Origin of the sequence: Lentzea sp. (genome assembly GCF_036380075.1) — a bacterium.
Lineage (GTDB): Bacteria > Actinomycetota > Actinomycetes > Mycobacteriales > Pseudonocardiaceae > Lentzea.
Window position 1 is genome coordinate 1 of record NZ_DASVFL010000032.1, and the last position, 92,633, is coordinate 92,633.

Below are 92,633 nucleotides of genomic sequence, written 5' to 3' on the forward strand. Positions count from 1 at the left end.
CTGAGGTGGGCGGCTTGGCTTCGCCGTTGCCCTGAGTCGCGCGGGAGTGCGACTCGGCTCCTCCATCGTCCTTCGGTGAGCCCGAGTGGACGTGGGGAGGCTGGCCATCCTTGCTTTACTCCGCCTCGTCCACCCGCCTCCCAGGGGCCGACCGGCTCGCCACTCCGCCTCCCAGCCGCTCCACTTCCCGAACACAAGCCCCCATTCATGCCGCCCCTCCCTCTGCCGACCCTCGGTCTCCAGGACAGCAAACGGCCCCTGGTTCCGGTGGAACCAGGGGCCGTGGGGATAAGGAAGGACGTCTCGGCTTCGCCATCGACGCCGAGTGGTGGGGGTGGCGCGGCGTCGGTCCGCTACTTGGTTCGTCTCACAGTTCCCTTGCTCGACGCTGGCGTGCTCATGCCCATCGGGCCGCCGTACGCCTCACCCCGTGGACCTCTCGCCAGCAGGCACCGCGCGCGTCCGCCTTGCGCGCTCGTCACCCTGAGGCCAACCGCATTGCTCCACGGTCCGCCACCGCATACGCACACCCGACGCCTCACTCACCTTCGCCTCGCGGTCTCCTCCTGCACCGCTTCCCAGCGCCCGCCTTCTCGTGCCCCCGCAACTCCACCCCGCCCCGCGCGTCCCACAGCTCCACCTCCCGAACCCGCGCGTCCGCCCTGCGCCCATCTCCCGGACCTACGCCCTCACGCCCGCCGCTTCTCTGCGCGGCTGTCTCCGGCGTTCCTCACCAACCCTGAGACAGCAAACGGCCCCTGGTTCCGGTGGAACCAGGGGCCGTGGGGGAGTGCTGCCGTCAGGGCTTCGGGAAGATGATGACCCGGCGCTGCGGCTCCTCGCCCTCGCTCTCGCTGTGCACACCCGCGACGGCGGCGACCGCGTCGTGGACGACCTTGCGTTCGAACGGGGTCATCGGGTGCAGGCGGGCGCGCTCGCCGGAGGCGGCCACCTTCTCCGCGGTGGTGCGGCCCATCTCGGCCAGTTCGGCCCTGCGGCCCGCTCGCCACTGGGCGATGTCCAGCATCAGGCGGGAGCGGACGCCCGTCTCCTGCTGGACGGCCAGGCGGGTGAGCTCCTGGAGGGACTCGAGGACGTTGCCCCGCGGGCCCACGAGCTTGGACAGGTCCTCGCCGCCGTCGATGCTGACGACCGCTCGGCCGCCTTCCACGTCCAGGTCGATGTCGCCGTCGTAGTCGAGCAGGTCGAGCAGGCGCTCGAGGTAGTCGCCCGCGATGTCGCCTTCCTGGACGAGCAGGTCCTCGGTCTTGCTCTGCGACTGCGGCTCGGCCTCGGCGGTCCCGGCCTCTTCGGCCGGCGTCGACGCCTCCACGTCGTCGGTCGCCTGCAAGGTCTCCGACACGATGTCTCCTCTCCGGGCAACGCCCGAAATCAGCGGCGCTTCTTGCTGCCCGGCTTCTTGCTGGTGGATCGACCTGGGGTCAGGCCGGGGATCTCGGTGTTGGCGCTGCCGTTGGTGGCTTCCGGCGTGGTGGCCTTCGGGGCTCCGCTCGGGCCCGCGGTCGGCATGCGCTTCGCGCCGTTGGCGGGCTTGACGCCCGGCGCGGGCTTCTTCGGGTTGACCGGCTTCACGCCCGGCTTGGGGGCCAGGGCCTGGCGGGTCTCCACGACGGCGGCCTTCTTCTGCTCTTCCTCGGCGTCGATGCGCTTGTAGACGAAGTGCTGCTGGCCGAGGGTCCACGCGTTGTTGGACAGCCAGTACATCAGGATCGCGACGGGGAAGAAGAAGCCACCGACCAGGACGCCCAGCGGGAAGATGTAGAGCGTCAGCTTGTTCATGATCGCCGTCTGCGGGTTGTCCAGAGCGGACGCGTTCTGCCGGGCGACCGAGTGGCGGGCCGTGAAGTGGGTCGCGATGGACGCCACGATCATCAGCGGCACGGACACGAGGATGACGTTCAGGCGCTCGGTTCCGAAGTCCCGCAGGAGGTTGTCGGGCATCGTGATGAACGTCGAGAGGTTCGCACCGAAGAGCTTCGCGTTGACGAAGGACTCGACGCCCTTGGCGTCGAAGAAGTAGACCTCGCCCCAGCCGGGCTTGAACGAGCGCAGCACGTGGAACAGACCGATGAACACCGGGATCTGCACCAGCATCGGCAGGCAGCCGCCGAGCGGGTTCACGCCGTGCTCGGACTGGAGCTTCTGCATCTCCTGGGCCTGGCGCTGGCGGTCGTTCGGGAACTTCTTCTTGATCTTCTGCATCTCCGGCGCGAACTCCTGCATCCGCCGCATGGAGCGCACCTGGCCGACGAACGGCTTGAAGAGGATGGCGCGGAGCGTGAAGACCAGGAAGATCACGGACAGCGCCCAGGCGAACCCGCTCGCTTCACCGAAGACCTTGCCGAACACCCAGTGCCAACACCACAAGATGAAGGACACCGGGTAGTAGATGAAGTTGAGCACGGACTACTCCTCGGTGGATACGTCGGGGACCTGCCGCCTCGGCGGAACGGGGTCCAGGCCTCCAGGGTGCCAGGGTCCGCAGCGCAGCAACCGGCGGATCGTCAGCCAGGTTCCCCGCAGCACACCGTGGACGGTCAGCGCTTCGACCGCGTACGCGCTGCAGCTCGGGTAGAAGCGACAGGTCGGCGGCAGCAGCGGCGAGACGAACTTCCGGTAGAAGTGCACCGGAAGAAGCGCGACCTTCGCGGGCAACGTGGTCATCGCAGCACCTTGCGCAGGGCGGAAGAGAAATCAGCGGCGAGCTCGGAGCTCGACGCCTCGGCTGCTGGTGCCAACGCCCTGACCACGACGAGAGTTCCCGGCGGCAGGTCTGCCAGGCACGGGCGGACGACGTGGCGCAGGCGCCGGTACACGCGGTGGCGCACCACCGAGTTGCCGACTGCCTTGCTCACGACGAAGCCCACCTTGGACGAATCCAAGGTGGGCACGTCGGGCTTCAAGACGTGGACGACCAGCCGGGGTCGTCCGGCGCGGCGGCCTCTGCGGACCACCAGGCCGAAGTCCTGGCTGCGGGTGAGCCGGGCGGCCGGTGGTAGCACGACGACGCTGCGCTTGCCAGCGCTGTCAGGCGGACAGAGTGGCACGGCCCTTGCTGCGGCGCGCGGCCAGAATGGCGCGGCCGGCGCGGGTCCGCATGCGCAGCCGGAAGCCGTGCGTCTTGGCGCGGCGACGGTTGTTGGGCTGGAAGGTGCGCTTACCCTTGCTCACGGTCGGTTCTCCCGGTGCTTCACTGCTGACAAAGCCTCTGTGGTTGCCCCCGATGGCAGTGGACGTAGGCGCGCGAAAGGCGCCCGTCGCAAGCGGGAGACTCCTACGAGGGTACGCATGCCCGGGTGCGGCGGCCAAATCGGGGTGGTCGATGCCACGTCTTGTGACGCGTGCCGGGCCTTGTTACCGTTCGTCCTTCGCGCGTGCCGGAGCTGGCGTGGGAGCCGCCACCGAACCGGCAACACAACGCACCTTTTAGTGCACAGTTGTGGATAACTCTGTGGATACCTCTATTCTCCGTGTCCACATGTGGAGTCGTGGGCTCCGGCGGAGGGGAGGGGAGCGCGGAGGTGTCGAACCAGCAGGTCGACCTTGGTCTCGTGTGGGCCGAGGTGGTGCAGGAACTGGCGACGAGCCACCTGTCCCCTCAGCAGCGCGCGTGGATGAGGGTCACCCGTCCCATCGGTCTGCTGGACGGAACGGCCCTGCTCGCGGCCCCCAGCGACTTCGCCAAGGAGGCGATCGAACGCGCTTTGCGCGACCCGATCACCGCGGCGCTGTCCCGCAGGCTCGGCCGCTCGGTGTCCCTCGCGGTGAAGGTCGACTCGCCGGAACCGGTGAGTCCCGTCGTGAGCCCGCCGACCACCCCGATCTCCGTGCACGCGCTCCAGGCGGTGCAAGCCGCCCAAGCCGCGCAAGCCGCCCAGGTGGTCCAGCCCCTCGCACCGCCGGTCGTGCCGGTGGTCCCCAACGGCGACACGCCCGTCCTCGCGGACGAGACCGCCGGTGTCGACGGGGGAGAGGAAGAGGTGGACGAGGCCGGTGACGCGCTCGCCGCCGTCACCGAGATCTGGCCGACGTTCAACACGGCGAACACCGCCGCGGTCGCGACGCCGAACACGAACCTCCCGTACACGCGGCCGGCGAACCCGTCGCCGTCGCAGACGCGGCTGAACGAGAAGTACAACTTCGACACGTTCGTCATCGGCGCCTCGAACCGGTTCGCGCACGCCGCGGCCGTCGCGGTGGCCGAGGCTCCCGCACGCGCGTACAACCCGCTCTTCATCTGGGGTGAGAGCGGCCTCGGCAAGACGCACCTGCTGCACGCCGTCGGGCACTACGCCCAGCGCCTGTTCCCCGGCATGCGCGTGCGGTACGTGTCGACCGAGGAGTTCACCAACGACTTCATCAACTCGCTGCGCGACGACCGCAAGGTCGCCTTCCAGCGCCGCTACCGGGACATCGACGTGCTGCTCGTCGACGACATCCAGTTCCTGGAGGGCAAGGAAGGCACGCAGGAGGAGTTCTTCCACACCTTCAACACGCTCCACAACACGAACAAGCAGATCGTGGTGTCGAGCGACCGGCCGCCCAAGCGGCTGGAGACGCTGGAGGACCGGCTGCGCACGCGGTTCGAATGGGGTCTGATCACGGACATCCAGCCGCCGGAGCTGGAGACGCGGATCGCGATCCTGCGCAAGAAGGCGGCCCAGGACCGGCTCGCGGCCCCGGCCGACGTGCTGGAGTTCATCGCCTCCCGCATAGAGCGCAACATCCGCGAGCTCGAGGGCGCGCTCATCCGCGTCACGGCGTTCGCGTCGCTCAACCGCCAGCCGGTCGACATCCAGCTCGCCGAGATCGTGCTGCGCGACCTCATCCCCGACTCGCACGCGCCGGAGATCACCGCGCCGACGATCATGGCGGTCACCGCCGAGTTCTTCGGAGTCTCGATCGACGACCTCTGCGGCCCGGGTAAGACGAAGGCGCTGGCGCAGGCGCGGCAGATCTCCATGTACCTGTGCCGCGAGCTGACGGACCTGTCGCTGCCGAAGATCGGCCAGACGTTCGGCGGCCGCGACCACACGACGGTCATGCACGCGGACAAGAAGATCCGCAAGGAGATGGCGGAGCGCCGGCGGATCTACGACCAGGTGCAGGAACTGACGTCGCGGATCAAGCAGCGCGCCCGCCACGCTCCCTGATCCCGCCCGGGTGGTGACGAAGGGGTCCTCCGACACGGAGGGCCCCTTTTTCGTGCGCTCGCAACGAGTCCGCGTTCGGTGCTCTACGGCAGCCCATAGAAGACGTGACGACATACGGCCAGCACACGGCGCGTACGCGCGCGCTCGAACCCGGGTGAGAGCGAGGCTTCCGACCGCTCGCGGAAGGTTTCTGTTCGCCCCCGGCACTCGAAGGGGTGGGGACAACTGGAAAAGTTTGTGGCCCCGGCCACGATCCGGCCACAGAAGCCTGTTGAACACCCGGGTACAACTGCCCCGCACCCGGGGACGCACCCGGGGACAACTGTGGACGATCTGTGGATCGAGACCTGTGCACAACTGGCTGTCCCCGGGTGCGCCGATCTGTCCCCGGGTGCCATCCCCATGCAGCCCACATGGTGGGTGACATGTTGACCAGCAGGTTTAACGCCTGTCCCCACTATCCACAACCCCTACTGTTACTGCTGTTGGATCTCTTCTTGAGAGAACTCAAAAGCAAAACAGCGGTGGACCGTTCCCGGGGATCGGTGCCCGAACCCCGAAGTGACGGGAAGGGCCAGGACGCTCTAACGTGGTTGCTCCGCACCTCGGTCAGCCGAGGGTCGAGGCTCCCCACCCCCCACTGGCACGTTGTCGTGGTCGGGCTTGTCGACTGTCGAGGAAAGGACGCCTCATGAAGATCCGCGTCGAACGCGACGGCCTGGCCGACGCCGTCGCCTGGGTCGCTCGCAGCCTCCCGTCCCGTCCACCGGTCCCGGTGCTGGGCGGCGTGCTGCTCGACGCGGAGTCGGACGACTCGTTGACGGTCTCCGGGTTCGACTACGAGGTCTCCGCCCAGGTCGGTGTCCCGGCGACGATCGCCGACGGCGGCCGCGCCCTGGTCTCCGGGCGTCTGCTCGCCGACATCACCAAGGCGCTGCCGAACCACCCCGTCGAGATCGCGGTCGACGGCTCCCGCATGATGATCAGCTGTGGCAGCGCCAGGTTCAGCCTCCCGACGATGCCGGTCGAGGACTACCCCGCTCTGCCCTCGATGCCGCAGTTGATCGGCGAGCTCCCCGGGGACGTCTTCGGCGAGGCCGTCGGCCAGGTCGCCGTCGCGGCCGGCAAGGACGACACGCTCCCGATGCTCACCGGTGTGCGCGTCGAGATCGGCGAGGGCAAGCTGACGCTCGTCGCCACCGACCGCTTCCGCCTGGCGATGCGCGAGTTCCCGTGGGAGCCGGACGCGTCCCTCGGCGAGGTCGCCGTCCTCGTCCCTGCCCGCACCCTCGGCGACGCGGCCAAGACCCTCGGCTCCGGTGGCAGCAAGGTCGAGATGTCGCTCGCCGCCAACGACGGACTGCTCGGCCTGTCCGGTTCCGGCAAGCGCACGACCACCCGCCTGCTCGACGCGGACTTCCCGAAGTATCGCCAGCTCCTGCCGAGCGAGCACTCGGCCGCGGCGATCATCGAGGTCGACACGCTCGTCCAGGCGATCAAGCGCGTCTCGCTCGTCGCCGAGCGCGGCACCCAGGTGCGCCTCGAGTTCGTCGACGGCGGCCTGCGCCTGTCGGCCGGTGGCGACGACGAGGGCTCCGCCGAGGAAGAGCTCCCCGTGGAGTACACCGGCGACGCGGTCACGATCGCGTTCAACCCCGGATATCTCCTCGACGGTCTTGGTGCGGTCCGCACGCCCCGCGTCCACTTGTCCTTCACCACACCCAGCCGACCGGCGCTGCTCAAGCCGGTGGACGAGGATGGGAACGTGGCGCCGGGCTACCTGTACCTGCTGATGCCCGTGCGCCTGCCCGGCTAAACCTCTTACCGGGTACGAAGAAACGTCCAGGGGAGAACACCGTGCAGCTCGGACTCGTCGGCCTCGGCAAGATGGGTTTCAACATGCGCGAGCGGGTGCGCCGTGCCGGTCACGAGGTGATCGGCTACGACCGCAACCCGGAGGTCAGCGACTCGGAGTCGTTGGCGGACATGGTGTCCAAGCTCGAGGCTCCGCGCGTGGTGTGGGTCATGGTTCCCGCCGGCGACATCACCAGGAACACGGTCAAGGAGCTCTCCGAGCTGCTGTCGCCGGGTGACCTCGTGATCGACGGCGGCAACTCGAAGTTCACCGACGACCGGATCCACGCGGACCTGTTGGCGGAGAAGGAGATCGGCTACGTCGACGCCGGTGTGTCCGGTGGCGTGTGGGGCCTCGACAATGGCTACGCGCTGATGGTCGGCGGCACCGCGGAGCACGTCGAGCAGGCGATGCCGGTCTTCGACGCGCTGCGTCCGGAGGGCCCGCGCGAGGAAGGCTTCGCGCACGCGGGCAAGGTCGGCGCCGGCCACTACTCGAAGATGGTCCACAACGGCATCGAGTACGGCCTCATGCAGGCGTACGCCGAGGGCTTCGAGCTGCTCGACAAGACCGACGTCGTGGACAACGTGCCCGCGGTGATCTCGGCCTGGCAGCGCGGAACCGTCGTGCGGTCGTGGCTTCTCGACCTGCTGGTGCGCGCGCTCGAGTCGGACCCGGAGCTCGACGACCTCCGCGGCTACGTCGAGGACTCCGGCGAGGGCCGGTGGACCGTCGAGGAGGGCATCAACAACGCGGTGCCGCTGCCGGTGATCTCCGCCGCGCTGTTCGCCCGGTTCACCTCGCGCCAGGAGGACTCGCCCGCGATGCGCGCCGTCGCCGCGTTGCGCAACCAGTTCGGTGGCCACTCCGTGCACCTCGCCGGTCCGTCGTCCGGTTCCGGCAGCACCCAGGGCTAGCGCGAGTGCACGTCAGACACCTCCAGGTCAGCGACTTCCGCTCGTGGGAGCTCGCCGACCTGGCGTTCGAGCCTGGCGTGTCCGTGCTCGTCGGGCGCAACGGCCAGGGCAAGACGAACCTGGTCGAGGCGATCGGGTACGTGGCGACGCTGGGCTCGCACCGCGTCGCCACCGACGCGCCGCTGATCCGGCACGGCGCCCAGCGCGCCGTCGTGCGGGCGGCCGTGGTCAACGACGACCGCGAGCTGCTCGTCGAGCTGGAGATCACGGCGGGCAAGGCGAACCGGGCGCGGATCAACCGCGGTCCGGTGCCGCGTCCCCGTGACGTGCTCGGGATCCTGCGCACGGTGTTGTTCGCACCGGAGGACCTCTCCCTGGTGCGCGGCGACCCCGGTGACCGGCGGAGGTTCCTCGACGAGATGCTCGTGCTGCGCGCACCGCGCTATGCCGGTGTGCGCAGCGACTACGACCGCGTGCTCAAGCAGCGCAGCGCGTTGCTGAAGACGGTGAAGCACTCCCGTTCGGCGGACCTGTCGACGCTCGACGTGTGGGACGGGCACCTCGCCAAGCACGGAGCGGAGCTGCTGGCCGCCCGGCTCAAGCTGGTCCGCGACATGGCGGGTCACGTGACCACGGCGTACGCGGAGGTCGCACCGGAGTCGCGGCCGGCGCTCATCTCGTACCGGTCGAGCGTCGGCGAGCTGCCGGAGGACCGGGAGAGCATCGAGGACCTGCTGCTCGCCGAGCTCGACCGGGTGCGGCGGCAGGAGATCGAACGCGGCGTGTGCCTCGTCGGGCCTCACCGCGACGACCTGGAGCTCACGCTCGGCGAGCTGCCCGCCAAGGGCTACGCCAGTCACGGAGAGTCATGGTCGTTCGCGCTCGCCCTGCGGCTCGGGGGCTACGAGCTGATGCGTGTCGACGGCATCGAACCGGTGCTCGTGCTGGACGATGTGTTCGCGGAGCTCGACCGCGGCCGGCGGCAGCAGCTGGCGAAGGTGGCGGCCGGAGCCGAGCAGGTGTTCATCACCGCGGCGGTGGCGGAGGACGTTCCCGACGAGCTCAGCGGTGCCCGGTTCGAGGTGCACGGCGGGGAGGTGCGGCGTGTCTGACTCGACGCCTGACTCTGGGGGTTCCAAGCCCCCACATGTAGCTCGATCGGGTGTGTCCGCCCACACATCTGGGGACAAGTCTGTGGATGGTGTGGATAACTCCGTCACAAAACCGGACTTGTCCACAGGTTCATTCACACCTGAGGGTGAACAACTCAAGGGATCCGACCTCGCGCGGGCCGCGCTCGAGGCCGCGAAGGCCAGCGCGAAGGCCCGCGGCCGGGTGCCGGGGAGCAAGTCGAAGGGCCGTCCGGTCAACCGCCGCCGGCGCCGCTGGTCCGGTCCGGGACCCGACGACCGCGACCCGCAGACGCTCGGGCGCATCGCGTCCAGGATCGCGGCGGACCGCGGCTGGGTCGAGCAGCTGCAGGGTGGCCAGGTGTTCGGCCGATGGGCGAAACTGGTGGGAGAGGACGTCGCCGAGCACGCGAAACCGATCGCGCTCAGTGACGGGGAACTGACGGTCCAGGCGTCGTCGACGGCATGGGCCACCCAGCTGCGCCTCCTGCAGCGCGAGCTCATCAAGCGGATCGCCGCGGGTGTCGGCAACGGCGTCGTCAAGAAGCTCAAGATCAAGGGTCCGGACGCTCCCAGCTGGCGACACGGCCCCAGGCACGCGCCTGGGCGCGGTCCGCGTGACACCTACGGGTGAGGCCCTGTCAAGGCCTCAGCGGCCGTCCTGTGGCGCAATGAGCGTTCACCTGGGGATTTGAACCCCCTTTTCAGCCGTCCTGACCCGGTTCGCGCTCCTTGAGGCGCTCTGTGACCGATTCAAAGGTGTCCTTGACCCCTTTCTGTCGGGGTGTCCCGGTAGAATCACAGGGAGCGTCACCCATCACCGTGCGGCTCTGCCCGCATCAGCGAGGAGACTCCAGGCCCGTGTCAGCTAAGAAGAATGAGTACGGCGCGTCCTCGATCACCGTCCTCGAGGGTCTCGAGGCAGTGCGCAAGAGGCCGGGCATGTACATCGGCTCGACCGGCGAGCGCGGTCTGCACCACCTGGTCCAGGAGGTCGTGGACAACTCGGTCGACGAGGCGATGGCCGGGTTCGCGACGACGGTCGACGTCACCCTGCTGGCCAACGGCGGCGTCCGGGTGATCGACGACGGTCGTGGCATCCCCATCGACGTCCACCCGGTCGAGGGCAAGCCGACCGTCGAGGTCGTGCTCACGGTGCTGCACGCGGGTGGCAAGTTCGACAGCGACTCCTACGCGGTGTCCGGCGGTCTGCACGGCGTCGGCATCTCCGTGGTGAACGCGCTGTCCACCGCCGTCGAGGTCGAGATCAAGCGGCAGGGCCACGTCTGGACCCAGCGCTACGAGAACTCGAAGCCCGCGCACGAGCTGCGCCAGGGCGAGGCGACCGACGACACAGGCACCACCGTCACGTTCTGGGCGGACCCGGACATCTTCGAGACCACCGAGTACAACGTCGAGACGATCGCGCGCCGGCTGCAGGAGATGGCGTTCCTCAACAAGGGGATCACCATCGTCCTGCGCGACGAGCGGGTCTCCGAGGAGGACACCGAAGCCGACGCCGACGGCCACAAGGCCGCGGTGAAGGAACGGGTCTACCACTACCCGGGTGGCCTGGAGGACTTCGTCCGCCACATCAACCACACGCGCGAGGCCGTGCACCAGAAGGTCATCGGCTTCGAGGCGCAGGGCGAGGACCTCCAGGTCGAGGTCGCGATGCAGTGGAACACGGGCTACACGCCGTCGGTCTACACCTTCGCGAACACGATCAACACGCACGAGGGCGGCACCCACGAGGAGGGCTTCCGCGCCGCGTTGACGCGCGTCGTCAACGAGTACGCGCGCGAGAAGAAGCTCCTCAAGGAGAAGGACACCAACCTCACCGGCGACGACATCCGCGAGGGTCTCGCCGCGATCATCTCGGTGAAGCTCAAGGAGCCCCAGTTCGAGGGGCAGACGAAGACCAAGCTGGGCAACAGCGAGGCCAAGTCGTTCGTGCAGAAGTCGACGAACGAGCACCTGGCCGACTGGTTCGAGCGGCACCCCAACGAGGCCAAGACGATCGTCACCAAGTCGGTGTCGTCGGCGCAGGCCCGCATCGCCGCTCGCAAGGCCCGTGAGCTGGTGCGCCGCAAGGGCGCGCTCGACATCGGCGGCCTGCCCGGCAAGCTCAAGGACTGCCGTTCGACGGAACCGGAGCGCTGCGAGCTCTACATCGTCGAGGGTGACTCGGCAGGCGGCTCGGCCAAGGAGGGGCGCGACTCGATGTACCAGGCGATCCTGCCGATCCGCGGCAAGATCATCAACGTCGAGAAGGCCCGCATCGACCGCGTCCTCAAGAACACCGAGGTCCAGTCGCTGATCACGGCGCTGGGCACCGGCATCCACGACGAGTTCGACCTGTCGAAGCTGCGCTACCACAAGATCGTGCTGATGGCCGACGCCGACGTCGACGGCCAGCACATCCGCACGCTGCTGCTCACGCTGCTGTTCCGCTTCATGCAGCCGCTCATCGAGCACAACCACGTCTACCTCGCGCAGCCGCCGCTCTACAAGATCAAGTGGCAGCGCGCGGAGCCGGAGTACGTCTACTCCGACCGCGAGCGCGACGCCGTGATCAAGGCCGGCATCGAGGGCGGCAAGCGCCTCGGCAAGGACGACAACATCCAGCGGTACAAGGGTCTCGGCGAGATGAACGCCGAGGAGCTGTGGGAGACCACGATGGACCCGGCCAACCGGATCCTGCGCCAGGTCACCATGGACGACGCGGCCACCGCCGACGAGCTGTTCAGCGTGCTCATGGGCGAGGACGTCGAAGCACGCCGCTCGTTCATCACCCGCAACGCCAAGAGCATCAAGTTCCTGGACATCTAGTGGCGCGGCGCGCGACGCGCCGCACCACCGGTCCGGCCTTGGCTACTAGGCGTCCTGGCGTTTCTGGCGAGAAGGAAAGAGATCAGTGAGCGAGACGACTCTGCCCCCGGAGCACGACCGCATCGAGCCGGTCGAGATCCAGCAGGAGATGCAGAACTCGTACATCAACTACGCGATGTCCGTCATCGTGGGTCGTGCGCTGCCGGACGTGCGCGACGGGCTCAAGCCCGTGCACGTCCGGGTGCTGTACTCGATGTTCGACTCGGGCTTCCGCCCCGACCGCGGCTTCAACAAGTGCGCCCGCGTCGTCGGCGACGTCATGGGCAACTACCACCCCCACGGCGACTCGGCGATCTACGACGCGCTCGTGCGCCTCGCGCAGCCGTGGGCGATGCGGTACCCGTTGATCCAGGGCCAGGGCAACTTCGGCTCGCCGGGCAACGACCCCGCCGCCGCCATGCGGTACACGGAGTGCCGTCTCTCCCCGCTGGCCATGCAGATGCTGGCCGACATCGAGGAAGACACCGTCGACTTCCGCGACAACTACGACGGTCGCATCCAGGAACCGACGGTGCTGCCGTCGCGCATCCCGAACCTGCTGATCAACGGCAGCTCCGGCATCGCGGTCGGCATGGCGACCAACATCCCGCCGCACAACCTCCGCGAGGTCGCGGACGGCGTGGTCTGGGCGCTCGACAACCACGAGGCCTCCGACGAGGAGACCCTCGAAGCCATGATCGCCCGGATCAAGGGCCCGGACTTCCCGACCTACGGCCAGATCCTCGGCACGTCCGGCATCGAGGACGCGTACCGCACCGGCCGCGGCTCGGTCCGCATGCGCGCCGTCGTCGAGATGGACGAGGACGCCAAGGGCCGCACGATCCTGGTCGTCACCGAGCTGCCGTACCAGGTCAACCCGGACAACCTCGTCGAGAACATCGCCGCCCTCGTGCGCGATGCCAAGCTCACCGGCATCGCGAACATCGCCGACGAGTCCAACCGCCGCATCGGCATGCGCATCGTGATCACGCTCAAGCGCGACGCGGTGGCCAAGGTCGTGCTGAACAACCTCTACAAGCACACCCAGCTGCAGTACTCGTTCGGCGTCAACATGCTGGCGCTGGTCGACGGCGTGCCGCGCACGCTGCGGATCGACCAGATGATCCGCCACTACGTGAAGCACCAGATCGAGGTCATCCAGCGGCGGACCAGGTTCCGCCTGCGCAAGGCGGAAGAGCGCGCCCACATCCTGCGCGGTCTGGTGAAGGCGCTCGACCACCTCGACGAGGTGATCGCGCTGATCCGCCGGTCCGAGACGCCGGACCTCGCGCGCACCGGCCTGATGGAGCTCCTCGCCGTCGACGAGATCCAGGCCAACGCGATCCTGGAGATGCAGCTCCGCCGCTTGGCCGCCCTCGAACGCCAGAAGATCATCGACCAGCTGGCCGAGATCGAGCTGGAGATCGCGGACCTCAAGGACATCCTCGAGAAGCCCGAGCGGCAGCGCAAGATCGTCCGCGACGAGCTCACGGCGATCGTGGAGAAGTTCGGCGACGACCGCCGCACCAAGATCATCCCGTTCGACGGCGACGTGTCCATGGAGGACCTGATCGCGGTCGAGGACGTGGTCGTCACGATCACGCGCACCGGCTACGCGAAGCGCACCAAGACCGACCTCTACCGGGCGCAGAAGCGCGGCGGCAAGGGCGTCCAGGGCGCGCAGCTCAAGCAGGACGACATCGTCGCCCACTTCTTCGTGTGCTCCACGCACGACTGGATCCTGTTCTTCACGAACAAGGGCCGCGTCTACCGCACGAAGGCCTACGAGCTGCCGGAGGCCAACCGCAACGCCCGCGGCCAGCACGTCGCGAACCTCCTCGCGTTCCAGCCGGAGGAGGAGATCGCGCAGGTCATCCAGATCAAGAACTACGACGTGTCGCCGTACCTCGTGCTGGCCACCCGCAAGGGTTTGGTGAAGAAGTCCAAGTTGTCCGACTTCGACTCCAACCGATCGGGTGGACTGATCGGCATCAACCTGCGCGAGGACGACGAGCTGGTCGGAGCCGTGCTGTGCTCGGCGGATGACGACCTGCTCATGGTCTCCGCCGACGGCCAGTCGATCCGCTTCCACGCGACCGACGACGTGCTGCGCCCGATGGGCCGCGCCACCTCGGGCGTCCAGGGCATGCGCTTCAACGCCGACGACGAGCTGCTCTCGGTCGGCGTCGTCCAGGAGGGGCTCTTCGTTTTGGTCGCGACCGACGGGGGGTACTCGAAGCGAACGCCGATCGAGGACTACCCGGTCCAGGGTCGGGGCGGCAAGGGTGTGCTGACCATTCAGCACGACCGCCGACGTGGCAGGCTGGTCGGAGCGCTCATCGTCGACGTCGACGACGAGCTCTACGCCATCACCTCGAGCGGCGGGGTCATCAGGACCCGAGCCGAACAGGTGCGCAAGGCTGGCCGGCAGACGAAGGGCGTGCGGCTGATGAACCTCGGCGAGAGCACCACTTTGATCGCCGTCGCACGCAACGCGGACGAGCCCAGCGACGTCGTTAACGGTGAGACGTCTGCCGCGGAGGACTCTGTCGCCGACGCCGACCAGGCAGCAACCCCCACCGACACGGCCGAGTAGTCGGAACTTGCTAGCGAGAGGGTAAGGAACAGCTCGTGACTCCACCCGAGAACCGCGAAGGTCGGGACGCGGACAAGACCGCGGTGATCACCAAGCCGACTCCGCAGGGTGCTGCGAAGAACGCGGAGAAGGCGGGGAAGGCCGCACCGGCGGCCTCCGGTTCCTCGGGTGGGAACGCGCAGGACAAGACCAAGCCGGTGTCGGCGGAGAAGGCGGCCGAGGCCACCAAGTCCGCCGAGACCCCGGCTCCGGCCGCCACCCCTGCCAAGCCCGAGCCCGAGGCGAAGGCCGCGCCGGCCGAGCAGAAGACGGTCTCGCTCGCCACGCCGGAGAAGGCCGCCCCCGCGGCAGCCGCCCCGGCCACGCCCGCGCCGACCACCCCTGCGCCGACGACGTCCGCTTCGGCCACGCCTGCTCCAGCAGCGTCCGCTTCCACCTCGTCCGCTCCCGTGGCTGACGAACCCGTCGTCGTCTCCGCGCCGCCGCCCTGGCAGCGCGTGACGAACGACACCGAGTCGTCGCACCAGGACTCGACCGAGGCGTACGTGGCACCGGGCGCACCGCCCGTGCCGTCGTCGTCGCAGCCGGAGCCCGCCTTCCCGTCGACCGACCCGGACACCGTCAAGGTGCAGAAGCCCGTGGTCACGGGCTCGGCCGTGCCGGTCGGCCTCGGCAGCAGCCGCACGTCGGTGAACCTCGGCAACTCGGGCTCGCGCCCCGCCGCGGCCACCCCGTCGGCCCGCCGCCCCGGCCGTGGCCCGCGCCGCGCCTCGCTCCAGGTGAAGCGCGTCGACCCGTGGTCGGTGCTCAAGCTCGCCCTGGTGCTCGGCGTCGCGCTGTTCTTCGTGTGGCTCGTGGCCGTCGGCGTGCTCTACGGCGTCCTGCACGGCATGGGCGTCTGGGACAAGATCAACAGCACCGCGAACGACCTGCTCCAGGCCAACGAGCCGGGCGAACCGCTGATCAGCGCCGGCCGCGTGTTCGGCGTCTCGGCGATCATCGGCGCGGTCAACATCGTGTTGTTCACGGCCCTCGCGACTGTGGGCGCGTTCGTCTACAACGTGTCCGCGGATCTGGCCGGTGGCTTGGAGTTGACGCTCTCCGAGCGTGAGTGACCCCCCTGATTTGGGGCAGCGAAGGCGATCCTGTAAGGTTCTCCTCGTTGCCCCAAGGGGTGATGATCGAGGGCCTATAGCTCAGGCGGTTAGAGCGCTTCACTGATAATGAAGAGGTCGGAGGTTCAAGTCCTCCTAGGCCCACTCGATATTCTTTCGAATCATCATTCTTGTCCGGGACCGCGTCCCGGAGCCCCGGCCCAAGTCACCCGAAGCCTGTAGGCTGGTGCGGTAGGTCGGGGCATAACAGTCTTGGAGGGGTTTCCAGTGGCTAAGAAGATCATCGCACTCGTTGCGGTCGCCGGTGCGGTTCTGTTCTTCGTGAAGCGCAGCCGTTCGGCCAAGGCCGACGCTGACCTCTGGCGCGAGGCCACCGCCCCCACCGACTGATCTCCCGGGCGGCTTTGCCGCCCGAGATCTTCGGGGACGTAGCTCAATTGGCAGAGCACCGCCTTTGCAAGGCGGGGGTTAGGGGTTCGATTCCCCTCGTCTCCATTCGAATTCCACTGAAGCCCTGTTCGCGTCGTTGCGAACAGGGCTTCAGTGCATTTGCGCGACACGTCGGTCTCGCTTCACATCACGCTGTCGCCAGTGACTTCTTCTGCGACTTCGTGCGGAGCTGGTCGATGCTCCACGCGCCCGCACCGGTGAACGCCAGCAGCAGGAACGCCCAGGAGTAGATGGCGGCCAACTCGCCGCCGTTCTCGATCGGCAGCAGGCCCTTGGGCTGGTGCACCACGAAGTAGGCGTAGGCCATCGCGCCGGAGCAGAGCAACGCCGCCCAGCGCGTCCACAGGCCGATCAGGACGAGGCCTCCGCCGATCAGTTCGATCAGGCTCACGGGACCGGCCGGCCACGACAGCAGGTCGATTCCCTTCGAGAGCTTCTGCACCCCGTGAAACACGAAGAACAGTCCGATGACGATGCGGAAGAGCGCCAGGGCGTGCTCTCGTCGTTGCTCCAGGAACTCCATGGTCAAAGGTCCTTCCGGGGCTCGGGGCAAGGGTCAGGGCACAAAAGGTATGGACCAATTTAGAGTGTGCCGCTCAAGGCGCTTTTGGTATCTGGTTGACTGTTGCCCCTATGAAACGAGCACTGTTGCTGCCCCTGCTCGGCGTACTCGCCGCGTGCGGCACGGAGGTCTCCACGGGTACGCCGGTGCCGGACACCCAGACCCGGCAGGTCACCACCACGACCAGCGCCGCACCGACAGTGCCCCCTGCGCCCAAGCCCGTGAGCGACGGCACCTGCCCGTACCTGGCGACGTCGTTCGTCGCCCAGGCGAACGGTCAGCTTGTACCCAGAGTGAAACTGTCAACGGACGAACCTCACCCAGCGTGCTTTTTCTACGCCAACGCCACTGAGATCCAGTTGACCGTGCGCGTGTACGTGGGGGACGAGCGCGTCGCCAAGATGATCGTGAACGAGGCGGCGCCGGACGGGTCGCAGCCCGCCAGTCAGCCGACCGGGTGGACCGGAGGGTACGTCAGCGGCGACACGGGTGTCGTCTACGCGGTCTCGAAGGCCGGCTCCGCCGTGGTCGTGACGTCCAACCAGAAGCAGTCCATCAAAGCGAGGCGCATCACAGAAGAAGCGATCAAGGGCCTCAAGCTCTAGGACGCACGAGAACTTCCGGAACGCACGAAAACGGGGTGGCTCTCTAAGTCGAGAGCCACCCCGTTCGCGTTCGGTGCTACTTCGCCGGTTCCTTCTGGGACGGCACCTGCCCGTTGAGGACGGGCTCCGGCAGCGGAGCCTGCTCCTCTTCCTGCAGGTAGACCTCTTCCGGCTTGCGCGTCATCGCGACGTAGCCGGCAGCGGCGGCCGCGATCAGCAGGCCGAGCACCCAGGGCCAGCGGCGGCGCTTCGGCGCGTCGCCGCTCAGCTGGGCCGCGGCCTTGCGGATCTCCTTCGCGCGCACCTTGGCGTCCTTGCGCGCGGTCTTGGCCGCCTTCGCCACTTCCTTGCGCACCACTTCGGCCTTGCCCATGAGCTCGGCGCGCGTCTTGGCGCTCTTCTTCGCGAGGCGCTTGCGGGAGCGGCGCGTCTGCTTCTCCCAGCTCTCCGCCTTGCTCATGAGCGTGTCGGCCTGATCGACGAGGGTGCCGCGAACCTGGTCAGCCGTGATGCCGCGGTCGGCGAGCTTCGCCTCAGCGACGTGACCAGCACGAACGACCCCCTGGCGCGCGGCCTTCAGACCCGTGCCCACTGCCTTGCCAACGGACTCGCCGGCACGGGTCATGACGTCCACCTCGTCCATTCTGTGCTCCACACGTTGTCGTCAGCTTGTGAGGTTGAGGTACCCCATCGTGCCCCTTCCTGAACATCTCCGCCTGTGATGGCACGATGGTGTGGTGGCTGACAGCAACGAATCCTTCGTCGGGACCAAGGTGACGGCGACCCTGCACACCACGCAGGGCGACATCCGCATCAACCTGTTCCCCGACCACGCCCCCAAGACGGTGGCGAACTTCGTCGGGCTCGCCGAGGGCACCCGCGAGTACACAGAGGCCAACGCGAGCGGCGGGAAGACGGGTCCGTTCTACGACGGCACCCTGTTCCACCGCGTCATCGCCGGCTTCATGCTCCAGACCGGCGACCCGACCGGCACCGGTCGCGGCGGCCCCGGCTACCGCTTCGCCGACGAGTTCAACTCCGAGCTCCAGTTCAACCGCCCGTACATCCTCGCGATGGCGAACGCCGGGCCCAACACCAACGGCTCGCAGTTCTTCATCACCGTAGCGCCGACGACGTGGCTCAACTTCAAGCACACGATCTTCGGTGAGGTCGCGGACCAGCCGTCGCGCGACGTCGTCGACGCGATCGGCAACACCACGACCGGTGCGGGCGACCGTCCCGTGAACGACATCAAGATCGAGCGGATCACGATCGAACGCGCGTGAGCGACGCCTTTGTGCCACCGGACGGGCCGGTCGGAGCGCAACCGGAGACCCCGGTCTGCGCACGTCATTCCGATCGGCCCACCCGGCTGCGCTGCACCCGGTGCGACCGTCCGGCGTGCCCGGACTGCCTACGGGACGCCTCCGTCGGCATGCAGTGCGTCGACTGCGTGAACGAAGGCGCGCGCACGGTCCGCCAGGCCCGCACCTCCGCGGGCGCGGTGGCCTCGAACGGCCGGCCGATCATCACGCAGGTGATGATCGCGCTCAACGTGCTCGCGTACGTGGTCACGGTCGTGCAGTCCGGCAGTCCGATGAACAACTCCAGGTCGGAGCTGTTCCAGGCCACGTCGCTGATTCCGGAGCTCACCGCGAACGGTGAGTGGTGGCGGATCGTCACGTCCGGCTTCATGCACTTCGGCCTGATCCACCTCGCGTTCAACATGGCCGCGCTCTTCGTGGTGGGCCCCGTGGTCGAGCAGGAGCTCGGGAAGCTGCGGTACAGCGCCGTGTACTTCCTGTCGCTGCTCGGCGGCAGCGCGGCCGCGTTCTACTTCGGCACCGTCTGCCAGCAGCTCGCCGGCGCGTCCGGCGCGGTGTTCGGCCTGATGGGCGCGCTGCTGATCGTGTTCAAGCGGCAGAAGCGGGACATCTCGACGATCGTCGTGGTCGTCGGCATCAACCTGCTGTCGAACCTCTTCACGAACGCGTCGCTGCTCGGGCACCTCGGCGGGTTCGTGGTCGGCGGTCTACTGACGCTCGCGATGGTCAGGGCGCCGCAGAAGAACCGCAACGCCTACCAGATCGCCGCGGTGGCGGCCGTCGTCGTGTTGCTCGGAGGGATGTTCCTCCTCCGCGCCACCGAACTCGACACGACCGCGGAAGTCCTCCTCGAGATAGCGCGCACCTGCCGGCCCGGCTAGGGCCGCAACGCGTGGAGAACTCCGGCGACTTCTTCGGGATCGGCGCCGAGGTCCAGCTTCGTGAGCACCACGAGGCGGTCGTCGGCGTCGAGCTCCAACGTCTGCTGCTCCCTGCCCAGCCGGCGGGTGGTCTGCAGCTTGACCTTCACCTCGTGCCACGGCAGCAGCGTCGTGCTCGCGAACCCGCGCACGGCGAGCCCGTTCGCGTCCGCGGTGAGCCTGGGCCTCGCGATGGTCGCGAACGCCGCGAGGTAGGCGACCAGCAGCGTCGCCAGTCCGACGAGGAGACGGCCCGCGTTGTCGTCGGCGAGGACGGTCGCGACGGCGAGGGCGAGCGCGGCGACCCACGCGACGGCGACGATCCGGGCGGGTGTGGACCAGGTGCGAGTCACGCCGTCGAGTGTGCCGCATCGAATGTGGACGACCGAACGGGTCCTTATGAGGGAAAACCTTCGCTTGTGCATTTTGGTGCAAAGTTGTCCACAGGACTTGTCCCCAATGGGGATGACTTACAGCTGTGTGCTTCGGTGACGCTCGGGTGAACCGGTGGACGTGGTCAGAACAAAGGTCGGCCCGGACGTGTGACGTCCGGGCCGACCTGTGCGAACCGTGAGGTGGCGGCTGCCTACCGCCAGCGCATCGTCATCAGCAGACCGATGATCATCAGCGCGAAGCCGATGGCGAAGTTCCACGCGCCCAGCTCGAGCATGAACGGGATCTTCTCGGCCGCGATGTAGTTGACGACCAGCCACGAGAGGCCCAGCAGCATGAAGCCGAGCATGACGACGACGTAGACCGGGTGTGACGGCCCCGCTGCCTTGACCTTGACCGGCGTACGGCGGTCAGTGGGTGCGGTGTAAGCCGCCTTCTTCCGGACCTTGGACTTTGGCATGCTGTCCTCGCCTGACGTGGATATCCGTGAGTGACGCGAGTTTACGTGCACTACTCAGGAGACACGTTAACGTAGCGACCGTGGTCAGCGAACCACCTGGCAAGACGCAGTTGTTTTCAGTTCACAGTCCGCGCGGAGGTTCTCAGGTGAACTCGGGACCGCAGCAGCCGCCTCCCCGGCGACCTGCACCCCGTCGTGATGACCTTCACCACGTGCGGGCCACTCCTTCTCCCCGTCCGCTGCCGCCACCGGAGGCGACGCAGTACACCAGCGCTTTCTCCGGCAGCCTCCCCCCGGCGGGTGCTCCGCCGCGCGCGCCTCAGGGACCACCGCCCGGCACTCCCGCCCGCGGACTGCCGCAGGGCACCCCGCCCGGCGGAATGCCCAGGCAGGGAACGCCGCCAGGGGGAATGCCGCGCCAGGGAATGCCGCCGCGCGCGGCTCCTCACCGGGGAATGCCGCCGCGTCCGCCCCGTCCCCGCCCGGTCGACCCGCCCACCGAGGTGATCCCGCGCGTCGAGGACGACTACGACGACGAGTACTACGACGACGACTATTACGACGAGGGCGAGAAGAAGGCGGCCCCGCCTCCGGACAGCCTCGCGCGCAAGACCGTCCGCGGCGTCGGCGAAGCCCTCATCACGATGGGGCTCGTCGTGCTGCTGTTCGTCGTCTACGAGGTCTACGTCACCGACCTGCTCTCCGCCGAGAAGCAGCAGGACGCCACCGCGGCCCTCGACTCCGAGTGGAGCTCGAACACCGTCACGCCCCCTCCGGCCGACCCGAACCGCCAGTCGAAGCTGAACCTCATCGAGGGCAAGGCCTTCGCGAAGATGTACATCCCGGTCTTCGGCAACGACTGGAAGTTCTCCGTCGTCGAGGGCACGACCGACAAGCACCTGGAGATCGGCCCCGGCCACTACAAGGACACGGCCCAGCCGGGCGAGGCGGGCAACTTCGCCATCGCCGGACACCGCGTCGGCAAGGGCGCCCCGTTCAACGACCTGGACCTGCTGCGCTCCTGCGACGCCGTCGTGGTGCAGACGCAGACCCAGTGGTTCGTCTACCGGGTGCTCCCCATGAGCAGCGAGGTGGCGGGCTGGGCGTCGAACGCCCGCTCGAAGGAAGCCGCCTGCACCGGCGTCGCGCCGCTGTCGACGACCCTCGGCGACGCCTACGCCAAGACCGTCGGCCAGGAGATCGTGGTCCCGACCCAGGGCGAGGTCATCGCTCCGATCCCGCACCAGGTCGGCACGACCGTGCCCGCCGACAAGCAGGCCAGGCTGCTCACCCTGACGACGTGCCACCCGCGCTTCTCCGACAAGCAGCGCCTGATCGTGCACGCCATCGAGACCAAGAGCTACCCGGTGGCGGACAACTTCGTGCCGCCCGAGATGACGGAGGGCTGATGTACGGCTGGATCTGGGCGCACCTGCCGGGCCCGCTGTACCTGAAGGTCATCGAGGCAGTCGTGCTGGTGGCGGGCATCGTCACCCTGCTGATGTTCGTGGTGTTCCCGTGGGCGGAGCCGAAGCTGCCGTTCAACAACGTGACGACGGAGTGAGACTCCGGCTGATCGCGGTCATCTCCTCGCGCGGCACGACCTTGACGCGCTCGCGTCCCTGCTCCGCGCCCAGCGCCACCTCGTGCTGGTCGAGCCGGCGCCAGCCCTCGTTCGTCACGAACGGCACGCCGCGCTGCGCCAGGAACTCGACCACCGCCGAAGGTGCCGGCGCCGAGCAGCGGGGGAGTGCGTCGGCGTCCTCCAGCAGGCTGGTGATCGTCTCCAGCGCGTCGCCCTTGGTGTGGCCGATCAGGCCGATCGGGCCGCGCTTGACCCAGCCCGTGGTGTAGACGCCGGGCATCGGGACCTCGTCGAGGTCCAGCACCCGGCCGGCGGCGTGCGGGATGGTGCCCGACACGTGGTCGAACGGGATGCCGGGCAGGTGCGACGACAGGTAACCGACCGCGCGGTACACGGCCTGGACCTCCCAGTCGGTGAAGACGCCGGTGCCGCGGACGTTGCCGTCGCCGGTCAGCTCCTGGGTCTCGGTGCGCAGGCCCGTCACCTCCGAGGAACCCAGCACCTCCACCGGCGCTTCGAGGAAGTGCAGGTGCAGGCGGCGCGGGCGGGTGCCGACGTCGCGGATCGCCCACTCCTGGAGGGTCTTCACGATCATCTCGACCTGCTTGTTGGACCTGATCGCGTGCATCGAGGCCTCGTCGAACTCGATGCCCTCCGCGTGGACGATCACCTCGACGTTCGGCGAGTGGTTGAGCTCGCGCAGTTCCAGCGGGGTGAACTTGGCCTGGGCCGGGCCGCGGCGGCCGAAGACGTGGACGTCCGTCACCGGGGACGAGCTCAGGCCCTCGTGGACGTTCGGCGGGATCTCGGTGACCAGCAGCTCGTCGGCGGTCTTGGCCAGGACGCGGGCCACGTCGAGCGCCACGTTGCCCACACCCAGGACGGCGACCGACGTCGCGGTCAGCGGCCAGGTGCGCGGGACGTCCGGGTGGCCGTCGTACCAGGACACGAAGTCCGCGGCGCCGAAGCTGCCGGGCAGGTCGACGCCGGGGATGTCGAGGGCCCGGTCGGACGAGGCACCCGTCGAGAAGACGACGGCGTCGTAGAAGTGGCGCAGGTCGTCGAGCTTCACGTCGACGCCGTACTCGACGTTGCCGAAGAAGCGGACCGACGGCTTGTCGAGCACCCTCTGCAGGGCCGTGACGATGCCCTTGATGCGCGGGTGGTCGGGCGCGACGCCGTAGCGGACCAGGCCGTAGGGCGCGGGCAGCTTGTCGAAGAGGTCGATCTGCACGTCGACGTCGGACTTGGTCAGGATGTCGGCCGCGTAGACACCGGCCGGTCCGGCGCCGATCACCGCGACGCGCAAGGGACGACTCATGACACCTATTTTAGGTTAGCCTTACTTGGGTGATGACGAGAGCTAACTCACTCGACTCGACCGACTAGGCTCCACACATGCGCGTGCTCGTGGTCGACAACTACGACAGCTTCGTCTACAACCTCATCCAGTACCTGGCCCAGCTGGGTGCGGAATGCGTCGTGCGGCGCAACGACGAGGTGGACCTCGACGAGATCGGCCAGGTCGACGGGGTGCTCGTCAGCCCCGGTCCCGGCACACCGGAGCGCGCCGGCGCCAGCATCGACGTCATCAAGAAGTGCGCCGACACCGGCAAGCCCGTCTTCGGCGTCTGCCTCGGCCACCAGGCCATCGGCGTGGTGTGGGGCGCGACGGTCGACCGCGCGCCCGAGCTGCTGCACGGCAAGACGAGCATCGTCTTCCACGAGGGCCGCGGCGTGCTCGCGGGCGTGCCGCAGCCGTTCATCGCGACCCGCTACCACTCGCTGACGGTGCTGCCGGAGACGATCCCCGCGGAGTTCGAGGTCACCGGCAAGACCGAGAGCGGCATCGTGATGGGCATGCGCCACCGCGAACTGCCGGTCGAGGGCGTGCAGTTCCACCCCGAGTCGGTGCTGACCGACGGCGGCCACCGGATGCTCGCCAACTGGCTGCGGACCTGCGGGTTCGAGGTGCCCGAGGCCACCGTCGCGCAGCTCGAGAACGGCATGCGCACCCTCGCCGCCGCGGCCCGCCAGTAAGCGAAAGGGCGGCTTTCCCTCCAGGAAAGCCGCCCTTGGAGACCGCGTTCTACGTCGTGATGATGCCGAACTTGGCGACCGTGATCGTCACCGTCGAGCCCTTGGTGAACGGCTGACCCTTCGCGGGGTTCTGCGAGACGATCTTGTCCTTCTGCTGCGGGTTGCTGACCTGCTGCTCCTCGACGTTGAGGTTGCCGTTCCAGCCCAGCGACTTCAGCTTGTTCTCGGCCTCCCGCTGCGTGAGACCGGTCAGGTCGGGCATCTCCAGCTGGTTGCCCTTCGAGACCCGCAGCGTCACCGTGGTGTCCTTGGCCGCCTTGGTGTTGCCCGTCGGCGTCTGCGAGATGACCTCGCCCTCGGGCTTCGCGCTGTCGATCGTCTCGACGTTGACCTTGAGCCCGGAGCCGATGATCGTCTGGCGGGCGTCGTCCACGTCGGAGCCCACGACGTTCGGCACGTTCAGCTTGTCGGGCGCCCGGCCGAGCTGGATGCTGATCGAGCCGCCCTTCTTCAGCTTCAGGCCGCTCGCCGGGTTCTGACCGGCGACCTTGCCGACCTTGCTCGTGTCGTCGACCTCGACCTGGTCGGCGGCCTGCGTCAGCTTGAAGCCGTTCGGGTCCTTGTCCAGGATCGCCTGGGCCTCCTGCGGCGTCTTGCCCACGAGGTCCGGCACGGTGCCCTCACCGGGAGGCGCGCCGACGGCGATCGTGACCGTCGACCCCTTGTTGACCTGGCTGCCCTCAGGCGGGTTCGAGTCGATCACCTTGTTGATCTGGTCGGCGTTGCACCGCGCGGCGGCGCCGTTCGGACCCGGCTCGCAGGCGACGTCCTCCTGCGCGGCGACGAGCCCCGCCTTCCGGATGTTCTCCTTGGCCTCCAGCGGGCTGAGCCCCACGATCGACGGCACGCTGGCCTTCTCGGTGGCCTCGCTGCCGGAGTTCATGACGCTCGCGGTGATCCACGCGGCGAGGCCGAGCACCGCCACGCACAGGATCACCACCAGCGTGACCATGATGGCCTTCTTGCGCCGCGCGCGACGTTCCTCTTCCTCGTCGGCGAGCGGGTCGTAGTCGTCCTCCGGCTCGGACTTGAGCGCGGCGGGACGGTGCCTGCCACCACCGGACACGACCTGCGTGCGAGGAGCGCGCGCCTGCTCGTTCATCACGGCGGTGCGGTCCTCGGCGGTCATGACGGCCGGCGCGGACGGGCGCTGGCCCGACAGCACGCGCACCAGGTCGGCGCGCATCTCCGCGGCCGACTGGTAGCGGTTCGCCGGACCCTTCGACATCGCCTTGAGCACGATCGCGTCGAGCTGCGGCGACACCTTCGGGTTCAGCTGCGACGGGGCCTTCGGGTCCTCCCGCACGTGCTGGTACGCGACCGCGACGGGCGAGTCACCGGTGAACGGCGGCTCCCCGGTCAGCAGCTCGAACAGCACGCAGCCGGCGGCGTAGACGTCCGAGCGGGCGTCGACGGACTCGCCGCGCGCCTGCTCGGGGGACAGGTACTGGGCCGTGCCGATGACCGCGGCGGTCTGCGTGACCGCGGCCTGGCCGTCGTGCAGCGCCCGCGCGATGCCGAAGTCCATCACCTTCACGGCACCGGACTTCGTGATCATCACGTTGGCCGGCTTCACGTCGCGGTGGACGATGCCGTGGCGGTGGCTGAAGTCGAGCGCGGCCGACACGTCGGCCATGACCTCCATCGCGCGCTTGCCCGACAGCGGGCCCTGCGTCTTCACTATGTCGCGCAGTGTTCGTCCGTCGACGAACTCCATCACGATGTACGGCAGCGGGCCGTACTCGGTCTGCGTCTCACCGGTGTCGTAGACGGCGACGATCGCCGGGTGGTTCAGTGCGGCGGAGTTCTGCGCCTCGCGCCGGAAGCGCTCCTGGAACTGGGCGTCACGGGCGAGGTCGGCTCGCAGCACCTTGATCGCCACGTCTCTGCCGAGGCGGACGTCCCGCCCCTTGTGGACCTCGGACATGCCGCCGTACCCGAGGGTCTCACCCAGTTCGTAGCGGTTTGAGAGCAGTCGCGGAGTGCTCATCGGTGCTTCGTCCCGCTCCTCGTCGACGGTGTTCCCAAGTCGGTTCTGGTCTTGCTCATGGCGCGCACGTCACCTTCACCTGCGAGCCCGCCGCAACCTCGCCTGTCGGCTCGATGGCGGTGACCCGGCACTTCTTCAGGTCGCCCGGTGACGTGCCCTGGGGGCTCTGCACCTTGGGCACCAGGCCGTGGTCGATCAGGTCGGTCCTGGCCTGATCGCCGGACCGGCCGATGTAGTCGTCCTCGTCGATCAGCTTCGACGCGCTGCCCGGTATCCGGTCGGCGGAGTCGGGCTTCGCCTGGCTGTTCGCCGGCAGGTTCGCGTTCGCCGAGTTGGACGTCGTCGGCCGGCCACCTTGCCCGCTGCCGTCGTTCCTGACGGTGAACTTCCACAGGACGACCACGCCGAGCACCACCAGCACGGTCACCAGAAAAGCGACCATAACCCAGATGACGGTCCGGTTTCTCCCCGGTGGGGTCGGCATGGGGGTGAACGTGCCGGGCTGGTGCACCGGCGGCATTCCCGGCGGGGTGCCGAGGTGAACCGGTCCCGTCGGGTGGTGCGTCATCTGCTGCGGGATCGGCAGCGGCTGCGACACCTGCGGAGGCGGCGGGGCCTGCTGGGGCACGACCTGCTGCTGCACCACCTGGGGCATCGAGAACCCCGACGGCGTCGGCAGCGGCTGGCCCACCCGCACCGCGCTGACGGCGGCGGCGAACTCGCCACCGGTCCGGTAGCGCTGCCGCGGGTCCTTCACCAGCGTCGCCTCGATCAACGCCCGCGCACCCGGCGGGACGTCCGGCGGCAACGGCGGCGCGATGTCGCGGATGTGCATCATCGCGACCGTCACCGCGTTGTCCGACAGGAACGGCCGGTGGCCCGCCAGGCACTCGTACCCGCACACGGCCAGCGAGTAGACGTCGCTCGCCGGTTCGGCCTCGCCGCCGAGCGCCTGCTCGGGAGCGATGTAGTGCGCCGTGCCCATCACCATGCCGGACCGCGTCACGGGTGCCGCGTCCACGGCCTTCGCGATGCCGAAGTCGGTGATCTTCACCTTCCCCGACGGCGTCACCATGATGTTGCCGGGCTTCACGTCCCGGTGCACGAGCCCGCGTTCGTGGGCCGCCTGCAACGCGTTGCCGGTCTGCTCCAGCAGGTCGAGCGTCACCTCGGCGGTGAGCCTGCCCCTGGAGATGATCGTCGCGAGCGGCTCGCCCTCGACGAGCTCCATCACCAGGTACGCCGTGTCCTCCGGCCCCTCCGCGATGGACGCGGTCTCGCCGTAGTCGTGCACCGACGCGATGCCGGGGTGGTTGAGCGACGCGGTCATCCGCGCCTCGACGCGGAAGCGGTGCAGGAACTCGGGGTCGCCGGAGAGCTCCGCCTTGAGCACCTTCACGGCGACGCGGCGGTCGAGCCGGTCGTCGGCCGCCTCCCAGACCTCGCCCATGCCACCGACCGCGATCCGCCGGGTCAGGCGGTAGCGGTCGGCGAGGAGCTGGCCCGTGGTCAGCATCAGCGACCCGCCAGGTACGCGTTCATCACGGCGCGCCCGATCGGCGCGGCGACCTTGCCACCGGTGGCGCCCAGGCCGCGGTCGCCACCGTCCTCGACGATGACCGCGATGGCGATCTCCGGCTTCTGCGCGGGGGCGAACGCGATGTACCAGGCGTGCGGCTTGTTCTGCAGCGGGTTGGTGCCATGCTCGGCCGTACCGGTCTTCGACGCCACCTGCACGTTCTGCAGACGGCCCTCGCCACCGGTGTTGATCTCGGACTGGATCATCATGTCGCGCAGCACCGACGCGTTGGCGGAGCTCATCGCCGTCTCGACCTGGTCGGGCTTGGTGTCGCCGATCGACTTGAGGTCGGGGCCGAGCACCTTCGACACGAGGTACGGCTGCATGCGCTTGCCGCCGTTGGCGATCGTCGCCGAGATCACCGCGTTCTCGAGAGGGGTGATCTGCACGTCGCGCTGGCCGATGCCGGTCTGCCAGAGCGCCGCCTCGTCCGGGATCGCGCCCAGGGTGGAGGTCTCGACGGCCAGCGGCACCGTGAGGTCCGGGTCGTTGAAGCCGAACTTCTCCGCCTGCCGGCGCAGCTTGTTCGCACCGACCTGGCCCGCCATCTCGCCGAACGCCGTGTTGCACGACTTCGCGAGCGCGGTCTCCATCGACACCGTCTCGCCGGGACCGCACGGGGTGCCGTTGAAGTTCGGCAGGTCCGTCTGCGTGTTCGGCAGCTTGACGGTGCCCTTGGCGGTGTACTGCGAGTCCTTGTTCTTGCCGTCCGCGAGCGCGGCCGCGGCGACCACGACCTTCAACGTCGAACCGGCCGGGTACAGCGCCTGCGTCGCCCGGTTGACCAGCGGGTCGTTCGCGTCCTTGGCGGTGAGCTGCTTCCACGCGGACGCCTGCTCGTTCGCGTCGTGGCTCGCCAGTGCGTTCGGGTCGTAGGACGGCGTGCTCGCCATCGCGAGGATCTCGCCGGTCTCCGGCTTGATCGCGACGACCGAACCGGTGAAGCCCTTCGCGGTCAGCTGGTCGTACGCGGTCTGTTGCACCTTCGAGTCGAGGGTGAGCTGGACGTTGCCGCCCACCGGGTCGCGGCCCGTGATCAACGCGGAGATGCGGCGCGCCAGCAGCCGGTCGTCCGAGCCGTTCAGCAGGTCGTTCTCGGCGCGCTCCATGCCGGAGGTGCCGTAGGTGACCGACAGGTAGCCGGTGACGGGCGCGTAGACCGGGCCGTTGTTGTAGGTGCGCAGGAACCGGAGGCGGTCCGTCGTCTCCTTCACGTCCGCGATCACCGTGCCGTCGGCGACCGTGATCAGACCGCGCTTGCGGGCGTACTCGTCGAGCAGCACGCGGCGGTTGTACGCGTTCTTGCGCCACTCGTCGGCGTTGATCACCTGGACCCACGTGGCGTTGCCCAGGAGCAGCAGGATCATGACCATCATGGCCATGCCGACGCGGCGGAGCGGTGTGTTCATTTGGGACGCTCCACCATCACAGTGTGCTGGTCGGCGATGGCCGGTTGCTGCGGTTTCGGCTTGGGAGCCCGCTGCGGGGACCGCGCGGCGGCGGAGATCCGCAAGAGCAACGCGACCAGGATGTAGTTCGCGAGCAGCGACGAACCGCCGTAGGACAGGAACGGAGCGGTGATGCCCGTCATCGGGATCAGCTTCGTGACACCGCCGACGACGATGAACACCTGGAAGCAGACCGCGAACGCCAGACCGCCGCCGAGCAGCTTGCCGAAGCTGTCGCGCACGGCGATGGCGCTGCGCAGGCCGCGCAGGGCGAAGACCATGTAGATCAGCAGCAGCGCTGCGAACCCGACGAACCCGAGCTCCTCGCCGATCACGGCGGTGATGAAGTCGGTGTTGGCCTCGGGGATCATCTCCGGCCGGCCCGCGCCGAGACCGGCACCGCCGATGCCGCCGGTCGCGAGCCCGAACAGCGACTGCGAGATCTGGTAGCCGCCGCCGATCTTGTCGTAGCGGCCGATCGGGTCCTGCCAGTTCGCGACGCGCTGCTGCACGTGGTTGAAGAGCTTCCACGCGACGATCGCGCCGCCGGAGAACAGGCCGAGACCGAGAACCACCCAAGCCGCGCGTTCGGTGGCGACGTAGAGCAGCACGAGCACGATTCCGAAGAACAGCAGCGAGGAGCCGAGGTCCTTCTGCAGCACCATGACCGCGACCGTGACGCCCCACGCCGCGAACAGCGGGCCGAGGTCGCGGGCGCGCGGCAGGTCCATGCCGAGGAAACGGCGGCCCGCCACGGTGAAGAGGTCCCGCTTCGACACCAGGAACGCGGCGAAGAAGACCATCAGCAGGATCTTGGCGAACTCACCCGGCTGGATCGACAGCGGACCGATGCGCAGCCAGATCTTCGCGCCGTTGATCTCCGGCGCGATGAAGCCGGGCAGCAGACCGGGCAGCATCAGCGCGACGAGGCCCACGAGGCCGAACGTGTAGCCGAACCGCGCGAGCATGCGGTGGTCGGTGAGGAACTTCAGCGTCGCCGCGAACAGCAGCAACCCGATGCCGGTCCAGATGACCTGCTTGAACGCCACCGGGTCCCACGTCGAGCCGTCCGGGAAGACGGTGCCCTCCATGGCGAGGTCGATCCGGTGGATGACCACCAGGCCGAGCCCGTTGAGCAGCGCGACGCACGGCAGGATCGCCGGGTCGGCGTAGGGGGCCCACCTGCGCACGGCGAGGTGGGCGCACGCGAAGAGACCGAGGTACGCGAGACCGAGGTAGAGGATCCTCAGGCTCAGCGAGCGCTCCTGGTTCAGTTCGACCAGGATGAGTGCCAGCGTCACGAGACCGGCTGCGAACGACAGCATCACCAGTTCGGTTCCGCGCCGTGTAGGCGCCCGCAGTCCTGGCGACGTGCCGGTCGCCGACGACGCTCCTGGTGAGCCTTCCCCGGTGGGGGCGGGCGAGCCCATCAACTACGGACCCTCCCGGCAATCCACACCCAGCTTCTGCTGCGAGGGCGTGAGCGAAGGCTCGGTGGTGCCCGTCTCCGGGTTCGGCGAACCGCTCGACGACGGGGTGCTCGTGGTGGTGGCGCCGGAGCTCGACGGCGTGCTGGTCGTCGTCGGAGGCGTCGTCGTGGTGGTGGTCGACGTCGTCGACGTGTCCTTGCACAACGGCAGCATGTGCTCCGTGCGCAGCAACCTCACCGCGGCGCGCGCTCCGTCGAGGCCGTTGTCGCTGCGGATGCCGGCGGTGATGGTCTTGCGACCGGCCTCCTGCAGGTCCTTCAGCGTGATCGGCGTGCAGCCCGTCGATCCGGGCGGGCACGAGTCCTCGACCTTGGACGACAGCTTGAAGCCGAGCACGCTGCCGTTGAGCCCGCGGAAGATCGCGACCTGGCCGTCCTCGGTGGCACCCACGTAGAACTGGGTGTTGAGCCACAGCTTGCCGCCGACCGCGACCACGGCCGCGAGCAGGAGCAGCACGAAGACGATCGCGATCGCCTTGATGGTGTTGCGCTTCTTGCGCTTCGGGTCCGGCGGCGGTGGCGGCGGTGCCTCCATCCGCTGCGGCATCGGCGGGCGCTGCTGCGTGAGCGTCGCCGCGCGGGAGGCCGCGGAGTCCGGCGGGGTGTTGTGCTCCTCGCTGCCGTCACCGGCCGCGCCGCCGACGATCGGGTAGTCGTCGCCGAAGTCGACGTCCTGGACGTCCGCCACGATCACCGTGACGTTGTCCGGGCCGCCGCCCTTGAGCGCGAGCTCGATCATCCGGTCCGCGCACGCCTGCGGGTCGGGGATGCGGATCGCCTCGTCGAGCGTCTCCAGGCTCACGACACCGGACAGGCCGTCCGAGCAGAGCAGGAACCTGTCACCGGAGCGCGCCTCGCGCACGGTGAGGCTCGGCTCGAAGTCGTGGCCGGTCAACGCGCGCAGCAGCAGCGAGCGCTGCGGGTGCGTGGCGGCCTCGTCCGGCGTGATCCGGCCCTCGTCGATCAACGACTGGACGAACGTGTCGTCGTGCGTGATCTGCGCGAAGGTGCCCTCCCTCAGGAGGTACGCGCGCGAGTCGCCGATGTGCACGAGCCCGAGGCGGTTGCCCGCGAACAGGATGGCCGTGAGCGTGGTGCCCATGCCCTCCAGGTCCGGGTCGCTCGTCACGAGCTCGGAGATGGCGCCGTTGCCACTCGCGACCGCGTCGCGGAGCTTGCCGAGGAGGTCGTCGCCGGGCTCGTCGTCGTCGACGTGGGCCAGCGAGGCGATGACCACCTTGCTCGCGACCTCACCGGCGGCGTGGCCACCCATGCCGTCGGCGACTGCGAGCAGGCGGGGGCCCGCGTACACGGAGTCCTGGTTGTTGGCGCGAACCAGGCCCCTGTCGCTGCGGGCCGCGTATCGAAGAACCAAGGTCATGAGCGCAGCTCGATCACCGTTTTGCCAATGCGGATCGGGGTGCCGAGAGGTACGCGCAGGGGTGCGGTGACCTTGGCTCGGTCTAGGTAGGTGCCGTTCGTGGAGCCGAGGTCCTCCACGTACCAGTCGGTACCGCGCATGGACAGCCTCGCGTGCCTGGTCGACGCGAAGTCGTCGTCCAGGACGAGAGTGGAGTCGTCAGCGCGGCCGATCAGGATCGGCCTGCCGTCGAGCGAGATGCGGGTGCCGGTCAGCGCCCCGTGGGTGACCACGAGTTGCCGAGGCGCCTTGCTTCCCCTCGCCGACTTCTCGGACCTCCGGAATCCGGGCAGACCTGACGCCCGGAGCCCTGAGGCTGCGTAGAGATCAGAGCGGACCACACGTAGGGCGGCCAGCACAAAGAGCCAGAGGAGCACGAGAAAGCCCGCTCTGGTCAGCTGCATCACCAGCTCTGGCACCGGTTGTAACCGCTCCTGCCTTGAGTTGCTTACCGACGCCCGTGTCGACCTCTAGCCCGCGGTGCGGAAGACCAGTGACGAGTGGCCGATGCGGACGACGTCGCCTTCCGCGAGCTGCCAAGTCTGCACTGGCGTGCCGTTCACCGTGGTGCCGTTGGTCGAACCGAGATCCGCGAGCATCGCATTCTGCCCGTCCCACGAGATTTCCAGGTGTCGCCTGGAGACCCCGGTGTCCGGGAGGCGGAAGTCGGCTTCCTGCCCACGTCCTACGACGTTTCCACCCTGCTTGAGGTTGTACGTGCGGTTGGAACCGTCGTCGAGGTGCAGCGTCGCGTTGAGCTGGCGGTTGGCGCCCTGGGTGGCCGGGGGAGCGTATCCGCCCTGGTTGTAGCCCTGGTCGTAGCCGCCGCCCTGCTGGCCGTAGCCCTGCTGCTGGCCGTAACCCTGGTCGTACCCGCCCTGCTGGCCGTAACCCTGGTCGTACCCGCCGGCCTGCTGGCCGCCGCCGTAGCCCTGGTCGTAGCCCTGCTGGCCGTAGCCCTGCTGCTGGCCGTAACCCTGGTCGTACCCGCCGCCGCCCTGCTGGCCGCCGCCGTACCCCTGGTCGTAGCCCTGCTGCTGGCCGCCGCCGTAGCCCTGGTCATAGCCCTGCTGCTGGCCGCCGCCGTAGCCGCCGCCCTGCTGGCCGTAACCCTGGTCGTAGCCGCCTTGCTGGCCGTAACCCTGGTCATAGCCCTGCTGCTGGCCGTAGCCCTGCTGCTGGCCATAACCCTGCTGGTCGTAGCCCTGCTGGCCGTAGCCGCCCTGACCATAGGGGTCCTGGGCGGGCTGGCCCTGTCCTTGTCCGTAGCCGGGTGGCTGGCTCATGGATCGGTCTCCTGCGGTGCGAGGTGGTGCTGACCGTCGGCTGGCCGCTTTCACGTCGGGGTCGACGGACGAGCTGGTTCGGAACTGTCCGGTGTGCAGCGCCTCGGAGCGCTCCAGGGAGACTACGACGTCACCATAGGTATCCCATCCGGACTCGGCCAGGTGCTCCCGCAGGCCCTCTGCGAGAAGCTGGGTGATGCGTAGTTCATCCTGCTCGTCGCCCGCAAGACGCTCGTGGTCCTGGGCTCCGAGCAGCACCTTGTAGTGGTTGGGGGCTAGCAGTCTGCCACCCGCGAGCTCGCGGATGTTGCTGTCACCCTCCCGTTGCAGCGCCTGTGCCACCTCTTGGGGCACGACGTTGCCGCCGAACACCCGCGCGAAGGTGTTGCCGACCATGCCCTCGAGCTTGCGCTCGAAGCGTTGCAGGCCCATGTCGACTCCTTCCGCTCGGACGGGCTCCTGCACCGATCGTATCCGGGTACGACCACGCCTACAGGGGGCGATTAGGAACCTGGTTTGGACGCGTGCTAGTGTTCCTCTCGTCGCCAGGGCAAGTGGCGGAATGGCAGACGCGCACGGTTCAGGTCCGTGTGTCCGAAAGGACGTGGGGGTTCAACTCCCCCCTTGCCCACAACAAGACAGAAAGAACCCCTCTCGCGGAATCGCGAGAGGGGTTCTTTCGTTGATGGGCCGTATCGGATTCCTTGATCCAACAGGTGATGTCTGTCACTCGTTCGGGGGCGCACGTGTGGGCGATGGCGCCAGCGGACCTCGCGCTCGTCGAACTCCTGAGCCGGAACCAGGTCCCGGCGAGCTCAAGGTCAGGCTGCCGGCCGCCGACGTGAACCCGTTCGACTGCGAAGTGGTGGACGGAATGTTCCGGGGTTCGGGAGAACACCGGTTCCCGTTGGTTCCGGGAACTGATGGTGCGGGTGAGGTGGTCGGTTCTGGAGAGAAGATTTTCGGAACCTTCTTCCACCGCCCGGTCGGCATCGGGACATACGCCGAGTCGGTCCCGACTCCCTCGTGGAGGCCGACGCACTCAACACCAACTACGTCTCCAGTGATTCCGTCCAGAACTTCGGCATGAAGGGGTCGCGGGAAGCACTGGAACGGCTCGTCGCATCGGTGCAGGCCGGCGAGCTCGAAGTGCCGATCTCGCGCCGCGTGCCGCTGCGCGAGGCCGCCGACGTTTTCGCAGGTCGCGGGCCCGGCAAGACCGTGATCATCATGCAGGTGGTCGTTCTGGCGCGGTGAACGGTCGGCGGACGGTGCCGCCCACCGGTGGGCGGCGATTTCCACTCACGCGTGATGCACCCACTTTGAGCAGGTCTTTTCGTGCGTCCATCCGGCGCAACGTCACCCAGACGGCAGCACCGTAGGACCGAACTCCCCGCGCCGCTCTTCGACCGGTCACCGACCGGTCGGCGCCGTCGATCGCAGGGGGTCCTGTGACCTGGGGGCGGGCCGTGCGCTTCCTGCTAATCCTTAACCGGAGCACGAGTCGAAACGCGGCGGATCGCCCGCCGCGGGTGACGAGGAGGCACTGGCGTGAGCAGCACCCCAGCAAGGATCGCGGCCCTCGACAGCTCGAACGGTCTGTCGACGACCCCGGTCCCGGTTCCGGAACTGCCCGCGTCCGTCGAGGAGTTGGCAGCCGCCGCGGCGATCCGCCTCGGCTGGCACGGCGTGGTTCTGCCCGAGATGGTCCTCATGGGACGCAAGGTCGTCGTCGTGGCCGAGCTCCTGGCCGACGCCCACGCCGAGCGCGTGTGCGTGGGTGCCGCTCCCGAGGCCGACAAGACCACCGTCTCCACGTGGGTGTGGCCCGAGATGGAAGGCCGCGTCCCGCCGGCCGCCGTCCGCATCGTCGGCGTCATGGCCGTCGCCCGCCACTGGCGCACCGCGCTCGCGTCCGCCGTTCCCTTCGCCCGCTACGGCAACGCCGCGGTCGTCCTGCCCGAGTCGGTCGCCTTCTCGCACGACTACCTCGCGAACTGCCTGCCCCGCGTCCGCCGCTACGGCGTCTCGGTGCTGCTCGCCGACTCCGAGCTCGACCTCTCGGTCGACGTGACCGGCCGCCAGGAGAACGTGCCCTCCGAGGACACCGCCATCACCCGCTGGGTCAACGAGCTCGTCTACGAGCAGGTGCTCGCCACCGCTTCCTGATCTACGGTCGGACCATGCGAGTAGTCATAGCCGGCGGACACGGGCAGATCGCGCTGCTTCTGGAGCAGCAGCTGACCGCTCGTGGGGACGCCGCCACCGCACTGGTCCGCAATCCTGATCATTTTGGTGACGTGTCTGAGGCCGGAGCCGTTCCGGTGTTGTGCGACCTGGAGTCCGCCGATCTGGACTCGGTCGCCGCGTATTTGAACGGTGCTGATGCGGCTGTGTTCGCCGCTGGGGCCGGGCCCGGGTCTGGGGCCGCCCGGAAGGACACCGTGGACTACGGGGCCGCCGCCCTGTTCGCCTCTGCCGCTGTGGAGGCGGGGGTGCGGCGGTTCGTGCAGATCTCCTCGGTCGGTGTCGAGGATGCCGAGTCGCCTGACGTGGATGCATCGTTCGCTGTGTACCTCAAGGCCAAGAGGATGGCTGAGGAGGATCTTCGCGAGCGGGATCTCGATTGGACCGTTCTTCGGCCTGGGCGGTTGGTTGACGATCCTGGTACCGGGCTGGTGACTTTGGCTGCGCCTCGGTTGCCTCGGGGGTCCGTTGCTCGGGCTGATGTTGCTGCTGTGGTTGCTGAGTTGCTTTCTGCTCGGAACACCATTGGGAAGACGTTGGAGTTGGTGAACGGGTCGACGTCTGTTGGGGACGCCGTTCGCGGGATTCTCTGAGGGTTCCCCTGTTGCGTTGGCGGGCTTGCTGTTGCGTGCTTCCACCTGGGGGCGCTGCCCCCAGACCCCCGGCAATCTGATCGGGGGCTCCGCGCCGCTGGCGGGTTGATGGCACGCCTGTTGCGTTGGGCGGCCGCCGGTTGCTTTGTTGGTTGCGTTGCGGTGGGTGCCCCGTCACAAGCCGCACCAGGAGCGAGCCACAACGAGGTAGGGGTGTCAACCCGGCGAAAATCGTGCCGGGTTGACACCCCTACCTCGTTGCAGCAAGAGCTGTGGCGCGACTCGTGACGGGGCACCCACCGCGCGGAGCTTTGCTCCGGACTGCTCGGGCCGTTGGCCCTCGATCAACTGCCCAGGACCCTGTCCAGGTAGTTGTTGGTGAACGTTCTGTTGGGGTCCACCTCGTTGCGTACCCGTAGGAAGTCGTCGAAGTGGGGGTACAGGGGGCGCAGGTCTTCTGCTGTCAGGTCGTGCATCTTGCCCCAGTGGGGGCGGCCGCCCACCTGTTTGGCGATGCTCGCGTAGGCGTCGAAGAAGGTCTTGTACTGCATGCCCAGTGCTTGGTGCATGGAGATGTAGGCGGTGTCCCGGCCGTTCGCGGTGGAGAGCCAGATGTCGTCTGCTTGGGCCACTCGGACTTCGCAGGGGACGATCAGGTGGTCTCGTTCGCCCAGTTTGTCGGCCACTGCTCGGAGTTCGCCGATGACGTCCAGGAGGGTTTCTCGCGGGATGGAGAACTCGGTCTCCACGAAGCGGACTCGTCTCGGGGTCACGAAGACGTTGTGCGAGTAGTCCGAATAGGACCGTTCGGAGATCATCGCGCCGCAGAACTCGTTGAGGCGCTTGGTGTGGCGGGGGAAGGACTTCGCCACCTTGGTCACCACGCCGAAGGCGGCGTTCTCCATCACCTCGTACTCCCACTTCTGGCGGAGCTTCGAGAGGGGGCGGGCCGGTTCGGTGATCCTGTTGTTGCGCTTGAGGATCACTCGGTCCGAGTGAGTGAACCAGTGGAACTCGACGTGGTCTTCGACGGCGCAGAGGTCGTCGAACTGTTCCAGGACGGCGTCCAGGCGGCCCGGGGCTTCGGAGGCTTGCAGGACGAAGGACGGGACGCAGCGGAGGGTCAGGGTGCTGATGACGCCCAGTGCGCCGAGGCCCACGCGGGCGGCGTTGAAGAGGTCCGGGCGTTCTGTGCGGGAGCAGGTGACGACGTCGCCGTTGGCCAGGACCAGTTCCAGGGACTCGATCGCCGTGGCGAGGACGCCCAGTTTCGCGCCGGTGCCGTGGGTCGAGGTGGAGACGGCGCCGGCGACGGTCTGGGCGTCGATGTCGCCCAGGTTCGGCATGGCCAGGCCCAGGCGGTGGAGGTCTGCGTTGAAGGCGTGCAGGGGAGTGCCCGAGCGGACTGTCACCAGGCCGGACTCGGTGTCCGCGCGTACGATTCCCGTCCAGCGGTCCAGGTCCAGCGCTGTTTCCGGGGCCACCGCGATGTCGTTGAACGAGTGGCCGCTACCGCGGGCCCTCACCCGGCTGCCGGAGGAGACCGCTGCCGCGATCTCGTCCGTGCTGGACGGGTGGACGACGCTCGTCGGGGTGCAGGACGCCGTCTTGGCCCAGTTCGTCCACACGCGCGTACCTCCGCTGGAAAGTGTGACCTGCGAGTAACGTAAGTGAAAGCTCTTCACGTTTCAAGGGTTCACGACGTACCGTCAGTGCATGCGCAGAACTCGACTCGACGCCGCTACGAAGGACCTGGATCCTCCGTTCGCGATCGTCGACCTGGACGCCTTCGACCACAACGCGGCGGACCTCGCCCGTCGCGCTGCCGGTCATCCGATCCGGGTGGCGAGCAAGTCGATCAGGGTGCGCGACCTGGTGAGCCGGGCGCTCGAACGGCCCGGTTACGCCGGGGTCATGTGCTACTCGCTGGCCGAGGCGTTGTGGCTGTCCGAGCAGAACGTCAGCGACGACCTCCTGGTCGCCTACCCGACCGCCGACCGGGCGGCGTTGCAGAAGCTCGCGGCCAACGAGACCGCTCGGCAGCGCGTCACGATCATGGTGGACTCGCTGGAGCACCTCGACTTCGTGGACGCCGCGGTCGGGCCGCACTCGGACATCCGCGTGTGCCTGGAGCTCGACGTGTCGTGGAAGCCGTTGCCCGGTCTGCACATCGGGCCGCGCCGGTCGTCGATCCACACGCCGGAGCAGGCCAGGGGTCTCGCTTCGAGGATCGTGCGGCGCACCGGGTTCAAGCTCGTCGGGATCATGGCCTACGAGGGCCAGATCGCGGGGCTGGGGGACAACCCGCCCGGTCAGCCGTTCCGCGCGATCGGCATCCGGTTCATCCAGCGCAAGTCCGGGCCCGAGCTGATCGAGCGGCGGACGGCCGTTGTCAACGCTGTCAGGCAGGTCGCCGAGCTGGAGTTCGTCAACGGCGGCGGTACGGGCAGCCTGGAGCTGACCGCGACGGACCCGTCGGTCACCGAGCTCGCGGCCGGCAGCGGCCTGTTCGGGCCGACGCTGTTCGACGCCTACCAGTCGTTCAAGCCGGAACCCGCGGCGCTGTTCGCGTTGTCGGTGGTGCGCAAGCCGGCCAAGCGCACGGCGACGCTCTTCGCCGGCGGCTACATCGCGTCCGGCACGCCCACGCCCGACCGCCAGCCGTCGCCGTACCTGCCGGAGGGGCTGAAGACGCTCGGTCTCGAAGGCGCCGGCGAGGTGCAGACGCCGGTCACCGGCAAGGCCGCCGAGCAGCTGAAGATCGGCGACCGCGTCTGGATGCGGCACGCCAAGGCCGGTGAGCTGTTCGAGCGCTTCGACGAGGTCCACCTGGTGCGCGGGGACCGCGTCGAACGCACCGTGCCCACCTACCGCGGCGAGCGCAGGAACTTCGGCTAGGCGGGAAGGCGCGATGACAGGTAGCCCCTGACCAGCGCCTTCGCCTCGGCGAGGATCGCCGGGTCGCCCATCGGGTTGTTGCGGAAGGCCATCTTCAGCACGGCGTCGGCGGCCTCGACAGCGATCGCGATCGGCAGCCCGACCTCGCCGAACGGGATGCTGAACTTGCCCGAGATCAGCTCGGAGATCTTGTCCGAGATGACGGCGTTGTTGTCGCGGCGGTCGTCGAGCAGCCGCATGTCCACGACGTCACCGAAGTGCAGCTTCCCGAACGCGGGGATCTCGCGGTGCATCGTCACGTAGACGTCGAACACCGTGTCCACGGCGTCCCACCAGTGCTCGAGCGTCGCCTGCTCGAGCTTGGTGGTGATGCCCTGGGAGAACTTGTCGACGTTGCGCAGGGTCAGCGCCTGCACGACGGCTCTCTTGTCGGGGAAGAACTGGTACAGCGAGCCGACCGCCACACCCGCCCTCTCCGCGATGAGCGTCGTGGTGACGCCGTCGTAGCCCACCTCGTCGATGAGAGTCGCGCAGGCCTCGAGCATGCGCTCGACTCGTTTGGCGCTGCGCTGCTGGACGGGCTGACGGCGAAGCGGGGTGGTGCTCGTCACGGCGACTCCCAGTAGTTCGGGTACTTCCATCTTGCCTGTTGCCCGGCTCTTTCACTTCCCTGAACCTGTCAACACGCCTACGATCCGAACAAGTTTCACATTTGGAGGATCGATGAGCGACTTCCTGTGGGGAGTGTCGACGTCCGCGTTCCAGATCGAGGGCGCGTTCGACGCCGGCGGTCGGGGTCCCTCCGTGTGGGACGAGTTCACTCCGGTACACGACAACGACACCGCGTCCGTTGCGTGCGACCACTACCACCGGTGGCGCGAGGACGTCGAGCTGATGACGCAGCTCGGCGTGAACGCCTACCGGTTCTCGATCGCGTGGCCGCGGATCCAGCCCACCGGCAAGGGACCGGCTAACGCCGAGGGCCTCGACTTCTACGACCGCCTGGTCGACGCGCTCGTCGAGGCGGGCATCGCCCCGGTTGCGACGCTGTACCACTGGGACACGCCGCTGGAGCTCGAAGCCGAGGGCGGGTGGCTCAACCGGGACGTCGCCGACCGGTTCGCCGACTACACCTCGCTCGTCGCGGACCGCCTGGCCGACCGCGTGAAGATGTGGATCCCGATCAACGAACCCGCGATGGTGACGTTGCAGGGCTACGCGATCGGCGAGCACGCCCCCGGCAAGACGCTCCTCTTCGACGCGCTGCCGACCGCCCACCACCTCAACCTCGCCCACGGCCGCGCCGTCGAGGTGCTCCGCTCGGCGAACGCGCAAGCGGTTGGCACGGCGAACAACCACACTCCCGCCTGGCCCGCTACGCCGGACGACGTAGCAGCTGCCGAGGCTTACGGCGAAATCCACAACTGGTTGTACGCGGACCCACTTCTGTCGGGCCGATATCCCGGCGCAGTCGCCGACCTGCTGCCGATCCGCGACGGAGACCTGCAGGTCATCCACCGTCCGCTCGACTTCTACGGCGTCAACTACTACAACCCGACGCGGCTGAGGTCGCCGTCGGAGGGCAACCCGCTGCCGTTCGAGCTGGTCGAGATCGACGAGTTCCCGCGCACCGGATTCGGCTGGCCGGTCGTGCCGTCCGGGCTGACCGAGATGATCTCGGCGCTGCGCGAACGGCACCCGGACCTGCCGCCCGTGTACGTGACGGAGAGCGGGTGCAGCTTCCCCGACCGGATCGCGGACGCCGACCGGATCTCCTACCTCGACGGACACCTCAAGGCCGCCCTCGCCGCGGACGTCTCCGGGTACTTCGTGTGGTCGCTGCTCGACAACTTCGAGTGGGAGGCCGGGTACTCGCAGCGCTTCGGCCTGGTCCACGTCGACTACGACACGCAGGTCCGCACGCCGCGCGACTCGTTCCACTGGTACCGCGAGGCGATCAGAGGTGGTCGGAGATGACCGAGGCGCTGGCCGAACCGGTCGTCCCGGTTCGCAGGGGCTGGATGGCCTGGCTGTTCGCCGCGAACCTCGGGCTGTGGCTCGCGGTCTACGCGCCGATCCAGGTGTTGCTGCCGCAGCAGGCCGAGCTGCTCGACAAGGCGAACAAGGAACTGGTGTTCGGCATCGTCACCGGTGTCGGCGCGCTGGTGTCGTTGCTGGTCGTGCCGTTGATCGGGTTCCTGAGCGACCGCACGACCTCGCGGTTCGGCCGCCGCCACCCGTGGACGCTGGCCGGCGCCGTCGTGGGTGCGATCGGACTCGGCGTTCTCGCGAACGCACCCTCGGTCTTCGTGATGACCGTCGGCTGGTGCCTGGTGCAGGCCGGCATCGGCGGCATGCTCGCGGCGCTGACCTCCGCGGTGCCCGACCGCGTGCCCGTCGTGCAACGGGCGCAGGTCGGCGGGCTCATCGGCATCAGCCAGATGCTCGGCACGGTGCTGGGCGCGGTCGTGGTGACGTTGCTGGTCAGCGGACTTCCCGCCGGTTATCTGGCGTGCGCGGCCATCGTCCTGGTGGGCGCGCTCTTCTTCGTGCTGCGCACGCCGGACACGCAGCTCATCACCAAGCCGGTCAAGCCGACGTTCTGGATCTCCCCGCGCGAGCACCCGGACTTCGCCTGGGCGTGGGGCGGTCATCTCATGATCAACCTCGGCAACGCGTTCGGGACGCTCTACCTCCTCTACTTCCTCGGCGACGTCGTCCACCACCCGTCTCCGGAAGACGGCCTGCTGGTGCTGATGGCGCTCTACGGGGTGGCGCTCGCCGCAGGAGCGGTGCTGTTCGGCGCACGAAGTGACCGATCGGGCCGCCGCAAGCCGTACGTGTACCTCGCGTCGTTCGTCATGGCGCTGGCCGCGCTGTTGCTGGTCATCTGGCCCACCTGGGTGAGCGCGCTGGTCGCCGCGCCGCTGCTCGGCGTCGGCTTCGGCACGTACTGGGCGGTCGCGATCGCGCTGCTGACCCAGGTGCTGCCGGCGGCGTCCGACCGGGCGAAGGACCTCGGCGTGCTCAACGTGGCCAACGCGTTACCGCAGGTCATCGCCCCGTTGCTGACGGCGTTGATCCTGGCGAACCTGGGCGGCTACCGCGGCCTGTTCGCGACCTCGGCGCTGGCGACGGCGCTGGCGGCGGTGTTGATGAGTCGAGTGCGATCGGTGGTCTGATGCAGCTGGCGGGCAAGAACGTCCTGGTGACCGGGGCGTCGCAGGGGATCGGGGCCGATACCGCGTTCCGGTTCGCGGCGCACGGCGCACATGTCCACCTTGTGGCCAGAAGCGCCGAACTGCTCGATCAGCAGGTCAAGCGGATCAAGGACTTCGGCGGCTCGGCCTCCGCCCACGTGGCCGACCTCGCGGACGCCGCGCAGATCCGCGCGCTCGCCGAGGAGGTTCCGGCCCTCGACGTGCTGGTCAACAACGCGGGCGTCGGCCGCTGGCTGTTCCTCGACGACACCCCGCCGGACGAGCTGGTGACGATGACCGCGGTGCCCTACCTGGCGGCATTGCTGCTGACCAGGGAGTACCTGGGCGCGATGCGGGCGCGCGGCTCCGGCTGGATCGTCAACGTGAACTCGCCGGTGTCCCGCCTGCCGATCCCCGGCTGCGTGGGCTACCAGTCGTCCCGTTGGGCGCTTCGTGGTTTGACCGCGTCATTGCGCCTTGACCTGCGCGGAACCGGTGTCGGCGTGAGCGAGGTCGTGCCGGGCAAGGTGTCGAGCGAGTACTTCGCCAACAACCCCGGCGCCGAGGAGCGGATCCCGGCCGTCGCCCGGCTGATGATCCCGACCGTGACGCCGGAGCGGTGCGCGCGGGCGATCGTCGACGCGGTGGTGAAGGAACGCGCGGAGCACCTGTTCCCGTGGCAGCTCAAGGCGTTCGAGATCTCCGGCCGGCTCTTCCCCGGCCTGACCTCGTACCTGGCGTGGCGGACGGGTACGCACCGCTGAGAGCGGGAATGCCTCATTCGCATGTGAGGCAGACACGGCCCCGCCCACCCAGGGGGCACCAACCAGCCACACTGCCACCGACCCTACCTGCGGAAACGGTCTGTCAACCCGCCGCTCGGCGATCTGTGGACGGCCGTCGGCTCAGGACGGGAGCTGTGGACAACTCGCGATCTCGGCCCGGAACTGTCGGTGCGGCCTGGAAGAATTGCAGCAAGGGTTCCCCTTCGCAGGGGGACCCTTGCGCAAGCGTGAAAACGGCCCCCATCTGCGCGGGAGGTGCAGACAGGGGCCGTGGTTGGTGACCGCGGACCGGTACCGGTCGGGGAGGGAAGGTGCACGTCACCGGCCCGCGGGAATCTGTGGAGTTGAGCTGACCGGGGCCCGCGATGTCGCGGTCGGGGGTTCGCGCATCGCGGACCACCGGTCAGTAGGCGGTTTGCTGACCTGGTCGTGTCGGGGGGACGCCAGGTCGGACGCAAACGCCCGTTAGTGGGCTCGAGCCACCGCGCGGCGGGACCTGGTGACAGGAGGGGTCACCGGGGCCTCGCGCAGGTGGCGAGCCGGGCGCGGGGCGAGTCCGCCCGCGACCAGGTGTTCGTACGCGGCGCGCCACACCGAGCAAGGTGACTTCTGCTGGCGCCAGCGGCCGGAGCATTCGGGGCAGTTGCCCTTCTCGTCCGGCTCGTGCGCTGCCAGCAGAGCACGCCATCCCTCGGTCAGCCGAGGGAGCTCGGATCGAGCCACCGACAACAGGGAAGGTGCGTCGGCGCGGCTCGCCAGCTCCGTGAGCAGGTCGAGTCGTTCCCACACGGCGTTGCGAAGAACCTGTCCGAGGATCGCGTCCATCGAAACGTCACCGTCACCTTTCCGCCTGGTCGGCGGCTTCGCGTAGCGCGGCCCTGAGCTGTACGAGCTGGTCGTAGGACAAGACTGCCGTCTCACCGGGAGGGCCTACCAGGACCACTTGGCCCTGAACCACCTTCACGGTGAGCTGGCGGTCCCGGTCGACCACGTCGCCGCAGCTGATCTGCCACGTCCGACGCTGCCCGGTCGTGCCGCGCCATGTGGAGTCGGTGTCACCCGTCTCCACAATGGAGGTGGAGTACGTGGAGGAGCTGTCCATCTGATTGGTCGTTCCTCTCCGTGCTCACTCGCTTACCGGACTCCAGATTGCGATGATTCACGTCGGAACGGGACGTCACAGCGCTGACCGGTGGGAGTCTTACGGTGAGCGGTAAGCGGTGTTCGGCAGGGCCGATCAGCCCCGCCGAAGAGGACTTCTCGGGCTCGGGGACCTGCCCCTAGTCTGCCGATGACGCCCAACGGACTGTGAGGGTGCGCGATGAACACCATGAGTTCCCAGGGCTCTCCTATCCCCGCCGAGGTGTGGGACCACCAGGAGATGCGGGACGCACTGGCTCGACGAGAGATCAGCTCGGTCTACCGGCTGCTCCGAAGGCACGGTGTGTCCCAGCGCCAGATCGCGGCGCTCACTGGGCAGTCGCAGTCCGAGGTCTCGGAGATCCTCAAGGGACGCCAGGTGATGGCGTACGACGTCCTGACCAGGATCGCCATGGGGCTGGGTGTCCCACGTGGATACATGGGTCTCGCCTATGACGAGACAACGGCAGTACGGGTGGCCGCGACCGCGGACTCACCCCATCCTGAGGAGGACGAGTCGGTGAAGCGTCGGAAGTTCCTCGCGCACGCCGCCGCCGTGACAGTGGGCGCGGCCGTGTTCGGAGCGGACTCCGGGTCGTGGGTCTCCCACCCCACACAGACTCCGGCTCCGGGCCGCATCGGCATGACCGATGTGCGCCAGGTAGAGGCGGCGACGCGAGCCCTGCGCGCCCTCGACTACCAGTACGGCGGCGGTTCCTGCCGCGACGCCGTGGTCGCCCAGCTGTCCTGGGGACAGCAGATGCTCGGTGCGAGCTCCACGGACATCGTGCGCCAGCGCCTCTATGTCGCGCTGGCCGACCTGCACAACCTCGCCGGCTGGACGTCGTTCGACACGGGCCTGATGGACTCCGCCCGCAACCACTTCGGCCAGGCGCTCGACCTCGCCAAGCAGGGCGAGAACGAGGCGCTCATGGCGAACATCCTGTACCGCATGGGCCGGGTGTACTTGCACCAGAACGCCCCGGACGACGCGCTCAAGGTGTTCCAGCTGGGTCAGCTGGCCGCGCAGAACTCCGGTTCCGAGCTGGCGGTGGGCATCCTCTGCGCGAACGAGGCCTGGGCCTACGCGAAGATGGGCTCCGACGAGCAGGCGCTCAAGCTGCTCGGCCGCGCGCGGGACGAGTTCTCCCGCGCCAACGTCGCCGAAGCCCCCGCCTGGGCCAAGTTCTTCAACGAGATCGACCTCTCGTCCATGATCGGCACGGTGCACACGGAGCTGGCCCAGACGGTGGACGCCAAGTACACGCGGACGGCCATCCCGGCGCTGTCCAAGGCGATCAACAACTTCGGTGACGAGTACGCCCGCAGCCGCTCGTTCAACCTGACCTCGATGGCGATCAACCACCTGCTCGAGGGCGACATCGACCACGGCGCCAAGATCGGCCGCCAGGCCGTCGACCTGTCGGAAAGCCTCAAGTCGGTGCGCACGAAGCAGCGCATGAAGCCCCTGCACCAGGAGGCCGACAAGCGCCGCAACAACCCCGAGGCCCGCGAGCTCGCCGACCGCGTCGCCCGCTTCACCGGCGCCGACTCGGCGGCCTGATCCCATCTCGTTTGGGGCCTATAGCACCCCTTTCGGATGGCGTGGGACACGAAGCGGTAACGCCAGGACCTCCGCACACGAATGCAGCATCGACGGGCGTGCGATCCACGCCTAAGGTGCGGCAGGTCGGGGCGAAGGACGAGGTGCGGCGCGTGAGCCTTACACGGAGGTGGCGTTCCAGGAGAGCGCTGCGGTCCGCGCAGTTGCTCGACGAGGTGGTGGACACCCAGCTGCCGCTGCTCGCGGGGTTCGACGAGGAGCGCCGGCGGCGCTCCGCCGACTACCTCGCCGAGCTCGTGGCACTGGCGCAGGACTACCGCTACTACGCCAACGGGTGGATCGACAGCCGTGAGCTGGACCGCCGCGGCCAGCGGACGATGAACCGGCTGGCGCGGATGCGCGAGGAATCTTCAGCGCGACTGATCACCGACTAGTCCGTTCGCGCGCAGCTCGTCGTGCTGATAGGACCACTCACCGAGTGTGTCGGATTTTGTGGATGTTTCACGTTGAACATTCGTTTTCGTCGCCAGGTCACCACGGCACGGTGCCGGCGTCGTCGAACAGACCGCCGGTCGGACCGTCGTCCCCGAGCGTGGCCAGCCTGATCGCGATCTTCGCGCCGTTCGCCGGCGTCTCGTGCCCGTGGAAGTCGTTGAAGTCGGTCGCGACGTAACCGGGGCAGCAACCGTTGACCTTCATCCCGGTCAGTTCCTTCGCGTACTGCACCGTGACGGCGTTCAGAAACGTCTTCGACGGCATGTAGACCCCGTCGATGTCACCGAAGTCGACGTCCGGCGAGGTCTGCAGCGTCAACGACGACAGGTGGCTCGACTGGTTGACGATCCGCGGCCGTGCGGACCGCCTCAGCAGGGGCAGCATCGCGTTGGTCACCCGGACGACGCCGATCACGTTGGTGTCCAGCACCTCCCGCAGGCCCGCCGGGGTGGCGGCGGACGGCGCCGTCGGCCACGCCCCGGCGATCCCCGCGTTGTTGACCAGCACGTCGAGTCGCCCGAACCGGCCACCGAACAGTGCCACCGCAGCGGCCACGCTCTCGTCGTCGGTCACGTCGAGCGGCACGAAGAACGCGTCGGCGCCGTTCGCCCGCAGCTTCGCCGCCGCCTCCTCGCCGCGCTCGGCGTCCCGGGCGCCGACGCCGACGCTCGCGCCCAGCGCGCCCAGGCCCGCCGCGATCTCGTACCCGATGCCCTTGTTAGCGCCGGTGACCAGCGCAATCGTCTGTTCGCTCATGCATCCGATCGTGGTCCGCGGAGTGGTCAGGACCAACATCGCTTCGGTGTGGCAGCGATACCCGGCCGGTATGGATACCGTGGACGTCGTGGAGACCCGAGAGCTCCGGTACTTCGTCGCGGTCGCCGAAGAGCTGCACTTCGGCCGCGCCGCCGAACGCCTGGGCATCGCCCAGCCGCCGCTGTCGCGCACGATCGCCCAGCTCGAACACCGCCTCGGCGTCGAGCTGCTGACGCGCACCAGCCGGAAGGTGTCGCTGACCGACGCCGGCGTGACCCTGCTGGCCGAGGCCACGGCGATCCTCGGCGCGGTCGCGGCGGCCGAACGCCGGACGCGCGCCGCCGCCACCGACCGGCCTTCGCTGGTGCTGGCCGCCAAGGCGGGCGGATCCGGTGAGGTGCTCGCGAAGCTGCTCGACGCCTATGCGGCCGAACCCGGCGCGGTCGAGGTGGAGCTGCTGCTCTGCGAGTCGAACACGCAGGTACCGCTTCTCGACGGACGGGCGGACGTCGCGCTGCTGCACGAGCCGTACGACCCGACCAGCGGGTTCGACCTGGAGGTCCTGCACGTCGAACGGCAGGTCGCGGTCATGCCGGCGTCGCACCGGCTCGCGGGGGAGTCCCGGCTGCGGATGGCCGAGGTCGCGGACCTGCTCGACGGCGTCCGCTGGCCGCGGCCCGACGGCACCTACCCGGACGGTTCCGGTATCGAGGTGCGCAACCTGACCCAGCTGTTCCAGATGATCGAGCTCGGCCGGGCCGTCGCGGTCGTGCCGGAGGGCGTCTGCACCGGGCTGGCCGAAGGCTTGGCCGCGGTTCCCGTGGTGGACGCGCCGCAGGTGACGACGGTGATCGCGTGGCCGCCGCACAGCCGGTCCCGCGCACTCGCCGACCTGGTCAGGGTCGCGACGGGGTTCAGCTGACGGGCGCGCGGCTGAGGATCACGGCGAGCCCGAACGCGACGCCCATGATCGTCACCTCCAGCACCGCCCACTGCACGATCGCGGTGACCCTGTGCTGCGAGATCTGCGGCAGCAACCGCCACCGGATGTGCGCGCCGAGCACCGCGATCAGCCCGGCGCAGACGGCCTTGCCGAGGAACAGCAGGCCGTAGCCGGTCGTGAACAACGACTGCGGGAACGGCACGACCGGGTTGAGGACGAGCTCCAGCAACCCGTTGAACAGGCCCGTCACCGCGACCACGACCAGGCTGACGGTCGCGATCCGCGAGAACTTCGGCAGCGCGATCGCCAGCAGCCCCTTGCGGTAGGCGACCAGCGCCATCAACGCTCCGAGCCCGCCGGTCCACGCCGCGGCGCCGAGGATGTGCAGCTCCATGGAGACCATCGAGTAGTCGTGGTACTTCCAGTTGGAGGCGTGCCCGGTCACCGGGATCGGCAGCAGGCCGAACATCGAGACGAGGATCCGCAGCTCGGCGGGCACGGACTCGCCGCTGCGCACGGCCATCAGGCCGATCAGCACGTAGACGAGCGCGCAGGAGGCGCTGAACAGCAGGCCCTTGCCGGCGCCGACCGTCGCGACGTAGTCGACGGCGTTGCCGATGCTGACGTCGCTGCCCGGCCGCAGCTCGGCGGCCTGCAGGATGATCGACAGCAGGGCCGCGACCACCCAGACGGCGGCGGCGACGACCGCGGCCGGCCGGGCGATCCGCATGACCGGTTCGGTGTGCGCGGGCCGGTTGAAGCCGAGCAGCTTCGGCAGGATCGACAGCCCGACGACGACCGTCGCCGAGATGTCGAGCAGCACCCGCGTGACCGGCAGGCCGTACCGGACCGCCGCCCCGGCGTCGACGACCCCGGCGACCACGACGGGTGGTGCCAGCACGAGGCCGAGCGCGATGCCCGCGAGCGCGCCGAGGACCAGCCCGGCGAGCACGCGGTAGTGGGAGGGAACGGCGGTCCGGACTTCGCTCATGCCTTCGCGTTCCCGCCACGCAGCGCGAAGAACACGCCACCGCCGAGGAGGACCACGGCACCGACGATCCACACCCAGACGGGCAGGCCGTCGCCCGAGTCGCCACCGCTCGACGCGGTGTCGGCGTTCGCCGGCGTGGTGGGCGTGCCGGTGCCGTCCTTGGTCAGGGTGAACGTCAGCTCACCCGACACGGGGTGGCCGTCCGCGGACAGGATGCGGTAGCCGATCTTGTACTCGCCGGCCTTGCCGAGCGCGTTGACCTTCGCGGAGACCGCGTTGTCCTTGATCGTCGGGTCGCCCGCGACCTCGTAGTGGCCGCCGGTCGCGTCCACGACCGAGATCGTGTTGATGCCCTGGCCGCCCTGCACGTCCTGGTCGAACGTCAGCGTGACGGACGACGGACCCGCCTCCAGCGAGGTCTTGTCCTTCGGGTCGCTGCTGATCAGTGCGTTGTGCGCCGCCGCGGGGGCGGCCGTGGCGAGCACGGCCGCACCAGCGAACAGGAACGCGATTAGCGCCCGCTTCATGCGTTGCGCCTCGAACGCAGGATCGCGCCGACACCGAAGCCCAGGCCCAGCGCGCCGACGGCCAGACCGGCGCCACCGAGGTAGCGGGCGGTGGAGTCGGAACCGGAGGCGGACGCCTCGTGCGTCTCGGCGGAGGCGTTGGCGGCCGGAGCCGTGCCGTGACCGTGGTCGTCGGCACCGGCGGTCTTCGCGGCGAGCTTCAGCGCGGGCGCCGGGTGCTCCGGCTCCTTGCCGTCGGCACCGGTCGGCTGGGACCAGTCGACGACCTCGCCGTTCTCGTAGGTCTGCTTGGTCGGGAGCTCCAGCTTGTCCTTGCCCTCCGGCAGGGTGCCGAGGGCGACGTAGAACTCCTGGTACTCGTTGACGTCGATCTTCACACCGGGGTCGGCGGTCCAGGTGATGGTCCGATAAGCCTCGGTGATCTCCTTGCCGGAGACCGTGACGGGCTTGTCGAGCTTGCCCTTCACGACCTCGGCCTTCCAGCCCGCGAGCGGCTTGGTGCGCACCGACGTGAGCGGGGTGTCCTGCGGGAGGGTCACCTCGATCTTGGTGGTGCCCGCGTTGTCCCGCTCGTTCGGGACGCGGAACGCGAACGTGGCGCGGCCGCCCTGCGTGAACTCCGCGGGCTGGGCGCTGACGTGGGCGGATGCGATGGTCGGGGTGCCGAGGACGGCGAACCCGGCAACGGCGACGACGGCGAGCGCGCGCACGCCGAATCGGTTGGTCGACATGAAGTTGTGGCTCCTGATTGCCAAAGGGGTTCCAGCAGGGGATACGGATGATCAGGAGCCACAGGGCGGGCCGCGCCGCCGATTCGCCCGCGACACGTCCAGGAAGTGCGCGTTCTGGACGTACGGCGTGCTGGTGAACGTCCGCACCGGCCGGGTGGCGGGCAGCGGCGTGAGCCTGCGGGGGATCAGGCGGGTGACGGCGGCGAACAGCCTGAACAGGGCGTTCTCGGCGTGGAACAGCAGCAGTCCGGTGAGCACCGCGGCGACGAGGTGCGCCGCGAACATCGGCCAGGTCAGCGTGTTCGTGTGCTCGTGGCTGACCCAGGTCAGCAACAGGTGCTGGGCGAGCTGGGCCGTGCCGAGCCCGGCCATGACCGAGAGCTTCCCGGTGCGCTTGTCGGCCAGGGACGCCGCCGCGAACGCGATCAGCACCACCAGCGGGAGCGCGTGGACGAACTCGGACAGCTCGCCGCCACCCAGCCCGTGGGCGGCGATGGTGAGCGCGGCGGACGTCAACGCGAGCGCGAAACCCCGCAGGGTGCGCAACTCGCTCGTCCGTGTACTCACGAGGATTGAGGGTAATCGGAGGAGTTTGGACAGGTCTACGAGCGGGTAATCGGGGCCGCATGACCGTTCAATGCGACAAGCCGGGCCGGACAGATCGCGTCGTGTTCGGCGTTGCCGCAGGTCTCACGCTTGCGTTCGTGACCTGGGGGATCGTCGGTACCGACAGCTTGGCGGCCGCTTCGAAGGCGGCGCTCGGCTGGATCATCCAGAACCTCGGCTGGGCTTTTGTGATCTCGGCCTCCGGGTTCGTCGTCTTCGCGCTGTGGCTCGCGTTCAGCCGCTACGGCAAGATCCCGCTGGGCCGCGACGACGAGAAACCCGAGTTCAAGACCGTCTCGTGGGTCGCGATGATGTTCAGCGCCGGTATGGGCATCGGGTTGATGTTCTACGGCGTCAACGAGCCGCTCACCCACTTCGTGAAGCCGCCGCCCGGCACCGAGGGCGACCCCCTCGAGACCGCGATGGCCACCACGCTCTTCCACTGGACGCTGCACCCGTGGGCGATCTACGCGATCGTCGGCATCGCGATCGCCTACAGCAGCTTCCGCCGCGGCCGTTCGTCGCTGATCAGCTCCGCGTTCGCCCCGCTGCTCGGCCGCCGCGCCGCGTCCGGCTGGGGCAGGGCCATCGACGTGATGGCGATCTTCGCGACGCTGTTCGGCTCCGCCGCCTCGCTCGGTCTCGGTGCCCTGCAGATCGGGAGCGGGCTGGAGGCGGCCGGGTGGGCCGGCAGCGTCGGCAAGGGCGTGCTCGTCGCGATCATCGCCGTGCTGACCGTGGCGTTCGTCGCGTCGGCCGTGTCCGGTGTCGCGAAGGGCATCCAGTGGCTGTCGAACATCAACATGGTGCTGGCCGTGGTGCTGGCGCTGTTCCTGTTCGTCGTCGGCCCCACGATCTTCATCCTGAACCTGGTGCCGACGGCCCTGGGCGACTACTTCCGCGAGCTCGCGAACATGGCGGGCCGGACCGCCGCCTCGGGTGGCGACGCGACGGAGACGTGGCTGTCCGGCTGGACGATCTTCTACTGGGCGTGGTGGATCTCGTGGACGCCGTTCGTCGGCATGTTCATCGCGCGCATCTCGCGCGGCCGCACGATCAAGCAGTTCGTGGCCGGCGTGATCCTGGTGCCGTCCGCCGTCTCACTGGTGTGGTTCGCGATCCTGGGCGGCACGGCGATCTTCGAACAGCGCAACGGGGTCGACCTCGCCGGTCAGTCGACGCCGGAGTCGCAGCTGTTCTCGCTGCTCGACCAGTTCCCGCTGGCGACCGTCGCCGGGATCGTGGTCATGGTCCTGGTGGCGATCTTCTTCGTGTCCGGCGCGGACGCCGCGTCGATCGTGATGGGAACGCTCTCGCAGGAGGGCACGATCGAGCCGAAGAAGCCCGTGGTGGTGTTCTGGGGCGTGCTGACCGGTGCCGTCGCGGCGGTGATGCTGCTGGTCGGCGGGTCGAACGCGCTGACGGGGCTGCAGAACCTGACCATCATCGTGGCGCTGCCGTTCATGGTCGTGATGGTCGGTCTGTGCTTCTCGCTGGCCAAGGACCTGCGGTCGGACCCGTTGATCAGGCGCGAGGAACGCGTCGCCGAGGTCATGGAGGAGGTCACCGCCCACCTCGACCCCGGTCAGGTGGTCGAGGAGGCGGCGGTGAAGGCTGTGGCCGAGGTGACGGGGAAGACCCCGCAGGTCAGCGCGAAGACCGAAGAGGTCAGCGCACGTTCAGACGCCTGAGCAGTTCCTGCTCCAGCATCTCCAGATCAGTCCCGACGGCCCGGTGCGCTGCTTTGCGCCGGGCCGTCGGCATGCGTTCGGACGCGCGCACGGCCGCGAGCAGCTGGGTGAGGCGGGCCTCGGTCTTCGAAACCCAATCGGAATCAGACGTCCGCAGGGTCTCGAGCGACTCCGAGAAACCGACGATCCGCGCGTGCAGCCGGGCGCCGTAACCGGAGTACTTGCCGATGTCGGCGACGTCGATGCCGAGCCTGCGCGCCCGGTACCGGTCGTACTGCTCGCTCAAAACCCCAGCTCCGCGGGCGATCACCGGGGCCAGCACCGGAATGAGCGCGGGAGCCACCACCTTCGCGACACCGACCAGGTTCTTCGCTCGGCCGGGCGTGAATCCGGCCTTCGCTTTGCGCGCCATTCGGGTACTCCTCCTCCGTTACGTGAAACTTACTGTGCAGGTTGCTGACACATCCCCTCGACGCGCGACATACGCTGCATCCTGTGACTTCCCAGGTGCAGCTAGACGCCGGCGTGGTCACTCGTTGTCGGCGGCGGGTGCACCTCGAAAACGATCCGGAGATGCGCGACGCTCCCAAAGCGGCGCCGGATCCGGCTTCGGAACAACGGAAAGCGGACGCGACGAACCACCGTCGCGCGGTGGCGGACGCGCTCGGCAGAATCGTCGGCTCGAACCTCTTCGAGGTGCCGAACGGTCCTGACGTGCGCAGCGCGGACCGCGAACGCGTGACGCTGGCCGCGATGGAGATGGGGGCGCCCTACATCTGGGGCGCCGCACTTCCGCGCGACCCGCGTGGCGGTCGCCGCGGCGGAATCGACCTGCTGGTCAAGGACACCACCGGGTACGTGCCGGTGCTCGTGGTCCGGCACAAGATCACCGACCCCGGCCACGGCGCCCGCACGAGCCCGTTGACCATGCCGCTGCCCGACGGCAGCCGCTCCGACCCGTTGCGCAAAGTCCGTCCCCAGCCCCGCGACCAGCTCAGGCTGGCCCACGCCCAGCGCCAGCTCCAGGCCGCCGGCTACGCCCGCAGCGGCCGCGCGACCGGCGGCGTGATCGGCATGGACGCGGACGTCGTGCTGTGGCACGACCTCGAAGCCCCGACGTGGCCCGGCGGCCGCACGGCGCTGGCCGAGTACGACGCCCGGTTCTCCGACCGGCTCTCCGTCGCGTTGGCGGCGGCGAACCAGAACGAGCCGCTGGCGCGCCCGTCCCGGATCGTCGACTGCAAGACCTGCCCGTGGTGGCCCACCTGCGACAGCGAGCTCAAGCAGGGCAGGGACGTCAGCCTCGTCGTGCGCGGCGAGGACGCGGTGGCGTTGCGCAAGGCCGGTATGTCCACTGTGGACGAGCTGGCCGCGCGGGACCCCCTGGCGGAGGGCCCGATCCAGCTCGTCGGCATGCCGTTCGGCGACGCGGTCGTGCTGGCCAGGGCGTGGCTGCGCGACCTGACCCTGGTGCGCCGAGTGCCGCAGATGAACGTGCCGCGCGCCGACGTCGAGATCGACGTCGACATGGAGAGCTTCGGCGACCTGGGCGCGTACATGTGGGGCTGCCTGTTGTCCGGCAAGGACATCGACGAGCCGCAGGGCTACCGCGCTTTCGTGACGTGGGACGCGCTGCCGTGCGACGACGAGGCCCGTTCGTTCGCCGAGTTCTGGACCTGGCTGACCGGCATCCGCCTGCGCGCCAAGGCACGCGGCCTGTCGTTCAAGGCCTACTGCTACAACGAGCTGGCCGAGAACCGCTGGCTGCTGGCCTCCGCGGAACGCTTCGCGGGCAAGCCCGGCATCCCGACCATCGCGCAGGTGAAGGAGTTCATCAACTCCGACGCGTGGGTCGACCTGTTCGGCATCGTCCGCGAGCAGTTCCTGTGCGCCCACGGCAAGGGCCTGAAGATCATCGCCCCGGTGGCGGGGTTCTCCTGGCGCGACCCGGAGGCGGGCGGCGAGAACTCGATGCGCTGGTACCGGGCGGCCGTGGGGCTCAACGGGGACGCGCTGGAGGTCGGTCAGCGGCAGCGGTTGCTGGAGTACAACGAGGACGACGTCCGGGCCACCCACCGCCTGCGCGAGTGGATGACCTCGGACGCCATGGACCGCCTGCCGTACGCGGGTGATCTCTAGCGGGGAGCCATGCGGAGAGCGCCGTCCATCCGGATGACCTCTCCGTTCAGGTAGTCGTGCTCCACGATCGACACCGCGAGCTGCGCGTACTCGGAGGGCTGTGCGAGGCGCTTCGGGAACGGCACCCCGGCCGCCAGCCCGGCGCGGAACTCGTCGGACACCGTGGCGAGCATCGGGGTGTCGACGATGCCGGGGGCGATGGTCAGCACGCGGATGCCCACGCTCGACAGGTCGCGCGCGGCCGGGAGGGTCATGCCCACGACGCCGCCCTTGGACGAGGCGTAGGCGACCTGGCCGATCTGGCCGTCGAACGCGGCGATCGAGGCGGTGTTGATGATGACGCCGCGGGCGCCGTGCTCCAGCTCCTCGGTCTTGCCCATGGCGGCGGCGGCCAGGCGCAGCACGTTGAAGGTGCCGATGAGGTTGACCTCGACGACCTTGCGGTAGAGGTCGAGGTCGTGCGGGCCGGACTTGCCGACGGTGCGGGTCGACGGGCCGATGCCCGCGCAGTTCACCGTGATGCGCAGCGGGGCGCCGGAGCCGGCCGCGGTGTCGACGGCGGCCTGGACCTCTTCGCCCGAGGTCACGTCCGCGGGCAGGTAGGTGACGTTCTCGACCGCCTCGGCCTTCTCGATGGCGCCGGGCAGGTCGAGCGCGAACACCTGCGCTCCCCGCGCCGCCAGCGCACGTGCGGTCGCACCGCCGAGACCGGACGCGCCACCGGTGACGATGGCCGCGGTACCCGAGATCTCCATGCCTTCACCTTCCTCGAAGCGAGCTGCTCGCGAGGAGGTTAACGCTCGTTACCTCGAACTCAACGGTCGGACCAGTGGAGAAGCGCCACCAGGGGCACCGCCGCCACGAACGCGAGGCCGATGAAGATGGTCGCGATCATCAGAATTCCCATGCCTTGAACTGTGCCGTTCGAACGTGTTCGAAACATCGCCCGCGCCGGTAGACCTCTGGGAGGAGATGCGTCACGGTCGGCTACGACCAAAGTCGTACGGCGCTCTCAGGGTGACGTCCGGGTGCGACGTGCACGGGTCGCGCTGCTCCGTTCGGACGTGGGGCATGCGTCACTCGGAGTGACGCAATTTAGTTAGCGTCGCATACCTTTGTGGGGTGTTCACCACGCGCCCCGAACTCGTCGGCACCTTCGGCATGGTCGCTTCGACCCACTGGCTGGCCTCCGCGGCCGCCATGGCCGTCCTCGAGGACGGCGGCAACGCCTTCGACGGGGCCGTTGCCGCCGGGTTCGTCCTCCAGGTCGTGGAACCGCACCTCAACGGCCCCGGCGGTGAGGTCCCGATCATCTTCGCGCCCGCCGGTGGCAACCCGCGCGTGCTGAACGGGCAGGGCGTCGCGCCCGCCGGAGCGACGATCGAGCACTACGCCGGGCTGGGCCTGGACCTCGTGCCCGGCAGCGGGCTGCTGGCCGCGACCGTGCCCGGCGCCTGGGACGGCTGGCTCACGCTGCTGCGCGACCACGGCACCAAGACGTTGCGCGAGGTGCTCGACAAGGCGATCGGTTACGCGCGCGACGGGTTCCCGCTCGTCGAGCGGGCCGTCCACACGATCTCGCTGGTCCAGGACCTCTTCCGCGACCACTGGCCCACGTCCGCCGCGCAGTGGATGCCCGGTGGCGTCCTGCCGGCTCCCGGTGGCCGGTTCCGGAACACGAAGCTCGCCGACACCTGGGAGTGGCTGCTCGCCGCCGGTGAGGCCGCCGGCTCCGACCGCGAGGCGCAGATCGAGGCCGCGCGCCGGGCCTGGTCGCAGGGGTTCGTGGCCGCGCAGGTCGACGAGTTCGTCCGCACCGAGTTCCGCGACGACTCCGGACGCGACCACGCCGGGGTGCTGACCGGTGTCGACATGGCGGGCTGGGAGGCGTCGTACGAGGACGCCCTGATCGTCGACTTCGACGAGTGGTCGCTCGTCAAGGCCGGGGCCTGGACGCAGGGACCCGTTCTGGCGCAGCAGCTCCGGCTGCTGGAGGGCTACGACCTGTCCTATGTGGACGGCAAGCCCACCGCCGAGACGATCCACCTGGCCGTCGAGGCCGCGAAGCTCGCGTTCGCCGACCGCGAGGCCTGGTACGGCGACGTCAGCGACGTCCCGCTGGAGACCCTCGTCTCGCGCGCCTACGCCGACGAACGCCGCAAGCTGATCTCCGACACCGCGTCGCCGGAGCTGCGGCCGGGCTCGCCGAACGGCCGCGAACCGTTGCTGCCCCAGCGCGTCCTGCGTGGCGCCTCGGCCGGACCGCTCGATGCGACAGGCGCGATCGGTGAGCCGACGGTCGAACGGACCGGCGCGATGCGCGGCGACACGGTGCACGTGGACGTCGTCGACCGCTGGGGCAACATGGTCTCCGCGACCCCGTCCGGCGGCTGGCTGCAGTCGTCGCCGACGATCCCGTCGCTCGGCTTCTGCCTCGGTAGCCGCGCCCAGATGTTCTGGCTGGACAAGGGTCTGCCGAACTCGCTGGCACCGGGCAAGCGCCCGCGGATCACGCTGTCGCCGTCGATGGCGCTGCGCAACGGCGAGGCGGCGCTGGCGTTCGGCACGCCCGGTGGCGACCAGCAGGACCAGTGGCAGCTCGGCTTCTGGCTCGCGCACCGGGCGGGGATGAACCTGCAGGAGGCGATCGACTCGCCGATGTGGCACTCGAACGCGTTCCCGAGCTCGTTCTACCCGCGCGCCTGGACGCCGGGGGAACTGGTCGTCGAGTCACGCGCCGGGGTGGACGTCCTGGCTGCGTTGCGTGCGCGTGGCCACCAGGTCGTGGACGCCGGCGAGTGGACCCTCGGCCGGATGTCGGCCGTGGCGAGGGACTCCGCGGACGGACTCCTGCGCGCCGGCGCCAACGCGCGCGGTGCGCAGGGCTACGCGGCGGGCCGGTAGTGCGCGGCGGGCCGCTGGTCAGCCGCCGGTGATCCCGTCGCCCAGGCGGTCGGCGAAGGTGTTCACAGCGGTCTTGCCGGCGAAGTCAGCGGCACCGGCAATCGTCTCGACGCCGCCGGCCAGCTTGTCGGCCCCGCCGACGAGGTCCTGCGTGGACGGGCTCGCGCTCGCGGTGCCCGTCATCGCGGCGATCGCGCCCGCCGCGAGGCCGACGGTGGCGACGATCTTCTTGATGCTCACGGCGTTGCGCTCCTCGGTGGTGTGCCGGAAAAGAGGAACGGCGCCCGGTTCGAGGGGGAGGGAACCGGGCGCCGCCCCAGCCAGGAAGTGCTGGTCGGATCAGATGTCAGCGTGCGCGAAGCCGTTCCACGGCCCCTCGGGCTGGTCGTAGCCGAGCAGCGTGGCGACCGGCAGACCGGAGCCGCCGGCGTCGACGTTCTCCACGAGCGCGGTGACGTCACCGTCCTGCTCGTTGAGGGCCTGGATCTTGCCGTTGACGTCCGAGGTGTCGATCTTCGCGAGGTCGCCCACGGTCGCGACGTCACCGAGCTGACCACCCAGGTCCGGCATCGTGTGCGCGGTGGCGTCGACGGTGTCGGCGTGCGCGACACCACCCAGGCCGAGCATGACGGTGGCGCTGCCGAGGGCCACGGCGGCCCCCGCGACGGTCTTCCTGAGGTTCATGGGCGCGAACGTCCCGTGTTCGGGCCCTCTACATCAAGCTGCGTAACTCAGGAGTGGGAACTTCTTCATCCCTTGGTGGGAGTCCACTCCATTCCGACCGTGCAAACCCGGTCCAGTGCGGCGCCTGGGCGAGGCGCTCCAACCACCCGCGCGAGCGGGCCGGAATGAGCCAGAAGGAAGCCTCGGACCGCTTGAGCTACAACGTCCCGAAGGTCAGCCGCATCGAGAACGGCCAGCTGCCGGACATCCACGCGTTGCGCGCGATGCTCAACCTCTACGGCGTCATCGGCGACGAAGAAGCGCCGTACATCGAGATGTGGATGCTCGCCAAGAAGACGGCAACGCGAACTGTGTCGAGGTTGCGCTGAACGGCTCAGCCGCGCGAGTGCGCGACTCCAAGAACCGTTCCGAATCCGTCGTCACCGCGCCCGAATGGGCAGCGTTCATCACCGCCGTGAAGCGCGGCGAGTTCGAAAAAAGATGACTAAGCGATGGCCCCAGGCGGGAGCTTCAGCTTGAACGGCAGCGTGGTCACGACCGCCAGGTCCGAAGCCGTCGCCTTCATGAGCATCGGGGCGTTGCGGGCGCCGGGCTCCGGGAGGTCGAGCAGCCGGTCGACGGCCTCGACCAACGGACCTTCGTAGATCCACACGGCCTGGGCGGGCCGGGCTGAGTCGCGCACCGCAGGTAGACGCCCTGCGCGCGCCTCGGTCTCGGACCAGAACAGGATCGAGTCGATGAACCCTCTGCGCTGTTTGAACGCCATGATGCGGTCGAGCTGCCCGGCGTCGTCCCTCAGGTGGAGGAACTGAAATCCGTTCTCGCGCAGCTCGATGACCTTGCTCAGTGCGTGGTCCATGGCGCACCTACCCCTGTGAGGTCACCTTTGGAGTGACCGTTCAGTCATACGACCCGAAAGGAATCGTACGGTACGTCGTAGTTCGTCGTAAGCAGTAGTCCGAAAGAGTTATCTCAATTGGCTGATGTTTGTGGCTGAGGGTAATCGCTCCCCTTCTTGAAGGGGGAAACGGCCAGGACGGCCGCTACGGTTCGCGTCAGGAACGCCACACCGCCCAATGTGACTAACGTCACGCTGATCCACATCTTGGCCTCCGAGTGGGTGACTTACACCCGAAGTAGACGTGTAGCACTCGCGCTCGGTTGCAGGTGGTACCGACTCGCGTTTTTGACAGAACACCTGCGAGAGATCTCACGGCTCCGTCAAACCACGACGGTTCGCGCGGCTCCTGTGCGACGATCGACTTCCTGCTGTTCGTGCTGATCAAGGACGGTTCGAGGATGTTCGTTCGCCGGGTTGCGGTGGTCGGGGCCGGCTACGTCGGGCTCACGTCGGCCGCCTGCCTCGCGTCGCTGGGGCACCAGGTCGTCTGCGCGGACATCGACGAGAAGAAGGTCGAACAGCTCCGCAAGGCCGAGGTGCAGATCTTCGAACCCGGCCTGCCCGAGCTGGTCCAGGAAGGACTGGCCGCGGGGCGCCTGGAGTTCGTCGTCGGCGTGCGCAACGCCGTCGAGGACGCCGAGGTCGTCTTCCTCTGCGTGCCGACGCCGATGGGCGAGGGCGGCGCGGCCGACCTCAAAGCCGTCGAGGCCGCGGTCGCCGAGATGAAGGACCTGCTCGCGCCCGGCGCGGTCGTCGTCAACAAGTCGACGGTACCGGTCGGCACGGCCGCGCGCGTGCTGGAGCTGCTCGGGCGCGACGACGTGTTCGTCGCCAGCAACCCGGAGTTCCTGCGCGAGGGCAGCGCGGTCAGGGACTTCATGCACCCGGACCGGATCGTCGTGGGCTCCGACGCCCAGAACGCCGCCGAGCGGGTGTCCGCGCTCTACGCCCGGCTGGGCGCGCCGACGGTCCTCATGGACGCCGCCAGCGCCGAGCTCGTGAAGTACAGCGCCAACTGCTTCCTCGCGATGAAGCTCAGCTACGTCAACGCGATGGCCGAGCTGTGCGAACGGCTCGGCGCGGACATCGCCAACGTCACCGAGGGCATGGGCTTCGACCAGCGCATCGGGCAGTCGTTCCTGCAGCCCGGACCCGGCTGGGGCGGGTCGTGCCTGCCGAAGGACACCCACGCGCTGCTCCAGATCGCCGAGGCCGCGGGCCACGAGTTCGAGCTGCTCAGCGCCACGATCAACACCAACGAGAAGCAGAGCCGGCTGATCATCAGCAAGGTCGCGAACGCCGTCGGCGGCGACCTCAGGGGCAAGAAGCTCGGGCTGCTCGGGCTCGCGTTCAAGGCGGGCACGAACGACCTGCGCGACTCGCCGGCGTTGAAGATCGCGGGGATGCTCAAGGCCGAGGGCGCGGAGCTCGTCGCGTACGACCCGGCGATCCCGCAGCAGGTCGAGGGCGTCACGGACGACGTGACGGTGGTCGACGACGTGCAGCAGGCAGCGAAGGACGCGAACGCCCTGGTCGTGCTGACCGAGTGGCCGCAGTTCCGCTCGCTCGACTGGGCGGCGCTCGCCGGGACGATGACCGGTCAGGTCGTGGTGGACACCCGCAACCTGCTCGACGTCGACGTGCTGACGCGCGCCGGCCTCACGTCACACGGAGTCGGCCGATAGGGCCGAGCTGGCCGAGTACCACTCGATCGTCTTCGTCAGGCCGTCGCGCAGGGCGACCTGGGGTTCCCAGCCCAGCAGCTCCCGCGCGCGGCTGATGTCCGGCTTGCGCTGGGTCGGGTCGTCGGTCGGCAGGTCCGAGTACTCCAGGCTGACCGAGACACCGGTCAGGTCGCCGACGACCTGCGCCAGCTCCAGCACGGTGATCTCGACCGGGTTGCCGAGGTTGACCGGGCCGAACTCGCCCTTGCGGTCCGCGAGCGCGAAGATGCCGCGGACCAGGTCGCCGACGTAGCAGAAGCTGCGAGTCTGCTTGCCCGTGCCGTAGACGGTCAACGGCTTGCCGCTCAACGCCTGGTGCACGAAGTTCGAGACCACGCGGCCGTCCGTCGCGTGCAGACGCGGGCCGTAGGTGTTGAAGATGCGCACGATGCCGACGTCGAGCAGGCCCATGCGGTGGTACGCGCCGAGCATGGCCTCCGCGTAGCGCTTGGACTCGTCGTAGACGCTGCGCGGGCCGATCGGGTTGACGTTGCCCCAGTACTCCTCGGGCTGCGGGTGCACCTGCGGCTCGCCGTAGACCTCGCTGGTCGACGCCTGGATCAGCCGCGCGCCCTTCGCGATCGCCAGCTCGGCGACCTTCTTCATGCCGGTCGAGCCGACCTCCAGCGTCTCCAGCGGACGCTCCAGGAACTTCGGCGGCGACGCGGGGGAGGCGAAGTTCAGCACGAGGTCGACGGGACCCTCGACGGTCCACTCACCGCAGATGTCGGCCTCGATGAACTCGAAGCGCGGCTCGTCGGCGTACCTCGTCACGTTCGCCGTGAGCCCGGAGGAGAAGTCGTCCACGACCACGACCGACCAGCCGCGGTCGAGCACCGCGTCTACCAGGTGCGATCCGATGAACCCTGCACCACCGGTGACCACTGCGCGCATGGCGTGAACCAACCCCTCCCCCAGGACGACTGACACGTTCGAGTGAAACCTAGGCTACGAGCAGTCATGGCCTAGGCGTTGTGCGCATCCCAGTTGCTGAGCCACACGTCACGTGCCTCGCGCTCGCTGCGGATGCTCGACAGCCAATCAGCGAGCACGTCGACCTGCAGTTCGAGCGCGCCGGACATGAGGCGCGGGCAGCTCTCCCGGACGGCGTCGAAGCCCGCGTCCTGCGAGATGTTGGTGAGGCTGAGCATCGAGGTCGCCGACTGCCGATAACGGCCGACGATCGTCTGCACGTGTGCTGCGTGTCCACCGCTCTCGGCTACCCGGCACCAGAGCTCGTAGTCCTCCCACCCGTGCAGGCGGCGGTCGAGCGTGTAACCCTCGAGCTTCTTGAGCGCGGAAGCCTTGATCAACGCCATCGCGTCGATGTAGTTGCCGTAGCGCAGCCGCCACGGCTCCCACGGCCACACGCCCATCAACCCGACCGGGCCGGTCGAGTCGAACCGCTGGAGCACGCCGTACGCGAACGACGCGTCCGGTTCGGCGTCGATCGCGGCCACCAGGCGTTCGAGACCCGTCGGCACGATCGCGTTGTCCGAGTCGAGCACGAACACGAGCTCGCCGCGGGCGTGCTTGAACGCCTCGTTGCGCGAGCGCGGCAGACCGCGGTTGACCGGGTGCCGCACCAGCGTGACGGGGACGTGCGGGCTGCGGTCCATCCACCGGCGCACGGTCTCGTTCGAGCCGTCGTTGGAGCAGTCGTCGACGACGATGATCTCCAGGTCGCCGTACGTGCCGGACGCGGCGGACTCCAGCGCCTCCACGACGTACGGTTCGTGGTTGTACAGCGCCATGATCACCGAGACGCGCGGCGTGCGGCGGTCCCACGCGGGCGTGCGGTGGTCGATCACCGGCGTCGGGTCGATCGTCGGATCGGTCGAGACGCGCCGGCGCAGGTCGATGATGTCGAGGCGGATCTCGCGGATCGCCTGGCGCACCGCGTCGATGCTCTCCGGCTCGCGCTCCCACGACGGCGTGATCTTCTGCCGGAACGGCTGCGTGCGGCTCGGGCCGAGCTTCAGCTCGTGGCCCTCGTGCGACCTGCGCAGGTCCTGCGCCACCGACACGAGCTTCTCGACACCGGCGGAGAACGGGTTCTCCTTGATCAGCGCGTAAGCGTTGCGGCGCAACGCGTTCAGCCTGTCCTGGTCCTCCAGCAACGCGGCCAGCGCGTGCGGCATGGTGGACAGCGCCGAGAACACCAGGTGCTCGTCGTGCCGGAACGGCTCGGTGTGCAACGACGTCTCGGACAGCATCACCGCGCCGCAGTGGGCGGCCTCGGCGGCGCGCAGCCACTCGAAGTACGCCTCGTCGGCCTGGTGGATGTTGACGAGGACCTTGGTGCCCGCCAACAGCTCCCGCTTGCGGTCGCCCGTGACGAACGCGGCGTGGTCGCCGGTGTTTGGGGCCGCGTTGTCCGAGAGGATCAGGCGGCTGCGGCGCGACCACAGCTGCCGGCCGATCTTCGAGAGAGCGTGCTCACGACGTGGCGTCGCGCAGCCCATGAAGAGCACGTCGAGCTCGTGCGAGTCGGCGTCCGGGACGAACTTGTCCCAGGTGGGCGTCCAGCCGAACTGGAGGTGCTCCGCGGCGATGCCCTGGGCCTGGTAGCGCTTCACCGACAGCGTGCTGAAGTCGAAGACGGCGCCGAGCTTGTGTCCGTAGTAGACGTTCGTGTCGAAGTGCGACGACGACGGCTGCTCGGCGGTGATGCCGATGCAGCGCTTCGCGAGGCGCGGGTCCTCGAGGAACTGGCCGCCCTCCAGCACCGCGTACTCGTGCGTGGGCAGCAGGACGAAGACGTCCTCCGGTTCGGTGTCCACCACGGACGTGACGACGTCGGCCGTCACGCCGAGCCGCGTGGCCTCGTCGACGATCGTGTCGGCCAGCTCGTGGAAGAACGCGTTCTGGAACCGCGACTGGACGACCCGCAGGCGCAGATCAGGCATTCTTGCCGCCCTTGAGCGCGCCGGAGGCCTTGCGCAGCGGGGCCGTGACGCGCCACGACGTCGAGCGCTCCAGGTCCGCGATCTTGTCCTGCAGCGTGGTGCGCCAGTGCAGGTGCTGGCGGATCTCCTCGTCCAGCCTGCGGTTGAGGCGGTCGTTGTCGCGCGCGTACTCGGCGAGCAGCGTCGTGGCCTCGTCGAGCGCGGTGAGGCGTTCGGCGGCCTTGGCCAGCTCGGTGTACTCGTTCTTCAGGTCGTGCAGCTCCTGCGCGACCACGTACTCGCGGCGGCGCGACTCGTCCAGCTCGGCGAGGGCCTTGCCCAGCGCCTCCTCCAGACCGGTCGCGACGGACTCGGCGCGCTCGCGGGCGGCCTTCTGCTCGTCGGCGAACTGGAGGCTGCGCTCCAGCTGGTCGGTCGCGGGGTCGGCCTCGGTGACGACCTGGCTCAGCGGGTGCCGTGCCGTGCCGCCCTTCGCCCGCGTCCTCGTAGCGGCCGTGATCGCGGCCTGGAGGTGGCTGACCAGGGAGTCCTCGGAGTAGTGCTGCTCGACCCACGCGCGGTAGGAGCGGCGTTCCTCGACGGAGGGCTCCTGCGCGAACACCGCGGCGGTCTTCTCGACGATCGCGAGCACGTCGGCGTCCTCGACGGCGTGCGTGCCGGGCGCCTCGAACAGCTCGGCGCCACCGCCCGCGGGATAGCCGATGACGACGCAGCCGGCGGACAGCGCCTCCGCGACGGGCAGGCCGAAGCCCTCGTCACGGCCGAGCGCGACGAACACCGACGCGTCCGCGAGCTCGTCGGCGATCCGCTGCTCGCTGACGTCGTCGAGCGAGACGACCTCGACGTCCGCGAACCGCTTGTCGTTCTTGAACAGCGCGCTCAGCACGGCGGCCTCGCGCGGGCGCTTGCGGGGGAGCAGCACGATCTTGCGCTTGCGCTCCTCGGCGAAGCGGTACAGCCCGGTGTCGATCACGTACGGCACCAGGTGCACCTTGAGCTTGGGGTGCAACGCGGTCAGCACGCCGACGCTCACCTTGGAGCCGGCCCACACCTGCGGCGCGGGCTTCCACGCAGGGTAGTCGGCACCGCTGAAGTTGTCGTAGGTGTAGTAGTGGTTCTGGTTGAAGACGACCTTGCGCACGCCGGGGGCCGGGTCGAACCCGTCCAGCACCATCACCTCGGGCACGACCAGCACGTCGTCCGGGCCCAGCTCGCAGGTCTCACCGGTGATCACGGGCGCGGCCGAGGAGAACCAGCCGGCCTGGAAGCCCTCGGCGAGGTGCCACACCTTGGCGTCGAAGCCGGTGCGCTCGGCGAGCTCCGCGTGCCGGTACATCGCGCGCACGCCGCCCGAAGGCTCGGCGACGTCCGGGACTACGTACACGACCTGGCGAGTCATGGTCGACATCAATCCCCTCGTGGGTCTGGCATAGCCTGTCGCCGTCGAACGGAGGACAAGCGGTGACGATCCTGGTTACCGGCGGTGCGGGTTACGTCGGCTCGCACGTCGTGCACGCACTCGCCGAAGCCGGGCGCGGCGTCGTCGTGGTGGACGACATGCGCACGGGCTCGCCCGAGGCCGTACCGTCCGGCACCCCCGTACACCCTATCGACGTCACCGACACGGCGAAGCTCGAACAGGTCATTCGGGAGCACGGTGTGACGGCGTGCATCCACCTGGCGGGACTGAAGAACCCCGGTGAGTCCATGAAGGACCCCGGCCTCTACTTCCACAACAACGCGACGGGCACGTTGTCCGTGCTGAACGCGTTGGTGGCAACGGGTGTCCGCGATCTGGTGTTCTCGTCGTCCTGTTCGGTCTACGGCGCCGCGGAGACGTTGCCGATCACCGAAGACAGCCCGTTGCAGCCCATCAGCCCGTACGGCCACAGCAAGCTCGTCGGCGAACGGATGATCGAGGCGTACGGGAACGCGCACGGCCTGCGCTGGATGTCGTTGCGCTACTTCAACGCGGCCGGAGCGGCGCTCGACGGCAGCATCGGCGAGGACTGGGGCCCGACGCACAACCTGGTGCCACTGCTGGCGAAAGCCGCTTTGGGAGCGCGTCCACCGGTGACGTTGTTCGGCAGCGACTACCCGACCGAGGACGGCACCGCCGTGCGGGACTACACGCACGTGGTCGACCTGGCCGAGGCGCACGTCCTGGCGCTGGGACACCTGCGGAGCGGCGGCGCGTCGGCCGCGCTGAACCTGGGGACGGGCACCGGCTACTCGGTGCTGCAGGTCGTGAAGGGTCTGGAGGAGGTTGCGGGTCGTCCGTTGCCGGTGACCTTCGGCGACCGGAGGCCGGGGGACCCGCCCGTGGTGTGGGCGGATCCGGCCCGTGCCTTCGAGGTGCTGGGCTGGCGTGCCAGGCTCGGTCTGCCCGAGATCCTCGCCACCGCGTGGCGGTGGCACGCCAGCACCGCTCACTTGGCGGGGTAGTTCTTGTCGATCGCGGTGACGACCTTCTCGGCACCGGCGTCCATCGCGGCCTTCGTCTTGCCGCGGACCTCGACCCGGACCAGCGACTTGTTCGAGACGTAGAAGATGCGCGAGTCGAACGGCGCGTCCGGCACGTCGGTCGCCTTCTCCGACACCATCGACGGCAGCTGCTTCGGACCGGCCGTGGCCGCGAAGCCGTAGCCCTTCTGGAGCTCGGCGAGCGCGTCGGCGGCGGTCTTGGCCGTCGCGCCGTCCTTGCAGGTGAAGACGTGGACCTGGGTGAACCAGTCGTCCGCGAAGAGCACCTGGGACATGCCCTCCTCAGCGCCGCACGTGGTCAGCAGAGCCGCCTCGTCCGGGCTGAACTGCGACTTCTCCTTCGACGCCTTCTCCACGGTCACCGGACCGGTGTTGGCGGCGTCGACCTTGCCCGCCAGACCGTTGAGCGGCAGCTTGGGACCGGCGCTCGACGACGTGGTGGGCGGAGTCGTCGTGGTGCTGGTGGCCGTGTTGTTCGTCGAGTTGGACTTGCTGCCGGCCGTGAACCACCAGATGCCGCCACCGATCAGCGCGAGCACCAGCACGACGCCGATGATCGCGAAGATCTTGCCCTTGCCCCCGCCGCCACCGGACTCGTCGAAGACCTCGGGACCGTGGCTCCAGCTGGGCGGCTGGTTGATCTGGTCGAAGTCACCGCCGAGCCAGGGCGGCGGCGCCGACTGTTGCTGCTGCTGGGGCTGCCCCCAGCCACCCTGCTGCGGCTGGACGGGCGTGACGAACTGCGTGCGTTCCGCGTCGCCACCACCGCCGCCGCCGCCGCGCGGGCTCCCCGGGACCACCTGCGTGGCGTCGGGGTTCGGGTTCTGCTGCTGGGGCGGTTGCTGCTGAGGCGGCTGCCCCTGGACGTTCACGACCTGGGTGCGGTCCGAGGTGTTGGGCGGCTGCGCCTCCCACTTGAACGGCGGGGCAAAAGGCCCGCTCTGAGGATTCTGGGCGGGCCCACCGCCGGCCGACCCGGAGAGGACCTCGTCCCGGCGGCGTCGGTAGTCGTCAGCCGAGATCCGACCAGAGGCGAGTTCGTTGTCGAGCTTCTGCAGCTCGTCTTGCCAGGTCACCCCTGGCACCCCCTTCCGCGCGAACATGAGACTCGGACATTGTGCCCGTGCCCATATATCCGTTCGTGCTGGCCTCTCAAGTCGTGACCTGGTTGTGGCGCTTCACACCGGCACTTTGGCCGCATGGGCTGGTTCTCGCGGGGAAAGCCGCAGGTGACGGCCGTGCTAACCCGGTCGGGCGGAGCCGTTGCGGGTGTCGCCTTCCCACGCGGTGTTCTCCGGCCGCCCGCTCCAGCCGCCCTGCCCGTCCGATCATCGGACCGCTGTGTTCGGGATGGGTGTGTCAGTCGGGGTAAAGGACCCTGACCAGTCTGTCTTCGTCAGCTAATCACCCCAAAGAGAACCTTTCACCTGTGTATATAGCATTGATGCTATGATCTGGGTACTGTCGAGTTGGAGCCCGAAGTTCGGGCCTGGCTTGAAGCACTGACCATCGTCCAGTTTGCGACCGCTGCGTTCTATGTGGACTTGCTGGCCCAGGAGGGTGCGCACCTGGGGGAGCCGTATTCGCGTCAGCTGCACGGGAAGTTGCGAGAGCTGCGGTTCTACTTGGACGGCAACGCAGTGCGAGTCACTTACTGGATCGCCAGTGAGCGGAGGATCGTGCTGCTGACTGTTTTTCGCAAGACGCGGATGCGTGAGAGTCAAGAGGTAGCTCGCGCGCGCCGTGCGCTCGCGCGGTGTATTGATCAAATGCACACCGTGGACGAGTACGACGGGAAGTGGTGACGATGGCCGACTGGCAGCAACTCCGTGACCGGCGAATGGCCGAACCAGGAGCTGATGAGGCTTATGACGCCGCCCGCATCGCGTTCGAGCTCGGACGTTCGGTCCGGGAGATCCGCGAGGAACGCGGCTGGAGCCAAGCACAACTGGCTGAGGCGGCCGGGATGACGCAGTCAGCCGTGGCGAGGTTCGAGGCAGGGGGCACGATCCCCACAATCCCGGTGCTGGAACGACTTGCGCATGCTCTCAACTTGGAACTGGTGGTGCGCCTCTCACCGAGGTCAGCCGCCTGAGCGGCTCGGTGCGGCTCACCGAAGGTGCATCAGCAGAAGATGATTCCGCACGGCCGCGTCGTCGTGGTCGTCGTCGTAGTGGTGGTCGTCGGCCGCGGACGCGTGGTCGTAGTAGTGGGAGCCGGCGCCTGCGTCGTGGTGGTCGTAACCGCGGTCGTCGTCTTGGTCGTAGTGGTAGTCGTTGCCTTGGAAGAAGAAGACGGCGCGGACGACGAGCTCGACGACACTGACAGTGATGTCGTCTCAGATGGCGTCGGGAGCAGTGAAGGCGTGTTGATGAGCGAGACGCGCGCCCTGTTGTCGCCCTCCGGCGTCGCCGGATCGCTTGACGCGAGCGAGCCGACAAGTGGTGCCAGCACGTAAAACGCGGCTACCACGGCACCGAGGAGCGCCCCCGTTGCGAGCCGACCCGGCCCACTCATCGCCGCCAACACTCGGCTTACCTATCTCGTTCACTCGATTGGGTCAAGCAGTACGAGCGTTTTCTACTCAATCACGTATTGATGCAGTGTGCGGCGAATACGCGGTGTGACCAGAAAACAAGGCGTCAACCGGGAAACTGTTCGGCCGCCGATACGAGCAGGCCCCAATCTCCCTCAGGCAAGGTCCGCAAACGGTCCAGCAGGGCGGACATCCTGGCCAGTAACTGCGGGTAATCGGACCAGAAGGAGTGATCTACTCTCAGTAGAGCCGCCAGCAGGTCGCCGGGGTAGAGGGCGAACGAGCGCAGCGGGTCGCGTTCGACGTGTTCCAGCGCCAGCAGGGCGGTCACGTCGAGGCCCACCTGGTGCGTGACCAGCAGGTGCAGCGACGTCGGTGTCAGCTGGCCGACCGGCAGGTCCCGCAACGCGCACAGGTCGCGGTACAGCTGGGTGGACGACGCGTCCGGCCGCAGCCAGTCGTCGTCGATCAGGTGCGCGAGCGTGCGGTCCCGGTCCACACGCACATCGTCCCGGTAAGGGGAAGCCCTAACGAGCCGAGAGAGGCAACGGTTCGGCATTGGGTGACTGCCAGCCGACGCGGACGAGCACCTCGCCCTCGTGCAGCAGCGGCTGCGACGCCAGGCCCCACACGGTCGATGCCAGCAGCACGGCGCTCACGGCCTCGCCCAAGCGCAGGCGGTCCTCGCCGATCAGGCGCAGCAGCACGCCGCCGCGCCGGGCCACCAGTTCCAGGTCGCAGTTCTCGGCCCTGGCCGCGTGCAGCAGCCAGGTCAGCGCCGAGTCCGGCACGTCGTCGGGCAGGTAGGGGCGCGGGTCCGCGCGGCGCAGCGAGATCGCCGCCGCGGAAGCCACCTCGCACGAGAACGGGTCCAGCTCCCAGCGCGGGTGCACGGACGCGACCTGACCTTCGGGTGCCTCGCCACGTAGTACGTGGCAGTCCCAGCCCATGGCCGACAGTGCGACTCGCACGTGGTGAAGAACGGCTCCACACGCGAGGAGTGCCGTCTGGTCCGTGCGCGTCGTCAGGAGTTCGAGGCATTCCTTGCCATTGCGCCATCGCCACGGCGGCACGATGCCGAACGACGGAGCTCGCGCGGCGAGCTTCAGGACTTCCTCGACGGTTCCCGCGTCTGGTGTGCGCACGCTGGTCCTCATTCGGACCACGCTGCGCCCGGACGGCTGCACGGAGGTTGCGTCACGACTGCGCGGCCGCGACCACCGCCGCCACGGTCATCGCCGCGCCGCGGGCGAAGTGCTCGTCGAAGGCCTCGTCGCCCAGCGCCTGCCGGCACGACGTCACGCACTGGTCGTGCGACGCCGCGAAGTTCGCGGAACCGAACAGCGGCAACCCCACGGACCGCCACACCCGATCGGCCCCGCCCAGCAGCAGCGCGGCGTGCGTCGCGGAGCCCGTGGCCACCGCGATCAGCGCGAGCACCTCCACCGACACCGCGATGCCCAGCAGGTCGTCGAAGCTCTCCTTGATGCGCAACGAAGACGTGGCCAGCTCACGGGCCTCGGCGAAGTCACCGCGTCCCACCGCCACGAACGCCAGGACGTACAACGCGTACGCGCGCGCCCACAGCTCACCGTTCTCCTCGCACAACGCCCGTGCCTCGGCGCAGATAGCCGTCGCACGCTCGTAGTCGCCACCGAACGCCACGGTCATCGCCAACGCCACGCGCGCCATGATCACGTTGCTGTCGAGGTGCCCCAACGCGGCGTGCCGTCGGTCGGCCTCGGCCAGCAACGATGCGGCCAGCGGCAGGTCGTCCTCGAACACCGCCGCCGCACCTTGGACATAAGTCGCATAGACGTCGGCGTCTTCGTCGTCCAACAACAACGCCTCGGCACGGCACGCTTGCAGCAGTGCGGGCACCGCGGCCCGGTTGCCCTGCACCGTTGCCACGTACCCCGCGACCCACAACGCCTTGCAGCGCGCCCGCGAAGGTTCGGTCTCCAGCGACAACGCCCAGCTCAGCCAGTGCCTGCCCTCGGCTAGCCTGCCGCAGCCGACCCACTGGAACCACAGCGTCGCCGCCAGCCGCAGGCCCACCTCGGCCTCGCCGGGAGTCGTCAGCGAGTACTCCAGCGCCGCACGGAGGTTGCCGCGTTCGGCCGTCATCACACCGACGGTCGCGGCCTGCCGTGGCGTGAACCAGGCCCGTTCGCCTTGCACGGCAACACCGGCGTAGTAGTCGCGATGCCGCAGCCGCAGCCGTGCTTCCTCATCGCTGGCACGTAATCGCGTCTGCCCGTACTGGCGCATGGTCTCCAGCAGCCGATAGCGAGCCACGCCCGCGTGCTCTTCGCGTTGCAGCACGGACTTGTCGACCAGTCCGTCGACCGCGTCGAACATGAAGTCCGCCGTCAGCGCGTCGTCGGAGCACACGGCCTCGGCGGCGGTGAGGTCGAAACTGCCGGCGAACACCGACGCGCGCGCCCACAGCAGCTGCTCGCGCGGCGAGCAGAGGTCGAAGCTCCAGTCCATCGTCGCGATCAGGGTCTGGTGCTGCGGCAACGCGTTGCGCCCGCCGTCGGTCAGCACCTTGAACCGGTCGTCGAGGCGCTCCAGCAGTTGCGCCGGCGTCAGGGCGCGCACGCGCAGCGCCGCCATCTCGATCGCCAACGGGATCCCGTCCAGCCGACGGCACAGGTCCGCGACGGCCTGCTCGTTCGCGCCCGTGATGACGAACGAGCCGGGGATCGCGGCGTCGGCGCGTTGAGCGAACAACGTCGCCGCGGGATACGGCACGGACAAAGGCGCCACGGACAACACTTGCTCGCCATAGACCCGTAGCGCGCGACGGGACGTGGCGATCACACGCAGCCGTGGCGCGACACGCAGCAGCGTGTCGACCAAGACCGCACAGTGGTCGACGACGTGTTCGCAGTTATCCAGCACCAGCAACGCATCGCGGTCGGCGAGGAAGTCGGTGAGCACGGTCAGCTGTCCGCGTCCGGTCTGGTCGACGACCCCCAGCGCCTCGGCGACGGTGTGCGGGACCAGCGCCCGGTCACGCAACGCGGCCAGCTCCACCAGCCACACGCCGTCCGGCGGCTGCTCACCGCGCGCCACGTGCACAGCGAGCCGCGTCTTGCCCACGCCCCCGACGCCGATGAGCGTGACCAGCCGGTGCTTCCGGACGAGACCCGCGAGCTGCTCGGCCTCCGGCCGGTCGACGAAGCTCGAACGGTCGGCGGGCAGGTTGCCGCGGACCGGAACCGGCGGGCGTTCGACCAGGTCGAGCCGGGGATCGGCGGTCAGGACGGCCTGTTCGAGGTCGCGCAGCCGGGTGCCGGGCTCGATGCCCAGCTCGTCGACCAGGACGCCGCGCGCCCGGTGGAACGCGGCCAGCGCCTCCGCCTGCCTGCCGCACCGGTAGAGCGCGATCATCAGCTGCTCCCACAGCCGTTCGCGGAACGGGTGCTGCTCGACCAGCGAGCTCACCAGCGGCGCCACGGCGGCGTGCTCGCCGAGCGCCAGCGACGCGTCCATCAGGTCCTCGGTCGCGCCCAGCCGCAGCTCGGTGAGCCGCGCGGACTCGCTGCGCGCCCACTCGCCGGGCCGGCAGTCCACGAGAGGGTCGCCCGTCCACAACGCGAGAGCTTCGCGCAGCATCCGTGCGGACTCCGCGGGTTCGTCACTACGACGTGCTGCTGCGACGAGCGCCTCGAACCGTGCGACGTCCACGTGGTCCGCGGAGGCGTTGAACACGTACCCCGGCTCGCGGGTGGTGATCAGCTCGCCCAGCCCGGCGTCCCGGATCTGGCCGCGCAGCCGGGCGAGGAGGCTGTGCAGGGTCTTCGTGGCGGTGGCGGGCACCTCGTCCGACCACAGGGCGTCCACGAGCGCGCTCCTCGGCACCGTCTCGCCGGGGTTGACGGCGAGGCGGGCCACCAGGGTCCGCTGTCCCGCGCTGCTGAGCTGCACCGCTCCGTTCGGACCGGTGAGTTCGAGCGGTCCGAGCAGCCGGATGATCACGTTTTTGTCGTCCTGTCGTCAGCCCCCGACAAAGGCTGGAACCGCGACAACAGATACCAGTCGCACGCGGTCCGAGGACCGGTACGCGACGACGTCACCCCAACGGCCGTGCGCCCAATGGCTGACCGGCCGGGTCCACACGGCGGCGGGCCGCTGCGCTGAGCAGCCCGCCGGCAGCGCGGTCAGACGAGAGCGGCGTCCAGCGTGATGTTCTCGACGGCCGCGAGCGCCTTGGAGACCGGGCAGTTCGCCTTGGCGCCCTCGGCGGCCGCGACGAAGTCCTCCTGGGACAGGCCCGGCACGGAGGCGCGCACCGTGAGGTGGATGCCGAGGATGCCCTGGCCGGCCTGGAACTTCACCTCGGCCTTGGTGTCGATCGAGGTGGGCGGCGTGCCCGCGCCGGTGAGGCCGTGCGAGAGCGCCATCGAGTAGCAGGCCGAGTGCGCCGCGGCGATGAGCTCCTCGGGGCTGGTCTTGCCACCGGCCTCCTCGGCGCGCGCCTTCCAGTCGATGTCGAAGTTGCCGCTGTTGGAGGTGGAGAGGGCGACGTTGCCCTTGCCCTCGACGAGGGAACCTTCCCAGTGCGCGTTTGCCGTCTGAGTGATGGCCATGATCTCCAGGTCCTTGTCGAACGAGCTCGATCAGGTTGATGCGAGCGGCTGGCCCCACCCTTTCACGGGTGGGCCGGGAGATCACCTCGAAGAGCCTGAGAATCACCTGGCGGGAACTGGAAGGGTTGCCGTGTGGACATCCTGTTGCCTCCTCGCCTCCGCGCGGGCGACCGCGTTCGTCTGGTGTCGCCGGCCAGTTTCCCGAGCGAGGAGGACCTCGCAGAGTCGGTGCAGGTGCTGGAGAGCTGGGGACTCGTCGTCGAGATCGGCGAGCACGCGCTGGACCGCCACGGCTACATGGCGGGCCGTGACGACGACAGGTTGGCCGATCTGAACGACGCCTATCGCGATCCCGGGGTGCGGGCGTTGTTCGCCGCCCGCGGTGGTGCCGGCGCCTACCGCATCGCCGACGCCCTCGACTTCGCCGCCGTGCGCTCCGACCCCAAGCCGTTGGTCGGCTTCAGCGACATCACCAACCTGCACCTGGCGCTGTGGCGGCACTGCCGTATCGCCGGGGTTCACGGCTCCCTGTCCGGCGACCGCTCGGCCGCCTCGACCCGCGCGCTGCTGATGGAGCCCGGACCGACCGTGCTGCACCGGGACGAGGACGCGCTCACCGCGGCCGTCCGCGTTCCCGGGACGGCGAGGGGGAACGTCGTCGGCGGGCACCTCGGCACCCTCGCCTGGTCCGTCGGTGCCGGACTGCCGAGCCTGGACGGCGCGATCCTGTTCGTCGAGGCGCCGCGAGCGGTCGGGCTGGGCCACGTCGACCGGCAGCTGACGCAACTGGCGCGGTCGGGCTCCATACAGGGCCTGCGCGGCGTCGCACTCGGCCGGTTCCCGGGCTTCGAGGACTACACCGACCGCGGCTGGACCGTCCTCGACGTGCTGCGCGACCAGCTGGAGCGGTGGGGCGTGCCGGTCGTCGGCGGCATCGACGTGGGCCACGGCGACGACCCGCTGTCCGTGCCGCTGGGACCGGTCGCGGAACTGGACGCCGACGCGGGCACCCTCACCGTTCAGCCGGCAGTTCGCTGATCGCGGGGGCTTGGGGGTCGTCCCCCCAAAATCATGGCGAAACGAAAAGGCCCATGCTCTCCATGAGCATGGGCCTTCCCGAGTGGAGCGGATGACGAGACTCGAACTCGCGACCCTCACCTTGGCAAGGTGATGCGCTACCAACTGCGCTACATCCGCACTGCCTTACGGGAGAGAACTATACAGCAGCTCTAAACGGCGTCCTGCGAGGGGGGTTGTAAACCCGCCAGCAGTTGATCTACCTCGGACAACTGCTCCTTCGGCCACCGCCACTCCCACAGCGAGCGGACCTTGGCCAGGACGTCGACCGGCAGCCACGCCGCCACCTCCTCGCGGAGGTCCCAGTCGTCGAACACGTGCTCGTAGAAGCTGACCAGTGCCGCGTTCTCCAGGAACTGCTCCGGCTGGTGGAAGCACCAGTGCGCGAAGCCGTACGCGCGGCGCAGCACGTCGTCGTCCTGGTCGCGGTGCGCTTCCATCGCCAGCTGCGACAGCTCGGAGAAGAAGACGTGGCAGGACCACTCCTCGGTCTCGGCGACAGCACGAAGTTCCGGCACGAGAGCCGAGGCGCGTTCTCGCCAGTCCACCACGGGGGTGACGATAGTCGCTCGATCTTGCGGGGCCGACCGTCCGACGCCCACCTGTGACCGTCTCGTCACCGGATGCGTTGCGCTGAACAGCCCACTACTAACGGATGGTCTTGTATATCGACCTGTTCTCATCCCGGAGCAGGTCTGGCCCCTTGTGGCATGTTGAAGCGCGTGATGGTCGACGAGAACGAGGTCGACCGGGACCTGCTCGCCAGGGTGCGCGAGGGAGACGACTCGGCCTACGGCGAACTGTTCTCCCGGCATGCGGACGCGATTCGCCGTTTTTCTCTCAGGCACGTGCGTGAGGCCGCCGAGGCGGACGACCTCACGGCTGAGGCGTTCTTCCGCATGTTGCAGGCGATCCGCCGCGGCAGCGGTCCCACCGACCACGTCCGGACGTACCTGCTGACCGTCGCCCGCCGGGTCGCGTGGGAGTGGAGCGGACGCCGCCGGGACGTGCCCGTCGAGGACGAGGAGCTGGGCCGGCGCGTCGAGCCGGTCAGCGACAACGCGAACCGCCGGGTCGAGCACAACCTGATCACCCGCGCCTTCTCGAGCCTGCCCGAACGGTGGCGGGTCGTGCTGTGGCGCGTCGAGGTGGAGGGCGAGCGGCCCGCCACCGTGGCGCCGCACTTCGGTCTGTCGCCGAACGCCATGTCGGCGTTGGCCCGGCGTGCGCGCGAGGGGTTGCGTGCGGCGTACCTGCAGGCCCATCTCGCGGCCGACGACGGGCGTTCGTCGTGCGCGGCGATCCGCGCGAAGCTCGGCACCTACACCGCCGGCGGGGTCCAAGGCGTCGAGGAACGCCGGATCGGCGCCCACCTGGACACCTGTTCGTCCTGCTCACAGCTGCACGCCGAGCTGAACGAGGTCTGCGCGACGCTGCGCGCCAACGCGGCGTTCCTGGTCGTGCCGGCGGGCCTCGGGCTCGCGTTCGCCGGGAAGGTCTTCCTCACCAAGGTGAAGCTGGCGTTCGCGGCGGCGAGCGTCGCGACCGTCGGCCTGGTCGGGACGATGGCCGCGGTGTTCACCGGCGGACCGGGCACGGCGGTGCTGGAGCCGGACCAGATGCCGGCGGTGATCGCGCTCAACACGTCCTCCGGCACGTCGAGCGCGGGCCACAGCGAGGAGCTCGTGGTCGTGCCGCCGCCCCAGCAGCAGCAACAACGGCAGGAGCTGCCGCGCGGCAACGTGGTCAACCCCGCCGCGCCGCGGCAGGAGACCGTGCGCAAGACCGAGTCCTCGACCCCGACCAGCGCGAACGTTCCCCAGAACGCGCCGGTCGAGCGGTCGGAGCCGGTCGAGGAGCAGACGGTCCTCTCCGAGGAGGTCACCACGGTGGTGACGACGACTCGGGACATCAACTCGCTGAACACGCAGTCGACGACGTCCGGCTCGTCGCCCCCGCCCTCGTCGAAGCCGTGCCGCGCGCCGCGGACCACCGAGACGACGGCGACGCTCTACCCGACCGAGCCCGTCCAGAACTGACGGTGACGATCAAGGCCGGGCGAGTTCACCCACAAGGCTCGGCCCGCGCCAGGTACGGTTTGTCCAAGACCGACCGAGCGTGGGAGACGGGGACATGACGCGGCTGGTGCGCGGTGCGGACGGGCGGATGTGGACGGTCCACAGCCGCGTCGAGTGGCGCAACCCGGTGATTTCCGACGACTTCGAGCACGACGTCAGCGGCGGTGCGCTGCCCGGCATCATGATGGCGGGCATGCTGGTGGTCATGGTGGTCGTGCTGATCGCCTGGACACCGGAGCAGGTCGTGGTGCCCGCGTGGCTGGTCCTCGCGCTGATCTTCCTCTTCCTGTTCTTCCCGGTCCGCTGGGCGCTGCGCCGCCCGCACACGCTGGTCGCGGAGAGCAAGGCCACGGCCGACGAGCTGCCGCCCGAGCGCTGGATCGGCCAGGTCAGGGGCCCGCTGGCGGTGCGCCAGGAGGCGTCGCGGGTCGCCCGCACGATCGAGATGCACTCGCTGCCGGACGTCGAAGGCCCGTTGCAACCCGTCGACTGATGCGACACTGGACCGGTGCCCGAGCTACCCGAGGTAGAAGCACTGGTCCACCACCTGCGTGAGAACGCGGTGGGCCGTGTGGTGCACCGCGTCGACGTGGCGTCACTGCAGGTGCTCAAGACGTTCGACCCGCCGTGGACCGCGCTGCACGGCCAGGAGGTCGTGGCCGCGCACCGGCACGGCAAGCACCTCGACCTGGAGGTCGCCGACGGCCTGCACCTGGTCGTCCACCTCGCCCGTGCCGGCTGGCTGCGCTGGGCGGACACCATGGCGGCGCCGCCGCCCAAGCAGGGCCGCGGCCCGCTGGCGTTGCGCGTGCACCTCGGCCCGCCCGGTCAGGGACCTGGCTTCGACCTGACCGAGGCCGGCACCAAGAAAGGGCTCGCGGCGTGGATCGTCCGCGACCCGAAGACCATCGCGAGCGTCGCGCGGCTGGGCCCCGACGCGCTGGGGATCACCCGCACGCAGCTGGAAGACCTGTTCGCCAAGCGGACCGAGCGGCTCAAGACGTCGCTCACGGACCAGACCCTGATCGCGGGCATCGGCAACGCCTACTCCGACGAGATCATGCACATGGCCCGGCTCTCGCCCTACGCGACGACGGGCAAACTCGACGAGGAGCAGCTCGACCGGCTGCACGAGGCCATGCTCACCACGTTGACGGACGCCGTCGCACGGTCCGTGGGGCAGGACGCCGCACGGCTGAAGGGCGAGAAGCGTTCGGGGTTGCGGGTGCACGCACGCACCGGACTGCCGTGTCCCGTGTGTGGCGACACGGTTCGTGAGGTGTCGTTCGCGGACAAGGCGTTCCAGTACTGCCCGACGTGCCAGACCGGGGGCAAGCCGCTGGCCGACCGCCGGCTGTCGCGCCTGCTCAAGTGACGACCAGGACCTCCAGGGTGCGGGGGCCGTGCACGCCCTCGACCCGGTTGAGCTCGATGTCGCTGGTCGCCGACGGACCGCTGATGAACGTCAGCGGGCGCGTCGGTTCCAGGCGCTGCAACGCTTCCGGCACCGACCCGGCGATCTGGTCCACGCGCACGACGCACAGGTGGTAGTCGGGGAGCAGCGTGAGCGCACGCCGTCCCTGGGCCACGCCGCCGTCGAGGACGATCGTGCCGGTGTCGGCGATCGCCGCGGCGCATCCGGTCAGCACGCCGTCCGCCTGGTCGAGCTGCTCGATCGTCAGCGGTTCGCGCAACCACGTGACGCCGTCGACCAGCCACTCGGCCGGAACGTCGTCGGGCACGACGATCCGCTTGCCCCGCAGCCGTTCCAGCGCTTCGGGCACGTTCGTGACGGTGTGCACGATCGCGCGGTAGTCCGCGACCCGTTCGGCGAACAGCTCGACGTCACCGGACCCCTCGCGGTGGTAACCGCGGACGACCGGAGCGGCCGGGGGAACCCGAGCGCCGCGGATGCGGGCCAGGATCTCTTCCTTCGCGCTAGCCACGGTTCTTCCTCCACCAGGCGCGGAACGACTCGGCCGGCGGCGCGGGCACGTCGCGGGACGACGTCCACCTCGACCCCGGCCACGGCAACGACGTGATGCGCCCGTCCTTCGCGAGGAAACGGGCCAGGGAACCGGCTTTCTGCGCCTTCTCGTACCGGGAGGCGGAGGCGAACATCCACGCGGCGGCCGCCATCGCGACCGACTCCGCGGTGCGCCCCTTGGCTTCCACGGCCTCGGCGCGCAGGTGCGTGAGGACCGACGGGATGTCGATGCGCACCGGGCAGACCTCGAAACAGGCGCCGCACAGGGAGGACGCGTAGGGGAGCGAGGCCGCCTGCGGGTCGTGCATGTCGCCGACCAGCTGCGGCGTCAGGATCGCGCCGATCGGGCCGGGGTAGACCGAGCCGTACGACTGGCCGCCGGTGCGTTCGTAGACCGGGCAGACGTTCAGGCACGCGCTGCACCGGATGCACCGGAGTGCCTGTCGCCCAACGGAGTCCTGGAGCGTCGCCGTGCGGCCGTTGTCGATCAGCACGAGGTGGAACTTCTGCGGACCGTCGCCGGGCGTCACGCCGGTCCAGACGCTCGTGTACGGGTTCATGCGCTCCGCCGTGGAGGAGCGCGGCAGCAGCTGGAGGAAGACCTCGAGGTCCTGCCACGCCGGCACGAGCTTCTCGATGCCCATCACGGTGATCAGGGTGTCCGGCAGGGTCAGGCACATGCGGCCGTTGCCCTCGGACTCCAGCACGACGATCGACCCGGTGTCGGCGACGGCGAAGTTCGCGCCGGAGATGGCGACCTTCGTGGTGAGGAACTTCTGTCGCAGGTAGGTCCGTGCCGCCTCGGCGAGGTCGGCCGGTTCGTCGGACACCTCGACGCCCATGCGGCGCTGGAAGATCTCGCGGATCTCCGAGCGGTTGCGGTGGATCGCGGGCACCAGGATGTGCGACGGCCGGTCGTCGCCGAGCTGCACGATCAGCTCGGCGAGGTCGGTCTCGACCGCCCGCACACCACCGGCTTCGAGGGCCTCGTTGAGCCCGATCTCGGCCGTGGCCATGGACTTGACCTTGACGACCTCGTCCGCGTTCTCGGCGCGGCAGAGGTCGAGGACGATCCGGTTCGCCTCCTCGGCGTCGCGGGCCCAGTGCACGACGCCACCTCGCGCCGTGACCGACTCCTCCAGTTGCAGGAGAAGCGTGTCGAGGCGTGCCAGGACGTCGTTCTTGATCTGCTCGCCGGCGACCCGCAGCTGTTCCCAGTCGGTCATCTCGGCGACGGCGGCCGCCCGGCGACCGCGGATCGTGCCGGTGGCCTTGCGCAGGTTCTGGCGCAGCTGCGTGTCGGCCAACGCCTTGTGGGCGGCCTTCGGGAACGTCGGGCTGCCCAGCCACGTCACGGGGTTGCGCGCCACGGGTCCTCCTCCGTCGAAGCCAGGATCTCCGCCAGGTGCACCGGCTGGACGCCCGCCCGCAACCGCGAGAGGCCGCCGCCGATGTGCATGAGGCAGGAGTTGTCGCCCGCGGACAGCACCTCCGCGCCGGTGGAGAGCACGCACGTCATCTTGTCCGCGAGCATCGCCGTGGACGTCTCGGCGTTCTTGACCGCGAACGTGCCGCCGAAGCCGCAGCAGTGCGTCGAGTCCGGCAGTTCCACCAGATCGAGCGCCTTCACGGCTCTGAGCAGCGCCAACGGCTTGTCCCCGACACCCAGCATGCGCAACGAGTGGCACGTGGGGTGGTAGGTGACCCGGTGGGGGAACCACGCGCCGACGTCCGTCACGCCGAGCACGTCCACGAGGAACTCCGCCAGCTCGAACGTCCGCGGCGGCGACTCACCGAGGGTCGGGTGGACCTCCCGGACCATGCCGGCGCATGACCCGGATGGCGCAACGACGTAGTCGTACCCGCCGAAGACGTCGGTGTACTTGCGCGCCAGAGGCTTCGCGTGGTCCCGGTAGCCGGTGTTGAAGTGCATCTGCCCGCAGCAGGTCTGGTCGAGCGGGAACTCCACCGAACAGCCGAGTCTCTCCAGCAGGCGCACGACCGCACGCGCCGTCGACGGGAAGAACGTGTCGGTCAGGCAGGTCGCGAACAGGGCCACTTTCACCAGCACACCCTCTCCCCAAATTCATCGGATGTCTACCCGTGGCAGTGGACCGTCCGGGGGTACGGGCGGCGCGCCCCTTGCCAAGCAGGTCCACTCAGCAGAGCATGTGCGCTGTGGGCGACCTGTTGACCGAGCGCGCCGTGCTCGGTGTCATCGCGACCCTGGCCGTTCTGGGCCTCTTCGTGATGCTGTGCCGCGCTCGACGAGTCAGCACCTCCGTGGAGGATGCTGTGATGGACATGCTCGACCGCATGTCCAAGGCGTCGAGCGACCTCCGCGCGGGCCTGACCCAGGAGGCCGCCGACAAGGCGACACCCCACCTGCGCGAGATGCTGCGGTGCGTCGCGGTCGCCATCACCGACGAGGAGGGCACCGTCCTGTCGTGGGACGGCGGCGCGAACGACCACTACGAGTACCTCCGCGACACGGTGGCGCGAGCCATCAACAACTGCCACAAGGAACACGTCGACCACCGCAAGCTTGGCTGCGAGCTCCAGGGCCCGTGCTCCCTGCACAGCGTCGTGGTCGTGCCGCTGGTTGTCGAGGGCGACGTGGCCGGCACGTTGATCGTGGTGTCGGGCGTGGCCTCGAAGCGCCAGATCCGCATGGCCGAGGAGACCGCCCGCTTCGTGTCGACCCAGCTGGAGCTGGAGGTCGTCCAGAAGCAGCGCCAGGCCCTGGCCCAGGCCGAGGTGAAGGCCCTGCGGGCCCAGATCTCGCCGCACTTCGTCTACAACGCCCTGAACACCATCTCGTCGCTCATCCGCACCGACCCCGCGCACGCCCGTGAGCTGCTGCAGGAGTTCGCGGAGTTCACGCGCTACTCGTTCCGCACCGACGGCCTCTTCACGACCCTGGCCGACGAGCTGACGAACATCCACCGCTACCTGACCATCGAACAGGCCCGCTACGGCTCACGCCTGAACGTGCGCCTGCGGATCGCGCCCGAGGTGCTGCAGGTCGTGCTGCCGTTCCTGGTGCTCCAGCCGCTGGTCGAGAACGCGGTCCGGCACGGCCTGGCCAAGAAGCCCGGCGGCGGCATGCTCACCATCACCGCCGAGGACAACGGCAACGAGGCCCTGATCAGCGTCGAGGACGACGGCGTCGGCATGGACCCGGAACGGCTGGACGACATCAAGGACGCCCACCAGACGGGCGCGCACGTCGGCATCGGCAACATCAACGACCGCATGCGCACCGTCTTCGGCGCCGAGTACGCGCTGGTGGTCGAGACGGCGCCCAACGCGGGCACCAAGGTGATCCTGAACGTGCCGAAGTTCGCGCGGAACGTGCTGCCGAACCTGAACATCGGGACGCAGATGGACGAGCCGATGACGAACGAGCAGCCGGTGGTCCGCGCCTGACCCTGCGGCCTTGGACGCAGTCCGACAAGCGGTTCAACCCGCCCGGACGTGTGGTTTCGGCACACCCCCGACCAGCCACGCGGGCGCGTCGCACACCTGCCTGAGCCGTCAGTCAACTTGCGTGCGCAACCATGGCTCAACCCGGAACCGAAGCCTGCCGATTGTGGTGGTGACCAATGAACGCCGGCATTTGAACGAACAGGTGCCGGCCGCGAGTAAAGGCAACATCAAATGCGCGAACCACAGGCACCCGAGCGCGTCCGCGTCTGCATCAAGTGCACCGCGAAGGGCTTCTCCAGCTGCAAGTGCTGACGGAAAGAGCTGGTCAGCGTGCCGCAACCGCCAAAGTCGTGATCAGCACGACGGCACACACGCCCCAGCTCACCCACATCCAGTAAATGTGCATGGGCGTGGGCCCGGCGGCGTTTTGCCGGCCCCGGTCGTCCCACCACTCGACATAGCGTTCGAGCCAGCGGATCGGGTTGAACGTCACCCGTCGAACACTACGTGTTCAAGGTCACGCGGGAGCAACCTCAGCGGGTCTTGGCCCCCGCGTGACCGCGAAACGCACGTACTGTCGAGTACATGAGCGTCACGGACAAGATCGCGGCCCGTCTTCCGAGGGTCATGGACCGGGGTGAGCGGCCTCCGGTCGTCGCCGCGGTGCGGTTGCACGGGGTCATCACCCCGCAGTCCTCGCCGGTCGCCCGCAACACGATCAGCCTCCAGAACGTCGAGTCGGCCATCAACCGCGCGTTCGACAACGAGCGGTTGATCGCCGTGGCGCTGCTCATCAACTCGCCCGGTGGCGCGCCGACGCAGAGCGCGCTCATCGCCGAGCGGATCCGGGAGCTCGCCACCAAGAAGCATGTGCCGGTGCTCGCGTTCTGCGAGGACGTGGCGGCGTCCGGTGGTTACTGGCTGGCGTGCGCGGGGGACGAGATCTACGCGCACGGCACGAGCCTCGTCGGGTCCATCGGCGTGGTCAGCTCCGGCTTCGGGCTCAACGGCCTGCTGGACAAGGCGGGCGTCGAGCGCCGCGTCTACACGGCCGGGGAGAACAAGGTGCGGCTCGACCCGTTCCAGGCCGAGAAGCCAGAGGACGTCGAGTGGCTCAAGGGGCTGCACGCCGATCTGCACGAGCAGTTCAAGGCGTGGGTGACCGAACGGCGCGGCGCCAAGCTCAGCGACGACGCCGATCTGTTCAGCGGTGAGATCTGGACCGGCGCCAAGGCGCAGGAGCTCGGGCTGATCGACGGCATCGGCACCATCCGCAGCGTCATCGCGAAGCGGTTCCCGGACGCCGAGCTGACGGTCGCCGAGCCGCGCAAGCCGTTGCTGGCGAAGCTCGGGCTGGCAAGCACATCCACCCGATCGGGCGATCTCGTGGCGCAGGTGCTCGCGAGCGTCGAGGAACGTGCTCGCTGGTCCCGATTCGGGCTGTGAGCATCAGTTCGGTTTCGCGGGGCGTGTCGAGGCCTGCCCCAGCGTAGACATGACCGCACATTGGTGGGCAAGATGCCCGACACAGTGAGTACCCAAGACAACGCCGGTCTCCTCGTCCTCGCAGTCGATGACGAGGCTCCCGGCCTGAGCGAGATCAAGTTCCTGCTCGAGAGCAGTCCTCACATCCGGCGCGTCCTCACGGCCTTCGACGCCGCCGAGGCGCTGCGCATTCTGAGGGGTGACTACGAGCAGGAGGTCATGGCGAGGACCAAGGCCGGCCTGCCGCCGGTCGACGCGGTGTTCGCCGACATCAACATGCCCGGCCTGTCCGGCATGGATCTCGCACGGGTGCTCAGCGCGTTCCGCTACCCGCCCGCGCTCGTCTTCGTGACGGGCGTGGAGGAACGGGACGCGCTCATCACGGCGTTCGACGTCGGCGCGCTTGACTTCATCAACAAGCCGATCAACGAGGAACGCGTCCTCAAGGCGATCTCCCGGGTCGCCGACCGCGTGGGGCGCACGGCGGCACCGGCCGCGCAGGCCGCGCCCAGTGCGCAGAACCCCGCCGAACCGACCGACGACGAGGTCATCCCCGTCGAGCTCGGCGGCACCATCAAGCTCGTGCCGCGCGCGTCCGTGCGGTACGTCGAGGCGCAGGGCGACTACGCCCGCCTGCACACCCAGGACGGCAGCCACCTCGTGCGCATCCCGCTGGCCCAGCTCGAGGAGCGGTGGGCCAACGCGGGGTTCGTGCGCATCCACCGCTCGTACCTGGTGGCGCTGCCGCTGGTGAGCGAGCTGCGGATGACGGCGAACGGCTACGCGGTCGTCATCGGCACCGGTGAGGGCGCCAAGGAGCTGCCGGTGAGCCGCCGGCACACCAAGGAGCTCAAGGAACGGATCGTGCGACCGCCGAAGAGCGGCTGGTGAGCAGGCACGACGCGGGAAAGCCCGAGCAGGCCGCCCGCGAGGCGTGGCTCGGTGAGCAGGCCCGCAAGCCGCGCCGCCGCAGGGTCGTGCTCGCCGACTCGACCAAGAAGAGCGGCAAGGCCTTACGCACGATCATCGAACTGGAGGAGCAGACCAGCGTCGGCGAGAAGCTGGTCCGCGACCTGATCCGGCAGCAGCTGAAGTCCGCGTTCGGGCTCGCTTTCGCGGTACTGGTAGGAATGTGCCTGCTGCCGATCACCTTCTTCGCGTTCCCGCAGATCGGGGACCTGGAGGTGCTGGGCATCCCCGTCCCCTGGCTCGTGCTCGGTCTCGCGCCCTTCCCGATCCTCTACGCCGTCGGGTGGGTGTTCCGCAGACAGGCCGAAAGGCACGAGCGCGACTTCGTGAACATGGTCGACCGCTGACGTGAACGCCACCATCTGGAGCCTCAGCGCCATAGTCGCCGTTGCGGCCGTGACGTTCCTGCTCGGGTATGTCGGATCCCGCAAGGCCAACACCACCCCGGACTTCCTGGTGGCGCGCAGGGCAGTCCCCGCCACCCGCAACGCCGCCGCGATCTCCGGCGAGTACCTGTCCGCCGCGTCGTTCCTGGGCGTGGCCGGGCTCGTGCTCAAGGACGGCGTCGACGCGCTCTGGTACCCGGTCGGCTTCACCGCCGGCTACCTCGCGCTGCTGCTGTTCGTCGCCGCGCCGCTGCGCCGGTCCGGCGCCTACACGCTGCCCGACTTCGCCGAGGCCCGGCTGGGTTCGGTGAACGTGCGGCACTTCAGCACGTTCTTCGTGGTCTGCATCGGCGTGCTGTACCTGGTCCCGCAGCTGCAGTCCGCTGGCCTGACGCTGACCACGATCACCGGGCTGCCGGCGTGGCTGGGCGGGGGAATCGTCACGGCGATCGTCGTGGTCAACGTGCTCGGCGGCGGCATGCGCGCGATCACGCTGGTGCAGGCGTTCCAGTACTGGGGCAAGCTCTTCGCGATCGCCGCGCCCACGTTCGTGCTGTTCGTGGTGTTCCTGGCCTCGCCGGACCGCGGCACGCAGCCGATCAGCGACGACGGCGTCGTCCGGTTCCCGCAGGCCGAGAAGATCACCGTGGCCGAGCAGGTGGTCAAGGTCCGCGTCGACGAGCCGCTGATGCTGCGGGTGCGCGGCACGATCGACGGCAGGGACGCGGACGGGCCGGTGTACTGGAGCCGCGGCGTCTACGAGCTGACCCCCGGCACGACGATGGAGTTCGACGCGGGCAGCCCGGTGCCGGTGGTCGACGGCTCGCCGACGACCAACCACGACTGGACCCACCCGCAGACCGGCGGCCTGTCCGAGCTGATCAGGACCTACTCGCTGATCTTCGCGACGTTCCTCGGCACGATGGGCCTGCCGCACGTCCTGGTCCGCTTCTACACCAACCCGGACGGCAAGGCGGCCCGCCGCACCGCGCTGCACGTGCTGTACCTGCTGGGCCTGTTCTACATCTTCCCGACGGTGCTGGGCGTGCTGTCCCGGCTCTACCTGCCGCGGCTGCTGGTGAACGGCAAGACCGACGCGGCGGTGCTGATGCTGCCGGAGACGATGCTGCCCAACCTGGGCGGCCAGATCCTCGGCGCGATCGTCGCCGCGGGCGCGTTCGCGGCGTTCCTGTCGACCTCGTCGGGCCTCGTCGTGTCGGTCGCCGGCGTGGTCTCGACGGACATCCTGCCGGGCAAGGTCCGCGACTTCCGGTGGGCGACCGTGTTCACCGGTGTCGTCGCGATCTGCCTCGCGCTGGTTCTCCCGCGCTCCGACGCGTCACTGACGGTGGCGATGTCGTTCGCGCTGGCCGCGTCGACGTTCTGCCCGCTCCTGGTCCTCGGGATCTGGTGGCGCGGGCTCACCTGGGTGGGCGCGGTGTGCGGGCTCACGGTCGGCGGCGGCATGGTCATCACGGCCCAGGTGCTCAGCGTCGTCAGCGCCTACACCGGGCGCTGGGCGCCCGCGTTCATCACCCAGCCCGCCCTGATCACCGTTCCGCTTGCGTTCGCGACGATGATCATGGTCAGCAAGGCGACCCGCAGGCGCGTGCCCGCGGACGTCAGCCAGATCCTGTTGCGCCTGCACGCCCCGGACCCGCTCGGCTTCATCCGCGACCGCGACATCGCCCGGTTCGGGACCGCCGAGGAGAAGGCCCGGCTGGCGGAGGACAAGCGCAGAGGAGCCGGTCGCGCACGGTGAGTGATCGCCGTTTCAAATGGGTGAAAACGGTCACTCGAATCGGTGAACGGTGAATCTGGTCACCCAGAGTGCTGTTCGTCTACGCATACCTACCGTTCGTCGCATCACCCGACTGCTGAGCGCAACGGCCCGAACGGACTCTTACCTGAGTGACTCAAGTCTCCATACGGTTCTCGACCAAGAACGGACCGCACCAGGAGGCATTACGTGCACGTCACGTTGCTGACACCTACGACGAGTACCGCGAGGAGGGGACTGTGAGCAGCGTCGAACACACCCCGTCTGAGTCGGCCCCAGACGCACAGAAGTGGGCCGACGTCCAAGCGAGTGCTGACTTCACCGAGCTGAAGCAGCGACTGCGCAAGTTCGTCTTCCCCGTCTCCGGCCTGTTCCTCGCGTGGTACCTGCTGTACGTGCTGCTCGCGGACTACGCGCACGACTTCATGTCCACCAAGGTTGTCGGCAACATCAACGTCGGGCTCATCTTCGGCCTGCTGCAGTTCGTGTCGACGTTCGTGATCACGACGCTGTACGTGCGGCACGCCAACAAGAACCTCGACCCGCTGGCGGAGAAGCTCCGCAACGAGATCGAGGGAGACGGCAAGTGAACGAGTCCAGCCCGATCCTCAACATCAGCATCTTCGGCGTCTTCGTCCTGATCACGCTGTTCGTGGTCATCCGGGCGAGCCGCAACACGAAGACCGCCGCCGACTACCTGGCCGCCGGTCGCGCGTTCACCGGCCCGCAGAACGGCATCGCGATCGCCGGCGACTACCTGTCGGCCGCGTCGTTCCTCGGCATCGCCGGCGCCATCGCCCTCAACGGCTACGACGGCTTCCTGTACTCGATCGGCTTCCTGGTGGCGTGGCTCGTCGCGCTGCTGCTGGTCGCCGAGCTGCTGCGCAACACCGGCAAGTACACGATGGGCGACGTGCTGAGCTTCCGGATGCGCCAGCGTCCGGTCCGCGCCGCCGCCGCGACGTCGACGATGGCGGTCTCGTTCTTCTACCTGCTGGCCCAGATGGCCGGTGCCGGTGGCCTCGTCGCCCTGCTGCTCGGCATCACGGGCACGGGTGGTCAGGCCCTCGTCATCGCCGTGGTCGGCGCCCTGATGATCGCCTACGTCCTCATCGGCGGCATGAAGGGCACCACCTGGGTGCAGATCATCAAGGCCGTCCTGCTGATCGTCGGCGCGGGCGTCATGACGCTCTGGGTGCTCGGCAAGTACGGCTTCAACCTCTCCGCCCTGCTCGGCGCCGCGGTCGACAACGCGCCGAAGGCGGGCGAGAAGCTCCTCGGCCCCGGCCTGCAGTACGGCAAGACCGGCACCAGCAAGGTCGACTTCCTGTCGCTGGCCCTCGCGCTGGTCCTCGGCACCGCGGGCCTGCCGCACATCCTGATGCGCTTCTACACCGTGCCGACGGCGAAGGAAGCCCGTCGCTCGGTCGTGTGGGCGATCTGGCTGATCGGCATCTTCTACCTGTTCACCCTGGTCCTGGGCTACGGCGCCGGTGCGCTCGTCGGCCCGGACAAGATCAACGCGGCTCCCGGCAAGGCGAACTCGGCCGCTCCGCTGCTCGCGCTGGAACTGGGTGGCCCGATCCTGCTGGGCCTGATCGCGGCCGTCGCCTTCGCGACGATCCTCGCGGTCGTGGCCGGTCTGACGATCACGGCGTCGGCGTCGTTCGCCCACGACATCTACGCCAACGTGATCAAGAAGGGCAACGGGGACGAGGGCAAGACCGACGAGGTCAAGGTCGCCCGCATCACCGCGATCGTCATCGGTCTCGTGTCGATCGGCGGCGGCATCATCGCCAACGGCCAGAACGTGGCGTTCCTCGTGGCACTGGCCTTCGCGGTCGCGGCCTCGGCGAACCTGCCGACGATCCTCTACTCGCTGTTCTGGAAGCGCTTCAACACCTCGGGCGCGCTGTGGAGCATCTACGGCGGCCTGATCGTGACGATCACCCTGATCATCCTGTCGCCCGCCGTCTCCGGCACGCCGACCTCGATGTTCAAGAACGCCGACTTCGACCTGTTCCCGCTGTCGAACCCCGGCATCGTCTCGATCCCCGTCGCGTTCCTGCTCGGCTACATCGGCACGATCCTCTCGAAGGACAAGGCCGACCCCGCCAAGCAGGCCGAGATGGAGGTCCGCTCCCTCACCGGTGCGGGCGCCGAGAAGGCGATCGCGCACTAGTTCGCTGCTCTGGGAGAACGGGCCGTCCCCAACCGGGGGCGGCCCGTTCTCCGTGTGGTGCAACCCCCTGGGCGCTGACTGCGTACTGAACGGGGAAGCGGCGGAGCTTGGGGGAGCGGAGTGCGACGGGACGAGGAGTTCTCGGAGTTCTTCACAAGCAGGTTCGACTGGGCCCGGCGTACGGCGTACGCCCTGTGCGGCGACTGGTCGGAGGCGGAAGAGCTCGCGCAGAACGCGTTCGTGAAGGCGTACGCGAAGTGGCCCGGCATCAGGCGGGAGACGGCGGAGGCCTACGTCCGCACCATCCTGACGCGCGCCTTCATCGACAGCAGGAGGCGCGGCCGCGACCGCGAACGCCCTGTCGCCGACCTCCCGGACCACGGCGTCAGCGGTGACTTCGCCGACCCGGACGCCCGGTTGAACGCGGCGCTGCGGCAGGTGGCACCCAAGCAACGGGCGGCGCTGGTGCTGCGGTTCGTGCACGACCTGTCGATCGAGCAGACGGCGGCAGAGCTCGGCTGCTCGGCCGGCAACGTCAAGAGTCAGACGGCCAGGGGCTTGGCGGCGCTCCGCGAGGCGTACGGCGAGCCCGTGAACTCGGAGTGTGACCGATGAACATCGAAGACGAGCTGCGCGGAGCTCTCGACGTCGCCGCGCCGCCTCCCACGACCACGTTGGACGTGGTGCTCAAGCGCGGCCGGCGCCGGGTGCTCGCCCAGCGCGCCGGCGCGGTGCTCGGCGTGTTCGCGGTGGTCGCCGGCATCGGAGTCGGTGCCACGACGCTGAACCACGCCGCCCCTCCCACTCCCGCGGACGCGCCGGACTACGGACCCGCGACCGTGGAGCACGCGGTGGGGTGGCCGCGGGTCGACACGCCACCGCGTACTCCGTACCGGACGTGGTCACCGGCACCGAGCGCGCCGCCACCCGCGGGCAGGCCCGTGACCGACATCCCCCTGTGCGACATGACGCCGTCGAAACGGCCGGACACGCTGGACCTCGGCGCGGTGGTGCTCAATCCCGAACCGGTCGCCGCGTGGCTCGACCAGGCGCGGAAGGTGCTGCCGGAGGTCACCATCGGCGCCGCGACGCCGAACCGGGACCGCACCAGCTACGAGGCCGACGTGTCCGACGCCAGCGGAACCGGCAGCATCAGGATCACCGTCGGCAGGTTCACCGGCGTCCCGCGAGCGGCCGCGGACGAGGCGCTGTGGGAGACCGGCGACTGCCTGCCCGCGCAACGGCTGGAGATCGGCGGCTCGGTCGTGCAGCTGCACGACGTCCGGCCGTTCGAGCCGTTCCAGTCGCTGGTGCAGTCGCTGAGGGTGTACCGCGTGGACAACGCGCTGCTCCAGGTCGAGCTGCGCAACTTCGGCAGCCCCGACTACGCCGCCGACGACCCGCAGAACCCCGGTGCGTCGCGACGCACCGGCGCCGGCCGTCCGACGCTGCCGCTGTCCGAGGAGCAGTTCTCCAGGCTCGGTCCCGTCTTCGCGGAGGTGGGCTGAGGATGACCCGTGCCGGAGGTTCACGTCCGTGCAACCTCCGGCATGGGACCATTCGGGGGTGACTGTTCCAAGCGTGGAGATCGCCGACGTGCCCGCCGTGCTGCCGGAGGGCGCCGTCCTGCTGGACGTGCGCGAGCAGGACGAGTGGGACGCGGGCCATGCGCCCGGCGCGCTGCACATCCCCATGAGCGAGATCGCCGGCCGCCTCGAGGAGGTGCCGCACGACTCGCAGCTCTACGTCGTGTGCCGCGCCGGTGGTCGCTCCGCCCGCGTGACCCAGTACCTCAACGCCAACGGCTGGGAGGCCGTCAACGTCGAGGGCGGCATGCAGCACTGGGACGCCGCCGGCCGTCCGCTCGAGGGCGGCACCGACGGCGCGGACCCCGAGGTCATCTGACCGTGCAGCCGCTGCAGCCGATGCGCGTGGACTGGGTGGCGACCCCGCCGCCCGGTGCGTACCCGCAGCCGCAGGGCCGGTCGCAGCGGCGCGGCTACGGCGGCCCGCCGAACTACCCGGTCCCGCCGCGCTGGGGCTTCCCGCTCCTCGCGTGGCGCTGGCCGACCGCCGTGCCCGGCACCGTCGAGCAGGCCGACTCGGTCGACGGCGTGCGCCGGCTGGGCCGCACCGCGCAGAACTCGCTGTGGCTGCTCGGCTTCGTGGCCGTGTGGGGCGCGCTGTCCGAGATCTGGCGCTACGTCCTGGTGGCGATGAGCCGCTTCGGCGCCCTGTCGTCCGGCGTGGTCAGCGCGTCCGACGCGATGGTCGTGTCGTCCTCGGCGCTCACCATCACGGGCTGCGCGCTGTCGCTGGTCCTCGTGCTGCTGTGGGTGCGCCGCACCCGGAACGTGGCCGCCACGCTCGTCGGCTACGGCCCGTCCCGCTCGGACCGCGAGGCCCTGGTCGGCCTGGTCGTGCCCGGCATGAACCTCGTCGTCCCCGGCTCCGTCCTGGCCGAGCTGGAACACGCCGTCGCCCGCCGCCCCGCGGGCGACCGCCCCCGGCCGTCCAAGCTCCTGCGCTGGTGGTGGGGCCTGTGGGTGGCCTCCGCGCTGCTGTTCGTCGTGCAGGTCCTCTGGTCGTTCCGCGACAGCACCCAGGCACTGGCTGACGGCGTGCTGCTGCACGCGTTCAGCGACCTGGTCCTGGCCGCCGTGGCCGTGGTGACGGCCCTGGTGGTCCGCCGCATCACCACGCTGCTGCTGCCCGTGGACGCCGCCTCGGTGCGGCTGATGCGGGTCGTCGAGGTGAAGGACGCGCCCGAACCGCCGCTGCGCGCCGTGCGTGCCTCGGGTTCGCCCCGGTAGCTCTCGTCTGCCGCTGTTCAGCGGGCGTTCTTCCTGAGGGGCTTCCGGGCCTGACCGTCCGCTGCCAGGTTGGAGGGCATGCGGACACTCATCGGGGCTCTGGTGATCGCGATGGCCACACCAGGTGCCGCCCAGGCGCACCACCACCGGGAGTTCGACCTCCAGGCGCACCGCGGCGGCATCGGCCTGACGGTCGAGAGCACGCTCAAGGCGTTCGGCAAGGCGCTCGACCTCGGCGTCACGACGCTGGAGCTCGACCTCCAGATCACGAAGGACGGTCGTGAGGTCATCACCCACGACCGCAGGACCAACCCGGCGAAGTGCCTCGACACGTTGCCGGCGTTCGAGGGCGACCCCGAGTTCCCCTACGCCGGGAAGTACGTGAAGGACCTGACGTTCGCGCAGGTCCGCACGCTCGACTGCGGCAGCACGCGGTGGTCGCAGTACCCGGACCAGGAGCTGTCGCCGGGGGCGCGGATGCCGACGCTGGCGGAGCTGTTCGACCTGGCGCGCGAGCGGAGGGCGTGGGGGATCCGCTTCAACGTCGAGACCAAGGTCGAGGCCGCCGCGCCGCAGGAGACCGCGCCGCGCGAGCAGTTCGTGCAGCGGGCGGTGCGGGAGATCCGGCGGTCCGGGTTCCTGCGGAACGTGACCGTCCAGTCGTTCGACTGGGGCACGTTGATGCGCCTGCGGCAGGTCGAGCCGCGGATCCCGCTGGTGGCGCTGACCCAGCCCGAGATGCTCGTGCCCGGCTCGCCCTGGACCGGCGGTCTCGAACTGGCGGACTTCGGCGGCAGCGTGGCGAAGGCGGTGAGGTCCTTCGGTGCCGAGGCGCTGTCGCCCGTGCACACGATGACCACGAAGGAGCTGGTCGCCGACGCCCACCGGCAAGGCCTCGCCGTCGTGCCGTGGACCGTCGACGAGGTGCCGCGGATGCACGAGGTGATCGACACCGGAATCGACGGCCTGATCACCGACTACCCGGACCGGCTGCGCGAAGTCCTGAAGCAGCGCGGCTTCCCGCTGCCGCGCAGGTACCCGGCGCGCTAGTCGGTGGCGAGCGGCAGCGAGTGCAGGCCGCGGATCACGAACTCCGCCCTGCGCTCGGGCTCCTCGGCCAGCACGGCGCCG

93 protein-coding genes, 4 tRNA genes and 3 pseudogenes are annotated in these 92,633 nt (G+C 69.0%); 55 read left to right on the plus strand and 45 right to left on the minus strand.

From position 1 onward, the window contains the following. Positions 1-799: 799 nt before the first annotated feature. The 5 genes from VF330_RS03565 to rpmH are packed head-to-tail and all read right to left on the minus strand — an operon-like array spanning position 800 to position 3,192. The gene (locus tag VF330_RS03565; protein WP_330850031.1) at positions 800-1,363 is read right to left on the minus strand and encodes a protein jag; all 564 of its coding nucleotides are present in this window, start codon (positions 1,361-1,363) and stop codon (positions 800-802) included. A gap of 29 nt (positions 1,364-1,392) precedes the next feature. Beyond that, positions 1,393-2,424: a membrane protein insertase YidC gene (yidC, locus tag VF330_RS03570; protein ID WP_330850032.1), complete on the minus strand. Its 1,032-nt coding sequence runs from the start codon at positions 2,422-2,424 to the stop codon at positions 1,393-1,395. A 3-nt stretch (positions 2,425-2,427) separates the two neighbouring features. Next, positions 2,428-2,685, minus strand: a complete 258-nt coding sequence (gene yidD, locus VF330_RS03575) for a membrane protein insertion efficiency factor YidD (protein WP_330850033.1) — start codon at positions 2,683-2,685, stop codon at positions 2,428-2,430. Beyond that, complete coding sequence (rnpA, locus tag VF330_RS03580) at positions 2,682-3,023, minus strand: ribonuclease P protein component (protein WP_330850034.1); 342 nt, start codon at positions 3,021-3,023, stop codon at positions 2,682-2,684. Before rnpA ends, yidD begins: the two co-directional genes overlap by 4 nt. Positions 3,024-3,048: 25 nt before the next feature. Continuing rightward, positions 3,049-3,192, minus strand: a complete 144-nt coding sequence (rpmH, locus tag VF330_RS03585; protein ID WP_030465619.1) for a 50S ribosomal protein L34 — start codon at positions 3,190-3,192, stop codon at positions 3,049-3,051. Positions 3,193-3,542: 350 nt separating this feature from the next. On the opposite strand from rpmH, the gene dnaA reads away from it, so the two are divergent. The 11 genes and pseudogenes from dnaA to VF330_RS03640 all read left to right on the plus strand — a co-directional run bounded on the left by dnaA (position 3,543) and on the right by VF330_RS03640 (position 16,153). Then, entirely contained in the window at positions 3,543-5,174 is a 1,632-nt protein-coding gene (dnaA, locus tag VF330_RS03590; RefSeq protein ID WP_330850035.1) for a chromosomal replication initiator protein DnaA, read from the plus strand. 691 nt (positions 5,175-5,865) lie between these two features. Continuing rightward, the gene (gene dnaN / locus VF330_RS03595; protein WP_330850036.1) at positions 5,866-6,990 is read left to right on the plus strand and encodes a DNA polymerase III subunit beta; all 1,125 of its coding nucleotides are present in this window, start codon (positions 5,866-5,868) and stop codon (positions 6,988-6,990) included. 41 nt (positions 6,991-7,031) lie between these two features. Beyond that, positions 7,032-7,946, plus strand: a complete 915-nt coding sequence (gene gnd, locus VF330_RS03600; protein ID WP_330850037.1) for a phosphogluconate dehydrogenase (NAD(+)-dependent, decarboxylating) — start codon at positions 7,032-7,034, stop codon at positions 7,944-7,946. Between the two features lie 5 nt (positions 7,947-7,951). Then, complete coding sequence (gene recF / locus VF330_RS03605; RefSeq protein ID WP_330850038.1) at positions 7,952-9,058, plus strand: DNA replication/repair protein RecF; 1,107 nt, start codon at positions 7,952-7,954, stop codon at positions 9,056-9,058. 118 nt (positions 9,059-9,176) lie between these two features. Then, positions 9,177-9,710 carry a DciA family protein gene (locus VF330_RS03610; RefSeq protein ID WP_330850039.1) on the plus strand — a complete coding sequence of 178 codons (534 nt, stop codon included), beginning with the start codon at positions 9,177-9,179 and terminating at the stop codon, positions 9,708-9,710. A 227-nt stretch (positions 9,711-9,937) separates the two neighbouring features. Continuing rightward, on the plus strand, positions 9,938-11,908 hold the full coding sequence (gyrB, locus tag VF330_RS03615) for a DNA topoisomerase (ATP-hydrolyzing) subunit B (RefSeq protein ID WP_330850040.1): 1,971 nt from the start codon (positions 9,938-9,940) through the stop codon (positions 11,906-11,908). A gap of 85 nt (positions 11,909-11,993) precedes the next feature. Beyond that, the gene (gyrA, locus tag VF330_RS03620; protein WP_330850041.1) at positions 11,994-14,543 is read left to right on the plus strand and encodes a DNA gyrase subunit A; all 2,550 of its coding nucleotides are present in this window, start codon (positions 11,994-11,996) and stop codon (positions 14,541-14,543) included. Between the two features lie 35 nt (positions 14,544-14,578). Next, positions 14,579-15,658, plus strand: coding sequence for a DUF3566 domain-containing protein (locus VF330_RS42025; protein WP_414675328.1), 1,080 nt, complete (start codon positions 14,579-14,581; stop codon positions 15,656-15,658). Positions 15,659-15,728: 70 nt separating this feature from the next. Next, positions 15,729-15,802 (plus strand) — tRNA-Ile (locus VF330_RS03630). Between the two features lie 123 nt (positions 15,803-15,925). Then, a pseudogene (locus VF330_RS03635) lies at positions 15,926-16,045 on the plus strand (DLW-39 family protein); the annotation flags it as partial. Positions 16,046-16,080: 35 nt separating this feature from the next. Continuing rightward, positions 16,081-16,153, plus strand: a tRNA-Ala gene (locus VF330_RS03640). Positions 16,154-16,235: 82 nt separating this feature from the next. Here the strand turns inward: VF330_RS03640 and VF330_RS03645 are convergent. Next, positions 16,236-16,631, minus strand: a complete 396-nt coding sequence (locus tag VF330_RS03645) for a DoxX family protein (RefSeq protein WP_330850042.1) — start codon at positions 16,629-16,631, stop codon at positions 16,236-16,238. Between the two features lie 110 nt (positions 16,632-16,741). Here VF330_RS03645 and VF330_RS03650 point away from each other — a divergent pair, with 110 nt between their 5' ends. Next, positions 16,742-17,275, plus strand: coding sequence for a DUF2020 domain-containing protein (locus VF330_RS03650; protein WP_414675329.1), 534 nt, complete (start codon positions 16,742-16,744; stop codon positions 17,273-17,275). A 76-nt stretch (positions 17,276-17,351) separates the two neighbouring features. Here the strand turns inward: VF330_RS03650 and VF330_RS03655 are convergent, their stop codons facing one another. Continuing rightward, positions 17,352-17,918 (minus strand): hypothetical protein, encoded by a 567-nt coding sequence (locus VF330_RS03655; protein ID WP_330850044.1) that lies wholly within the window; start codon positions 17,916-17,918, stop codon positions 17,352-17,354. A 94-nt stretch (positions 17,919-18,012) separates the two neighbouring features. On the opposite strand from VF330_RS03655, the gene VF330_RS03660 reads away from it, so the two are divergent. After that, positions 18,013-18,561 (plus strand): peptidylprolyl isomerase, encoded by a 549-nt coding sequence (locus tag VF330_RS03660; RefSeq protein ID WP_330850045.1) that lies wholly within the window; start codon positions 18,013-18,015, stop codon positions 18,559-18,561. 167 nt (positions 18,562-18,728) lie between these two features. Beyond that, complete coding sequence (locus VF330_RS03665) at positions 18,729-19,481, plus strand: rhomboid family intramembrane serine protease (RefSeq protein ID WP_330850046.1); 753 nt, start codon at positions 18,729-18,731, stop codon at positions 19,479-19,481. On the opposite strand, the gene VF330_RS03670 is transcribed toward VF330_RS03665, so the two are convergent. Beyond that, positions 19,478-19,873, minus strand: coding sequence for a PH domain-containing protein (locus tag VF330_RS03670; protein ID WP_330850047.1), 396 nt, complete (start codon positions 19,871-19,873; stop codon positions 19,478-19,480). The two genes, VF330_RS03665 and VF330_RS03670, sit on opposite strands and share 4 nt — an antisense overlap. Positions 19,874-20,106: 233 nt before the next feature. Beyond that, a complete protein-coding gene (gene crgA / locus VF330_RS03675; RefSeq protein WP_330850048.1) occupies positions 20,107-20,373 on the minus strand; it encodes a cell division protein CrgA in 267 nt (88 codons plus the stop codon). 455 nt (positions 20,374-20,828) lie between these two features. Here crgA and VF330_RS03680 point away from each other — a divergent pair, with 455 nt between their 5' ends. Continuing rightward, positions 20,829-21,782, plus strand: a complete 954-nt coding sequence (locus VF330_RS03680) for a class E sortase (RefSeq protein WP_330850049.1) — start codon at positions 20,829-20,831, stop codon at positions 21,780-21,782. Further along, the gene (locus tag VF330_RS03685) at positions 21,782-21,937 is read left to right on the plus strand and encodes a hypothetical protein (RefSeq protein WP_330850050.1); all 156 of its coding nucleotides are present in this window, start codon (positions 21,782-21,784) and stop codon (positions 21,935-21,937) included. The genes VF330_RS03680 and VF330_RS03685 overlap by 1 nt, the downstream gene beginning before the upstream one ends. Here VF330_RS03685 and VF330_RS03690 read toward each other — a convergent pair. Next, positions 21,915-23,252 carry an FAD-dependent oxidoreductase gene (locus VF330_RS03690; protein WP_330850115.1) on the minus strand — a complete coding sequence of 446 codons (1,338 nt, stop codon included), beginning with the start codon at positions 23,250-23,252 and terminating at the stop codon, positions 21,915-21,917. The genes VF330_RS03685 and VF330_RS03690 overlap by 23 nt on opposite strands. Before the next feature lie 104 nt (positions 23,253-23,356). Here VF330_RS03690 and VF330_RS03695 point away from each other — a divergent pair, with 104 nt between their 5' ends. Continuing rightward, the gene (locus VF330_RS03695) at positions 23,357-23,998 is read left to right on the plus strand and encodes an aminodeoxychorismate/anthranilate synthase component II (protein ID WP_330850051.1); all 642 of its coding nucleotides are present in this window, start codon (positions 23,357-23,359) and stop codon (positions 23,996-23,998) included. 49 nt (positions 23,999-24,047) lie between these two features. On the opposite strand, the gene pknB is transcribed toward VF330_RS03695, so the two are convergent. From pknB to VF330_RS03730, 7 genes are read right to left on the minus strand one after another with little or no spacing between them, the layout of a single operon-like run. Continuing rightward, positions 24,048-26,048 (minus strand): Stk1 family PASTA domain-containing Ser/Thr kinase, encoded by a 2,001-nt coding sequence (pknB, locus tag VF330_RS03700; RefSeq protein WP_330850052.1) that lies wholly within the window; start codon positions 26,046-26,048, stop codon positions 24,048-24,050. A gap of 55 nt (positions 26,049-26,103) precedes the next feature. Then, positions 26,104-27,564, minus strand: coding sequence for a serine/threonine-protein kinase (locus VF330_RS03705; RefSeq protein WP_330850053.1), 1,461 nt, complete (start codon positions 27,562-27,564; stop codon positions 26,104-26,106). Continuing rightward, positions 27,564-29,036: a penicillin-binding protein 2 gene (locus VF330_RS03710; protein WP_330850054.1), complete on the minus strand. Its 1,473-nt coding sequence runs from the start codon at positions 29,034-29,036 to the stop codon at positions 27,564-27,566. Before VF330_RS03710 ends, VF330_RS03705 begins: the two co-directional genes overlap by 1 nt. Beyond that, positions 29,033-30,505, minus strand: a complete 1,473-nt coding sequence (locus VF330_RS03715; protein WP_330850055.1) for an FtsW/RodA/SpoVE family cell cycle protein — start codon at positions 30,503-30,505, stop codon at positions 29,033-29,035. Before VF330_RS03715 ends, VF330_RS03710 begins: the two co-directional genes overlap by 4 nt. Positions 30,506-30,508: 3 nt before the next feature. Beyond that, entirely contained in the window at positions 30,509-31,945 is a 1,437-nt protein-coding gene (locus tag VF330_RS03720; protein WP_330850056.1) for a PP2C family serine/threonine-protein phosphatase, read from the minus strand. Continuing rightward, positions 31,942-32,403 (minus strand): FHA domain-containing protein FhaB/FipA, encoded by a 462-nt coding sequence (locus VF330_RS03725; protein ID WP_030465595.1) that lies wholly within the window; start codon positions 32,401-32,403, stop codon positions 31,942-31,944. Before VF330_RS03725 ends, VF330_RS03720 begins: the two co-directional genes overlap by 4 nt. A 51-nt stretch (positions 32,404-32,454) precedes the next feature. Continuing rightward, positions 32,455-33,702, minus strand: a complete 1,248-nt coding sequence (locus VF330_RS03730) for a DUF3662 and FHA domain-containing protein (RefSeq protein WP_330850057.1) — start codon at positions 33,700-33,702, stop codon at positions 32,455-32,457. Positions 33,703-33,818: 116 nt separating this feature from the next. On the opposite strand from VF330_RS03730, the gene VF330_RS03735 reads away from it, so the two are divergent. The 5 genes and pseudogenes from VF330_RS03735 to VF330_RS03750 all read left to right on the plus strand — a co-directional run bounded on the left by VF330_RS03735 (position 33,819) and on the right by VF330_RS03750 (position 36,110). Beyond that, positions 33,819-33,901: transfer RNA gene (locus VF330_RS03735), tRNA-Leu, on the plus strand. 54 nt (positions 33,902-33,955) lie between these two features. Then, positions 33,956-34,216, plus strand: a pseudogene (locus VF330_RS42030) (alcohol dehydrogenase catalytic domain-containing protein); the annotation flags it as partial. Between the two features lie 17 nt (positions 34,217-34,233). Next, a pseudogene (locus tag VF330_RS03740) lies at positions 34,234-34,527 on the plus strand (hypothetical protein); the annotation flags it as partial. Positions 34,528-34,821: 294 nt separating this feature from the next. Continuing rightward, a complete protein-coding gene (locus VF330_RS03745) occupies positions 34,822-35,439 on the plus strand; it encodes a hypothetical protein (RefSeq protein WP_330850058.1) in 618 nt (205 codons plus the stop codon). A gap of 14 nt (positions 35,440-35,453) precedes the next feature. After that, complete coding sequence (locus VF330_RS03750) at positions 35,454-36,110, plus strand: NAD(P)H-binding protein (protein WP_330850059.1); 657 nt, start codon at positions 35,454-35,456, stop codon at positions 36,108-36,110. Between the two features lie 344 nt (positions 36,111-36,454). Here VF330_RS03750 and VF330_RS03755 read toward each other — a convergent pair whose 3' ends face one another. Then, positions 36,455-37,738: a D-arabinono-1,4-lactone oxidase gene (locus tag VF330_RS03755; RefSeq protein WP_330850060.1), complete on the minus strand. Its 1,284-nt coding sequence runs from the start codon at positions 37,736-37,738 to the stop codon at positions 36,455-36,457. An 88-nt stretch (positions 37,739-37,826) separates the two neighbouring features. Here VF330_RS03755 and VF330_RS03760 point away from each other — a divergent pair, with 88 nt between their 5' ends. Continuing rightward, on the plus strand, positions 37,827-39,008 hold the full coding sequence (locus VF330_RS03760; RefSeq protein ID WP_330850061.1) for an amino acid deaminase/aldolase: 1,182 nt from the start codon (positions 37,827-37,829) through the stop codon (positions 39,006-39,008). Here VF330_RS03760 and VF330_RS03765 read toward each other — a convergent pair. Beyond that, positions 39,005-39,649 carry a TetR family transcriptional regulator gene (locus VF330_RS03765; RefSeq protein ID WP_414675330.1) on the minus strand — a complete coding sequence of 215 codons (645 nt, stop codon included), beginning with the start codon at positions 39,647-39,649 and terminating at the stop codon, positions 39,005-39,007. The genes VF330_RS03760 and VF330_RS03765 overlap by 4 nt on opposite strands. Before the next feature lie 82 nt (positions 39,650-39,731). Here VF330_RS03765 and VF330_RS03770 point away from each other — a divergent pair, with 82 nt between their 5' ends. The 3 genes from VF330_RS03770 to VF330_RS03780 are packed head-to-tail and all read left to right on the plus strand — an operon-like array spanning position 39,732 to position 42,972. Next, positions 39,732-40,985, plus strand: coding sequence for a GH1 family beta-glucosidase (locus VF330_RS03770; protein ID WP_330850063.1), 1,254 nt, complete (start codon positions 39,732-39,734; stop codon positions 40,983-40,985). After that, positions 40,982-42,190, plus strand: coding sequence for an MFS transporter (locus tag VF330_RS03775; protein ID WP_330850064.1), 1,209 nt, complete (start codon positions 40,982-40,984; stop codon positions 42,188-42,190). Before VF330_RS03770 ends, VF330_RS03775 begins: the two co-directional genes overlap by 4 nt. After that, complete coding sequence (locus tag VF330_RS03780) at positions 42,190-42,972, plus strand: SDR family oxidoreductase (protein WP_330850065.1); 783 nt, start codon at positions 42,190-42,192, stop codon at positions 42,970-42,972. Before VF330_RS03775 ends, VF330_RS03780 begins: the two co-directional genes overlap by 1 nt. Before the next feature lie 486 nt (positions 42,973-43,458). Here the strand turns inward: VF330_RS03780 and VF330_RS03785 are convergent, their stop codons facing one another. Both VF330_RS03785 and VF330_RS03790 read right to left on the minus strand, forming a co-directional pair. After that, positions 43,459-43,818: a hypothetical protein gene (locus tag VF330_RS03785; protein WP_030480258.1), complete on the minus strand. Its 360-nt coding sequence runs from the start codon at positions 43,816-43,818 to the stop codon at positions 43,459-43,461. Positions 43,819-43,831: 13 nt separating this feature from the next. Next, complete coding sequence (locus VF330_RS03790; RefSeq protein WP_245744603.1) at positions 43,832-44,095, minus strand: hypothetical protein; 264 nt, start codon at positions 44,093-44,095, stop codon at positions 43,832-43,834. 219 nt (positions 44,096-44,314) lie between these two features. Here VF330_RS03790 and VF330_RS03795 point away from each other — a divergent pair, with 219 nt between their 5' ends. Together VF330_RS03795 and VF330_RS03800 are read left to right on the plus strand one after the other, a co-directional pair. Continuing rightward, complete coding sequence (locus VF330_RS03795; RefSeq protein ID WP_330850066.1) at positions 44,315-45,697, plus strand: helix-turn-helix transcriptional regulator; 1,383 nt, start codon at positions 44,315-44,317, stop codon at positions 45,695-45,697. A gap of 152 nt (positions 45,698-45,849) precedes the next feature. Beyond that, entirely contained in the window at positions 45,850-46,131 is a 282-nt protein-coding gene (locus tag VF330_RS03800) for a hypothetical protein (RefSeq protein WP_093596166.1), read from the plus strand. A 97-nt stretch (positions 46,132-46,228) separates the two neighbouring features. Here VF330_RS03800 and VF330_RS03805 read toward each other — a convergent pair whose 3' ends face one another. Further along, positions 46,229-46,948: an SDR family oxidoreductase gene (locus VF330_RS03805; RefSeq protein WP_330850067.1), complete on the minus strand. Its 720-nt coding sequence runs from the start codon at positions 46,946-46,948 to the stop codon at positions 46,229-46,231. 88 nt (positions 46,949-47,036) lie between these two features. On the opposite strand from VF330_RS03805, the gene VF330_RS03810 reads away from it, so the two are divergent. Continuing rightward, entirely contained in the window at positions 47,037-47,870 is an 834-nt protein-coding gene (locus VF330_RS03810; RefSeq protein ID WP_330850068.1) for a LysR family transcriptional regulator, read from the plus strand. On the opposite strand, the gene VF330_RS03815 is transcribed toward VF330_RS03810, so the two are convergent. From VF330_RS03815 to VF330_RS03830, 4 genes are read right to left on the minus strand one after another with little or no spacing between them, the layout of a single operon-like run. Then, entirely contained in the window at positions 47,863-48,882 is a 1,020-nt protein-coding gene (locus VF330_RS03815; protein ID WP_330850069.1) for a copper resistance D family protein, read from the minus strand. The genes VF330_RS03810 and VF330_RS03815 overlap by 8 nt on opposite strands. Next, the gene (locus VF330_RS03820; RefSeq protein WP_330850070.1) at positions 48,879-49,409 is read right to left on the minus strand and encodes a copper resistance CopC family protein; all 531 of its coding nucleotides are present in this window, start codon (positions 49,407-49,409) and stop codon (positions 48,879-48,881) included. Before VF330_RS03820 ends, VF330_RS03815 begins: the two co-directional genes overlap by 4 nt. After that, complete coding sequence (locus VF330_RS03825; RefSeq protein WP_330850071.1) at positions 49,406-50,140, minus strand: YcnI family protein; 735 nt, start codon at positions 50,138-50,140, stop codon at positions 49,406-49,408. Before VF330_RS03825 ends, VF330_RS03820 begins: the two co-directional genes overlap by 4 nt. Positions 50,141-50,191: 51 nt before the next feature. Further along, the gene (locus VF330_RS03830; protein WP_330850072.1) at positions 50,192-50,707 is read right to left on the minus strand and encodes a hypothetical protein; all 516 of its coding nucleotides are present in this window, start codon (positions 50,705-50,707) and stop codon (positions 50,192-50,194) included. Between the two features lie 59 nt (positions 50,708-50,766). Here VF330_RS03830 and VF330_RS03835 point away from each other — a divergent pair, with 59 nt between their 5' ends. Next, the gene (locus VF330_RS03835; RefSeq protein WP_330850073.1) at positions 50,767-52,437 is read left to right on the plus strand and encodes a BCCT family transporter; all 1,671 of its coding nucleotides are present in this window, start codon (positions 50,767-50,769) and stop codon (positions 52,435-52,437) included. On the opposite strand, the gene VF330_RS03840 is transcribed toward VF330_RS03835, so the two are convergent. Beyond that, on the minus strand, positions 52,415-52,849 hold the full coding sequence (locus tag VF330_RS03840) for a DUF6474 family protein (protein ID WP_330850074.1): 435 nt from the start codon (positions 52,847-52,849) through the stop codon (positions 52,415-52,417). The two genes, VF330_RS03835 and VF330_RS03840, sit on opposite strands and share 23 nt — an antisense overlap. Before the next feature lie 83 nt (positions 52,850-52,932). Between VF330_RS03840 and VF330_RS03845 the strand changes: the two genes are divergently transcribed. After that, on the plus strand, positions 52,933-54,576 hold the full coding sequence (locus tag VF330_RS03845; RefSeq protein WP_330850075.1) for a TM0106 family RecB-like putative nuclease: 1,644 nt from the start codon (positions 52,933-52,935) through the stop codon (positions 54,574-54,576). Here VF330_RS03845 and VF330_RS03850 read toward each other — a convergent pair. Further along, complete coding sequence (locus VF330_RS03850; RefSeq protein ID WP_330850076.1) at positions 54,573-55,331, minus strand: SDR family NAD(P)-dependent oxidoreductase; 759 nt, start codon at positions 55,329-55,331, stop codon at positions 54,573-54,575. The two genes, VF330_RS03845 and VF330_RS03850, sit on opposite strands and share 4 nt — an antisense overlap. 367 nt (positions 55,332-55,698) lie before the next feature. Here VF330_RS03850 and VF330_RS03855 point away from each other — a divergent pair, with 367 nt between their 5' ends. Continuing rightward, a complete protein-coding gene (locus VF330_RS03855) occupies positions 55,699-57,480 on the plus strand; it encodes a gamma-glutamyltransferase family protein (protein ID WP_330850077.1) in 1,782 nt (593 codons plus the stop codon). An 18-nt stretch (positions 57,481-57,498) separates the two neighbouring features. Here the strand turns inward: VF330_RS03855 and VF330_RS03860 are convergent, their stop codons facing one another. Together VF330_RS03860 and VF330_RS03865 are read right to left on the minus strand one after the other, a co-directional pair. Next, complete coding sequence (locus tag VF330_RS03860; protein WP_330850078.1) at positions 57,499-57,720, minus strand: hypothetical protein; 222 nt, start codon at positions 57,718-57,720, stop codon at positions 57,499-57,501. A 99-nt stretch (positions 57,721-57,819) separates the two neighbouring features. Continuing rightward, complete coding sequence (locus VF330_RS03865; RefSeq protein ID WP_330850079.1) at positions 57,820-58,164, minus strand: hypothetical protein; 345 nt, start codon at positions 58,162-58,164, stop codon at positions 57,820-57,822. 53 nt (positions 58,165-58,217) lie between these two features. Here VF330_RS03865 and VF330_RS03870 point away from each other — a divergent pair, with 53 nt between their 5' ends. Next, entirely contained in the window at positions 58,218-58,532 is a 315-nt protein-coding gene (locus VF330_RS03870; RefSeq protein WP_330850080.1) for a helix-turn-helix transcriptional regulator, read from the plus strand. A gap of 17 nt (positions 58,533-58,549) precedes the next feature. After that, entirely contained in the window at positions 58,550-58,648 is a 99-nt protein-coding gene (locus VF330_RS42035) for a DUF397 domain-containing protein (RefSeq protein ID WP_414675331.1), read from the plus strand. Here the strand turns inward: VF330_RS42035 and VF330_RS03875 are convergent, their stop codons facing one another. Further along, positions 58,649-59,023 (minus strand): hypothetical protein, encoded by a 375-nt coding sequence (locus VF330_RS03875; RefSeq protein ID WP_319967199.1) that lies wholly within the window; start codon positions 59,021-59,023, stop codon positions 58,649-58,651. Between the two features lie 440 nt (positions 59,024-59,463). Here VF330_RS03875 and VF330_RS03880 point away from each other — a divergent pair, with 440 nt between their 5' ends. Beyond that, positions 59,464-60,750 (plus strand): UDP-glucose/GDP-mannose dehydrogenase family protein, encoded by a 1,287-nt coding sequence (locus VF330_RS03880; protein ID WP_330850081.1) that lies wholly within the window; start codon positions 59,464-59,466, stop codon positions 60,748-60,750. Here the strand turns inward: VF330_RS03880 and VF330_RS03885 are convergent. From VF330_RS03885 to VF330_RS03895, 3 genes are all read right to left on the minus strand, one after another. Then, positions 60,730-61,683, minus strand: a complete 954-nt coding sequence (locus VF330_RS03885) for a UDP-glucuronic acid decarboxylase family protein (RefSeq protein WP_330850082.1) — start codon at positions 61,681-61,683, stop codon at positions 60,730-60,732. The genes VF330_RS03880 and VF330_RS03885 overlap by 21 nt on opposite strands. Before the next feature lie 71 nt (positions 61,684-61,754). Further along, positions 61,755-63,698: a glycosyltransferase gene (locus VF330_RS03890; protein ID WP_330850083.1), complete on the minus strand. Its 1,944-nt coding sequence runs from the start codon at positions 63,696-63,698 to the stop codon at positions 61,755-61,757. Beyond that, on the minus strand, positions 63,691-65,106 hold the full coding sequence (locus VF330_RS03895; protein ID WP_330850084.1) for a glycosyltransferase: 1,416 nt from the start codon (positions 65,104-65,106) through the stop codon (positions 63,691-63,693). Before VF330_RS03895 ends, VF330_RS03890 begins: the two co-directional genes overlap by 8 nt. Before the next feature lie 53 nt (positions 65,107-65,159). On the opposite strand from VF330_RS03895, the gene galE reads away from it, so the two are divergent. Further along, a complete protein-coding gene (gene galE / locus VF330_RS03900) occupies positions 65,160-66,143 on the plus strand; it encodes a UDP-glucose 4-epimerase GalE (RefSeq protein ID WP_330850085.1) in 984 nt (327 codons plus the stop codon). On the opposite strand, the gene VF330_RS03905 is transcribed toward galE, so the two are convergent. Then, entirely contained in the window at positions 66,128-67,258 is a 1,131-nt protein-coding gene (locus VF330_RS03905) for a hypothetical protein (RefSeq protein ID WP_330850086.1), read from the minus strand. The two genes, galE and VF330_RS03905, sit on opposite strands and share 16 nt — an antisense overlap. A gap of 393 nt (positions 67,259-67,651) precedes the next feature. On the opposite strand from VF330_RS03905, the gene VF330_RS03910 reads away from it, so the two are divergent. From VF330_RS03910 to VF330_RS03920, 3 genes are read left to right on the plus strand one after another with little or no spacing between them, the layout of a single operon-like run. Further along, complete coding sequence (locus tag VF330_RS03910) at positions 67,652-67,987, plus strand: type II toxin-antitoxin system RelE/ParE family toxin (protein WP_330850087.1); 336 nt, start codon at positions 67,652-67,654, stop codon at positions 67,985-67,987. A gap of 2 nt (positions 67,988-67,989) precedes the next feature. Beyond that, entirely contained in the window at positions 67,990-68,277 is a 288-nt protein-coding gene (locus tag VF330_RS03915) for a helix-turn-helix transcriptional regulator (RefSeq protein WP_330850088.1), read from the plus strand. Between the two features lie 39 nt (positions 68,278-68,316). Then, positions 68,317-68,640 carry a hypothetical protein gene (locus VF330_RS03920; RefSeq protein ID WP_330850089.1) on the plus strand — a complete coding sequence of 108 codons (324 nt, stop codon included), beginning with the start codon at positions 68,317-68,319 and terminating at the stop codon, positions 68,638-68,640. Positions 68,641-68,824: 184 nt separating this feature from the next. On the opposite strand, the gene VF330_RS03925 is transcribed toward VF330_RS03920, so the two are convergent. From VF330_RS03925 to VF330_RS03940, 4 genes are all read right to left on the minus strand, one after another. After that, positions 68,825-69,217 (minus strand): contact-dependent growth inhibition system immunity protein, encoded by a 393-nt coding sequence (locus VF330_RS03925; protein ID WP_330850090.1) that lies wholly within the window; start codon positions 69,215-69,217, stop codon positions 68,825-68,827. Between the two features lie 28 nt (positions 69,218-69,245). After that, positions 69,246-69,863 carry a hypothetical protein gene (locus tag VF330_RS03930; RefSeq protein WP_330850091.1) on the minus strand — a complete coding sequence of 206 codons (618 nt, stop codon included), beginning with the start codon at positions 69,861-69,863 and terminating at the stop codon, positions 69,246-69,248. A 52-nt stretch (positions 69,864-69,915) separates the two neighbouring features. Continuing rightward, positions 69,916-72,705 (minus strand): BTAD domain-containing putative transcriptional regulator, encoded by a 2,790-nt coding sequence (locus tag VF330_RS03935; protein ID WP_330850092.1) that lies wholly within the window; start codon positions 72,703-72,705, stop codon positions 69,916-69,918. A 182-nt stretch (positions 72,706-72,887) separates the two neighbouring features. Next, complete coding sequence (locus VF330_RS03940) at positions 72,888-73,316, minus strand: OsmC family peroxiredoxin (protein WP_330850093.1); 429 nt, start codon at positions 73,314-73,316, stop codon at positions 72,888-72,890. Positions 73,317-73,448: 132 nt separating this feature from the next. Here VF330_RS03940 and VF330_RS03945 point away from each other — a divergent pair, with 132 nt between their 5' ends. Continuing rightward, positions 73,449-74,354: an LD-carboxypeptidase gene (locus tag VF330_RS03945; RefSeq protein WP_330850094.1), complete on the plus strand. Its 906-nt coding sequence runs from the start codon at positions 73,449-73,451 to the stop codon at positions 74,352-74,354. A gap of 83 nt (positions 74,355-74,437) precedes the next feature. Here the strand turns inward: VF330_RS03945 and VF330_RS03950 are convergent. Together VF330_RS03950 and VF330_RS03955 are read right to left on the minus strand one after the other, a co-directional pair. Then, positions 74,438-74,513: transfer RNA gene (locus tag VF330_RS03950), tRNA-Gly, on the minus strand. Positions 74,514-74,545: 32 nt separating this feature from the next. Next, a complete protein-coding gene (locus VF330_RS03955; RefSeq protein WP_330850095.1) occupies positions 74,546-74,944 on the minus strand; it encodes a DUF7674 family protein in 399 nt (132 codons plus the stop codon). Positions 74,945-75,103: 159 nt separating this feature from the next. On the opposite strand from VF330_RS03955, the gene VF330_RS03960 reads away from it, so the two are divergent. The 3 genes from VF330_RS03960 (at position 75,104) to VF330_RS03970 (ending at position 77,846) form a co-directional block, all read left to right on the plus strand. Beyond that, positions 75,104-76,432, plus strand: a complete 1,329-nt coding sequence (locus VF330_RS03960) for a sigma-70 family RNA polymerase sigma factor (protein ID WP_330850096.1) — start codon at positions 75,104-75,106, stop codon at positions 76,430-76,432. Positions 76,433-76,526: 94 nt separating this feature from the next. Beyond that, positions 76,527-76,964: a DUF983 domain-containing protein gene (locus VF330_RS03965; protein ID WP_330850097.1), complete on the plus strand. Its 438-nt coding sequence runs from the start codon at positions 76,527-76,529 to the stop codon at positions 76,962-76,964. Between the two features lie 15 nt (positions 76,965-76,979). Then, positions 76,980-77,846, plus strand: a complete 867-nt coding sequence (locus tag VF330_RS03970) for an Fpg/Nei family DNA glycosylase (protein ID WP_330850098.1) — start codon at positions 76,980-76,982, stop codon at positions 77,844-77,846. Here VF330_RS03970 and VF330_RS03975 read toward each other — a convergent pair. From VF330_RS03975 to VF330_RS03985, 3 genes are read right to left on the minus strand one after another with little or no spacing between them, the layout of a single operon-like run. After that, the gene (locus VF330_RS03975) at positions 77,839-78,417 is read right to left on the minus strand and encodes a LutC/YkgG family protein (protein WP_330850099.1); all 579 of its coding nucleotides are present in this window, start codon (positions 78,415-78,417) and stop codon (positions 77,839-77,841) included. The two genes, VF330_RS03970 and VF330_RS03975, sit on opposite strands and share 8 nt — an antisense overlap. Next, complete coding sequence (locus tag VF330_RS03980; protein WP_330850100.1) at positions 78,410-79,828, minus strand: LutB/LldF family L-lactate oxidation iron-sulfur protein; 1,419 nt, start codon at positions 79,826-79,828, stop codon at positions 78,410-78,412. The genes VF330_RS03975 and VF330_RS03980 overlap by 8 nt, the downstream gene beginning before the upstream one ends. Next, entirely contained in the window at positions 79,810-80,517 is a 708-nt protein-coding gene (locus VF330_RS03985; protein ID WP_414675332.1) for a (Fe-S)-binding protein, read from the minus strand. The genes VF330_RS03980 and VF330_RS03985 overlap by 19 nt, the downstream gene beginning before the upstream one ends. 110 nt (positions 80,518-80,627) lie before the next feature. Between VF330_RS03985 and VF330_RS03990 the strand changes: the two genes are divergently transcribed. Further along, complete coding sequence (locus VF330_RS03990; RefSeq protein ID WP_330850102.1) at positions 80,628-81,887, plus strand: sensor histidine kinase; 1,260 nt, start codon at positions 80,628-80,630, stop codon at positions 81,885-81,887. Positions 81,888-82,212: 325 nt separating this feature from the next. On the opposite strand, the gene VF330_RS03995 is transcribed toward VF330_RS03990, so the two are convergent. Beyond that, positions 82,213-82,380, minus strand: coding sequence for a hypothetical protein (locus VF330_RS03995; protein WP_177220854.1), 168 nt, complete (start codon positions 82,378-82,380; stop codon positions 82,213-82,215). Between the two features lie 92 nt (positions 82,381-82,472). Between VF330_RS03995 and VF330_RS04000 the strand changes: the two genes are divergently transcribed. The 11 genes from VF330_RS04000 (at position 82,473) to VF330_RS04050 (ending at position 92,552) form a co-directional block, all read left to right on the plus strand. After that, a complete protein-coding gene (locus VF330_RS04000) occupies positions 82,473-83,333 on the plus strand; it encodes a S49 family peptidase (RefSeq protein ID WP_330850103.1) in 861 nt (286 codons plus the stop codon). A 72-nt stretch (positions 83,334-83,405) separates the two neighbouring features. Continuing rightward, on the plus strand, positions 83,406-84,263 hold the full coding sequence (locus tag VF330_RS04005; RefSeq protein ID WP_330850104.1) for a LytTR family DNA-binding domain-containing protein: 858 nt from the start codon (positions 83,406-83,408) through the stop codon (positions 84,261-84,263). Beyond that, complete coding sequence (locus tag VF330_RS04010; protein ID WP_330850105.1) at positions 84,260-84,688, plus strand: hypothetical protein; 429 nt, start codon at positions 84,260-84,262, stop codon at positions 84,686-84,688. Before VF330_RS04005 ends, VF330_RS04010 begins: the two co-directional genes overlap by 4 nt. Before the next feature lies 1 nt (position 84,689). Beyond that, positions 84,690-86,489: a cation acetate symporter gene (locus VF330_RS04015; protein WP_330850106.1), complete on the plus strand. Its 1,800-nt coding sequence runs from the start codon at positions 84,690-84,692 to the stop codon at positions 86,487-86,489. Positions 86,490-86,746: 257 nt separating this feature from the next. Beyond that, the gene (locus VF330_RS04020) at positions 86,747-87,097 is read left to right on the plus strand and encodes a DUF485 domain-containing protein (RefSeq protein WP_330850107.1); all 351 of its coding nucleotides are present in this window, start codon (positions 86,747-86,749) and stop codon (positions 87,095-87,097) included. Continuing rightward, positions 87,094-88,689, plus strand: a complete 1,596-nt coding sequence (locus VF330_RS04025; protein ID WP_330850108.1) for a cation acetate symporter — start codon at positions 87,094-87,096, stop codon at positions 88,687-88,689. Before VF330_RS04020 ends, VF330_RS04025 begins: the two co-directional genes overlap by 4 nt. A gap of 120 nt (positions 88,690-88,809) precedes the next feature. Continuing rightward, on the plus strand, positions 88,810-89,304 hold the full coding sequence (locus tag VF330_RS04030) for a SigE family RNA polymerase sigma factor (protein WP_330850109.1): 495 nt from the start codon (positions 88,810-88,812) through the stop codon (positions 89,302-89,304). Further along, positions 89,301-90,197: a hypothetical protein gene (locus tag VF330_RS04035; protein ID WP_330850110.1), complete on the plus strand. Its 897-nt coding sequence runs from the start codon at positions 89,301-89,303 to the stop codon at positions 90,195-90,197. The genes VF330_RS04030 and VF330_RS04035 overlap by 4 nt, the downstream gene beginning before the upstream one ends. A gap of 58 nt (positions 90,198-90,255) precedes the next feature. Further along, complete coding sequence (locus VF330_RS04040) at positions 90,256-90,594, plus strand: rhodanese-like domain-containing protein (protein ID WP_330850111.1); 339 nt, start codon at positions 90,256-90,258, stop codon at positions 90,592-90,594. A 2-nt stretch (positions 90,595-90,596) separates the two neighbouring features. Further along, complete coding sequence (locus VF330_RS04045; protein ID WP_330850112.1) at positions 90,597-91,502, plus strand: DUF4328 domain-containing protein; 906 nt, start codon at positions 90,597-90,599, stop codon at positions 91,500-91,502. Between the two features lie 78 nt (positions 91,503-91,580). Continuing rightward, positions 91,581-92,552: a glycerophosphodiester phosphodiesterase gene (locus VF330_RS04050; RefSeq protein ID WP_330850113.1), complete on the plus strand. Its 972-nt coding sequence runs from the start codon at positions 91,581-91,583 to the stop codon at positions 92,550-92,552. The last annotated feature ends 81 nt before the right edge of the window (positions 92,553-92,633 follow it).

Excerpts from the sequence above, each read along its gene's own strand:
- VF330_RS03765 (WP_414675330.1), bottom strand. The coding sequence starts at position 39,649 with ATGGAAGTACCCGAACTACTGGGAGTCGCCGTGACGAGCACCACCCCG.
- VF330_RS03730 (WP_330850057.1), bottom strand. The coding sequence starts at position 33,702 with ATGGGCCTGCAACGCTTCGAGCGCAAGCTCGAGGGCATGGTCGGCAAC.
- VF330_RS03760 (WP_330850061.1), top strand. The coding sequence starts at position 37,827 with ATGCGCAGAACTCGACTCGACGCCGCTACGAAGGACCTGGATCCTCCG.
- VF330_RS03895 (WP_330850084.1), bottom strand. The coding sequence starts at position 65,106 with ATGTCGACCATGACTCGCCAGGTCGTGTACGTAGTCCCGGACGTCGCC.
- VF330_RS04050 (WP_330850113.1), top strand. The coding sequence starts at position 91,581 with ATGCGGACACTCATCGGGGCTCTGGTGATCGCGATGGCCACACCAGGT.
- VF330_RS03785 (WP_030480258.1), bottom strand. The coding sequence starts at position 43,818 with ATGGACGCGATCCTCGGACAGGTTCTTCGCAACGCCGTGTGGGAACGA.
- VF330_RS03820 (WP_330850070.1), bottom strand. The coding sequence starts at position 49,409 with ATGAAGCGGGCGCTAATCGCGTTCCTGTTCGCTGGTGCGGCCGTGCTC.
- VF330_RS04035 (WP_330850110.1), top strand. The coding sequence starts at position 89,301 with ATGAACATCGAAGACGAGCTGCGCGGAGCTCTCGACGTCGCCGCGCCG.
- VF330_RS03920 (WP_330850089.1), top strand. The coding sequence starts at position 68,317 with ATGATTCCGCACGGCCGCGTCGTCGTGGTCGTCGTCGTAGTGGTGGTC.
- VF330_RS03645 (WP_330850042.1), bottom strand. The coding sequence starts at position 16,631 with ATGGAGTTCCTGGAGCAACGACGAGAGCACGCCCTGGCGCTCTTCCGC.
- VF330_RS03805 (WP_330850067.1), bottom strand. The coding sequence starts at position 46,948 with ATGAGCGAACAGACGATTGCGCTGGTCACCGGCGCTAACAAGGGCATC.
- dnaN (WP_330850036.1), top strand. The coding sequence starts at position 5,866 with ATGAAGATCCGCGTCGAACGCGACGGCCTGGCCGACGCCGTCGCCTGG.
- VF330_RS03790 (WP_245744603.1), bottom strand. The coding sequence starts at position 44,095 with ATGGACAGCTCCTCCACGTACTCCACCTCCATTGTGGAGACGGGTGAC.
- VF330_RS03850 (WP_330850076.1), bottom strand. The coding sequence starts at position 55,331 with ATGGAGATCTCGGGTACCGCGGCCATCGTCACCGGTGGCGCGTCCGGT.
- VF330_RS03865 (WP_330850079.1), bottom strand. The coding sequence starts at position 58,164 with ATGAACCTCAGGAAGACCGTCGCGGGGGCCGCCGTGGCCCTCGGCAGC.
- VF330_RS03875 (WP_319967199.1), bottom strand. The coding sequence starts at position 59,023 with ATGGACCACGCACTGAGCAAGGTCATCGAGCTGCGCGAGAACGGATTT.
- VF330_RS03815 (WP_330850069.1), bottom strand. The coding sequence starts at position 48,882 with ATGAGCGAAGTCCGGACCGCCGTTCCCTCCCACTACCGCGTGCTCGCC.
- VF330_RS03885 (WP_330850082.1), bottom strand. The coding sequence starts at position 61,683 with ATGCGCGCAGTGGTCACCGGTGGTGCAGGGTTCATCGGATCGCACCTG.
- VF330_RS03775 (WP_330850064.1), top strand. The coding sequence starts at position 40,982 with ATGACCGAGGCGCTGGCCGAACCGGTCGTCCCGGTTCGCAGGGGCTGG.
- VF330_RS04000 (WP_330850103.1), top strand. The coding sequence starts at position 82,473 with ATGAGCGTCACGGACAAGATCGCGGCCCGTCTTCCGAGGGTCATGGAC.
- VF330_RS03960 (WP_330850096.1), top strand. The coding sequence starts at position 75,104 with ATGTTGAAGCGCGTGATGGTCGACGAGAACGAGGTCGACCGGGACCTG.
- VF330_RS03825 (WP_330850071.1), bottom strand. The coding sequence starts at position 50,140 with ATGTCGACCAACCGATTCGGCGTGCGCGCGCTCGCCGTCGTCGCCGTT.
- VF330_RS03795 (WP_330850066.1), top strand. The coding sequence starts at position 44,315 with ATGAACACCATGAGTTCCCAGGGCTCTCCTATCCCCGCCGAGGTGTGG.
- crgA (WP_330850048.1), bottom strand. The coding sequence starts at position 20,373 with ATGCCAAAGTCCAAGGTCCGGAAGAAGGCGGCTTACACCGCACCCACT.
- VF330_RS04005 (WP_330850104.1), top strand. The coding sequence starts at position 83,406 with ATGCCCGACACAGTGAGTACCCAAGACAACGCCGGTCTCCTCGTCCTC.
- VF330_RS03915 (WP_330850088.1), top strand. The coding sequence starts at position 67,990 with ATGGCCGACTGGCAGCAACTCCGTGACCGGCGAATGGCCGAACCAGGA.
- VF330_RS03695 (WP_330850051.1), top strand. The coding sequence starts at position 23,357 with ATGCGCGTGCTCGTGGTCGACAACTACGACAGCTTCGTCTACAACCTC.
- VF330_RS03650 (WP_414675329.1), top strand. The coding sequence starts at position 16,742 with ATGAAACGAGCACTGTTGCTGCCCCTGCTCGGCGTACTCGCCGCGTGC.
- VF330_RS03780 (WP_330850065.1), top strand. The coding sequence starts at position 42,190 with ATGCAGCTGGCGGGCAAGAACGTCCTGGTGACCGGGGCGTCGCAGGGG.
- VF330_RS03680 (WP_330850049.1), top strand. The coding sequence starts at position 20,829 with ATGCCGCCGCGTCCGCCCCGTCCCCGCCCGGTCGACCCGCCCACCGAG.
- yidD (WP_330850033.1), bottom strand. The coding sequence starts at position 2,685 with ATGACCACGTTGCCCGCGAAGGTCGCGCTTCTTCCGGTGCACTTCTAC.
- VF330_RS03720 (WP_330850056.1), bottom strand. The coding sequence starts at position 31,945 with ATGACCTTGGTTCTTCGATACGCGGCCCGCAGCGACAGGGGCCTGGTT.
- VF330_RS03750 (WP_330850059.1), top strand. The coding sequence starts at position 35,454 with ATGCGAGTAGTCATAGCCGGCGGACACGGGCAGATCGCGCTGCTTCTG.
- VF330_RS03715 (WP_330850055.1), bottom strand. The coding sequence starts at position 30,505 with ATGGGCTCGCCCGCCCCCACCGGGGAAGGCTCACCAGGAGCGTCGTCG.
- VF330_RS03840 (WP_330850074.1), bottom strand. The coding sequence starts at position 52,849 with ATGGCGCGCAAAGCGAAGGCCGGATTCACGCCCGGCCGAGCGAAGAAC.
- VF330_RS03705 (WP_330850053.1), bottom strand. The coding sequence starts at position 27,564 with ATGCTGACCACGGGCCAGCTCCTCGCCGACCGCTACCGCCTGACCCGG.
- VF330_RS03890 (WP_330850083.1), bottom strand. The coding sequence starts at position 63,698 with ATGCCTGATCTGCGCCTGCGGGTCGTCCAGTCGCGGTTCCAGAACGCG.
- VF330_RS03880 (WP_330850081.1), top strand. The coding sequence starts at position 59,464 with ATGTTCGTTCGCCGGGTTGCGGTGGTCGGGGCCGGCTACGTCGGGCTC.
- VF330_RS03965 (WP_330850097.1), top strand. The coding sequence starts at position 76,527 with ATGACGCGGCTGGTGCGCGGTGCGGACGGGCGGATGTGGACGGTCCAC.
- VF330_RS03710 (WP_330850054.1), bottom strand. The coding sequence starts at position 29,036 with ATGAACACACCGCTCCGCCGCGTCGGCATGGCCATGATGGTCATGATC.
- VF330_RS03770 (WP_330850063.1), top strand. The coding sequence starts at position 39,732 with ATGAGCGACTTCCTGTGGGGAGTGTCGACGTCCGCGTTCCAGATCGAG.
- VF330_RS03835 (WP_330850073.1), top strand. The coding sequence starts at position 50,767 with ATGACCGTTCAATGCGACAAGCCGGGCCGGACAGATCGCGTCGTGTTC.
- pknB (WP_330850052.1), bottom strand. The coding sequence starts at position 26,048 with ATGAGCACTCCGCGACTGCTCTCAAACCGCTACGAACTGGGTGAGACC.
- VF330_RS03655 (WP_330850044.1), bottom strand. The coding sequence starts at position 17,918 with ATGGACGAGGTGGACGTCATGACCCGTGCCGGCGAGTCCGTTGGCAAG.
- VF330_RS03990 (WP_330850102.1), top strand. The coding sequence starts at position 80,628 with ATGTGCGCTGTGGGCGACCTGTTGACCGAGCGCGCCGTGCTCGGTGTC.
- VF330_RS03940 (WP_330850093.1), bottom strand. The coding sequence starts at position 73,316 with ATGGCCATCACTCAGACGGCAAACGCGCACTGGGAAGGTTCCCTCGTC.
- VF330_RS03685 (WP_330850050.1), top strand. The coding sequence starts at position 21,782 with ATGTACGGCTGGATCTGGGCGCACCTGCCGGGCCCGCTGTACCTGAAG.